We start from the raw sequence: 115,343 nt of genomic DNA on the forward strand, positions 1-115,343 counted from the left end.
CTGGCTCGACCATGATCTGGCTATAGCCGGTTTCATCGTACAACTCCAGCATCGCGGCGAGGTTATCTTTAGCTGGATTGCTCGCGGCATCATCAATGATCACATCCGGCAAGACCACCGCAAACGGCTCGTTACCCACAATCGGATGCGCACACATAATGGCGTGCCCCAAACCTTTCGCCTGCCCCTGACGAACATGCATGATGGTGACATCACGCGGGCAAATGGAACGCACTTCATCCAGCAACTGACGCTTGACGCGCTTTTCCAGCATGGTTTCCAGCTCGAAACTGGTGTCGAAATGGTTTTCGATGGAGTTTTTACTGGAATGGGTCACCAGTACAATTTCCTTGATACCCGCTGCGACACACTCGTTGACCACGTACTGGATCAAAGGTTTGTCAACAATTGGTAGCATTTCCTTCGGGATGGCTTTGGTGGCGGGCAACATACGTGTACCCAATCCCGCAACGGGAATCACTGCCTTGCGGACTTTATGGTTATTCATGGACAAGGTTTCCTCTACATTCAATCAATAATATCTAATGACTACCGACATTTTATCACTCTTAGGGTAGCACTATGTCAAAAATTGCCGCCTGACGGTCATTTCATCAGCAGCGCGAAGGCGTCTCGCTGTTTTGTCAACAAAACCAAATAAAACCTTCACTTTTTTCCGCACAATGTTATTATTTGCAAAAGGATTGTCAACAATCATCGAGAATAACACCATGTTAGCATTACACACACCAGAAGGAACATTAGCTGATGTCGCTTCAACCCGATTAACACAAGCCATTATTACGGGTGAGTTAATTCAGGGACAGAAACTGAATGAATCCGATCTGGCGGAACGTTACGGTATTGGGCGCGGCCCCTTGCGTGAAGCACTGCGCCAGCTTGAAGGGATGCGCCTCGTTAAACGTATACCACATGCAGGCGCTCGTGTCGTTACCCTTGACCGCGAGATGATGGCAGATTTATACGCCGTGCGCGAAGCCTTGGAAGGCATGGCCTGTCGCACCGCTGCCACCCGCATGACTGACGCGGAAATTGGCACATTACGGCTATTACTTGAAAAACACGCGGAACAAATTGAAGCGACTGATGGGCAAATCTACGTCCAAAGTGAAGGTGACTTCGATTTCCATTACCAGATCGCACTGGGGAGCCGTAACCAGATGTTGATCGACTTATTGGCGGGTGAATTGTATCAATTGTTGCGCATGTGCCGTTACCGCACTAGCCGACTCTCGAAACGTATTCTTCCTGCCTTACAACAGCACCGCCACATCGTCGACGCACTTGTCGCCCGCGATGGGGAATTGGCGGAAATCCTCATGCGCCGCCATATCAGTGGTGCATGGAAAAGTATCAGTGAAATGATGGATGAGGAACATGACAGCAATACAATCACTTACACCCGGTCAAAAACTGCGTCAGGCAGTTAAAGACAACACACCCCTGCAAGTTGTCGGGGCCGTCACTGCCAACAGTGCCATCATTGCCGAAAAGGTAGGCCACAAAGCCCTATACCTGTCCGGCGGCGGTGTTGCTGCGTCATCGCTGGGTATTCCCGACCTGGGCATTACCACCCTGCATGACGTGCTGGAAGATGCCAAGCGCATTACTGCCGTGACTTCTGCACCCTTACTGGTTGACATTGATACGGGCTGGGGCGGCACCTTCAACATTGCCCGCGCTACCCGCGAAATGATCCAGTCTGGCGTGGCTGGTTTCCACATCGAAGATCAGGTCATGCAAAAGCGTTGCGGTCATCGCCCCAACAAAGCCATCGTTTCCCTGCAAGAAATGGTCGACCGCGTAAAATCCGCCGTGGATGCACGTACTGACGACAGCTTCGTCATCATGGCACGTACCGACGCGCTGGCTGTAGAAGGGATGCAATCCGCCATCGACCGCGCTATGGCGTGTGTGGAAGCCGGTGCTGACATGATCTTCCCCGAAGCCATGAATAAGCTGGAACAGTACGCTGAATTCACCAAAGTGATCAAAGTGCCAGTACTGGCCAACATCACTGAATTTGGTGCAACCCCGCTGTACACCACCACTGAACTGGCTGCGGTTGGCGTACAACTGGTGCTGTACCCACTGAGCGCCTTCCGCGCCATGTGCAAAGCGGCTGAAAATGTTTACACCCATTTGCTGACCGAAGGCACGCAACAGAACGTGATCGACACCATGCAGACCCGCATGGAACTGTACGACACCATCGGCTATCACGCCTTTGAACAAAAACTTGACCAACTGTTTGCCGAAAAAGGCGCTGAATAAAATAACCGGAGGAGGACTCATGTCAGAACAACACTTACCCAAGCCAAAAAAATCCGTCGCCCTATCGGGCACGGCTGCTGGTAACACCGCCATTTGCACCGTAGGCCGCACCGGCAACGACCTGCACTACCGTGGTTATGATATTCTCGACTTCGCCGAACAGGCCGAGTTTGAAGAAATTGCCCACCTGATCGTGCACGGCAAACTGCCCAATGCATCTGAACTCAAAGCCTACAAAACCAAACTCAAATCCCTGCGCGGCCTGCCAATGCCCGTCAAGCAAGCGCTTGAAGCCCTGCCACCGTCCACTCACCCGATGGATGTGATGCGTACTGGCTGTTCCGTGCTGGGCGCGTGCCTGCCTGAAAAAGAGCATCACCCAGCGGCTGATGCCCGTAATATCATTGACCGCATGGTTGCCAGCTTTGGCTCTATGCTGCTGTACTGGTATCACTACGCCATCAACGGCAAAGTCATTGAAGTAGAAACTGACGATGAAACCGTCGGCGGACATTTCCTGCACCTGCTGCACGGCGAAACGCCTAGCGAATCGTGGGTACGTGCGATGCACACTTCCCTGATCCTGTACGCCGAGCATGAATTCAACGCCTCCACCTTCACCGCACGCGTGATTGCTGGCACCAATTCTGACATGCATTCTTGCATTACCGGCGCAATCGGCGCATTGCGTGGCCCGAAACACGGCGGCGCAAATGAAGAAGCACAACGTATCCAAACCCGCTACAACAGCGCTGATGAAGCCGAAGCTGACATCCGCGAGCGCGTTGCCAAGAAAGAAATCGTCATCGGTTTCGGCCACCCGGTTTACACCATTGCCGACCCGCGTAACGTCGTCATCAAACGTGTTGCCAAGCAATTGTCGGAAGAAAACGGCGACATGAAGATGTACGACATCGCCGACCGTCTGGAAAGCACCATGTGGGAACTGAAGAAAATGTTCCCGAATCTGGACTGGTTCTCGGCGGTTTCCTACGGGCAAATGGGTGTACCGACCGACATGTTCACCCCGATTTTCGTTATCGCTCGCGCCACTGGCTGGGGTGCACACGTTATCGAACAGCGTGAAGATGGCAAAATCATCCGACCCAGCGCGAATTATGTGGGGCCGGAAAACCTGAAGTTTGTGCCGTTGGCTGACCGTGGTTAATTAAGGATTAAAGCAACAATGAATACCGAATACCGTAAAAACCTGCCCGGCACCAAACTGGACTACTTCGACACCCGCGCGGCGATCGAAGCCATCCAACCCGGCAGCTACGCCACCCTGCCCTACACCTCGCGTGTATTGGCAGAACAACTGGTACGCCGTTGCGAACCCGAGATGCTGACCGACTCATTGAAGCAGCTCATCGAAGGCAAGCAGGATCTGGACTTCCCATGGTATCCCGCCCGCGTGGTCTGCCATGACATCCTCGGCCAAACCGCACTGGTTGACCTTGCTGGCCTGCGTGACGCGATTGCTGACCAAGGCGGCAACCCAGCGAAAGTTAACCCGGTCGTGCCTACCCAGTTGATTGTTGACCACTCACTGGCCGTTGAATGCGGTGGCTTCGACCCGGATGCCTTCGCGAAAAACCGCGCCATTGAAGACCGTCGTAACGAAGACCGTTTCCACTTCATCGAGTGGACAAAAACCGCGTTCAAAAACGTCGACGTGATCCCAGCAGGCAACGGCATCATGCACCAGATCAATCTGGAGAAAATGTCGCCGGTGATTCAAGCACGTGACGGCGTAGCCTTCCCTGACACCTGCGTCGGCACAGACTCACACACCCCACACGTTGACGCACTCGGCGTTATCGCGATTGGCGTCGGTGGTCTGGAAGCCGAAACCGTCATGCTGGGCTTGCCTTCCATGATGCGTCTGCCGGACATTATCGGCGTGAAACTGGTCGGCAAACGCCAACCCGGCATCACTGCCACCGACATCGTACTGGCGATCACCGAATTCCTGCGTAAAGAGCGTGTAGTCTCTGCATGGCTGGAATTCTTCGGCGAAGGTGCGAAAAACCTCACCATCGGCGACCGTGCGACCATTTCCAATATGACCCCGGAATTCGGCGCATCTGCTGGCATGTTCTACATCGACGAACAAACCATCGACTACCTGAAGCTGACCGGGCGTGAACCGGAGCAAGTCGCACTGGTTGAAAACTACGCCAAAGCCACTGGCTTGTGGGCGGATTCACTGGTAGACGCAACATACCCGCGTGTACTGGAATTCGACCTGTCCAGCGTGGTGCGTAACATGGCTGGCCCTTCCAACCCACACCGCCGTTTACCGACGGCTGACTTGGCTGAGCGCGGTATTGCGGTGAATTTGGCAGCGGCGCAAGCCGAAGAAGCGGAAGGCAAAATGCCAGACGGCGCGGTCATCATCGCGGCGATCACCTCTTGCACCAACACCTCCAATCCACGCAACGTGGTGGCCGCTGCCTTGCTGGCACGCAACGCCAACAAACTGGGCTTGGTACGCAAACCGTGGGTGAAAACCTCGTTCGCTCCGGGTTCCAAAGTCGCCGAGCTGTATCTGCAAGAAGCCGGTTTGCTGACGGAACTGGAACAACTCGGTTTCGGCATCGTCGGTTTCGCTTGCACCACCTGTAACGGCATGTCTGGCGCACTCGACCCGGTTATCCAGCAAGAAATCATCGACCGCGACTTGTACGCGACCGCTGTCCTGTCCGGCAACCGTAACTTCGACGGGCGTATTCACCCGTATGCCAAGCAAGCGTTCCTTGCGTCCCCGCCGCTGGTAGTCGCTTACGCGATTGCAGGCACGATCCGTTTCGACATCGAAAAAGACGTGCTGGGTACGGACAAAGATGGCAACCCCATCACGCTGAAAGACATCTGGCCTACTGACGAAGAAATCGACGCCATCGTTGCCACCAGCGTTAAGCCTGAGCAGTTCAAGCAAATCTACATCCCGATGTTTGACCTCGGCACTGTCGAAGAAGCGAAAAGCCCGTTGTATGACTGGCGTCCCATGTCCACCTACATCCGCCGCCCCCCTTACTGGGAAGGTGCATTGGCAGGTGAACGCACCTTGAAAGGGATGCTGCCGTTAGCGGTATTGCCAGACAATATCACCACTGACCACTTATCGCCTTCCAACGCGATCATGATGAACAGTGCGGCGGGCGAATACCTGCACAAAATGGGCTTGCCGGAAGAAGACTTCAACTCTTACGCGACTCACCGTGGTGACCATTTGACCGCGCAACGTGCGACTTTCGCCAACCCTAAGCTGATCAATGAAATGGCAGTGGTGGATGGTAAAGTCAAGCAAGGTTCCCTCGCTCGTGTCGAGCCAGAAGGCCAAGTCATGCGCATGTGGGAAGCCATCGAAACCTACATGGAACGCAAGCAACCGCTGATCATCGTCGCCGGGGCGGATTACGGGCAAGGTTCCAGCCGTGACTGGGCAGCCAAAGGCGTGCGTCTGGCTGGCGTGGAAGCGATTGTGGCAGAAGGCTTCGAGCGCATTCACCGTACCAACTTGGTCGGCATGGGCGTGCTGCCGCTGGAATTCAAAGCGGGCGAAACGCGCAAGACTTATGCTATCGACGGCACCGAAAGCTACGACGTGGAAGGTGACATTGCCCCACGCACCGACCTGACGGTCATCATGCACCGCAGAAACGGCGAAACCGTGCGCATTCCTGTGACCTGCCGTCTGGATACCGCTGCGGAAGTGCGTGTCTATAACGCCGGTGGTGTGTTGCAACGTTTCGCGCAAGACTTCCTCGAAGGAGACGCAGCGTAATGTCCCAAATCCCGCAAATCAAAATCCCCGCCACGTATATGCGTGGCGGCACGTCCAAGGGCGTGTTTTTCAAACTGACCGACTTGCCCGATGTCGCGCAAGTCCCCGGTGCGGCGCGTGACGCGGTATTGCTGCGCGTGATCGGCAGCCCTGACCCGTATGGTAAGCAAACCGACGGCATGGGCGGCGCAACGTCCAGCACCAGCAAAACCGTGATTCTGGCGAAAAGCGAACAGCCTGATCATGACGTGGATTACCTGTTTGGGCAGGTTTCCATCGACAAGGCATTTGTGGACTGGAGCGGTAACTGCGGCAACTTGACCGCAGCGGTTGGCTCTTTCGCCATCAGCAACGGCTTGGTGGATGCTTCTCGCCTCCCGCAAAACGGCATGGCCGTGGTGCGTATCTGGCAGAAAAACATCCAGAAAACCATCGTTGCCAACGTGCCGATGACCAATGGCGAAGTGCAAGAAACCGGCGATTTCGAGCTGGATGGCGTGACCTTCCCAGCGGCAGAAGTGCAGGTGGAATTCATTAGCCCAGTCGATGCGACGGATGCCATGTTCCCCACCGGCAATCTGGTGGATGAACTGGAAGTGCCGGGCGTTGGCACCTTTCAGGCGACCATGATCAACGCGGGTATTCCCACCGTGTTTTTGAATGCAGACGCCATTGGTTACACCGGCTGCGAATTGCAGGATGCCATCAACGGCGACCCTAAAGCGCTGGCCATGTTTGAAACCATCCGCGCTTACGGTGCGGTGAAAATGGGTTTGATTGCCGATGTCGCGGAAGCGGCTGGTCGTCAACACACGCCTAAAGTGGCGTTTGTGGGCAAACCACAAGCCTACGTGTCGTCCAGTGGCAAACAGATCAATGCTACCGACATTGACCTGAATGTACGCGCCCTGTCGATGGGCAAACTGCACCATGCCATGATGGGTACGGCGGCGGTGGCTATCGGCACAGCCGCTGCGATTCCCGGCACCTTGGTCAACCTCGCTGCGGGCGGTGGTGATCGCAGTGTTGTGACCTTCGGCCACCCTTCCGGTACGCTGAAAGTGGGCGCTGCCGCTAGCGCCACTAACGGTGACTGGAAAGTGGAAAAAGTCGTGATGAGCCGCAGTGCGCGGGTATTGATGGAAGGCTGGGTACGCATTCCTGGCGACAGTTTTTAAGTTTTAGAGGAGGAGAGAAAAGATGAGTTACAAGGCCGAATACGACCGCTCGATGAACGACCCAGAAGGCTTCTGGAAAGAAAAATCCGCAGCCCTGAAGTGGTTCAAAGCCCCCGAAAAAATCCTGTCGCAAGACGAACACGGTATTTTCCACTGGTTTGCCGATGGTGAAATGAACACCGCGTACATGGCGCTGGATTACCACGTCGAAAACGGGCGCGGTGATCAAGTCGCGCTGATTTACGATTCCCCCGTGACGGATACCAAGAAACAGTACACTTACGCCGAACTGCGTGACGAAGTAGCACTGGCTGCTGGGATGCTGGCGGGTCTGGGTGTCGAAAAAGGCGACCGCGTTATTATCTACATGCCGATGATCCCGGAAGCGGTCATTTCCATGCTGGCAACAGCGCGGTTGGGCGCTATCCATTCCGTGGTATTTGGTGGTTTTGCTGCCCCGGAACTGGCGCAACGTATTGAAGATGCGCAACCGAAAGTGATGATTTCTGCCTCTTGCGGGATTGAGATCAAGCGCGTGATTGAGTACAAACCGCTGCTCGACAAAGCGATTGATTTGTCGGCACACAAGCCGCAAAGCTGCATTATGTTCCAGCGTCCGCAAGCCACTTCCCCGCTGATTGCAGGGCGTGACTATGAGTGGAGTGCGTTGATGGCAAGCGCTACCCCGGCGGATTGCGTGCCAGTCAAAGGCACTGACCCGCTGTACATCCTGTACACCTCCGGTACGACCGGCAAGCCTAAGGGCGTGGTGCGTGAGAATGGTGGCCATGCGGTTGCACTGAACTACAGTATGCAAGCCATTTACAATATGAACCCCGGCGATGTGTTCTGGGCGGCGTCTGACGTGGGCTGGGTGGTGGGTCACTCCTACATCGTGTACGCACCGCTGCTGCGCGGTTGCACGACTATCGTGTACGAAGGCAAGCCGGTCATGACACCGGATGCGGGTGCATTCTGGCGCATTACCGAAGAGTACGGCGTAAAAGGCTTGTTCTCTGCCCCGACGGCATTCCGTGCGATCAAGAAAGATGACCCGGAAGCGGCGCTGATTAACAGTTACAACACCGACAGTTTGCTGACCATCTTCTCGGCGGGCGAACGTCTTGACCCACCGACCCAAGAATGGATGATGGAAAAGACGGGCAAGCCGGTGATCGACCATTGGTGGCAAACCGAAACAGGCTGGGGCATTACCGCCAACCTGCAAGGTGTTGAGCCAATGCCGGTGAAACTCGGTTCTTCCACCATGCCGACTCCCGGTTTCAACGTGCAGATTCTGGACGAAAACGGGCAGGTTTTGGGCAGAAATGAACAGGGTTTCATCGCGCTGAAATTGCCTTTACCACCAAGCTGTTTAGCCACCATTTGGGGTGATGTGGAGAAGTTCAAATCCAGCTATCTGCAAACCTTCGACGGTTATTATGCCAGCGGTGACGGCGGCTATATCGACGAAGACGGTTATGTTTTCGTCATGGGTCGCGTCGATGACGTCATGAACGTGGCAGGCCATCGTCTGTCCACGGGCGAGATGGAAGAAGTCGTCGGCGGGCATCCGTCCGTGGCCGAATGCGCGGTAATTGCGCGGGATGATGACCTGAAAGGGCAAATCCCGATGGGTCTGGTGGTACTGAAAACAGGTGCGGACATCGACGAAGACACCTTGTCGAAGGAACTCACCCAGATGATCCGCAGCAGTATCGGCGCGATTGCCTGCTACAAGGAAACGCACATCGTCAAACGTTTGCCGAAAACCCGTTCGGGCAAAACCCTGCGTAAGAGCTTGCGTCAGATGGTGAATGGACAGCCGTATGTGGTGCCTTCCACCATTGATGACGTGACGATTATGCCGGAGATTGAGGCGTTGTTGCGTGAGAAAGGTGTGATCGGGTAAGAAGACCCTCACCCCCTAGCCCCCTCTCCCGCCAAGCGGTAGAGGGGGAACAAGAATTAGCGTTCCCTGAGCATCGTCGAAGGGAACATCAAGGAATCCTGCCTTTTACCCCCTCTCTAACGCTATAATCCCCTCCCTCTCTTCATTTCGGCATAGGCCAACAAGGATGCTTACTCGATGATCACGGGCGAACTCAAATCCAAAATCGACAAAATCTGGGACACGATGTGGTCGGGCGGTGTTTCCAACCCGCTTTCGGTGATTGAACAGCTTACGTATTTGTTGTTTATCAAGCGGCTGGACGAGCTGCACACGCTGAAAGAGAAAAAAGCCAACCGTTTACGTAAACCCATCGAAGACCCGATTTTTGGTGAAGATGCCGCACAACAGGCATTACGCTGGTCGCACTTCAAGGACACAACGGCTGATGTGATGTTCGCTACTGTGCGTGATCAGGTGTTTCCTTTTATGAAAACGCTGGGGCAAAACACGGCGGATGCCGAAGCCGCCCAGAGTACCTACAGCCAACACATGAAGGATGCGATGTTCATGATGCCGTCGCCGCGTGTGTTGTCGAACGTGGTCGATCAGTTGGATAGCATTGACATGAGCGATGCCGATACCAAGGGCGATTTGTACGAATACATGTTGGGCAAGATTGCCAGTGCGGGGCAAAACGGGCAGTTCCGCACCCCGCGACATATTATCAAGCTGATGGTGGATATGACCGCACCCACCCCAAAGGATGCCATTTGTGACCCCGCATGTGGGACGGCGGGCTTTTTGGTGGCGGCTTCGGAGTATCTGAACGCGCATCACCGCAGCGAGATTTACCGCGATGCGGAAAGCCGCAAGCAGTATGTGGAAGAAACCTTTTTCGGCTTTGATTTTGATAACACCATGTTGCGGATTGGTAGCATGAATATGCTGCTGCACGGCGTGGATAACCCGGATATTCGTTATAAGGATTCACTGGCGGAACGCAGCGATAATGAAGGCGATGACAGCGAAACCTATTCGTTGATTCTGGCGAATCCGCCGTTTGCGGGCAGTCTGGATTACGAGTCCACCGCCAAGGATTTGCAGCGGATGGTGAAAACCAAAAAGACTGAGTTGCTGTTTATTGCCTTGTTCTTGCGGCTGTTACAAACCGGCGGGCGGGCGGCGGTGATTGTGCCGGATGGTGTGCTGTTTGGTTCGAGTAATGCGCACAAGGCGTTGCGCCAGATGATCGTGGAAACGCACAAGCTGGATGGGATTGTGTCGATGCCTTCGGGGGTGTTCAAGCCGTATGCGGGTGTTTCGACCGCGATTTTGTTCTTTACCAAAACCAACAAGGGCGGCACGGATAAGGTTTGGTTTTATGACATGCAAGCGGATGGCTTCTCGCTGGATGACAAGCGCACGGCGCAACCAGACAAATCCGACTTACCCGATATTTTGCAACGGTGGAAGAATGTTCCCTTCGACTCCGCTCAGGGAACGGGGGAAGCATTGCGCCTGCGCACCGATAAAAGTTTCCTTGTTCCCAAGGCAGAAATCGCCGCGAATGATTACGACCTCTCCATCAACCGCTACAAAGAAGTGAAACACGAAAAAGTCACGTATGACGCGCCGAAAGTCATACTGGAACGCTTGGCAAAACTCGAAGAAGAAATTACCAAAGGTCAGAATGTATTAAAGGGGCTGTTGGGTTAATCTGGCTTCGGCTACGCTCAGCCAGCGGGACACAGTACCGTTCCCTGAGCGTAGTCGAAGGGAACTTGACGAAAACTTGGCTTCGGCTACGCTCAGCCAACGAGCACGACTCCGTTCCCTGAGCGTAGCCGAAGGGAACTTGACGAAAACTTGGCTTCGGCTACGCTCAGCCAGCGAGCACGACTCCGTTCCCTGAGCGTAGCCGAAGGGAACATGGCAATAATAAGGATAAAAAATATGCCGTATATGTACATCTTGAAATGCGTTGATGACAGTTATTACACGGGAAGCACTTGGAATATGGAAAAACGATTGGCTGAACATCAAAGCGGTATGGGAGCAAGGCATACAGCTAAACGGTTGCCCGTGGAATTAGTTTATTGCGAGTTCTATGATCGTGTTGATGAGGCATTTTATCGGGAGAAGCAGGTGCAAGGTTGGAGTCGGAAAAAGAAAGAGGCTCTTATTGCAAGTGATACGAATGCTTTGCATCAGTTAGCGGAGTGTAAAAATGAAACGCATTGGTTGCAGAGTGTTGGCTTCGGCTACGCTCAGCCAGCGGAAAGTACAGTGCCCCGTTGCCTGAGCGTAGCCGAAGGCAATACAAAAACTGGCTTCGGCTACGCTCAGCCAGCGGACTGCCTTTCATCCTCCAATGCTGGCACAACCCGTTGCCTGAGCGTAGCCGAAGGCAACAAGCAAGAGGAGGTGAACTGATGAAATGGCACAGTGTTCCTTTAGAAGATTTGTCTGTAAAACGCGGTGGTTCTGTAAATCCAGAAAAATTTCCAGATGAAACATTTGAGCTATTTAGCATTCCAGCATTTGACACTGGAAAAGCAGAAGTATGCAAAGGAAAAGAAATAGGGTCTGCAAAAAAGTGTGTTGAGCCTAATGATGTCTTATTATCAAGAATTGTCCCTCATATCCGTAGAAGCTGGGTAGTTGGAGAATCACTTGGCTATCGCCAAATAGCATCTGGGGAATGGATACAATTTAGAAGTGACAATGTATTTCCTAAATACTTGAAATACTTTCTTATTTCCGACCCTTTCCATAAACTTTTCATGAGTACTGTTTCAGGCGTTGGTGGTTCGCTACTAAGAGCAAGACCCTCAGAAGTATATAAAATTGAAATTCCTCTCCCACCTCTCCCCGAACAAAAACGCATCGCCGCTATTCTCGATGCTGCCGATGCACTGCGTACTCAACGCCGCCAGTCCATTGCGGAACTGGATTTGCTGCTGCAATCGACGTTTTTGGAAATGTTTGGCGATCCGGTGGAGAATCCGAAGGGGTGGGAGATAGAATCACTCGGTAATCTACTAACATTCATTACAAGTGGCGGCAGAAACTGGTCAAAATACTATGCGGACAGTGGTGATCGGTTCATTCGTTCACTTGACGTGCAAACTAACTTTATTAGTAATGATTCCCCCGCTTTTGTAAATGCACCTAATAATGCCGAATCCCGCAGAACACAAGTCAAACACGGAGATGTGCTATTAACAATCACTGGATCTAGAATTGGCAGAGTTGCGCCCGTATCAACAGATACAGATGGCGCATATATTAGTCAACATGTTGCACTCCTTAGACCATCATCAATGATTGACTCAGCCTTTCTTTCCTTCTTTCTGAACAGCAACAATGGTCAATTGCAAATAGCAAAGTCACAGTATGGACAAACAAAGCCCGGATTGAGCTTTGAAAAAATAAAAAAATTTTCAGTTCCAAATATTCCAATTAAATTACAACAGAAATTCACAAATATAACAAAAACTGTTGCAGCACAAAAAAATTATTAGAAACTCATTTAGTCGAACTGGATACGCTATTCGCTTCGCTCCAGCAACGGGCATTTAACGGCGAGTTGTAGCCTTCGGCTACGCTCAGACAACGGAGTCGTGCCCGATGGCTGAGCGTAGCCGAAGCCAAAGATAACCAAAAACTAACCTTCGTCCGCCAATCGTTTCGCCTGCTGAATCAACGCCGGTGCAAGACGGTAATCGTGTGCGAGCATATTATCCAACAGGCTGCTGATTTCTGGGATCAGCCCCGCCTGCTTTGCTTTGAGCAATAAACCGACTGTACCCAACACCGCCAAGTGTTCTTGTTTAGCAACAGCTCTGCCGCGTCGCTCATCCAGTAATACCGGGCAATTAGCACGCTTTGCCCACGAAATGGCTTGGGCTTCACCCGCATCTAAACCGTAATCCAGATAATCAGGGTCATCTTCGGCAATATCCGGCATGACCTGTGCATACTGAGCAGCAAATCCCACAATACGTTTAGCATCTTGCCGATACGCCAAAGTGGTTGCTTCAATCAGCACGGTTTCGGGAATGCGTATTTCCGTGTAAAGCTGGTGCAATAGCGGTAAATGATTGAGTTTGGCAAGAATCACCAGCGGCCCCGTATCCGCAACGATCAATAGGCTCATAGGCTCGCAACGCGCAATTCATCTTCCAATTCTTCTGGCGGATAATCAACCACAGCAATACCCATGCGGCTCAGGTGCTCACTGAACAATACATAAGGCATTCCGGCAATTTTGGCGGCTTTGCCTAAAGAGAGGATACCTTCCTTGAACAGGTATTCCGCTAACGCAACTTTAATGCCGCTATCCAGTAGCGCGGCGGTAAAGGGCAAAGCCACCAAAATGGGTTCACCACGTTTGGTAATCAAAGAAGCTCGCCCCGCTTCCGCTTCGCGGCTCAACTCCCCACTTTTTTCACGCAAGTCACGGATGGAAAAGGTTTGCATGGCTGATAACTCCCGTTTTTATGTTACCCATTATGGTAGCACATCCGAATCTTGCCAACCCAAAACAGTGCTGGCTCCCTCAGCTCAATCTTTCATCTAAGCGAATAAGTGTTATTATCTGCCAATCATTAATTTTGCTTGCTGTAAGGGCTACCGCATGAGCAACTTCGCTTTTCTACCGAATCAGTTTCAAGACCTCAAACAAGCAGCACAAAAGGCCGAAAGCCACATCCACGGCGACCCGCGTGCCGCCTGTTTCCATGCACGTTTCGCCCTCGAAGCTGCTGTGCATTGGCTGTACCGCTACGACAACACCCTGCGGATGCCCTACGACCACTCGCTCAATAGCCTGTTACACGAGCCGGATTTTCAAAACCTCATTCCGCAGCAACTCTTCCACAAAGCCAAAGCCATCCAACGCATTGGCAACCAAGCCGTGCACAACCCCGCGCCCGTCCGCCCACTCGACGCGCTGCAAATGGTCAAAGAATTGCACCATATCGCCTACTGGCTGACCCGCAACTACACCCGCCCCCTACCACCAGCCATTGACTGGGATGATGCACTCGTCCCGCGCCCCCTTGCCCCCGATGCGGTTGTGCCACGCAAGCAACTCGAAGCACTGGAAAAACAGCTTGCCACCGAAAGTGAAAAAGCCCTCAAACAACAGCAAGCCGCCGATGCACTCAATCAAGAGCTGCAAACCCTGCGCCAGCAACTCGCCGACCTGCACCAACAAGCCGCGCAACAAACCGATACCCACGACTATTCCGAAGCCGAAACCCGTGCTTACCTCATCGACGTGGAAATTCACCGCGCGGGTTGGTCATTGAACCAAAAGCGCGACCGTGAATATGAAGTCGTTGGAATGCCGACCAGCAAGGCTTCGACTACGCTCAGCCTACGGAATTCCCGTTCCCTGAGCGTAGCCGAAGGGAACAACGGCACCGGTTTTGCTGACTACGTATTGTGGGGCGACGACGGTAAACCCTTGGCAGTGATCGAAGCCAAACGCACCACCGCTGATCCCGCTAAAGGCCAGCAGCAAGCCAAACTGTATGCGGATTGTCTTGAACAAATGCACGCGCAACGCCCGATCATTTACTACACCAACGGCTATGACACCTGGCTATGGGATGACACCCAATACCCGCCGCGTCAGGTCAGTGGTTTCTACAACAAAGCCGCTCTGAGCAGCCTGATCTTACGCCGCAGCAACCGCCAGCCACTCGATACCAAGCTGGTGAATGCAGAAATTGCCGGGCGTTATTACCAAAAACGCGCCATCGGTAGCATCTGCAAACAATTTTCCCAGTCACGCCGTAAAGCCTTGCTGGTCATGGCAACAGGTACAGGTAAAACCCGCACCGCGATTGCGCTGGTCGATGCGTTACAACGTGCCAACTGGATCAAACGTGTATTGTTTCTGGCAGACCGCGTATCACTGGTGAAACAGACCGCGAATGCCTTCAAAAAGCACTTGCCCGATTCCAGCCCCGTCAATCTGGTCACAGAAAAAGACACCGAAGGGCGAGTCTACGTTTGCACCTACCCCACCATGATGGGGCTGATTAATGAAACCCAAGGCAAGAGTGGCGAGGCACGTTTCGGGGTGGGTTATTTCGACCTGATTATTATCGACGAAGCCCACCGCTCGGTGTATCAGAAATACCGTTCCATTTTCAGTTACTTCGATAGCCTGCTGGTGGGTTTGACGGCCACCCCGCGTGAACAGGTGGATAAAAACACCTATGAACTGTTCGAGTTGGAACCGGGTGTGCCGACTGATGCGTATGAACTGGAAAAGGCGATACGGGACGAGTTTTTAGTGCGCCCCAAAGTGGAACAAGTGAATCTGCGTTTCCCGCGTGACGGCATTGATTACGACTCGCTGTCAGATGAAGAAAAAGAAGAATGGGAGAGTACCGACTGGGGTGATAATGCGGATGGCAGTGAGCGGATGCCCAAAAAAGTGAATGCCACCGCCATCAATCAGTGGTTGTTCAATATCGACACCGCCGACAAGGTACTCAAACACCTGATGGAGCATGGGCATAAAGTCGCTGGCGGTGATCGACTAGGCAAGACCATTATTTTTGCCCGCTCCCACAAACACGCGCAATTCATTGAATCCCGCTTCAACCACCACTACCCCGAACACGCTGGCCATTTTGCCCGCATTATCGACAATGAAGTGAAATACGCCCAAAGCCTGATTGACGATTTCTCGGTGGTAGATAAAGCCCCGCACATTGCCATTTCGGTGGATATGCTCGACACCGGCATTGATGTGCCGGAAGTGCTGAATCTGGTGTTTTTCAAACCCGTTTATTCACGCATCAAATTTTGGCAAATGATCGGACGTGGCACACGCCTGTGCCCTGACCTGTTAGCGCCGGGGGAAGACAAGCAGGATTTCCGTATTTTTGATTTCTGTTTCAACTTCGATTTCTTCCGTGAAAAACCACAAGGCATTGAAGCAGGGACGAGTGCTTCATTAGGTTCACGCCTGTTTCAAACGCGGGTGCAATTGCTGGCTGCGTTACAGGCTTCGGCTGGTTCGGAAGTTGGCTTCGACTACGCTCAGCCAACGAATACGCCCCGTTCCCTGAGCGGAGTCGAAGGGAAAGAAGTCGAAGGGAACATCGCCGAAGGGAACACATCACTACTAAACACCTTGAAAAACGGTCTATTCAACGCCGTTGCCGCCATGAACCGCGATAATTTCATCGTGCGCCAACACACCCGTGCGGTAGAGCATTTCCAAGAACGCGCCAATTGGGACAAGCTGAGTGAAGAAGATTGCCAAACCCTGCACCAACAACTGGCGCAGTTGCCCTTCCAGCCAGAAGCCGATGACGTTGAATCGCGTATGTTCGATCTCAACGTATTACGGATGCAAGTCGCACTGCTGCAAGGCGATGCTCGAACCTTTGAAACCCATCGCCGCAAAGTATTGGACATTGCCATACGGCTGGAAGAAAAAACCAATATCCCCGCCGTCAAAACACACATCAGCTATTTGCAAACCTTGCAGGAACCAACGTTTTGGGAAGGTACTAACGCTGACATTCTCGAAGATTTGCGCTTGCGCCTACGTGCGCTCGTGCCATTCATTGACAAACGAGAGCGCAAGATTGTCTACACCAACTTCAAAGACGAGATTCTGGACATCAAAAAGGATGCGCCTTTTGACATGCCCAAAATGACCAGTACCCAGTACGATAAAAAGGTCAAAGATTACTTGCGCTCCCATCTGGATAGCCTCGTGATTCATCGGTTACGCACCAATAAGGCACTGACTGCAACCGATTTGCAAGGCTTAGAAACCACTTTGATCCAGATCGGTGAAGATGAAGGCAATACCTTGTTTTCGGATTTATTAGCCCGCCATGAAGCCCCTTCGCTCCCGCATTTCGTGCGTAGTATGGTGGGGATGGATGACAGCGCAGCACACGAAGCCTTTTCACAATTCCTGCATGACAAAAGCTTGACCCCAGCACAAATACGCTTCATTGAAATGATCATCGAACAACTGACCGCTCGCGGGATTATGGAAGCCAGCGCACTGTATGAAGCACCTTTTACCAGCCTGCACGCGGGTGGTCCTGATGAATTATTCGCAGACAGGGATAATGTCATCGAAGGCTTGTTCGATGCGCTGGAAAACACTCACCCTAAAATCCAGAACGCTGCCTGAGGATTCACACCATTCATGTATCAACCACTTGATAACGTGACCGTACTGACGCTGCTTTCCATTATTCTACTAACGCGCATAATGCAAAATCTGCCCCGGAAACGGTTGCGCCAAATAACCCGCCGTATCCGGCTTATTCTGGGTGTGAACATACCCAAAACCAACCATTTTCTTGCTAAAACTCGCGTGTTGACCACGACCGGGGTCTACAATCACCACTTTACAATGGGGCTTGGCGTGCTGCTCGATGAAATCTGCCAGCAAGGCAATATGCTCGCGCTCATACAGCAGGTCACTGCCCACAATCAGGTCAAACTCACCCAGCCCGCTATCCGCATCCCCCCAGCCCGTGCGCATGAAAGGAATCGCTGCCCCGTGGTTTAGCTCACTATTTTCCAGCAAAAACGCGCCCGCTTCCGGGTGGTAATCCGTAGCGGTAATATCGGCATGGCGGTGGTTCAACACCAAACTGGTTAGGGCGATGCCACACCCTACTTCCAGAATCCGTTGCCCTTCCAGCTCATAGTCGAACATGTGATGGGCAAGCACTTCGCCTGAAGCCCAAACAATACCGAACAATGGCCAAGTGGCGGATGAAATTCCCAGTTTTTCGGCAACACCCTCAGCATCCGCGAATTGCTGGTTATCCCGCAAGGTACGGACATGAATATCCACATCACCAAACTCCAGTGTCTGGTAACGAAAGCGTAAAGGAATCATAGTAGCCTGTGGGGTAATGGGCGGGAGGTATTCAGCATACCCGAAACGACTAGCAGATAGCGAATAACCGGGTCAATCAGGTTGATGGCAAGCAAGCTGCCGCCCACTACCCATCACCCGTAATTCCGGCACCTGTTCCCGACAAACCGCCTGCGCCTGCGGGCAGCGCGTATGAAACACACAACCCGACGGCGGATTCAACGGCGAAGGCAACTCCCCCACCCCCACGGTAATCTTGGCCAACCGCGCCCGTTCTTGCTGCGGGTCAGGTAAGGGAATCGCCTCCAACAACATGCGGGTGTAAGGGTGCAAGGGGTTTTGATACAAGCTTTCCGCATCCGCGATTTCCATGATGCGCCCCAGATACAGCACCAGCACCCGATCACTGAGTTCACGCACCACGCTCAGGTCGTGGGAAATGAACAGCAACGTCAAGTGATGGTCACGCTGCAAATCCGCCAGCAACTTCACAATCTGCCCCTGAATCGACACATCCAGCGCACTCACTGGCTCGTCGCACAGGATCAGTTGCGGCTCGACACTCAAAGCACGGGCAATACCGATACGCTGGCACTGCCCGCCGGAAAATTCATGCGGGTAACGGTTGCCCATCGCACTTTCCAGCCCAACCGCCTGCAAGCCTTCAGCAGCACGTTGGCGGATGGCTGCTTTGCCCAATTCCGGGCGCAACGCCAGCAACGGCTCCTGCAAAATATCGCTGACCGTCATGCGCGGGTTGAGCGCATCCAGCGGGTCTTGAAAGATGCATTGCACCGCACGGCGAAAGGCTTTCATCCCCACTTTATCGTGTGGGTTCAGCCGTTTGCCTTGCCAGCGAATTTCGCCCTGCGCGGGCGTAACCAGTTGCAGAATGGCGCGGGCAAGCGTGGATTTGCCACAGCCGGATTCACCCACAATCCCCAATGTTTCCCCGGCTTGCAGCTCAAAGGAAACCTCGCTCAGCGCCTGCAACACCTGCCCGGTATTGAGGCGAAAACGCACACTGAGTTTATCGACGGCGAGTAACGGCGCAACCATTACACCATCCAGATCAAGGATGCCATGCGCCCGGTCTGCCCATCACGACGGTAGGAGAAAAAGCGTTCCGCATCGGTGTAAGTGCACAAATCGCCGCCGTAAATGTCGGCGACACCGACCGCATTCAAGCGCTGACGGGCAAGTGTGTAGATGTCCGCCATCCATTTGCCTGCGTTGCTGGACGGCTTGAATGCTGCTTGCGCCGACGGGTCGTGCTGCATGAACGTTTCACGGACTTCCGCGCCGACTTCAAACGCATCCGCGCCAATCGCAGGCCCCAGCCATACCAACAGGTCAGCAGGTGGGCATTGCAAAGATTCGACAGTACGTTCCAGCACACCATCGGCCAGCCCGCGCCACCCGGCATGAGCGGCGGCCACGCGGGTTCCTGCCTTGTCGCAGAACAGTACCGGCAGGCAATCCGCCGTCATAATGACGCTGACCTGCCCTTTGCCGAAAGCGGTGGAGGCATCACCCGTCGGGTAACACGTTCCCGCATCCATGCCACACACATCGACGCCGTGTACCTGCTTCAACCACAACGGTTCGGAAGGCAGTTGCAAGGTATCGCCGACGATCATGCGGTTACGGGCAACCGCCAGCGGGTTATCACCGACGTGATCCCCCAGATTCAGGCTATCGAAGGGCGCGACGCTGACACCACCGTGGCGGGTGGTGCAAACAGCGCGGATGTTGGCGGGCGCAGGCCATGCGGGGGTAAGCCAGTTAGCGTTCATACACTAACACTCTCCCGCAATGCCGCCAGCAGCGCTGCCATATCGTCAGGAACAGGCGCTTCCCATACCATTGCTTCGCCCGTTGCTGGGTGTGTCAACCCCAGTCGAGTAGCGTGTAATGCCTGACGCGGGAAAGTCTGGATTGCTGTGCGTAAGTCATTGGTTATCCCGACCGGCACGCGCGGACGCCCCCCATAAGTCTGGTCGCCGATAATCGGCATGTGCTTCCAACTTAAATGAACGCGAATCTGGTGGGTACGCCCGGTTTCCAACGATACTCGCAACAAGGTGTGATGCGGGAAACGCTCTTCCACCCGGTAATGGGTAATCGCCTCTTTGCCACCGTCGTGGACGGCTTGACGTTTGCGGTCAATGTGATGACGGCCGATATTGCCTTCAATCGTTGTCCCTGCCACGACTTGCCCAGATACTAAGGCGAGGTATTCACGGCTAACATCGCGCTCCTGTAGCTGTTCGACCAGCTTGCCGTGAGCGTCGAGGGTTTTGGCGACCACCATCAGGCCGGTGGTGTCTTTGTCGAGGCGGTGGACAATGCCCGCACGCGGCAACATTTCCAGCGAACGGTCATGGTGCAACAAGCCGTTGACTAGCGTGCCTGACCAGTTGCCTGCACCGGGGTGAACCACCAGCCCGGCGGGCTTGTTGATAATGATAAGGGTGTCATCTTCGTACACAATGTTGAGCGGAATATCTTCCGGCTCAAATTCGGTTTGTGGCTCATGCACTGTATTTAGGGTTAATTCCTCACCCCCGATTAAGCGCTCCTTGGGTTTGAGAATTTTATCATCCACTAACACGCACCCGGCTTTAATCCATTTTTGAATCTGGCTGCGGGAATATTGCGGGTATAGGTTGGCAACGGCCTGATCTAGGCGCTGACCTTCCATGTTGAGTGGCACTATGCTGACGATCTGTTGGTTTAGAGACATTCTTAATCCGGTTGAATAGGCTATACTTGCAAACTCATTCTATCATCATGTGTTGTTAAGCAAATGTCGATAAGTACAAAAAGACTCAAAGCCAGTGTTTATCTGGCGGGCATACTGGCACTTTCTGTCAGTTTCAGTGGCTGTTCGATCTTTTCTCAGACAGAAAAAGATCTCACAGAGGGCTGGTCAGCCGATAAAATTTATACCACCGCACGGGAAGCGATGACGGCGGGCGATTACGAACGAGCTATTAGCTTGTATGAATCACTCGAAGCACGTTACCCCCTAGGCAATTTTGCCCAACAGGCGCAACTGGAAACTGCTTATGCTTACTACAAGTATGACGAGGCAGATTCCGCGTTAGATGCGATTGACCGTTTCCTGCGGATGAATCCGACCAGTTCAGATGCCGATTATGCACTTTACCTGCGTGGTCTGGTGAATTTTAATCGAGGACACAGCATTGTCGATAAGGTATTCCCGCGTAGCATTGCCGATCTAGACACTGTGCGCCAGAAAGAATCCTTCCAGGATTTTTCACACCTGCTCACCCGTCACCCGAACAGCAAATACGCCCCGGATGCCAAAGAGCGCATCCAACACTTGCGTAACAGCCTGGCACAATCCGAAGTAAATGTGGCGAATTACTACATAGTACGCGGCGCATGGCTAGCCGCATTCAACCGCGCAGAATATGCCGTGAAGCATTATCAAGGCTCACCTGCGGTGGTCGATGCCTTGGAAATCAAGGTCAAAGCAGCCCACAATCTTGGCAAGCCCGACCTTGCGGCAGACAATCTCCGTATACTCGAGCTGAACTTCCCAGCCCGCGCTGCTGCCCTCAAAGCGCAACTGCGCTAACGCAGCAGCTTCTCGTCCCCCGATTATCGGCTAATACTGGCAGGATACCTGCCAGTCATTTACAGTCATGTAAAAAGCTACCTAGCACAGTAACAATAAATAATAAACGGGGCTATAAGATGACTACTCTCAAAACAATCTCACTTGCTGGACTAACCGTATTGGTACTGAGCAGCACTCTCCTCACAGAAGTATCAGCCAACTCCCTGTTTGCTAAAAGTGCTCCCATGTCACCCATTGGCGGCTCTCAAACAAGCAAAGCACCCAATTATCTGGGTGCAAGCATTGGCAAAACCACCACGGATGATTTCTGCCAAGACCTGAACGCCTGCGAAAGTGCCGATCAAAGCTGGAAAGCGTTCGCTGGGGTACGTGTCAATGACAGCATTGTGCTGGAAAGTGGCTATGTCGCTTTTGGAAAACAATCTGGACAGGATGCTAGTGGTACGGTTAGCCAAACAACCAGTGCCTACACAGCAACCGCAGTGGTTGGCCTACCTGTCAGTGACCAAATTGAAGCGTTTGGCAAAGCAGGCATGGCACGGTGGAGCGTCGAAAATACTAATAGCAGCGGTACGGTAGTAGAAGATACTGGCAACAACATCATGGTCGGGGCGGGTGCAAATTACGACCTTGGCGACAATATGGGTGTTCGAGCGGAATGGGAACGTTACAAAGATATTGCGATACCCAGCACACAGCAGACTGGCGATATTGATTTACTGAGTTTGGGCTTTATTTTTTCATCATTATAACAATATCCCGCCTAGCGGGAAGCATTAGAAAACAGAAAGGGGCTTGTATGAAAACACTGATTTCCTGCGCATTAGTAGGCGTCGGGCTATTGGCTAATGTAGCGTTAGCAGGCGGCATGGAGGGATATGGCATTCCCTCAAATGTATCATTATACGGCGGGGCAAGCGCTGGCCTCACCAATCAAGAAGGGGCATGTGTCTCTGATAGCACCTCTACCGACTGCAACGATGCGTCTAGTGGCAACAAATTTTTTGCAGGATTCCGCGCAACACCCAGCCAGAATGGAGTTGTCGCGATGCCAGGTGGGGTAATTCCCAGCGCATCATTACCAACCCTCGGCGCTGAAATTGGCCAAATGGATCTGGGCGAAAGCACCGCCAACGGCACAGCCGGGCGCTCGGGCATTTACGACACCAAACTTACCAGTGATTTATCCGCGACTTATTTAGCCGGTGTCGGTTATATTCCCGTCGCACCACGCACCGAATTACTGGGTAAAGTCGGCGCGGCTTACTGGAAACAGAATGGCAGCAAGGTTGTACCGGAAGATACCAGCATGAATACGACTTCCAGCAATAGTGGCCTTGGCATGTTGCTCGGCGGTGGGGCACAAGTTCAAATCAACCCGAACGTGTCATTGCGAGGTGAGTACGAACATGTGTTCGGCACAGCAGCAGATACTAATTATGAATCCGATGCTAGCCTACTGAGTGTGGGCGCCGTCTTTTCTACCTTTTAAGCACAGGGCTGCACCATGAAAATGACATTGGCCATGAGTCTCCTTATCGGGTTAGCCAGTAATGCATACGCAGACGATTACATGATGGGCAACAACTTCAACAATGGCCCTAAATTGTATGTTGGGGCTAGTGCGGGTAGCTCTAAACTTGGCGATACCTGCAATGACCCCTTCTTTAGCGGTAATTGCAACGATCAAGACTTTGCGTGGAAAGCCTTTGGTGGCGCACGCCTTAACCCCATGACCGGGGTTGAACTCACTTACTACGATCTCGGCAGCAGTAGCATGAATGGCACGACAGGGGGCAGCAGCGCTAAAATGGACAGCAGTACCACCGGAACTGGCCTTACTGGCGTTGGGTACGTGCCACTCACCCCACAAATCGAAGCTTTTGGTAAAGCAGGTGCCATCGCGTGGGACAATAAAACCAGTAAAACGGTTGCTGGCAATCCCAGTGAACAAGAAAATGCTACTGGTACGAGTGCTTTGATCGGCGGCGGTGCACAGTTCCAGCTAAACAACAATTTGCGCGTGCGGGGCGAGTGGGAACACATGTTTAACATTGGTTCTGACTCTGCTTACGAAACCGATGCTGACCTGTATTCACTCGGTTTGAGCTATTCCACACTCTGAAAACCTATCTCCCTCGGAAGGGCTGTATTAGCACAGCCTTTCCGGTAAAGTGGCTGCAAATTTTGTCGCTACATTCTTGAGGAGAACGTTTCATGGCACGTCAAACTGATTTCATCGCACCATCCATCCTGTCCGCTGACTTTGCCCGTTTGGGTGAAGAAGTGGTTAATGTCCTGACCTCTGGCGCAGACATTGTGCATTTCGACGTGATGGATAACCATTATGTGCCGAACCTGACCATTGGCCCCTTGGTGTGCGAAGCCCTGCGCAAGCACGGCGTGACTGCACCGATTGATGTGCATTTGATGGTCAAACCTGTCGACCGCATCATTCCTGATTTTGCCGCTGCGGGCGCGTCTTACATCACCTTCCACCCGGAAGCGTCTGAACACGTTGACCGTACCCTGCAACTGATCCGCAACGAAGGCTGCAAGGCTGGCCTCGTATTTAACCCAGCTACCCCTTTGAATATTCTGGAATATTTGATGGACAAGGTAGACATGATTCTGCTGATGTCGGTTAACCCTGGTTTTGGTGGTCAAAGCTTCATCCCCTCCACGCTGACCAAGCTGCGTCAGGTGCGCAAGATGATTGACGATTCTGGTCTGGATATTCGTCTGGAAGTGGATGGCGGCGTTAAAGCCAACAATATTCGTGAAATCAAGGAAGCGGGTGCGGATGCATTCGTGGCAGGTTCCGCGATTTTCAACGTTGCCAACAAAGCTGACCCGAACCATTACAACAGCATTATTGCTGAATTCCGTAAGGAATTGGCAGCGGCTAAGGTTTAAAGACCGAATTCCCCCCCCATCCCCAGCCCTTCCCCCACAAGGGGTGAAGGGAGCAAGAGAATGAGCGAGAACTTATGTTTAATCCGAAAATGGTGTTGATTGATGTGGATGGGACGCTGGTGGATAGCGTTCCCGATCTGGCATTTTGCGTCGATGAGATGATGAAGCAACTGGCTATGCCGGTGCGCGGCGAAGCTGCGGTGCGTCAGTGGGTGGGTAATGGCGTGCAACGTTTGGTGGAACGTGCGTTGACCGACGATCTGGATGGCTTCCCGGATGCTGCGCTATTTGAGCGTGCCATGCCCATTTTCATGGATTTGTACGCGGAAAACACCTCCAAGCGCAGCCGTTTGTATGATGGCGTGGTGGAAGGGCTGGACTTTCTGCAAAGCTGTAAAGGCTTGAAAATTGGGTGTGTCACCAATAAGGCGGCGCAATTCACCCTGCCCTTGCTGAAAGATTTGGGTATTTTTGACCGTTTCGAGATTGTCATCAGTGGCGATACCTTGCCGGAAAAGAAACCGCATCCCATGCCGTTACTCCATGCGGCTGAAGCGCTGGGCGTGAAGCCGGAAGATTCCATGATGCTGGGCGATTCCAAGTCTGACGTGAAAGCGGCGCGGGCGGCGGGTTTCCAGATCATTTGCATGACTTACGGCTATAATCATGGCGAAGATATTCGCAACTATTCGCCGGATGCTGTGATAGACTCCATGACCGAATTACGCAACCTGATCAACTGTGCATGATGAAACACTTTCCGACTAAAATGTGGCGATGGCGTTCCCGCTGATACCCTCTGCTGGAAGTGTTTCATTACCCGTTTTATTTGGAAGTTCTCATGAATCAGGACATCTTTGATACCTATATCGCCCAAGGCTACAACCGCGTTCCTGTCCGCCGTACCATTCTGGCAGACCTTGATACCCCGTTAAGTGCCTACCTCAAACTCGCTGACGCGCCCTATTCCTACCTGTTCGAGTCCGTACAGGGCGGGGAAAAATGGGGACGTTATTCCATGCTCGGCCTGCCAGCCAAAACCATCATCAAAGTGTTTGGCCTGCGGGTGGAAGTGCACCGCGCCCATCAGCCCGTGGAAAGTTTTGAGGTGGCTGACCCACTGGTGTGGATCACCGAATTCCAGCAGCAATACAACGTGCCCGACATAGAAGATTTGCCGCGCTTCAACGGCGGGCTGGTCGGCTATTTCGGCTACGAAACCATTCGCTACATCGAAAAAAAGCTGGCGCATGGGCGTGAAAAGCCCGACCCGATTGGCACGCCCGACATCGTGCTGATGGTGTCGGATGAAGTCGTGGTGTTCGACAACCTGCGCGGTGAATTGCACTTGATCGTGCTGGCGGAAGCGGGCGGTTTCCAGCAATCCCAGCAACGCCTCGACGCACTCGAACGCCAGTTGCAGGAAGCCCGTCGCCTCTACCAACCCGCCCCCACAGCGACCAAGGTGGAAGAAAGCGACTTCATTTCAGGCTTCACCGAAGACGGTTTCAAGGCTGCGGTACTGGCTGCCAAGGAATACATCAAGGCCGGGGATGTGATGCAAGTGGTGCTGTCGCAACGCATGAGCATTCCGTTTGCCGCGCCGCCGCTGGATTTGTACCGTGCTTTGCGCCGCCTCAACCCCTCGCCGTACATGTACTTCCTGAATCTGGGCGATTTTCACATTGTCGGTTCCTCGCCGGAAATTCTGGTGCGCCTCGAAGATGACATTATTACCGTGCGCCCAATTGCAGGCACGCGCCGCCGTGGCGACACCGAACAGCGTGATCAGGCACTCGAAACCGAACTCCTCAACGACCCCAAAGAACTCGCCGAACACCTGATGCTGATCGACCTTGGGCGCAACGATGCGGGGCGTGTCAGCACCATCGGCTCGGTAAAACTCACCGACAAAATGATTGTGGAACGCTATTCGCACGTCATGCACATCGTTTCCAACGTCACCGGGCAACTGCTGCCGGGGCTGGATGCGATGGACGTACTCCGTGCCACCTTCCCCGCCGGAACCGTCAGCGGTGCGCCGAAAATCCGCGCGATGGAAATCATCGACGAACTTGAACCCGTCAAACGCGGCGTGTACTCGGGCGCGGTCGGCTATCTGGCGTGGAACGGCAATATGGATACCGCCATCGCCATCCGCACCGCCGTCATCAAAGACGACGTGCTGCACATCCAAGCAGGCGCAGGTATTGTCTACGACTCCGTGCCGCAATCGGAATGGGACGAAACCATGAACAAAGGCCGTGCGGTATTCCGTGCCGCCAGCGCTGCCCTGTCCGGCCTGAACGGCAAACACAAGTGAGAAAGGAGTAGACTATGCGCGTCTTAATGATTGATAACTATGACTCTTTCACTTACAACATCGTGCAGTATCTGGGCGAGCTAGGGGCGAAAGTTCAGATCGTGCGCAACGACGAAATCCCCGTCGAAGCGATTGATGCTATTGCGCCGGACAAAATCGTACTGTCGCCGGGGCCTTGCACACCAACGGAAGCGGGTATTTCCATCCCCACGCTGCTGCGTTTTGCGGGCAAAATCCCCATCCTCGGCGTATGCCTTGGGCATCAGTCCATCGGTCAGGCTTTCGGCGGCAAGATCGTCCGTGCTAAAGAAATCATGCACGGCAAAACCTCGATGATTCACCATAAAGGTGTCGGCGTATTCAGCAGCCTGCCCAACCCACTGGAAGCCACCCGTTACCATTCGCTAGTGATCGAACAAGCCAGCCTCCCCGACTGTCTGGAAATTACTGCCTGGACAGAAACCGCCGATGGCAAGCTGGATGAAATCATGGGCGTGCGCCACAAAACCCTGCCGGTGGAAGGCGTGCAATTCCACCCGGAATCCATCCTCACCCAATACGGGCATGACATGCTGCGGAATTTTCTGGATGGAAAATGAAGATATCCACCCGATTGCCCCCGACATCCGCGTCCAAATCCTGCAAAAGCTGACGGACACTGAACAGGAACACGACGTGCGTATCCTGTTCGCTTCAGAATCGGGAAGCCGAGGTTGGGGTTTTGCCTCGCCCGACAGCGATTACGATGTGCGTTTCATTTACGTGCATAAACTGCCGTGGTATCTGCAAGTCACACCCCAACGCGACGTGATCGAACAGCCCGTCAACGCCGTATTTGACGTAAACGGCTGGGAATTGCGTAAAGCCTTGGGCTTACTGAAAAAAGGCAATGCCACCTTGCTTGAATGGCTGAATTCGCCCGTGGTTTATCGGGCAGATGAAGCCTTTGTCACGCTAATGCGCAACGCCATCCAAACCACGTTCCAGCCCGAACGTTCGTATTACCACTACATCCACATGGCACGCGGCAATTACCGCGAATACTTGCGCGGCGATGCTGTACGGCTGAAAAAATACCTGTACGTGTTGCGTCCACTGCTGGCGGTATTGTGGGTAGAAAGTGGCAGAGGCATACCGCCCATGCCCTTCCAACAACTGGTGGATGGCTTGATCACTGACCCAGCATTACTCGCAGCGATTGATGACTTATTGCGCCGCAAACGCTTGGCGGGTGAAGCGGAATACGGTCAGCCGTTACCCATCATCAACCGCTTTATTGAAACTGAGCTAGAACGTTTAAGTGCAACCCTGCCACCGTCCAAAGACGATACGCTGGATTTTAGTGTGCTGGATGCGGTATTGCATGACACCGTTCTACTGCTATAGTCACAAGACGATTACCTCGACAAGACGTTGCCAATATGTCACAGCCACAAACACAACACTACACAACGGAAGCCGAATACCTCGCGTTTGAAAACGACGGGGAGATACGTCACGAATACGTGGATGGGCAAACTTACGCAATGGCAGGGGCAGGTGACAGACATAACCGCGCCACGGGCAATGTATTTTTCCACTTACGTCGCCAAACCCGTCATACCCACTGTGTCACTTACCAAAGTGACATGAAGTTGCGACTGGATAGTGGACGTTATTTTTATTATCCCGATGTCATGCTGTGCTGTGACCCACAGGATAATGTTGGCGGCTATTTCCGTGAGCAGCCTTGTGTGATTGTTGAAGTATCCTCTCCCTCTACCAGCAGCATCGACCGCCGCGAAAAATTACTGAATTACCAGCGCATCCCCAGTCTGCGTTATTACTTGCTGATTTCCCCCGAACACGTTCAAGTAGACTATTACCAGCGCAATGCCAACAACCAATGGGAAAAAGCCGCGCTCGACACGGGCGAAGTGTTGGCTATACGTTGCGGCGATTCCACGCTGCAATTAACACTAGAAGATATTTACGAAGATATGGGATTTTTTCTTCAATGAGCAATATGACTGCTGAACCCGCTACTCTCCTCCGCCGCATTGGCGCGATCATTTACGACACCGTACTCGCAGGCTTCAGCGTGGTGATTATTGCTGCGATTCCCGCTTACACTTTCACAGCGCTGACGGGGGTAAAAGTGCCCGCTATCATCATGATTCTGGTGTACGCCGCCATGACCTACGGCTTCTTTGGCTGGTTCTGGACGCACGGCGGGCAAACGCTGGGAATGCGGGCATGGAAAGTGCGCGTGGTGACAGAAACAGGGCAAGCCATCAACTGGCAACAAGCCCGCTCGCGTTTTCTGTGGGCTATCCTCAGTTGGGCAGCCTTATGTATCGGCTTTCTCGTCTCATTATTCGACCCGGAACGCCTAACTTGGCATGACCGCTTTTCGCAAACCCGTTTGGTGAGAATCCACAAGAAATAGCCTCAACTAGCTAATCAGCCTGCTGGTTTCGGTGCTAAAAGACCCAGATTACGCACCTGAAACGCCCCTTGTTTGCGGTCGTGGAAAAAGCATTCCAGCGTTTTGCGTACCGAGTGGAACGCCAGCTCATTCCACGGGATTTCGTGCTCATGGAACAATCGCGTTTCCAGACTTTCCACCCCCGGTGAAAAATCGTCTGAGGCCAGCTCGCAGCGGTACAACATGTACACCTGATTGATGTGCGGGATGCTGATCACCGTGTACAAGTGCAAATCGCGCAGCTTGGCATTGGCTTCCTCGTGCGCTTCGCGGGCGGCGGCCTGGTCAGTGGTTTCACCGTTTTCCATGAATCCGGCGGGTAATGTCCACAAACCGTAGCGCGGCGCAATCGCCCGGCGACACAGCAGCACCTGTTCGCCCCACACAGGCAACGCCCCCGCCACGATTTTGGGGTTTTGATAATGAATCACCCCGCAGACATCACACACAAAGCGCATTCGTTCATCGTTTTCGGGAATCTTCAAACTGACTGCTGCACCGCACTCACTGCAATAATTCATGTTTTCTCCTGAAATAATGGTATCCTACCCGGCTTAATTTTCTGTTGTGCTGTTTATACCATGAAACCCGTCCTCGCACTGATTGGCCGCCCCAATGTTGGCAAATCCACCTTGTTTAACCGTTTGACCCGCTCACGTGATGCGCTGGTCGCGGATTTTCCCGGCCTGACCCGTGACCGTAAATACGGCACTGGCGAACTCAACGGGCGCAGCTACATGCTGATCGACACGGGTGGTTTAAGCGGTGAAGAAGTCGGTATCGACGAACACATGGCGAAACAAACCCGCGCGGCGATGCAGGAAGCCGACGCCATCCTGTTCATCGTTGATGGCAAGCAAGGGCTAACTGCCGCTGACCAGCAAATTGCGCAAGACATCCGCATCATGGGCAAACCGGTGTTCCTGCTGGTCAACAAGATCGACGGCGTGGACGCGGATCAAGCCGCTACCGAATTTTACGGCCTCGGTTTTACCCAAGTCTTCCAGATTGCAGCGGTGCAAGGGCGCGGCGTCACCGTGCTGATGACCACAGTGCTCGACTCGCTCGGCGCGGGCTTCGATGAGGAAGAAGAAGAGGAAGACGATGGCAGCATCCGCATCGCCTTCGTGGGTCGCCCGAATGTGGGGAAATCGACCCTGATCAACCGCATCATGGGCGAAGAACGCGTCATTGCGTTCGACCAACCCGGCACAACCCGCGACAGCATTTTCATCCCGTTTGAACGCGATGGGCAACGTTACACCCTGATCGACACCGCCGGGGTACGCCGCCGCAGCCGCGTGGATGAGACCATTGAAAAATTCAGTATTATCAAAACGCTGGATGCCATTCAACGGGCGCACGTCGTCATCATGCTGGTGGATGCCCACGACACCATCGCCGATCAGGATGCCCACTTGCTGGGGCTGATTCTGGATGCAGGCAAAGCGCTGGTACTCGCCGTCAATAAATGGGATGGCATGGAATCCGATGACCGCGACTGGATCAAGCAACAGATTGAGGTCAAGTTGCCCTTCCTGGATTTCGCAGAAAAGTATTTCATCTCCGCACTGCATGGCTCTAATGTTGGCTTACTGTATACCGCCGTGAAACGTGCTTACGATTCCGCCATGCTCAAGGTACCAACCCCACGTTTGACGCGGATTTTGGAAATGGCGGTGCAACAGCACCAACCACCGCTGACCCGTGGACAACGCATCAAACTGCGTTACGCCCACCAAGGTGGCAGCAACCCATTCCGCATTATTATTCACGGCAACCGTACCGATTATGTGCCGGATATGTACACGCGCTACCTGAGCAATTATTTCCACAAAACCCTCAAACTGGTGGGCAGTCAGGTGCGCATTGAGTACAAGGGCGGCGAAAACCCGTATGAAGGCAGACGCAATACCCTGACCCCACGTCAGGAACACAGCAAAAAACGTCTGGCTGCACGTATCCACAAGATCAAGAAGAGCGAGAAGAAGAAAAAGCGTTAAATCCAGTCGATGATTACTCCTTTTCAAAAGGAGTAATCATTAAAAGCTTAGTTTGTTGTGTCATTTTTCCAATTAATAAAAATATGTTATTATAAAAAATAACGAATCATAAAAATGATAGAGATCCTATATGCACTACGCCCAAACTAGATTTGGCTTTGCTTATAAAAGCCATGAACAAGCGGGGCTTACACTGCTAGAGTTACTGATCACCCTAAGCATTGCTAGCATTCTCATCACAGCAGCCATCCCTTCACTCACACAGATTTATCGCAGCTATGCATTGACCACACAGGCCAATGAAATGCTCATGATGGTCAATTTTTCACGATCCACCAGCATTACTCGCAATGCGTCAATCAGATTGTGTAGAGCTAACTCTGAAATAACGAATACCTGCGCTCTCTCATCCAGTGACTGGAAACACTGGCTGATACTAAGCGACAAGGGGGATGTGTTACGGCGCGGCATGTTGCCAGACAACAAAGGGCTAACTCAAACACTGAATATAACGAATGATATGATTACCTTTGGCGCAGATGGCTTAGCTCGTAGCAATGGAGACCTGATTAATGGCAAACGTTTTGCTATTCAGGTTACGGCTGATCCTAGTGGTGAATCGCGTTGTTTAACGTTCGGTGCTGGTAGCCGTAGCAGCATCACAAAAACAACCGGCAACTGCACCGCATGACTAGGCCACAATATCATTTCCAACAGGGCGTGGGACTAATCGAAATCTTAGTGACCATCGTCATATTATCCGTCGGATTATTAGGCATTGTTTCGATGCAGACACAAGCGCTCAAAAACAATAACAGTGCGCTAGAACACAGCATAGCCGTCATGCAAAGCTACAGTATTACTGAGGCGATGCTGATTGCACGTACTGCTGCTATTGAGGGTGACTTTAATCTGGCTATTGATGAGGAGCCGACAACAGCGATCATATCTGAGCCACAGAATTCCAGCGAACATCAGCAGAAAAATTTGTTTGCCCAAACATCCCTCATAGAATGGCGTACTAGCTTACGTGCGTTACTGGGTGAAACGGCGACGGGTTCTGTCGCGTGCAATGGAGAGAAATGTAATATTGTTGTTCAATGGGATGATGGCCGCGCCACCGCAGGGAAAAGCGTCCAAAACATTCATGTTGATATTCATTTATGAAACAACGTGGCTTTAACCTAGTTGAATTAATGATTTCCATGCTATTGGGCGTCATCTTAATGGGGGGAATCATCAGTATCTTTTCCGCCACCCGTCAGGTTTATCGCAGTAATGCTGGACTTGCGCAGCTACAAGAAAGCGCTCGTATGACCTTTGAAATGCTATCTCGGGATTTACGACAAGCAGGAGCAGACCCCTGTGGCAATGGGGGACGCATCGCCAATGTTCTGAACGACCGTACTAACCGACCTTTATTAAATTGGAATGGCTTTCAAGGATTTGATCCGCTGGAAACTACCATACCGGGGGTCACAACAGGCAATGAAGTTGGGCAACGGGTTGCTGGTAGCAGCGCTATTTTATTACAAAGCATGGTAGGCACAGAATATCCACTGGAAGAACACAAGTCTGCCACTACCACTATGGTGATTGATTCCACAGCAACTAATGTCGTCAAAGACGATATTTTGCTGGTCTGTGACATACAGCAAACCTCCCTGTTTCAGGTAAGTAACCTGCTAGTGATCGGTGGTAAAACATGGATTATGCACAATAATGATTCAAACTCACCCGGCAACTGCTCCAAAGGGCTAGGCTTCCCCACCAATTGCGCCACCACACAGGGCAACCCCTATACCTACCCCCCCAATGCCTATATCGGGCGTCTGTATTCCAGCGTTTGGTATCTTGGAAATAATGGACGTACCCAAGAGGGCGGGCGCTCCCTTTATCGTGCAAGAATAGACAAGGGCAATACCCTTTACGAAGAAATCGTCTCCGGCCTGAACAATCTACGCATTGAATACCATGTATCCGATGTGGACACGTGGAGTGATGCCTCTGCTATCACCGATTGGGACACCGTAGATGCCCTCAAGCTAACCATTACCTTCATCACCGCTGATACACGTCTTTCCACAGACTCAAGCGGAGATGGACGCTTACAACGCACGATTACCAATATTGTTGCCTTGAGGAATCACCTGTAATGAAAACACTGCATCAACAACAAGGCGCTACCCTGCTACTTTCACTGGTATTTCTCTTAATGGTAACCGTGATGAGTTTGGCGAGCATTCAAGGCGTGAAACTTCAGCAAAGCATGTCCACCAATCTGAACGACCGAGCATTGGCTTTTCAGGCGGCTGAATCTGCCCTGCGTTCTGTCGAAGTCATTCTTGAGTCCACCGCGACGACCTTATCCACCATCAATTGTAGCCTCGGTTCGAACATCACCTGCCCCCCCGTTCCGAGCAATACGTTTTTGAATGATGATGCAGGTTGGTCAAACGTTCCCGAGGATTTCCGCACCAATATCACGACAGCAGCGGGTATACCGCAATACCACATTCAGTTATTGGGAAGTGGTGTGAGTAGCAGCAGCATTGGCCAGAATAATAACCTCAACAATACCCAATACGGAGTTAACAATGGCGTACCCACTGAGCAATTCTACCGAATAACAGTCCGCAGCAGTAATCCTGGCATTGGTGATGGACGGGCTATCGTGGTCTTACAAACGACCATAAAGCGGAATATTTAGCCATGAGACATAGCATAACAAGCCTTCAGCGATACCTACTCCAGTGGCTAGCACTGCTCAGCATCACCTTCGGTTTGTCTTCACCCTCTTTTGCCGGTGTCGATATTTCACAAGCACCGCTGGTTGTTTCTGGTGGTGTAGCAGATAACCTCGTGTTGTTACCTTCAGTTGAGTGGCCAACCATTAACAGTGTTGCCAATCTAGGGGACTACAACCAGACCACCGCATACGTTGGCTATTTCGATGCTGAAAAATGTTATTCCTATCATTATGCCAACACCGAAAGTGATCGGTATTTTTACCCTTCTGAGCTAGCCACCAACCATACCTGCTCAACGAAAGAGCAATATTGGAGTGGCAACTTCCTTAACTGGGCGGCGACCCAAACTATCGACCCGTTCCGCTCCAGCATGACGGGTGGGTATCGCGTCAAAGATACCACCACTGAAACATGGCTGGAAAAAGCACGGCACGATAGTCAAGGCGGTAGCAGCATTTTTCCTGACCGTCGATTGCCAGTCTCTGGTAACGACAATACCTTGGTTAAGAAAACGACCCCATTCGACAGTTATGTAGTCAGCAGTAAGAAGAAGCAGACGGTCACTGAGGTGGATTACATACAGATGAGAATTCAGGGCTTAGGCAATAAAATGCGTTTCAGTCTGAATAACACGAATGCAACCTCAGCCAGCAGCGTCACCGCGTATGACCCCGATACGCACACACGCACTACAGGCACAGACGCGAGCACCGTGTATGAAGTCAGTATCCGCGTGAAGGTGTGTGTGCCGGGAATGCTGGAAACCAACTGCGAGGCTTACGGTGACAACTACAAACCGGAAGGTTTGATGCAGGAATATGCCAGCCGCTTACGCTACAGTATTTTTGGGTATTTGAATGACAGCGTGACGTCTAGGGATGGAGCTGCCCTACGTACCAAGCAAAAATCCATCGGACCGAAGCTAGCAAATCTAAATAGCGAAGTAGAAGAAGACAATCCGAATAAAGAATGGGATGCCGCAACAGGTATTTTAATCCAAAACCCCGATTCACAAGATGCCGCCGACACCAATACCAAACTCGGCATCAACACGATTAAAGACAGTGGCGCTATCAACTACCTCAATAAATTCGGGCAAATGACCAGCCAAAACCATAAAAGCTACGACCCAGTTGGTGAGATGTATTACGCAGGTCTACGCTATATCCGTAATCTCGATAATGTTGCTGCATACTCAACCATCAGTAGCTCTGCTAGCTCCACGGCTAAATATAATTATGCCGATGGCTTTCCAGTGATTACCAACTGGGGAGATCCCTATCAAGCCTCCTGCCAAAGCACCGCGTTGTTAGGAATCGGCGATATTAATACACACAGGGACAAAAACTTACCGGGAAATACCAGCTACCGAACAGATGAACCCACCATGCCTACGGAAGTGGCTGCTGATAATATCAACGTGGTGGCCTTAACCAACAAAGTCGGGCAAATGGAAGGGCTGGGCAATATCGGCAGCACCAACAGCTTTTCAGGCAGGAACAACTCGGCCTACATGGCGGGTATGGCTTGGTATGCCAACACAAAAGACTTGCGCCCAGAAACTAACATGCCGGGTACACAGTCCGCCGCCACTTACTGGGTGGATGTGATGGAAAATCAGGTGTTGGGAAGCATGAATGTCAACCAATACGCACTCGCAGCCAAATACGGCGGTTTTAATGTCCCAGATGGGGTCAGTTTCAACCCGGATACTTGGAGTGGGGCATTGCCTGACACTTGGTGGTGGACTAACGGGCAAATACTGACTCAACCATCTACCGATTTCAAACGCCCGGATAACTTCTTCATTGCCGGACAAGCCTCCGAAATGGTGGAAAACCTTAAAGAAGCCTTTGACCGTATCGTTAATGACATTTTGGGCGCGGGTGCATCACTGGCATCCGTCTCCTCCAAACTGACCACGGGCAGCCGCATCTACCAGACCGTGTATTTCAGCCGTTCATGGAATGGCGACATACATGCGTTTGACATCAACCCGACTACCGGAAAATTTGCCAGCACCGCCACCTGGAAAGCATCGGAGCAATTACCTGTATGGAGTTCACGCAATATCTTCATGCGTAACGACAAGCCCTTTCGTTGGAATAATTTAAGCGACACCGAAAAAACGGCGCTAGGCTCATCTGACATTGTGGATTATTTACGGGGTGATGCCTCTCATGAACAGAAAAACAGCGGAACATTACGCAACCGTGTCACCCCCCTAGGCGACATGATTCAGTCTCAAGCAGTCATCATCAGCAAGCCGGATGATAGTTTGTATCTTGGCAAAAGTTTCAGCGGAGCAGCGGATCACAAAGACTTTGCTGCCGCAAACTCAGGCCGCACAGGAACCCTTTACGTCGGCGGCAACGACGGCATGTTGCACGGCTTTAACGCCCAAACAGGTGCTGAGACTTACGCTTTTATTCCCTCAACCACGCTCCCCGCGATGCGTGAGCTGGCCAGCAAAGCCTATGAGCACCGGTACTTTGTGGATGGAGAAGTGACAGCTGCTGATATTTATACGCAAGGCAAATGGAAAACCATTTTATTGGCAACCCTCGGGCGCGGAGGAAAAGCGATCTTTGCGCTGGATGTGACCGACCCTGAAAAGGTGGAATTCCTCTGGGAAAAAAATGCCACCGACATACCCGCTTTAGGCAACAATCTGGGCAAGCCCCTGATTGCACAAACAGCTGACGGCACTTGGCAAGCTGTCTTAGGTAATGGCATGAACAGTACTGGCGATAAAGCACAACTGATCATGATCAATATTGATACTGAAGACGTCACTGTCATGGATACTGGCGTCGGTAGCAATAATGGCTTAACCGCTGTTGCAGGCTGGAGCGCCTATGGCGATAGCATCGCGACCGAATTTTATGCGGGGGATATAAACGGTAACTTATGGCGCTTCCCTGCTAATGGCAACAATAACACTAGTCCAGTGAAGCTCTTTACCGCAAAGGATAAAGACAATAATCCACAGCCCATCACCGCTGCCCCCTTAACGGGTAAAGATCCTTTAACCGGCAAGGTATGGGTGTTCTTTGGTACAGGGAAATACCTATCCGAATCGGATATTACCACCACTGATTCCCAAACGTGGTATGGCCTCAAGGACGAAGGAAATCTTATTACTCGCGACGAATTGTTGGAACGAAAATCAGGGGTCGAGGGTGAATTGGAAGGTTACGAAGTACGCGTCATTGAAACGGGTTTAGCCTCTGACGTGGATACATGGAAGGGTTGGTATATTGATTTACCAACCGAAGGAGAACGCATAGTTGTTCCCAACTTCTTTCAGGCTGATGCCTTAATTGGCACGTCCCGCATCCCGAATGGCACGGATATCTGCACGCCAACAGGAAAGGGCTTCATTATGGCCATCAACCCCTTCCCGGGCGCTCGTTTAGATCGGGTGTTTTTTGATCTTAATGACGATGCCCTGTTTAATGATGATGATAAACTGACTATTGATAAGATTCCCACTATCGTCTCTGGCGTCGGTTTCGGCAGCAGCCCACACAGTCCCGTTTTTATTGATAACTTGATGCAAGTCGTCAGTGACAATGGAAGCATTGTCGGCATTCTTACCCAAGGTTTTTCAGGTATCCCTACCCGAACATCTTGGCGCGAAATTCTTAATAATTAAAAGGCAAGCCATGCAATTTTCTACACAGACTAAAACACGGGGCTTCACGCTGGTCGAACTCATGATCACCGTGGCAATTATCGCAATTCTCGGCGCTATCGCATTCCCGTCTTATACCACTTCTGTCACCAAAAGCTATCGCAGCACCGCCAAGGCCTGTTTGCTGGAATATTCCCAATTCATGGAACGCTTTTACGCCAGTAACTTTGCCTACAATAAAGACAGTTCAGGCACAGCCATGAGCACTCCCACACTACCATGCGCCACCCAAAGCAATATGAATCAACGGTATACGTTCAGTGTCGATACGCTGGCCGCCAAGACCTACCGAGTAGTGGCCACCCCGCTGAATACCCAATTGACCCAAGATACTCAATGTGGAACGTTAAGCATTGACCAAACCGACACACGCACCGCTAGCGGCACCAGTGGTGCCAGCGGATGCTGGTAACGATAAATAATTAATAAAACAATAGTTTCAGCGATACCAACAGCGAAACGGTGACCAACACCGGGCGGATCAAGCGTGTACCGTGCTTGACCGCCATGTGTGAACCGATGTAACTGCCGATGATTTGCCCCACGCCCATCACCAAGCCTACCTGCCAGAGGATATGCCCGGACAGTGCGAAAAACAGCAGTGATGCAATATTGCTGGTGAAATTCAGCAGCTTGGTATTCCCGGTCGCTTTAGGCAAACCAAAGCCCAGCAGCGTCACATAACCCATGGTAAAAAACATGCCCGCACCGGGGCCAAAAAAGCCGTCGTAAAACCCTGCCCCAAACCCAACCGTCATCGCGAAAATCGTGGGCGTGGTCACTTGATGCTTATCCATGTCACTGATTTTCGGTGAAAACAGGAAATACAACGCAAACACAATCAACAGCGTCGGAATCGCTTTCGCCAACAGGCTGGAGTCGATTTGCTGCACCAATAAGGTGCCGCACACCGAACCGAAGAACGTCAGCGCAATCGCTAGTTTCTGGCCTTTCACATCCACCAGGCCGTGGCGGGTGTAATTCAGCGCGGCGGTCGACGAGCCAAAGCTGGCTTGCAATTTGTTGGTCGCCAGCGTTTCCAACGGGCTAAAGCCCGCCCACAGCAAGGCGGGAATGCAGATCAGACCACCGCCGCCACCGATAGAATCTACCCAACCAGCAATTATGGCAATGACGAACAGGGCTAACAATAATTCCATAAAATACAGTAGTTTTTTGCTTAAGGAGAACGCAAGTGTATCCCTTTTCTCACAATGCAGCGTAAAATCTCCCCCAAATCCCCAAGCCCGCTTAATCAACACGGATGTCACCCATGCTGCTGAATCTTGAAAAGCCCTACACCGGCAAATACGCCCTCCATCACCTCGGATTCCGCCCCTTCTTCCTCGGCGCGGGGCTATTTGCCGTGCTTGGCATGATCCTGTGGGCGGGCATTTACGGCTTTGGCTGGTCAGCCTTGCCCGCTGCTTACCCCGCCATCACATGGCACGCGCATGAAATGGTGTTCGGCTATGCCGTCGCCGTGGCTGCCGGTTTCCTGCTGACCGCCGTGAAAAACTGGACGAATCAGCAAACCCTGCACGAAACGCCGCTGCTGGTGTTGGCGGGTGTCTGGGCAACGGCGCGATTGCTGCCGTTTCTGGGCGTACCGTTAATCGTCATCGCCGTAGTCGACACGCTGTTTTTGTTATGGCTGACTATCGCGATGGCACGCCCGATTATTCGCAGCAAACAGTGGAAACAACTGGCGCTGGTGGGCAAAATTGCTCTGCTGGTTCCCGCCAATATCGCTTTCTATCTGGGTTTATTAGGCTATTGGCCGGAAGGCGTAAGCGTCGGCCTGTACTCAGGTTTTTACATCATTCTGGGGCTGATTTTCACGATGGGGCGGCGCGTTATCCCGTTTTTCATTGAACGCGGCGTCGGTTGCCCCTTCACAGCACGCAACGATGTATGGGTAGACCGCCTCAGTCTGGTACTGTTTCTGGTGTTTGCGATTGCCGATGTAATAGCCTTGGCAACGGGTAATGCACTGGCGGGATTACTCAGTGGCGTGCTGGCGCTGGTACAGGTCGTGCTGCACAGCTTCCGGCTGCTGGGTTGGTATCACCCCAATATCTGGGAAAAGCCGCTGTTGTGGTCACTGTATCTGGCCTATGGCTGGCTGATTGCAGGCTTTTTACTGAAGTTCGTCTATTTGACAAGCGGCGGTGTGCCGGTGTGGATTCATGCCTTTGCCTATGGCGGCATTGCAATGATGACCGTGGGGATGATGTCGCGGGTTGCCTTGGGGCATACCGGGCGTAATGTAGCTGAACCCCCAGCGATTCTAGCGGTCATATTCTTGCTGCTGTTTGCAGGGGCGTTCATCCGCGTATTGAATATTTGGCTTGTACCAGAGTTCTACGCGATGTGGATTCTAAGCGCACAATTTCTGTGGATTGCCGCGTTTGTACTGTTTTTGTGGCACTATGCGCCTATGTTGATTAAACCACGTATAGATGGACGTTACGGCTAAATATGAAAAAAATCATCCTCCCCCTGCTGGTCATTGCCATTGCTATTGGCTTAGGCAAATTCATTATCGCCACAGGGCCGGAGGCGGATAAACAGCCGCAGGAAATACCGGCTACAGTCGTCGATGCACAAACCTTGAAGTTACAGGATTACCAAGTCGTCCTCAAAGCATCTGGCATTGTGCGGGCGCATACCCAAACCAATCTGGTCGCGGAAGTTTCCGGCAAAGTGCTGGAGATTTCCCCCAACTTTCAGGAAGGTGGCTACTTCAACAAAAGCGAAGCACTGCTAAAGCTCGATGCCGCCAACTATACCAATGCCATCACCATTGCCGAGGGTGACCTTGCACAAAAGCAATTAACCCTGCAAGAGCAACAAGCACAAGCCAAACTCGCCCAACAAGACTGGAATTTGCTGGATAGCAGCCGTAACCGCACCCAAAGCGATCTTGCCGCCCGCCGCCCACACATCGCAGCCGCACAAGCAGCTATCAATGCTGCCGAAGCCAAGCTCCAACAGGAAAAGCTTAACCTTACCCGTACTCGCATCACAGCCCCCTATAGTGGGCGGGTACAGGAAAAGCGCGTGGATGTAGGTCAATACGTCAGCCCCGGCACAGTGCTCGGCGTCATTTACGCCACCGATGCTTTGGAAGTGCATTTGCCACTATCGCTAGCGCAACATGCCTTACTTAACATGCCTGAAGCCTTCCGCAACAAAGCCGTGGATAATACACGTATGCCCAGCGTCAGCTTCCGCCCGACCACAGGCAACGCACAAGATGAATGGCAAGGCCAAGTCGTGCGCAGCAGTGCGGCTCTCGATGAAAAAAGCCGCCAGATTACCGTCATTGCTCGCATCGATAATCCTTACGAAGCCCGTGACGATGTCAGCACCCCCTTGCGTATTGGGCAATATGTCAGTGCTGCCATTCAGGGTAAATTGTTCAATAATGTCTATGTTGTACCGCCGTCAGCCGTGCGGCAAGGCAAAGAAATTCTATTGCTACAAGACGGTAAAGTATTGGTACAGCCGATTGAGCGCGTTTGGGGCACGGAAACGGACATCGTGATACGCAGCACCGTTGACCTAAATGGCAAACGTATCATCACAACGCCACTACCACAGGCCACCACCGGGCAAGTCGTACAAGTCGCTGGAGAAAAATCCAAAGCCGAGGCTAAACCATGATTGCTTGGTTTGTCCGTAATCCAGTTGCTGCCAATATCCTGATGATCATCATCATCGTGATGGGCGTCTATTCCACCTTCAAACGCATTCCGCTCGAAGTCTTCCCTGAGTTTGAGCTGGATATTGTCAACATCACCGTAGCTTACCCAGGTGCAACCCCTTATGAGGTCGAACAAGGCATTATTATGCGGGTAGAAGATGCTATTGCTGACCTGCAAGGTATCAAACAAATCCTCAGCGATGGTTCGGAAGGTTCTGCGCAAATGCGGGTTGAAATCGACCCACAATACGACGTAACCGAGCTGGTCAACCAGATCAAAACCCGCGTGGATGGTGTCACCAATCGCCTGCCCGCCGATGCTGAACGCCCAGTAGTCGAACAACTTACCCGCCGCCGCGAAGTCATCAGTGTTGCTATCGGCAGCAATATGCTCTCCGAAACCGAATTGCGCCAGCAAGCGGAAACCATTCGCGATGAAATGTTGCGCCTGCCCGGTATCACCCAAGCAGACCTTGGCGGAGTACGCCCATTTGAAATCAGCATCAGCGTCTCAAAAACCACCTTGCGCCAATACGGGCTAACGCTGGATACGATTGCCCAAGCCATTCGCAACGCTTCCCGCGACATTCCCGGCGGCACGGTCAAAACCACCGGCGGTGACATTCTGGTGCGCAGTTTGGGGCAAGCCTACAAGCGCGATGATTTCGCCAATATTACTATCCTCAGCAATGCCAACGGTTCACGCATTCGCCTTGGAGACATTGCCACCATCAATGATGGCTTTAACGAAGAAGAACTTTACTCGGAATATGACGGGCAAAAAGCGGCCTTCATTAACGTTTACCGTGTCGGCGACCAGAATGCGATTACGCTGGCCAATACCATCAAAGATTACATCGTGGAACGCCGCAGTAGCCTGCCACCCGATGTCGTGTTGGATTATTGGCGCGACAATTCAAAAACCATTAAAGCACGGCTTTCTACTCTCACCTCCAGCGCGATGCAAAGTGCAGTATTGGTGTTTATCGTGCTGGCGCTGTTTTTACGGATCGACCTCGCCTTCTGGATTATGCTGGGTATCCCCGTCAGCTTCCTCGGCGCATTGTGGCTGATGCCGGAACTGGGTGTCACCTTGAATCTGGTGAGTATGTTTGCCTTTATACTGGTGCTGGGGATTGTGGTGGATGATGCCATCGTGACCGGGGAAAATATCTACGCCAAACTTAAGCATACCAATAATGATTCCGTGCGAGCCGCGATTGAGGGCACTCAGGAAATCAGTGTGCCGGTCACTTTTGGTGTCATGACGACTGTAGCGGCATTTTCACCCTTACTGATGATGGCAGGTGATCGGGGGCCGATCTTTGCGCAAATTCCGTTGATTGTTATCCCCGTATTGCTGTTTTCATTGATCGAATCCAAACTGATTCTGCCCGTACACTTACGCCACATGCACTTACGCAGTGACGATGAAATCGGCAGACTCACTCGCTTCCAGCGCAAATTTTCACACGGGCTGGAGCAGTTTATTCTGAATTATTACCGCCCTTCGCTGGAAAAAGCCCTGAATTGGCGTTATCTGGTGATCAGCATTTTCATCTTGCTGTTTATTCTCAGCCTGACCATCCCCATGAGTGGGCGCATGAAATTCACCTTTTTCCCGCGTATTCAGAGCGAATACGTCACCGGCACACTACAAATGCAGGAAGGTACGCCGATTGAAGTGACGACACGTATCGCTGAGAAAATGGCTAAAACCGCGCAGGCATTACAGCAAAAATACATCGAACCCACTACTGGCGAGAGTATTATTGAGCATATTCTCGTGACCGTTGGTGCCACAGGCTCATCAGGCAGACGCGGTGAAAGCGCCGGTAAATCACACCTTGCCAGCGTTACCTTCGAAATCACCGCACCAGAACAACGCACTTTAGCCATCAGCGGTACTGCCTTAACCAAAGAATGGCGCAAACTGATTGGCGCTATCCCCGGCGCACAGGAACTCAGTTTCCGTGCTGAAATTGGGCAAGGTGGTAGCCCACTCGCCGTACAATTACGTGGCAATAATTTCGAAGAAATGGCTGCTGTTGCCGATACCATCAAAGCCAAAATGGCGGAATACGATGGTGTCTTCGACATCAAAAATAGCTTTGAGGGGGGTAAACAAGAAGTACAATTACGCATCCGCCCCGAAGCTGAACAACTCGGCCTGACACTGGGCACGCTAGGCACACAAGTACGCCATGCCGTCTTTGGTGCAGAAGCGCAACGGGTACAACGCGATCAATCCGAAGTCAAAGTCATGGTGCGTTACCCCAAGGAAGAACGCTACTCGCTATCTGATTTACAAAATTTACTCATCCGCACACCTGATGGTGCTGAAATCCCCTTAAGCGAAGTTGCTGACATCACACTTGGGCAAAGTACGCCCAAAATTTCGCGGGTAGACCGCCAACGCGTCATCGACATTACCGCCGATGTAGACAAAGGCAAGGTCAATGTCCCCAAAGTGGTGGCTGACCTCAAAGCCTGGTTACCTGAAGTATTAGCGCAACACCCGAGCGTCGGCTATGACATGGAAGGTGAGCAAAAAGAGCAGAAAGAGTCGATGGGTAGCTTAATGATAGGGCTGGGTTTTGCATTGCTGGCGATTTATGTCTTACTGGCGATTCCACTGCAATCGTATGCACAACCCCTAGTGGTGATGAGTGTCATCCCCTTTTCCATCATTGGTGCACTGGGTGGGCACGCCTTGATGGGTATGGATTTGAGCATCAGTAGCATGTTCGGCTTACTAGCACTGTTCGGCGTGGCGGTTAACGATGCATTGGTGATGGTTGACCGTATTAACCACAAGCTTAAAGAAGGCCTAACAGTAATCGATGCCGTGCGTGAAGCAGGTGTAGCACGGTTTCGCCCGATCCTCCTGACATCGCTAACCACCTTCGCAGGGATGACACCACTGATTCTAGACAAAACCACACAGGCACAATTCCTCATACCCATGGCAGTCACACTAGGCTTTGGTATTCTGTTCGCAACCTTCCTCGCCTTATATTTAGTGCCAACGCTGTATTTGATGAAAGAAGATATCCAAAACATACCGTTCATCAAAAAAAGTTGAGTACATAACCCTAAAGCCGTTAGAATTTTAACCAGTAAATGAACCCTTGCAACTTGAACAGTGGATCGCTGTTCGCGTATAGAGCCTTTCAAAGCGACATCAGCTTGCTCTTTACTAGGGCGGGGACTGGACTACTGTGCGAATTGCATTGCGTTTCTAAGGAAACCAATATCGCACAGTAGTCCGTCCCCGCATCGAGTGTAGCAAGCTGATCTTCTGGATGAACGAAGGTAATTTACTACCGATAGCCGACTCAAGGGTCGGCTATTTATTTTAAAAACAATAACGAATAATCAGGGACTTGCATGAGCCAACTCACCCGCCAGCAACTCTATGACAAGATCAAAGAAACCTCCAAGGATGAAGTTATCCTCAGCGAGATGAAACGGCTGGGTTACTGGAAGGAAGACGCACAGCCAACGCTGGCCGAATCCCTGATCAAACGCCGTGGCGATTTGCAACGCCAGATCAACGCCTTATCTGCCCAGATTACCGACCCTAAAGCTGCCCTCAAAGCGATTCACCAAGAACGCATGGCCGCCGCCCGCCAGCAACGCATTGATACCAAAGTCAAACGCGAAGTCACCCGCTTCCATCGCGCACAGGCTTGGCATGAAAAGCAGCAAAACCACATCCACTACCTTGGCGATGCTGCCGGGTTCAAACCCTCTGCCGCCGCTGACGTGTCAGACGCGGAACGCCTGCACAGCCTTGGCCTACCCGTCTATTCCAATGCTGCCGAACTCGCGGAAGGCATGGGCATTACCCTCAACGAATTGCGCTTTCTGACCTACAGCAATCAAGTTTCGCGGGTTTGCCACTACCAGCATTTCGCGATGCAGAAAAAGTCCGGCGGTACACGCCTGATTTCCGCCCCCATGCCGCGTTTGAAACGCCTGCAATACTGGGTGCTGGATAATATCCTGCAACCGCTGGAACTCACCGAACAAGCGCACGGTTTCGTCAAAGGCCGCAGCATTGTCAGCAATGCCCAGCCGCATCTGGCGCAAAAAGTCGTGATCAATCTCGATCTGAAAGACTTTTTCCCCACCGTCACCTACCCGCGTATCAAAGGCACTTTCGCGCAACTCGGCTATAACCACGAAGTCGCCTCCCTGCTGGCGCTGCTGTGTTCCGAAGCCGATACCCAAACCGTGGAAATGGATGGGCAACGCTATTACCTGAACAGCACCAGCCGCCGCCTGCCGCAAGGCGCACCCACCAGCCCTGCCCTGAGCAACGTGATTTGCCGCACGCTGGACAAACGCCTGCAAGGTCTGGCGAGCAAACACGGCTTTGCCTACACCCGTTACGCCGACGATTTGACCTTTTCTGGCACACAGGCCGATGCTATCCCCGCCCTGCTCTATTCAACCAAGGCTACCGTGACCGCAGAAGGCTTCCACCTGCACCCAGACAAAACCCGCATCATGAAACAGGGTAGCAAACAGGAAGTCACCGGCATTGTCGTCAACCAGCACCTCTCGCTGGATAACAAAAAGCTCAAGCAATTCCGCGCCCTGCTGTTCCAGATCGACAAGGATGGTTACGCCGGTAAAAGCTGGGGCAACGGTTACAACTTGCTCTCCAATATCAAAAGCTATGCCCATTACGTGCGCATGGTGAACCCAGCAAAAGGTAGCCAGTTTTTAGAACAGATTAGCGCCATCCAGCAAAAGCACGGCAAACCCGAACAAGCAACGAAGTTCAGCAACACCCAATTCCGCGAACGTGCCGCGCAAGGCAAACTGCCGCTGGACACCATGCGCGTTGCTCCCGTCAAGCCACCACCAACGCTGGATGAGCTGATCCAGCACCGCGATGTATTGCCGCAAGTACAAGAAATAATCGGAGGTAAGTCATGAATCTGATCCGACGTACTACCCTGCGCTTTCAGGATGGCGCTTCCGACAAAGTGTACGAAGTGGACATTGTGGAAGTATCGGAGGGCAATCTGCTGGTTAATTTCCGCTACGGACGTTCCGGCAAGCCGCTCACCGAAGGCAGCAAAACCGCCGCCCCCGTCGATGCCGCCAAAGCCAAAAAAGTCGCCGATAGCTTGCTGGTCAGCAAGATGAACAAAGGCTATGAAGTGCTGATCGGCTACAACCCGGTCACGGGCGAAACCATCGGCGCCAGCACCGCCGCCCCAACCGAAGCCGCTCCACGCAAAGGCAAAAAAGCCCAAAGCCGCGACCAGCAAATTCTGGAACGTCTCTACAAATTTGCGGAAGGCGACCAGCACCTCGACAGCGCCGGTCTGATTGATGGCTACGCCCTAAGCCGCAGCGTGTGGAAAGCTGGGGAACTGCGCATCCCGGAACTGATTCCTGCCCTGCAAGCGCTGCTCAATAACTTGCCCAGTAAAGCCAAAGACGACCCGATGTGCTATTACGCCATCGCTTGGGCAGCCGGACGCACCCGTGACAGTGCCGCCCTGCCCATCTTGCAACAGCTTCAGGACAAAGTGCCCGCACACCTGTACCAGTTCGCCTGCCTGCACCTCGGGCAAGCACCAGAAAACTGCCTACCAGCATTTGACCAAACACTGGATGCGCTGCAAGCGATTGAAGCCATTCAGGCATTTGACCATTACGCAGCCATGTCTTTCGACCGCTTGAATGAGGAAGATCGGGCATACATCCAGCAAGTACTGCATTGGCAAGGGCTGACCGATGCCATCCAACAGGCACTCAGCCAAACCGTATTGACAGATGCAGATCAGGATTTCATACAATTACGCGTAGATGCCACCAGCTATACCAAAATTCAGGCAGGCAAGGCCGCTGTGCCCGAACTCGAACCCGCCATTACCGATGTCCTGAGTTACCACTATAACGCCTTGCTGGATCAGAAACAGCGCGAATACCAAGCCGACTTCGAGCTGTATCAGCAACTGCTAGCAGGCATGAATCTGCAAACCGTGCTGGCAAATGATACCTACGACATTGCCCGCGCCAACGAAGGCAATGTGCAATACCTGTGGGGTGAGGCCAAACGCAACCTGCAAAACGCCCTGAAAGCTACGGGTAAAGTGAAAAATATCAGCAGCTTGTGGCAGCGTGTCATCAACTACTACGAGCAGCAAAGCAAACGTCAGTCAGCCGTGTCCGCCGAACGTTTGCAGCAATGCTATGCCATCCTGCACACTCACGAGGCTTACGATGATGTGGTCAAGCGGGTTGTGCCGACCATCAGCACTAATCGCTGGTTCTATGGCTACCAGCATCAGGTCAGCGATGCCATCCGCAGCAAATATGACACTGCACTCAATTACCACGTCCGCCGCTTGTTCATGGATCGCTTTGCCGATTTGCGCAAAGATGCCCTGCAACCCAAAGAGCAGTTGCTGGAACATTACAGCCAGCATGTGGTGGGCTTATACGCGCTGGCCAGCATCCAGCCGGACAAACGGGCGCTGGCTTTCCGCGCCATCCAGAATGCCCCGGTGAACCAATCGTTTACCGCCTCGTTCCGCAAGCTTTACAAAATGGCCGAGTTTCTGGATGACCACGCAGCACTTGCCGTGCTGAATCATCGGCTGGAAACCACCCCGGATGAAGGGCGGCGGCAAGCATGGCGCGACGAAAACCCGGCATTCACCCGCCAAAGCAAGCTGTATTTGCGTCGCCGTACCGTGCGCCATTTGCGCAACTTGGGTAAATTCGCCCCCAACGATTATCTGCGGCTAGCGCGGGAAATATTAGTGCTGGCGGATGATGCCTCGCCAATGGCACAACATACCCCGAAAAAGCACCTGCTGTACTTCCCCGAACTGGTGGCGCTGAATTTCATCCTGCACCGTCACAGCCAACGCTACGGACAAAACTACATAGGCACCTGGTTTTTGCAGGAAAACCGCCAGAACGAAGCCAACCAGCCGGAAGCTTTCCCAACCTTGTGGGCGTATGCGGGGCAGGATTTGCTCTACATCTTGCGTCATTGCAAGGCAGCGATGGTGAATGATTTCGCCTACCGCCGCCTCCAGCCACAAACGGCGTTTTTGCAGGAACAAACCCAAGCCACTTGGCTGGAACTGGTGGTGCGCCCCTATGAAAATACTGCGACGCTAGCGCTGGAACACTTGCGTGACGCTTTGCAGCAGACCGAGGTGGTCTACACGCTGCTGAATGCCCAGTTTGCCAGCATCCGCCATCACGCGTTGGCAAACCTGACGCCAGAACACTTCGCAGAAAGCCCTGATTTATTGCTGAACCTGTTGCTCTCGCCCCATGCTGATGTGCAACTGTTCGCGAAAAATTATGTGTACGCCATGCCCGGCAATCATGTGTTGCTGCCGCTGTTACTGGCACGCCCAGAACCTGAATTGCAAGCCCTGGGTATCGCCCTGATCAGCAAGCTCAGTGATGCCGAGAAACAGCAATACCGGGTACTGCTGTTCAATGCACTCACATCTGACAATGCTGAATTGCGCCGTGGAGCGCGGACGGTGGCGCTGTCCATCAACGATGCCGCCTTCCAGAAAGACATTTTCGCACACATTTTGCCGCTGCTATTCAAGGCTGAACCTGTGGATGGTTACAGCGATGACATGCTGGCGCTGGTGCAAGCGGTTGCAGCGATCCACGCCGAGATTGACCAAAATCTGTTATGGCGCTTGCTGACCGCGAAAAGCAAGTTGGCGGAACGTGCCGGGGCGTTGATTTTGCCTGCACACCCTGCCAGTGCGTTTTCGGTCAAGCAGTTGGCGATGTTGAGCAAAATCCCGACCTTGCAAGTGCGCGAGTGGGCAATCACAGCTTTACAGGCTGATCCGGCACGGGTTGCCGCACAGTTCGCAGAAGCGGTGCGGATTCTAGATAACCGCTGGGAGGATACCCGCGCCCAAGCCATCCAGTTCTTCAGCGGCTTTGCAGACGATTTCTGGACGAGTGAACGGGTCGTGGCGGTGTGTGATCAGGTCTATCACGACGTGCAACAATTCGGGCGCGAACTAGTGTTACGTGGCTTCCAGCAAGGTGAGGGGGAAACCTACTTGCTGCAATTGAGCCAGCACCCCGCCAATAACGTGCAGTTGTTTGTGTCGAACTTTTTGCAGGCATACGCCGCCAATAAGCCGGACACGATCCTCAAGCTGCAAGGCTATTTCAATACCGTGCTGTCGCAGGTGAATCGCGGGCGTTTGGTAAAAGACCGGGTGATTGCCTTCCTGTTTACCGAATCCGGCAAGGATGAGCAAGTAGCGCGGATGGTAGCGGCCTTGTTCAGCGACCAATCGCTGAGCCGGGTGATTGCCGACAAGTCGCGTTACATCAAAACCTTGTTTGAATTGCAAAACCGCTACGGCATCCAGCAAACCCCGGTACAGATAATCGCACCAGCGGTGAGGGCTTACTGATGGAATTTTCCAGAAAATACCACGGTCATTCGCAAGTCGCCAATAACGGCCGTGAAACCAACATGTCATTCGTGCCGGATGCGTTGCGCAACCCGACATTTTTTGCCGCTGACCTTGGGCAACACATCCCGTTCCGCGAGGCGATGTCCGCGCTGCATCAGGTCGTGGTGTCGGATATGGCTTTCCAGCCCAAGGATAAATCCGATTACAAGGCATGGCTCAAAGAGCAGGAAGACGTGTTTCTGGCGCAAGCCATGGCGCAACAGAGCAAGGTCAAAGCGCAACTGGATGAGTTACGCCAGCAAATGCGCGAAGTGCAACACGCCGAAAGTGCCGCGTTATCACCGTTCTACAATGCCCGTTCCAAGTATTTCCAGTATTTGTACAAAAATGACAGGGATGCGTGGTTTGTACTCGACCCGGTGATTACGGTACACCCCGACAGCCTATTTTTTGAATGCTTCTCGCAGGATGAGTCGAGTTACGGCAAATTAAGCTGCCGTTACGAGGTGTTCGATAAGGTGCGTGAACACGCTTATGGCACGACCAATATCGACTATTCGCACGAGTTGTATCAGGAATTCCAGAAAATCCGCGATTACAAACGCACCCAGTTTGTGATCGACCCGTCCGGCTTTGAGGTGCAGACCGCGTTGAGCGACGACTTCAAGGAAGAAAAGATTGACCTGCCCGACAGTTGGGTGCGCGGTTTCCTGCAAGTCAGCTCGGCGATGAGTTTGCCGTTTACCGAATTCACGCTGCACCCGATGGATATGTACAATATCCTGCTGTTTTTAAAGCGCCACAAGGAAAAGAGCGGGCCGCGTTCCTTGCGTTTCTGCCTGACGCCTGACCAACCGATTCAGGTGAAGTTTGACCCGTGGGGCGAAACCCTGACCTGTCCGCGCAGTCTTTACAGCGGCAATACCGCGCAGGAAATCCGTATTTGGGGGCGGCGACGCTTGTTCATTTTGGAACGCTTGTTGCCGATCGTGAAACATTTCCGCGTGAGTTTGATGGGTTCCGGCCTGCCGAGCTTTTGGGTGGCGGAAATGGAACACATGACCTTCACGCTGGGTTTGTCGGGCTGGAGCGCCAATGACTTTTCACGCATGGGCAATTTCGACCTGATGGCGCCACGCGGCGAAGTCGATAGCGTCACGGCGGAACGCGTCTTTGCAGCTTTGCAAACCACTTGGCAGGAAAGTGCTACTTCACTGGCGTTGCGCTTGGGGCTGGATCTACTGACCGTCAAATCAGCCTTGGGGATTTATTCGCAATACGGGCGAGTGTTGTATGACATGGATAGCGATGTGTACCGCATCCGTGAACTCAGCAAAGACCCGCTGCCGATGGATAAGCTGCGTTTCAGCAATGAGCGCGAAGCCAAAGCAGACAATTTCCGGCTAGCCAATTTGGTGACGGTACTGGCGCGGGAAGCGCAGCAGAATGACCGGGTATTGATACGCGGGGAAGTGCTGGATAATGCACAAACCTACCAGCCTGAAATCACTCTGGATGCGGATATGCGGCTGGTGGCGGCAAGCTGCCATTGCCACTTTTACATCCAGAACAAGCTGAACCAAGGGCCTTGTGAACACATGCTGGCGTTACGGTTGGCGGGGAGCTGAAGCCACGCGCTGGCGTAACGCTTCCAACTGTTGCAACGTGGCGTAACCGTCAGCCGGGAAACCGGCTTCGATTTGCCAGCGCCGCAAAGCCGAACGGGTATTTGGCCCCAGCTTGCCATCTACCCCGTCAGTGCTAAAACCAGCAGTAGTGAGCAAGGCCTGTAATTCGGATTTTTGATCATGGCTCAACGAGGTATCTTCCGTCGGCCAAGCTGCCATTATCGGAGACTTGCCTTGGATGCGATCCCCTAAATAGCCCACAGCCAACGCATAATTTTGAGCATTGTTATATTTGAGAATCGCCTGAAAATTATGCAAAGCTAAAAACGCTGGGCCACGATAACCGGCAGGTAGTAATACAAAACCTTCACCCGTACCATCCAGTACTTGCCCTTGTGCTGTGGTCAGGCCACCGGTCATGCCCCAAGTATTCATCGATAACCAGTAATCTGGGTCAGCTTTTGACCAATCGAAATTCGTAGGCAAACGTACTTCAAAACCCCATGGTTGGTCACGTCCCCAGCCAGAACTTGCCAAATAATTGGCGGTAGAAGCCAGTGCATCCGGGATGCTGTTCACCAAATCACGATGCCCGTCGCCATCAAAATCGACAGCATAGGCTTCAAATGTTGTTGGTATAAATTGGGTATGTCCAATAGCTCCTGCCCAAGAACCTTGCATGGAAACAGGTGGCATATCGCCTTGTTGCAAAATACGCAAAGCGGCTACCAGTTGTTTTTGCCAGAAATCACGACGGTCGACAGCTCCGGCATACGCCAGCGTCGCCAAGGAACGCACAATGCTATAACGCCCAGTATGGTTACCGAAATTGCTTTCCAGCCCCCATATTGCCAATAAATATTCAGGCTGCACGCCGTATTGGGCATGAATGCGCTGTAACAAAGGAGCATAATCGTGTAACAGAGCCTGTCCGGTAGCAATACGTTCGGGTGACGCTGCCGTTTCCAGATATTCCCATACTGTTTTGGTAAATTCAGGCTGGTGTGCCTCTAAACGCAGCACCTTACTGTCAGGCAACAAACCACGTAAAGCTCTATCCACGGTTTCAGCGTGAATGCCTTCCGACACTGCCACCTCTCGAAATTGCTGCTTCCATGTCTCAAAGGCACTATCAACCACGCTGCTATACCCAAATAACACCGCCGTGAGCAACAAGACTATCGGCAACCAATGTAACCATCTCCGGTTCATTCAGCCGTTCCACACACTCTAAAAATCATCGATATATAATAGCAGAGTTGCACAAAAACACCTGACGAAAGCAAAATTTTAGTCTTTTTTCTTGCCCGCAGGACGGGCAAACGGGCTGACATTACCCGCCACACCACCGGCCTCCAAAGAATGGATTTTGCTGACACCGGGGTGTTCCACTTCATCGATGCGAATCACGGAATGAATCGGGATAAAACTGCGCTTCACCGCCTCAAACTCGGTCTTGAGGCGCTCTTCAGCGGGGTCAATCACCAGCGTACTTTGGGTACCAAAGACGATTTCTTCGACCACCACAAAACCGTACAGGTCTGATTCATAGACCTGACGGGCAAAGATTTCGTAGATCTTATCCTGATTTACGAAAGAGATGCGGTAGATGCTGCGGTCGCTGCTCAACTGATTTGCCTCAAGGGGAATGATTGGAAAAATGGGCTAGTTGTAGCAGAAAACCGGCTGGAAGTCACTTCCCCGCCAAGATTCGCGTATCGATGATCTTTTTCCATTGCGCGGGGCCGGTGTTATGCACCGATTCACCGTTGCTGTCGACCGCGACCGTGACGGGCATATCCTTGACCTCGAACTCGTAGATCGCTTCCATGCCCAGTTCCGGGAAAGCCAGCACTTTCGCGCCAACAATCGCTTTGGACACCAGATAGGCCGCGCCGCCAACTGCCATGAGATAGACTGCGCCAAATTCTTTGATGGCCTCAATCGCAATCGGACCGCGTTCGGATTTGCCGATCATGCCCAGCAAGCCGGTTTGATCCAGAATCTGGCGAGTGAACTTGTCCATACGGGTGGAAGTAGTGGGGCCTGCGGGGCCGACGACTTCTTCACGTACCGGGTCGACGGGGCCAACGTAGTAAATGAAGCGGCCTTTGAGGTCTACCGGCAATTGCTCGCCCTTGTTGAGCATGTCGATCATGCGCTTGTGCGCAGCATCGCGCCCGGTGAGCATTTTGCCAGAAAGCAGCACGGTTTCGCCGGGTTTCAGCTTGCGCACGTCTTCAGGGGTGATGGTGTCGAGGTTGACGCGGGTGGCTTGATCACCGCCAGCCAGCGAGATTTGCGGCCAAGTAGCGAGGTCAGGTGGGGTTTGCAGCGCAGGGCCAGAACCATCCAGTACGAAATGGGTGTGGCGGGTCGCGGCACAGTTGGGGATCATGCACACTGGCAAGGAGGCCGCGTGGGTGGGGTAATCCTTGATTTTGACATCCAGCACGGTGGTGAGGCCGCCCAGACCTTGTGCGCCAATGCCGAGCTGGTTGACCTTTTCGTAGAGTTCCAGACGCAACTCTTCAACACGGTTTTGTGGACCACGAGCGATGAGATCCTGAATGTCGATGGGTTCCATCAGCACTTCTTTCGCCAATACTGCCGCTTTTTCAGCCGTACCACCGATGCCGATGCCGAGCATTCCCGGTGGACACCAGCCCGCCCCCATCGTTGGCACGGTTTTCAGCACCCAATCGACAATGCTATCAGAGGGGTTGAGCATGACCATTTTGGATTTGTTTTCGGAACCGCCGCCTTTGGCTGCCACGTCAAACGATACTTTGTCGCCGGGGACGATCTCGTAATGGATTACCGCTGGGGTGTTGTCTTTGGTGTTTTTCCGCGCTCCGGCTGGGTCAGCGAGGATGGAGGCACGCAGCACGTTATCCGGGTTCATGTAAGCACGACGCACGCCTTCGTTGATCATGTCGGAGAGGCTCAGGTCGCCTTCCCACTGCACGTTCATACCGACCTTGACGAAGACGGTGACAATGCCGGTGTCTTGACAGATCGGACGGTGGCCTTCGGCACACATGCGCGAGTTGACGAGGATTTGCGCGATGGAATCTTTCGCAGCGGGGGATTCTTCCCGTTCCCACGCCTTGTGCATGGCTTCGATGAAGTCAGCCGGATGGTAATAGGATATGAATTGCAACGCATCCGCCACGCTGGCGATGACGTCGTTCTGTTTGATGATAGTCATGGACTCTACTCTCCCTTGGTGGTTATCGACTGCGTGCAGAGTATATTATTGTTGTGGCGCACAATCGTATGCGAAATCGAGGAGGGAATCCATTAATACCATCAGGAATCTTGGTGCTATACACACACTACGCTATTCTAAACACCTAGATGATTTTGGGAGAGCTTACGATGAAATCTACATGGCCCATTCTACTCCTGTGTTGCTCTGTTGGTGCTTACGCCGCAGACCCTGTTGGCTCTCCTAGCCAACTTGAAGCCGGACTAGTCAACCCCGGCGCTATCGATAAGCCTGCGTGGTTTAAAGAATCCTTCCTTGACCTACGTGATGACATCAAAGAAGCCACCGCTGCCAACAAGCGCATCGTGCTGTATTTCTACCAAGATGGCTGCCCGTATTGCGCCAAGCTGATCCAAGATAATTTCGGCAAACAAAGCATCACCGACAAAACCCAACAGAACTTCGATGTCATCGCCATGAATATGTGGGGCGACCGTACCGTCACCGATGTAGCAGGCAAGGAAACCACTGAAAAAACCTTCGCGGCTGACCTAAAAGTGCAATACACCCCCACCATGCTGTTCCTCGACGAAACTGGCAAAGTGGTGCTGCGCGTCAATGGCTATTACGCCCCCGACAAGTTTGAATTGGCACTGGACTTTGTCGCCGGGAAACACGACAAGGAAGGCAGCTTCAAAGACTACTACACCAAACTTAAAGCAGATGGAAAAGCCATTGCAACCACCGCTGCCCCAACTTACACCCTGCCCGGTGCATTGCCACAACCGCTACGCCTGCAAGATGCCCGTAAGGATAGCAAGCGCCCCCTCATGGTCGTATTCGCGCAACAAGACTGCGAAACCTGTGACGAGCTCTACAACGACATTTTCAAACGCAAAGAGCTGGCGTATTCCCTCAGCAATCTCGATCTCGCGCAAGCTGACCCGGACGACACCACCATCATCCAAACCCCGGATGGCAAGGAAATGAAGCTATCCGACTGGGCAAAATCACTGGAAATCAAATACAGCCCCAGCCTGCTGTTCTTTGATGCCAACGGCAAAGAAGTCTTCCGCACTGAAGCTTATTTCAAAGCCTTCCACACTCACGGCGCAATCGACTACGTTGTCTCCGGCGCGTATCAATGGATGCCCGAATTCCAGCGTTATCTGCAACACCGGCGGGAAGCCTTGGCAGAACACGGCTTCCCCGCCAACCTAATGGAGTAGGGGCGTATTGAATACGCCCTCTTCTCCCTCAACCCTTACTGCAACGCCTTGCTCAAATGCCCCGCAAATGTCTCCGCTGGCATAAACCCAACCTGACGGAACTGGCGCAATTCATCGCCATCCTTATTGAAAAACAGGATGGCAGGTGGCCCCACAATCTGGAACTCTTTCAACAACGCCTTGGTTTCAGCCGTGGTCTTAGTCACATCCGCTTTCACCAAAATTGCATTGCGTAACAACGCCTGTACCGCAGGGTCACTGAAGGTGTATTTTTCCATTTCCTTGCAGGTCACGCACCAGTCAGCATAAAAATCCACCATCACTGGCTGACCTTTGCCATCCTTGACCGCTTGCTGCAATTCAGCCAATGTTTTCACGGTATTGAACTGTAGATTAGCAGTCGCACCACCCTCTGTATTGGCAACCCCACCCTGCCCCAAACTCAAGCCTTTCAAGGGCTGCCACAAACCACCGCTGCCGGTAGCACTGCCTACCATCAACAAACTACCGTACAACAGCAGCAAGATACCCAAACCTTTCCAAAACTTGCGCCAGCCACTGGTATTTTCGGGTAAATGAGTCAAAGCCCCTAGGAAAATGGCAGACATCACAAACAGTGCCGCCCACAGCAACAAGGCGACGGATTCGGGCAAAATACGCTCCAACATCCAGATGGCGACAGCCAACATCATCACGCCAAAAACGGCTTTGATCGCATCCATCCACATGCCTGCACGCGGCAACCATTGACCGGCGGATGTACCCACCAACAACAACGGAATACCCATGCCAATACTCAACGCAAACAAAGCCATACCGCCGAGTACTGCATCACCCGTTTGCCCAATATAAATCAATGCTCCTGCCAGCGGTGCTGCCACACAAGGGCCAACAATGAGTGCCGATAACGCCCCCATGATAGCAACGCCAATCAAGCTACCGCCTTCTTGTTTATTGCTAAGGTTGTTCAAACGACTCTGAATACTCGATGGCATTTGCAATTCATAGAATCCAAACATAGACAAAGCCAACAGCACAAAAATCGCACTAAACGTACCCAATACCCACGGATTCTGGAACATGGCTTGCAGGTTTTCGCCGAACAATCCTGCCAGCACACCAGCAACGGTGTAGGTCAACGCCATCGCCAGTACATAAACCAGCGAAAGAATAAAGGCTTTACGCCCAGTCATATCCTTCTGCCCGACAATAATACCCGAGAGGATAGGAATCATGGGGAACACACAAGGGGTAAACGCCAGCAATAAACCAAAGCCCAAAAAGCCCAGTAGCGTCAACACTACATTACCACCGGCAAGGCTTGCAGCAATCTCATCCTGTTCTGATAAAGCGAGAGTAGCATCGTTAGGAACAGCAGAAGCGACGGCCTCCGGCATATTGGTTTCAGCCCACGTCACACTGGGTTGTTGTCCGGCAGAGGGAGCAGGCAAACTGACTTTGAAAGCTTTAAGTTCAGGTGGGTAGCACAATACGCCTTCTGCACAACCCTGCCAGCCCAGCTCTAGCACGAAACTACCGGCTTTACCTGCACTGGTGCGCTGTACCGGTAGACGTATGTCAGCAACATTATGAACGGCCTCGATTTTGCCGAAGAACTCATCCTGCTTCACTTCAGCATCTGGCAATTGCGGTTCACCGACCGTAATACCCTGCGGCTCAAATACCTTCACAAAGAATTTGTTTTTATAGAGGTAATGATCAGGGGCTATCACCCATTGCAGACGTAAAGTATCACCTTCCAACGTGGGTTTCCCCAGCGCAAAGGCTTGTTCAGATGGCAAGCTCTCATCACCAAAATCAAACGCAGCCGTATCGGCAACGCCTAACCGCCCACCGAATACCGCCAACAAGCAGCAGAACACCAACACACCATAACTCAGGTAACGGAACAATACCTGTTGCATACCCATACCTACCTCTCCTACGAACGGCCAATCATCATAATAGTTACGTTAGTGTATGGTAATTGGATGCAAATTGTCAGAACACTGAAAAAAGCGCGGAAGCTACCCTCAAAGGCGTGCTCTGTGATGTAATAGGAATCCGAATGACCGACTAAGCCCTATTCTCCATGCTTGAAGTAATCCTGCGTATTTTCAGCATTATCTTTCCAGTGTTTGCCTGTTCTGCGCTGGGTGCTGCGTATGGTTATTACCGCCGCCCCGATATGGCAGTAGTGAACCGTATTAACATGGAATTCTTCGCGCCCTTTCTGGTGTTCTGGGCATTGATGGACAAGCCTTTCGATTTTTTGGCCTTCCGTGATCTGGCGATTGGCGGGGTGGCTGTGGTGCTGGGTTCCGGGCTATTGCTGTTGCCGTTGGCCTGGTTATTACGCATCAACCTGAAAACCTTTTTACCGCCGATGATGTTCAATAACTCCGGCAATATGGGCATTCCGTTGGTACTGTTTGCATTTGGGGAACAAGCCTTGCAAGCAGCCATCGTATTGTTCATTATCGAAATGGTGCTGCATTTCACCGTTGGCTTTTACATCCTCAACCACCGCACTAACCCGCTGCAATTGTTGAAAATGCCAATGATTCAGGCCACTATTCTGGGATTGTTATGCAGCAGTTTACACATTACTTTGCCGGATGCGCTGGCGAATACCGTCAAGTTGCTGGGGCAAGTGTCCGTGCCTTTACTGCTGTTTTCGCTGGGTGTACGCTTGCTGGATGTCAATTTTCGTGACTGGAAGCTGGGCACACTGGGTGCGATTGCTGGGCCTGCGGCAGGGGTGGCGAGCGTCTTCCTGATCATGCCATTGCTAGATTTAAACACGACCCAATACGCGCAATTACTGATCTTCGCAGCATTACCACCTGCCGTGCTGAATGTATTGGTAGCAGAACAATACCAACAAGAACCTGACCGCGTGGCATCCATTGTATTACTGGGCAACCTCGCCAGTTTAATCATCATGCCGACGGTGTTGTGGTTCGCCTTACCCCATTAATGGTTTGGCAATTTTTCCTACTTGAATACGACCTAAATTCACAATAGCATGTAATCGTAAATAAGCGCCCGCTAGCGCCTATACTAAGGAGGATTTCGACGTGTTACGTAGTGTTTTATTAACGGGACTTATGTCCTTGACCCTATCCAGCCCCACTGTTATGGCAGAAGATGCGCCAATAACAGCGCCTAACGCATCATTAGCCGATAAACCAGCCGATGCAACAACTAAAGCAGCTGATACAACGGCAGACCCTGCCAAGGTTGAAATCCGCGACTCTGCGCAATTCTTCGACGAAACCTTCAATGATATGCAGGATGAACTCGAAACCGCCAAAGCCGATGGCAAAAAAGGCGTGCTGATGATGTTCGAGATGGATGAGTGCCCTTTCTGCCAACGCATGAAGAACACTGTCCTCAACCGTAGCGACATTCAGGACTACTACAAGGAAAACTTCCGCATCGTCACCGTCGATATTGAAGGCGATGTAGAACTGACCGATTTCCAAGGTAAAACAACCACACAGAAAGACTTTGCCCTGAAAGACTTCCGGGTACGCGCAACGCCGGTCTTCCAGTTCATCGGGCTGGATGGTGAGCCGGTGAAAAACGGGCGTCTGACCGGTGCAACCAAAGACTCCGCCGAATTCATGCTGTTTGGCAAATACGTTGCTGACAAAAAGAATGAGGAAACCCCGTTCTCCAAATTCAAGCGCGAGCCAACAGGTGATGCGACCACGGGTGACACAGCGAAAGCCGATGATGCGAAGAGTTAAGCTAGCGCTTGCCGCGTTCTTACTCACACCCTTCGCCTACGCTGCGGACGTTCCAGACCCTATCAGTCTGGAACAGGCACTCAATTACGCCGAAGGCCACCCACGTAGCCAGCTTGCGCCCGACATTGCGCAACGTTATCCAGAGCCATTACCGCTGTATCTGGATTGCCATAGCCTGGCTTACAACAACAATACCAGCCCCGACAATCAGCGTGACCGTTCCGTAAGCCCACTGATTTCACCGCTTGAAAAACAGCGGCTGGACATCATGGAACGTTTTTTCGATGTATTGCTGGCGGACTCCAGCGCCGTGCGTGACAGCGAAAACATGGCGGTGTATTACATCCCCCTTGACCGCACCCGTACCCGTATGGAGCTGAAAGAGTTCTCCGAGCTGGATGTGGCAAAGCTGGATGCCGAATACCAAATAGTGCGCCAGCAAAGTGCTGCCAGTACGGCATCGCAACGCCTGACCCGTTCGCTGTTGGCGCAAGCCATCAACAACCCGCAAACACTGCCTCGTGACCTCAATCCACTCAACCTCGATACTTTTCCAGCCACGATGCCAGCGTTGGATGAACTGGTCGAAACCAGCTTGAAAAACAACAAATGGCTCAAGGAAAGGCGTGATGATGCCAGTGCTGATGAACGCGCGGTTATTGACATGACCTTACGCCAGCAACTCATCGAATTGCTGCTGCGGCTGGATATTTTCAAGGTTGCCGAAGCACGTTCCCAGTCTGAAATTTCATGGCGCGACTACTATCTGGAACTGAGCCGTACCCTGTACGAACAGGAGGTTAAATCTGATTTGGGTGATGCCATGACTCAGCAAAGCAAAGCCCGCTTGCAACAACAACAAATCCAGTTTTGCCGCGCCCTAACGTTTGCCCAACTCAATGCCCTGCAAGGCAACCCCCTGTGGCCATTGCCGCAACCCGAAAAGAAAGAGGAAAAGCCCGAATGAGACCAGTTCCAGCAAGCATCCGGCTCCTTTTACCTGCGTTATTGCTGTGCAGCCTGCCCGCCCACGCTCTGGAACTCAAAGGGCGTTTAGAGTGGGTGCACAAGGTTGAGATGCGCATTGTCGAAAATGGCGTGGTAGAGCAAGTCAACATCACCGCAGGGCAACACGTCAACAAGGACGAGCTGCTGTTACGCATGGATCAGCGCAAGCAAAAAGCCAGCCTGCTCGAAGCCCGCGCCCGCGTTGCCCGCGCCAAACTCAGCATGGAAGATGCCGAACGTGAACAAGCCCGTACCCAGGAATTGTTTGACCGTGGCCTGATTGCCGAAGAAGAACTCAAGGATGGCGAACTCAAACAGGCTGTTGCCACCACCGAACTGGAATCCGCCAAAGCTGCTGAAGAAGCCGCGCAAGTCGCCTTGGGCTTCACCGAACTCAAAGCGCCATTTTCTGGCGTTATTGCTGCCAATACCGCCTGGCAAGGTGCGGTCATTTTCGCCGCCAAGCAGGATCAGCCGCTGATCAGCCTCGCGCCGGATGACCAAATGCTGGCACGGGTACTGGTGACGGCGGATGTATTGCGGCGTTACCCGGTGGGCACTGCCGCGCAAATACTCATGAATGGTGGCTCCCGCAATGGCAAGGTTTACAGCCAAGGCGTGGAAGCGGTCAGGATTGAGCCGGAAGGCGCGATTTACGAACTCGATATTATCTTCAAGCGCAATGCCAAGGAATTATTGAGGCCGTCGGAAGCGGTGAAGGTGATGTTGCCTTAATCAGGCAGCCAGCCCCAATTTGAAGTGGGTTTCTATTTCGTCCCAAGGGACGAACACCAGCCCGTTTTTGTCTTTTTGTACCAGCCCCAATTCATGCAGAGTTTGAATGTCGGTGTGCACATTCTTATAATCGCGCCCTAACAGTTGTGCCAATTGGTTGATGTTTTGCTCGCCGCGCCGCTTTAATACATCCAACAATTCCCAGCGTTTGGGGGTGAATGCCCGCATAAATCCAGCCATGCTTTCAAAGCTCAAACGGTTGACGGGGCTGGCGGGTTTGCCGCTTTTCCAGACTTCCATGAAATCTTGTAGCGCGTCCTCTGCTGTGCCGATGTAGACCAATAGTGTTTTATCGTTCATGTTTTGCTCTCTGTACATCGTCTAAAAAATCCCTAACCAATGTATCCAAACCGCTGAATGCATAGGGGCGCTTCTCCCAGTGAAGGTACTTGTTACAAGCATGAAATACAACTGTCTCTGCTTGTGTTGAAATTTTAACTTTTTCTACAATACCAATAAGTTGGGTTACGCTTATCACTTTGTTCAATTTGCAGGTTGGCCTTATGTAAACTCTCAACTTGCTGCCCAACATCCCGATCAAATGGAAAATCTGAACGTACATACCGTTGAATAGCCCAGTAACCAACCCCCTGATCCAAGCGTACAACCCATTTGCTATCAGCCCAAATTAATTCCAGCTCACGCGCATGGGGTAACTCTTTATGCTCATGCAACAGCCATCTGGAATTTGGAAAACCAGACTTGAACCAATGCTCGGCAACTTGACGACGATCTTCTTCATCCTGCCAATCATGGTAAAACAGACGTTGATAACTATTCCCATAGTTACCTAACTTGGATGTCAAAATCCCAACCTTTGTAGTTCCCGCAAGCCCGCCCGTATAATTTGCCAGACCTCTAAGCAAGCTATGTAGTAGAAGCAGTGTCAACGGGGAACGCAAATATCGGTCAGAGTAACGCACTTCAATAAGCGTAGAAGGCGTATCCAAACGTTTTGCAAGATCAGGAACAGTTTCACAAATCCAATTCCATACCCGTTTACCAAATGTCAGGGATGCACCGTCAAACTGGTTAGTAATAGTGAGTTCGGTAACACCGGGGGGAACTCGACGAAGCTCATTAAGTTCAATCCTTTTCCAGCTTTTAAGTAAGGGTGGTAACGATTCATTAGTAGCCATCCTCACGAACTGAATATTTGACTCACCCGCAACACCCCATTCTGGATTAGGGGCAAGTGCATTCGTATTACTTGCCGCCCAACGAACACTGTCTTTCTCTCCGCCCATTTCCATAATGACAGGTGTGGCTATCGGCAGGGTGGATATACTTTCATAAAGCTCCGCCCCAACAGATGCAACCAAAGCACTTAACTCGTCTTTTTGACTATCAGCAAGCTGTGCAAGGGATTGTGAAGACGAAATAAATCTTATAATAGCTCCAGCATCTCTCAAACGGGCTAGATTGTGACGCAACCGCCAAACCAGCGGCTCCCATATTCCAGCATCACCACCAAAATAAAATCGTATTTCGTTAAGTGAGTGTTTTTGCCATTCACGGTTAAGTGCCAGTGCTAAAGGTTCTAATTCAAACTTGGTGTTTTCCCCAAAAATCTTCAAATTTTCTGGTAAATGCAGTGAGTTCAACAAACCGGCATTCAAAAATTCAAGAACTTTATGTCTATTAAGATCATCCACATGATGTTGGGTATCGTAAGTCAGTAAACAGGCTTGGCAAGCAGTATCACACTCACTGGGGCAGATCAACACATCTTCCCACACCCTGTGAAACAGAGTATTTAACATTGAAACAGCTTGGCTAACATAGCCAGCTCCACCCGTAGCGGTATCATAAAGGTAAATCGAATACGTTGATTGCTCTTCAATATTTCTAGTTGAAGCGGAAAAAGCACCAATTTCTGCCTCTTCAATACCCAGCTCCAGACATAAAGCACGTCGTAATGCGACTGCCAACGTATAAGCAACCGTTTTATCAATACCTTTGCCCTGAATGCCATTGAGTTGTAATTCAAATATTTCTGTTTGGGTTAAAATACCTAATATTAGATTGTCTTTAATAGCCCAATCATTGTTATTACCCGGACATGCTATTTCCAGATCATCATTCTTCCCACCACGTAGCCGCTTATGATCTTGGGGTTTTGTAAAACTTTGTGCACGTTCAGGTTCGGCATCCCCGATAGTCATGGAGTCTGCCCAACCACACACAAGACAAAGGGAGTAACCTTTGCCATTCAAACCATCGGAGTGATGAAATAAGTGCCCCCGTATACTTGCCCGATAACGCCCAAATTGGGGAGTTGGCAAAGCCATCCAGTCTGAACCACCTAGAGAAATTAAAGGATCACGCACTGGAATATATTGAGGAGTGGTAACATTGTTATGCAGTTTATGGCGTATGCTCACAGCAAACCCAGCAGGCTGAATAAACTGAAACGTTTTTAGTTTCTCGCTATCTACTTCAGCACAGCATGGGCAACGCTCAGGTCTAACTTGACGAATTCCGTTGTTTCCACATGCACGACACTGCCAAACCCACTTCAATGATTGAATTTCAGGGGCAGCTTCCGCTTCCGCTGGGACTTGCCAGTTCAGTGTCAAACCTTGACTTCGATAGACACGCCCATCCAACACGGTATCTGTACCGGGCGCATAATCACGGATAGCCACTGCCAAATTACGGCTAGGATAGCCTGCTCGCTTTGAACGGTTGTCTTCCCGTTCGCTAGCTTTTGTATTCGATTTACGTGACAACTCTTCTGCTGTCGTCGTGATTAAAGAAACAACATCCGTTGGAAAACCATATCCCGGCAGAAAACCAAGTGTTGCCAATACCCCTAATAAATATTCTCCGCGCAATCTTTTCAATTGCAAATCAATGGACTTTTCTGGCTTACTATCGCCTTCTTTTGTTTTAACCGTTTCACGTTGAGAAATCAAAGCCGTTAAATCTGTCAGCCAATGCTGGGCGACTATTTGTATAGCTTCGCTAGTTTTTTCAAGTAGATAAGATACTTGACGGCCATCCAGCACAGAACGCCGTATCAGACAAGACACTCCCCGCATCAAACTATCTTGCTGTTGCGCATCGCGCCCACACCAGTCTTTAAATCTCTCATAAGCTGGTGATGCACCTTCTATTTCGCTCTCAAAAAACCAACCAGTCGTTAATTTATTCAATCCATCGTTGGTACGTTCAGATAGAAATGCCGACAATACCAGCGAATTGATATGCCGCTGCACTATTGGCGCACTCTCCAATGCTACTTTCGGTATGGATAGTCGCGTTTCAAAAGGCCACAACGGATTTTTGAAAACAGCCTCACCGTGAGGTGTAGCCTTGCAGAGTGTAAAACTGACGGCTGCTGTTTCACCACGACGACCAGCACGTCCAGCCCGTTGCAGGAAATTCGCAGGATGTGGGGGTACATTATTCATCGCAATGGCACTCAAACCACCAATATCCACCCCCATTTCCATCGTGGTAGAGCAGCTCAATAGGTTGATTTCACCTTCTTTAAATTTTGTTTCCCTTTGGGTTAGATCATGCCCAGAAATTTGTGCTGAATGTTCGGCTGCCCGCCAGTAGCGGCTAAAACGAGCAATGCGGTCACTAATATTGATCCAAGCCGCCATGTCACGTAGTTGCTTAATGCCGAGATCATTCTCCAACCAATCTTCGGCGGCTTCAGCATCTGCTTCCAACCAGAATGGGTAAGGTATGCTGGGCATTGTCACTTTTTGGCATAGTACTAGGTCATCAGAAATATTGGCTGATAAGTAAGGCGTAATTCCACGAAATGTGACAGGCAACAAACGACGTGTCAGGGGACAAAACCAAGCTTCATGGACTTCTACTACTTGTGCCTGCTTTTCCAAATCCAGTTTAAAACCATCCTCAGTTGGGGACAGCAAGGGCTGTATTCCCCGCCAAATTTCATGCAATATTTCATCCAGTTGGGCAAGATGCTCTTTATTATCCAAATCCAACCGGAAAGCATAACCTAGCAATTTACCCAACCTGTTGTTTTTTATATGCGGATTAAACGCAGATGGCCATGCTCTTTGAATTTTTTTTGTTTTCTCTTTTTTTGGTTGAAGCAAGGCACTTGTATAACCCGGATACCCGAACCAACGAATTAATTCTGGTGTAACCGTAAGCGCCTTATTTCCACGCACCACCAAGTCAATCGCGATATGTAGTAATTTTTTCCATTCATCCAATGACACGTTCTTCTGCCGCATCACAACAGGAAGTTTAGCCTTCTCTAATTCTGGATAACATAATTGAGCCATCCCTAAGTTTTCTAATGAGAATTGTCGCCGTGGTCGTTGGAAAAACTCACGCAGGAGGCATAACTCAATGAGTTTTACATCACTCAACTCACCATACGTTTCTCTTTTTAATCTTGGCATCAGCCATCTGTTAAAATCATCTTCTTGACGTAGTTTCCCCCCTATTTCTGACCATGAAAAATGTGTTAAGGTTGGTGACGTAAGCTTTTTTAACGCTTGACGAGTTTGCTCCAAGACAGGCACGAGTGCAGAACTGGTTTTGGCTGCTGTTTCCAGTGCTTTAATCTGTCCCTCAATCTTTGCCATCTCAGTCAGATTGGGTTTAGATGAATTTGCAGCAAGGTGATGATAAATAAGGCTTCTGACATAATCCCGCTCACTATCCTGCTGCAATTTTGCCGCAAATCGCGCTGTTCCTTGACGACTATCCGTAAAAGTAATTAGTCGCCGACCGCCGAATGGTCTTGAGTCATCTCCCTTCATTGGTGCTAATGGTTCAAGCAATGCTGGAATTGCTGTACTCAGCAGAAAAGGCGCACCAACCCGAATAGGGCGGAATAAAGAATTGGGTTTTTTAGGATTCTCCTTCGTCGTACAAACAGGGCATTTACATTCACTGTCGATGCTCAATAAATGAATAGGATTACCTATTTTTCCTAGTGCATCCAGATGACCATCCTGTGATAATCCCCAATTTTTCTGAGTGGCCAATTTATGGCTAGTAACTAGGCTGCGTCGTTGGTCTGGCTGGTCTGGCAGTGTCTCTAGTTCAGCATTTTCAGTTTCGTCTTCATCCAACGGCTCTAATTCCTGCTGGAATTCATCCTCAGTCAAATCACTTCTACGTGGACGTAGCCACTCCTTCCCATCCTTATACTCTTCTGCGGCTGATAAATACTCTGAACCGCAGTCACCACACTGCACCAATTCAAAAACAGGACTTTTACAATGCGAACAAGATTCGCGCCTTTCTAGAAAAACAGCGCCAAACGACCATTCGGGAGAATCCAAATAGGTATTATGTCTTCCCGAACATTCACTATTTGAACATGCCCACAAACCATTCAATGTACGTTGGAAAAAATGCCCACGTAAAGGCAAAAAAGGCGTTTCTTCCTTTTTCTTACCAAGCTTCTTGTTAGCTTGCGTACAGAGATCAAGCAACTCCAACGTAGTATGTCGATCTTTTTCGAGGGCTTTATCGCCATACAGTAATTCTACCAATCCAGTCAAACGACTTGCTTTCTGTGTCAACTGCTCACGCAATTTGCGAGTAACTGGGTCTTTTGCCAATGCATCAAACCGCTCTTCCGAGGTCATATCCCAAAGTTCTGTCAAGGATAGGCGTTGTTCATGCCGACAAACCAATTCCGACGGCAAGGCAGGCACATACCTTTCACCCGTAACCACCGTGACCTGTTCTATTGGAACACCCGCAATATCTGCCAGAAACATTGCCAACCGCTGTTTGGATTCCTCACTGGCATCACCAAGTGTGGCGGATGTTGCCACAAAATGGACATTTCCAGACTTACAATCAAAGGCATGAAGTACCCGCCTTAACAACAAAGTCAATTCTGCTGCTTGCGAACCAAGATAAGTGTGAGCTTCATCAATAACGATCCAGCGTAATTTACCTTTGGATTGTTCGATAATCGGCCTATCTTGATTGCGCACCAGCATGTATTCCAACATGGTGGTGTTTGTTACCAGAATCGGCGGTGGCTTACTCCGTAAAGCACGACGGTCAGGAACTTCACATTTCCAATGGTTCTTCGGTGGTAAGTCTGGTGTATCACCGTTGTAAAGACAGAATCGCAGTTTTCCACCAAAAGGTTCTGACCATGCTACCAAACGATCTTTCTGGCTTTTGATTAGAGCGTTCAGTGGATACAAAAACAATGCCCGCACCCCAGTTAGCGAAGCATCTTGACGTTCTTCAAGCTCATTCGCCAAATCATTCAGGATGGGAACTAAAAAACATTCCGTTTTACCAGAACCAGTACCACTACTGACCAAAACAGAACGCGGTGGACTCTCTTGGATTAAACTTTGCCATGCTTCCAACTGGTGCTGATAAGGATGACGATCAAGTGGGAAGGTGTAATCTTCTATCAAATCTTTCTTTTGAGGCTTATCTAAGGCTAACAACAGTTTTGTATTGAGTAGCTTTCCATCCAAAGCCTCCATCGTCACCTTGGCCTGTTGCCAGCCAAAGGTTGCTTCAAATACGGGGTCTGCCAAGAAAGAACCCGATATTCCGGGGTCTTGCCCGAACCGTTCGCGTAAATGTTCACGCAAAGCATCGTTACGGAAGCCAGTCAAACCCAACACCGCACGGGTAGCCCTACGTGTCAATTGTTCGGCTAATGACGTATAAAAGCGTTTGGATGTACTCATTTAATTCTTCTCCCGTGGCATAGCTGCCAATCCTAATGCCAAGGCAATACCATAAACTTCAAATAACCATTTAGAGTCAAAGGCACGAATTAACCGTAACTCGTAAACCAGCATTGGCGATGGCGGAATGCCTTTCAAACTTAATTGAGCTGCTATAAATGGAGCACAACGTACTGAACGGAATTGGCTATCATATTTTTCATAACGATATTGAGGTTCAATCTTATTGAAATACTGCTGAACCTCATGACTTTTAGGCCATTTTTCATCAGCTCCATGTCTCCCCTGTAATTCTTGTTCTGCTTGCGGAATCAACTCTTTTAAATAACCACCGCCTGCCATCCGAGCTAACCGAAGAAGACTTCCTCCCTCTGTTGGTTTATTAAGAAATAGCTGTTCTTGAAGCCAATCACACAACGGCTTCCAAGACTCACGACGATTAGTTGTCCGTTCACGGAACGCCTTGAATATATTCCAGACAAGTTCTTCTGCTGAGTCAACGAAAGCCAGTGCTTCACGCAAAGAGCCAAAATACAACTGTGCGGCGTCACCCCAAACTTTCACTGCAATCAAACTCCAAGAAAATGGCATTTGTTCAGACAATGACCAAATTTGATCAAATGTATCCTCATCAGCTTTCAATAACGCCAAAGCAAGCACTGGTGGATACGCGACAAAGTACTTAAGAACATCTAAAGCGCTAGGAGGGAACTCACGAGTTAAGCGAATATAATCGAACATCAACTCCCAATCTGAATGCTCAGGGTTTCCTCCCAATGTAATCATCAAATCGACTAGTTGATGCTTTCTATGCTTCTCATCTGGTTCTAAAATTGCTGATTTTAAAGATAACGGCACATCTACTGACGATATTAGCTTGCCAGTGAAGTCATTCTTCACACTCCATAGTAGAGGGCGAAAACGAGCCCAATCACCGTCTCGACCAATGATCCACCAAGGTCCAATTTCTAAGTTGGAAGGAATTTCCCAAATACTGTCACCTTCACCCGACTTCGGAAGAATTATGGGTTCAGCCATCGGATTCCATAGGGGAATCATCTCGACTTGGATCCGTGTTTCCCAATCATCTCCAAGCCTTGGCACAGATTTTTCACCTATAGCCACGAGGTTTTTTGCATGATACGGCTGCATGACAACATCAAAACGTGCCACATTGACAGCAGCAAGATGCTCCTGCCCACAAAAAATCTGGATTTCTACCGAGACATCCTGATTATCTGTGCTAGCCAGTAAAGACGCGATCCTATCGCGTTCCACCTCAAGAGCGAATGCTAAACGACCATTGTGTAATGCAGGTAATTGTTGCCGAAAACCTAGCGAACTACCTTGAAGCTGCACATCCAAAACAAATCTACTGTTATCTGATTGATCTTGTAGAAATAGTTGCAGCCCGCCAAGCCTACCAAGTGGAACGACAGAACGGTCTACTAAGGTCTTACCTGTAAGTTGAAATACCGCTCCCCGTTGAGGATAAGGCAAGGCTATTTCAAGCTGCTCCACGCTAGACCAGTACAGCAGCAACCTTAATGCTTCAGATGCAGTATTTTGTAAAGGCGGGCAACTAATATTGATTTCATTCCAAGCTGCTTGAATGTCAACTGTTTGCATCCCAATCGACGAAAGCGAAGCGCCACTTATTTCCCGCAATCTATATTCACCGGCACGATTATTTGCACCCACCGTGCGCTCGATACAGAAAGATTTAGGCACAATATCCACCTGACGACGGAAACGCTCTACGTTTGAATCTGCCTCCATCAAGCGCAGCCAAACACGCCCACGCCCCCCCACTTCACCATCTCGCCATGCACCTTGTTCGTGCAAAGGTCGCCATTGTACTTTGCCGATTGCACGATGCCGTTGTCCTGAAGTGTTTGAAGCCATGATAGAAGGTAAACCACGAAATACTGGACGCTCGTTCAGCACATCGTTCACCGTATTACCCACAAGATCGAAACTTTCGTCTGAGTCACGCTCCGCCCGACAACGGATACGGTAACTATCGCCTATTGGAGAGGTAAATTTCACTTCACCTGTCACACGATAAATCACACGCCCTAATGCCCGGATGACGCCAATCCGTTCAGATTCACCCTGCCCTGTTATGATGGGAAAAACGTCCTCCTTTACCAGTACCAAAGCAATTTCTGAACGTGTGCTGGCAGAACCTTCCGTTAGCCACTCCCACTCTTTAACAGCACCATTGCGCCCAACAAAAACCCAAGGCAGTTCACCCCAAGGCTCACCATTGTGAATTGGGATTCGGTAAGTTGCTTCTCCAAGGCTTATATAAATTTCATGCAATGCACTTACCGAAGTACCATTGCACTTCACGCCTGAACGACGTAACCACTCTCTGCGATATTTAACATCACCATCACCCCGTTGATTTAGCGTCAACAATGCCACTGCATCATTGCCGTTAGGCGTATGAAGAATCATGCGTAAGCGAGGAACAGAAATTTGTTGCTGCCCTACCCACGTAGCAACTTGTTCGGCTGACAAACGCTCGGGAGTATCAAGCACTTTTTCAACCTGCCAACCATTCGCAGTTTCGAGCAACCACCCACGCCAATGCATACGAATGGAGGAATCCTTGCTTAACTCACTAGAGCGACGTACCAATCCCGTTAGTAATACCTCTGCCGTTTCATCTTCCAATCTCAGCGGTAACTGTTTACGCCAGTCTGGAATTGTGGCATTCAACGCATCTACTGGATTAGTAGCATTGCTTACAGTCACTTGAAATTCAACGATTTTGGCAATGAGTTTGCCTGCCAATCGAAAAACGACATCTTGACGTAAACTACTGGGCAAAAGGAAGGCTTGTTCACCGGCAATCTGCTCTGCATAATCCTCTCCCTCAAGCCTTCTAGCATGATACTTTTCAAGTACAGTCCGAAAGAACTGACTGATTACAGTTTCGTTCCGCAACAGGTTAAGGGGTAAACCACCTTCGCAGGCAATAGTAACGAGGAACTGGCGATCACCAGATTGACGACGAATCAGTGGTCTATCCCACCACTTCAGTCCTTGACTAACCCAACTTGATGTTTTTTGATTAGGAGGTGTTTTGATGCCCAATTGGTTAAAAATTGTATCCCATGACCATACACCTTCAGTGTGCTGACGGCAAAAAGTCTCAGCGGCATACAAGCAAAATAGGGCTGGAAACTGTGGAGCCACAGGCTTGTTCTTTATCTCTAAATTAATTTCTTGTTTAACCAAACATACCAGTTCGGTATACTTTGTTTCACTACAGCGGTAAGCATATAGGGGACGGCGATCTGGTTTGGTTGCCCGTGTATGAAAAAACAGAAAGTGTGTTAGCCAATTATTCACTACATTGATCCCTAATCCAGCCGCTTCAAATACACGGCTTTGCCCATCAAACTTGCATAATAAATCAGCACATTAGCATGAAAAAATATATTTCTTAGTGATAAGCAACACAATATGGAAGAAAAAATACGTATTAAATGAGCATCGATAGTCGATAAAACGTGAAGCACTTCACCACCTCCATCCCCACTATATCGCTGATAAGCAACCACGCGGAATGGGTAATCAACCGCTTACACCCACCCTGCTGCCTCCTGCAAAATATCCAGCAAATTTGGCTTGTTATGAGCGATAACAGTATCCCGCGTATGTTTGTGATGCGGAAAAGTAGGCAATGCCGGAAAATGCGGTGCGTATGCGGGTAACTTTGCAACAGCAACCTCCAGCGAATTCAGGTATTTCTCCAGCAAATCATGCAGCCGCACGGAGCACCCTCTCCAACTGTTGACGAAGAGCTAAATAGTGCTGATAGTCGTTCGACCATTCTACAAAGGTAGCATCATCCACTAATTGCCCCTTGCGGTAACGGTCGATAAAGGCTTCTGAATCCATATGCTGTTGATTTTCATAAAGGCTCAAGCGCTTACTCACTGCAACCAAAGCATCCAACGGTGAGGTGTAAAAGACTCGTTGTTTGCGCATACCAAACTCCTGCTATTAGCTTTTTATGTTGTCATCTTAGCATGGAAAAACGGGCAAATCCGAGGTCAATCCAAACGCTGCAAATACGCCGCCCCGCCAATCGAACGCATCTGCCGCATGATCCGGCTTTGGCGGGCACGCACATACCCGGAAGGTTTTACCACGCTGTATTTACTCGGCGCAGGCAACACTGCCGCCAGCAACGCCGCATCCGCCGCGCCCAGCTTCCCCACGGGTTTACGCAACAAATTCTGGCTCGCCGCGCCTACCCCGTAATCCGCTTTGCTGAACTGCGCGGTATTCAGGTAAACCTCCAAAATCCGCTCTTTCGACCAAAACACTTCCATCAGGCTGGCAATACCCCATTCCAGCCCCTTGCGCACATAGCTACGGCCTTCCCACAGGAACAGGTTTTTCGCCAATTGCTGGGTAATGGTGCTGCCGCCGCCTTTGCCGCGCCCACGCATTTCCGCCTGAATCGCGGCCTGCGTCGCCACCATATCAATGCCCCAATGCTCGGCGAAACGCTGGTCTTCGGAAGCAATCACCGCGATTTGCATATGGCGCGGAATCTGATCCAGACTCACCCAGTCATGACGGACGAAAGGCGTTTCCGCACTAAAGACCGCCACCACATCCTGCCGCAACATAAACGCGGAAGTCGGCACCGGCACCCAGCGGAAAATCAGCAGCCACACGCACAAAGCTAACAGCAATAGCAACGGGATACGCCACAGCCAGTGCGCCCAGTGCTTGGATTGTCCTATCATCAAGAGGTCATACAGTTTCATAATGCCGCGCATTATGTCACAACAAATCCCCACAAGTGAGATACGTGCTAACATCTTTGCTTTCATTTCAGTCAAGAAAAACGGTATGACGACGGCACTCGACATTCAAGGCTTACGCAAAACCTATGACAACGGCTTTACCGCCCTCAAAGGCATCGACTTGCGGGTGGAACAAGGCGACTTCTTCGCCCTACTCGGCGCCAATGGTGCAGGCAAATCCACCACCATCGGCATCGCCAGTTCGCTGGTGAACAAGACAGATGGCAAAGTCAGCATTTTCGGCTACGACCTCGACACCCAGCGCGAACAAGCCAAGGCGCAAATCGGGCTAGTGCCGCAGGAATTCAACTTCAACATCTTTGAGCCAGTTGTCGAAATCGTGGTGAATCAGGGCGGCTATTACGGCATCCCGCGTGCCGAAGCTTTTGCCCGTGCCGAAGTCCTGCTCAAACAACTCGGTTTGTGGGACAAAGCCCGCGATCAAGCACGCAACCTTTCCGGCGGGATGAAGCGTCGCCTGATGATTGCGCGTTCCCTGATCCACCAGCCGCGCCTGCTGATCCTCGACGAACCCACTGCCGGGGTCGACATCGAAATCCGCCGCTCCATGTGGGAATTCCTGCGCAAACTCAATGCCGAAGGCACCACCATCATCCTCACCACCCACTATCTGGAAGAGGCCGAAAGCCTGTGCCGCAACATCGGCATCATTGACCGGGGTGAGTTGATCGAAAACACCAGCATGAAAAAACTGCTCAACCGCCTCGATACCGAAAGCTACGTGTTCGACCTTGCCAGCCCGGTGACAGCACTCCCCGCGACCAGCAACCTGTGCCATTTCACCCTGCAAGACCCAACCACGCTGGAAGTCGTATTCCACAAAGAACACTATTCACTCAATAAAGTGTTCGCCTTCCTCAATGAACACGGTGTCATCGTCAACAGTATGCGCAACAAAACCAACCGGCTAGAACAGCTTTTCATGGATCTGGTGGAGAACAATAAACAATGAATGCACAGCAACAATGGACAGCCTACACCACCATCCTGGTCAAGGAAGTGCTGCGGTTTTCGCGTATCTGGGTGCAAACCATCATCCCACCCGTGATTACTACCGCGCTGTATTTCGTGATCTTCGGCAACCTGATCGGCTCGCAAATCAGTGACATGGGCGGACACAGCTACATCAACTTCATCACACCTGGACTGATCATGATGACCGTGATCACCAACTCCTACGCCAACGTGGTGTCATCGTTCTACGGCAGCAAGTTTCAGGGCAATATCGCTGAAATGCTGGTGTCGCCGACGCCAAACTGGATCATTCTGGCAGGTTTCATCAGTGGCGGGGTAGCACGTGGCTTGGCCGTGGGCTTGGCAGTTACACTAGTATCGCTGTTTTTCAGCTCATTGAACGTACAACATATTTTCGTCACCTTTACCATTGTGCTGCTGACTTCCATGCTGTTTTCACTGGCAGGCTTGATCAATGCGGTGTACGCGAAAAGTTTCGACGACATCACCATCGTGCCCACCTTTGTGCTGACACCGCTGACTTATTTGGGCGGGATATTTTACTCGATTGCGATGTTGCCCCCTTTTTGGCAAAACGCGTCATTGTTGAACCCGGTACTGTACATGGTGAACGGCTTCCGTTACGGCATCTTGGGCACATCGGATATGTCCATCTGGGTCAGTTACGGGGTGATTGTGGCCTTTATCTTGCTGCTGGGTGGGTTTAGCCTACATTTACTCAACAAAGGCATCGGGACTCGCAGTTGAAATCCGTCATCATCATTGGCGGAGGTCCCACCGGGCTGATGGCCGCTGAACAGCTTACCAACGCAGGCTTCGTGGTGGATTTGTATGACGCCATGCCCACGCTGGGGCGCAAGTTCTTGCTGGCGGGGATCGGTGGGTTGAACATCACCCATTCCGAACCCTTCGCCGCGTTTTGCAGCCGCTATGCCGAACGCCAAGCCGAATTGCAGCCGCTGTTGGCAACCTTCGGGGCGGATGCATTACGGGCATGGTGCGCCGAATTGGGGGTGGAAACCTTCGTTGGCACATCGGGGCGCGTGTTCCCCAAGGAAATGAAAGCCGCGCCGCTGTTACGCGCATGGCTGGCACGCCTGAAACGTAATGGGCTGCGAATACACCCGCGTCACCGCTGGATGGGTTGGGATGCACAAGGGCAACTCGTGTTTGAAACACCAGCAGGCAACGTAACCTCACCTAACCTCCCCGTCATCCTCGCCCTCGGCGGCGGAAGCTGGAAAAAACTCGGCAGCGACGGCGCATGGGTTCCGCTACTCGAAGCCTGCAACATCCCCATCGCCCCCCTGAAACCTGCCAACTGCGGCTTCCTGTGCGCATGGAGCGAACACCTCCGCAGCCGTTTCGCAGGTGCGCCGCTGAAATCCGTCAGCCTCAGCTTCACCGACCTTACCGGACACAGCGAAACCCGCAAAGGTGAAATGATCGTGACGGAACGCGGGGTGGAAGGCAGCCTGATCTACGCGTTTTCTGCCCGCTTGCGCGACAGCCTCGACGCACACGGCTCAGCCAGGTTTTATCTGGATTTACTGCCCAACCACGACCACGCACACATCGAAGCCACCTTGCAAAGCAAACCGGCTAACAAAACGCTGGGCAATTTTCTGAAAAGCCGTTTCAAACTGGATGGTGTGAAAACGGCACTGCTGTTTGAAACGCTGGATAAAGCACACTGGCAGAACATTCCACTGCTGGCATCAACCTTGAAAGCGATTCCGCTCACCGTGACCGCAACCACGCCGATTGACGAGGCCATCAGCACCGCTGGCGGCGTGCCATTTGCAGCACTGGATAGCAATCTGATGTTACGGCACAAACCGGGCATCTTTTGCGCAGGGGAAATGCTCGATTGGGAAGCGCCGACAGGTGGTTATCTCCTGACGGCGTGTTTCGCCAGCGGACGAGAGGTAGGAGAAGGTGTCATCCGCTGGTTGGCACGCTGACTCTTCTATTCATCACGCAACTGCCGCAGCTTCTCGGGTGCTAATACGATCACCTGCGCATTTTCTTCGCGGATCACCCCCTGATCCTTCATTCTGCCCAACACACGTGAAAATGTTTCTGGTTGCAACCCCAATCTAGCCGCTACCAGCGCTTTGGTAGACGGCAGCTGGATGCATTGCTCCCCCATGTCTTCCGACAAAAAAGCCAGAAAATAACCAGCCACTTTTTGCTGGGCAGTAGACATACTGAGCGCGTGAATATCATTCACAAATCGGTGTACCCGCATACTCAGGCTTGCCAGCATTTTCAACGCCAGCCCGGTATTCTGTTTAACCTGTGCCTTGATCACTTCGGCGGGGATAGCGATCATTTCCAGCGTTTCAATGGCGCTGGCACACACGGGGTAAGGTCTATCCAGCAAAGCTACCGACTCGGCGAAAGTTTCACCCGTACGAATGATTTCAATCACTTTTTCCTTACCATCATGGGTCAGACGATACAGACGCACACTGCCTTTCAGCACCAGAAAAAACTGAATGGCCGGGTCGCCCTCAATAAACAGTTGCTGCCCAGCAGCACAGAATACTTTGCGGGAAGCATTGGCAATGGGTAGTAAGTCGTTTTGGGTCAACCCCTGAAAGAGGGGGGCAATACGCAGTAACTGCTCCATGTTGCATCCTTGTGATGAGGCTAATCGGCTAAATACCCGAGCCTAATGGAAGGACTTGACGGCGGTCAAGGCAAGCACGATCAGGAGTGTCTACAGTGCCCAACAACCACTATTCAACCAAAGGAAAAACCACCATGTTTTGCTATCAATGTGAACAGACCATGCGTACTGACACTCTCGACGGCTGTGCCACCGACAAAGGCGTTTGTGGCAAAGATGCCAACACCTCCGATCTTCAGGACATCCTGATTTACCAGATCAAAGGCATTGCCCAATACGCACAACTTGCCCGCAGCGTCGGTGTCATCGACAGAGCGGTGGATGATTTCATCCAGTACGGTTTTTTCACCACCCTGACCAACGTCAACTTCACCGCGACACGCTTTGTAAACATGGTGCAGGAAGCTGCACGCATCCGTGACAGCATCAAAGCGCAATACGCAGCCGCCGCAACTGCGCAAGGCAAGCCGATCGAAGAACCTACAGGCCCAGCACAGTTTCAGCCTGCCGCCGATATGGATAGCATCCTTAAACAAGAATCCGTGGCCGTGGTGAATAAAGACCACGAGCTGGTAGGCGAAGATGTGAACGGCCTGCGCGTGCTAATCACCTACGGCATGAAAGGCGTGTGCGCCTATTCCCACCATGCGCGGATGCTCGGCTATCAAGAAGATGAAATTGATGCTGAAGTCGAACGAATTCTGGCTTACCTGACCACCAATCCCACCGATATTGAAGACCTATTAACACAGGCATTATCCGCCGGTCACCTGAACCTAAAAGTGATGGATTTACTGGATCGTGCTAACAATGGCACGTTTGGTGATCAAGAAATTACTCAAGTACGCGTGACCCCAGTCGCAGGCAAAGCCATCCTGGTCAGCGGCCATGACCTGCACGATCTGGCGCAGATACTGGAACAGACCAAAGACCAAGGCATCAACGTCTATACCCACGGTGAAATGTTGCCCGCCCACGCCTATCCCGGCCTGAAGAAATATTCGCACCTAGTAGGCAACTTCGGTGGTGCATGGCAAGACCAGCAGCGCGAATTTGCCAACTTCCCCGGTGCGATTATCCTGACATCCAATTGCATTATCGAACCAGCAAAAATCTACCGTCAACGCATTTTCACCACAGGCCCCGTCGGTTGGCCGGGTGTACGTCACATTGATAATGGCAATTACGCCCCACTGATTCAGGCTGCCAAAGCCCTGCCCGGTTTTAAGCAGGATGAAGAAGCTAAAACCATTACCACCGGCTTCGGACACAAAACAGTACTCGGCGTGGCTGACAAAGTCGTGGATGCGGTGAAATCCGGCGCTATCGAACATTTCTTCGTGATTGGCGGCTGTGACGGCGCAAAACCTGGGCGCAATTACTACACTGAACTAGCGGATAAAACCCCTTCCAATACCATCATGCTGACCTTGGGTTGTGCTAAATACCGTTTCAACCAGAATGAGTACGGCGACATCGGTGGCATCCCGCGTCTGCTGGATATGGGGCAGTGTAATGACGCCCATTCCGCCATCAAAGTAGCAGCAGCGTTGGCGAATGCCTTTGAATGCGGCGTAAATGACCTACCGTTGTCCCTGATGATCTCTTGGTTTGAACAAAAGGCCACGGCAGTATTACTGTCCATGCTGGCATCTGGCGTTAAGGGCATCCATCTGGGGCCAAGCCTACCGCCTTACCTAACGCCCAATTTATTAGCGGTACTGTCAGAGCGCTTCGACCTGCGGGTTAACCACTCGCCAGCAGAAGATCTACAAACTGCACTGGGCAGAGCGGTAGCCTGACATGTCAATCCACCAAATCCAGCTAATGACTAGCGACGGGCAAACCCTGTCCTTCGCCTGTGAAGAAAGCGAAGACCTGATCACAGCGGCTGAAAAAGCCAATATCTTTCTGGCTGCCCAATGCCACGCCGGGTCTTGCGGCGCGTGCATTGCGCATTGCGATAACGGCGAATTCAGACTGGGCGAATACAGTCAGGACGCCTTAAACGACGACGATCGCGCCAAACAGCAAGTGCTGCTGTGCCGCACCTACCCGCGCAGCGATTTGAACATGCACCTGCCTTATGCCCACAGTCTGGTACGCTTTGAACAAATCCCGGTGCGCGAAGCCGAAATTGTCGCCAAAACCTACCTGACGGAAGATACCGTCAAACTTGAACTGCAATTACTACCGGATGACGACGGCAATTTAAGTCTGGATTTTGAACCGGGGCAATTCATGGAGCTAACCCTGCCCGACACTGACAGCAAACGCGCTTATTCGCTGGCGAATGCGCCTAACTGGGACGGCACGCTGGAATTTCTGATTAAATTACGCTCTCATGGAAAGTTTTCGACCTTCCTCCATAAAACGGCAACGACGGGCATGAAGCTAAAACTGGAAGGCCCGCTAGGTACTTTTATTCTTCAAGATAATGGCTTGCGGCCACGTTATTTTGTGGCAGGAGGGTGTGGATTGGCATCCGTCATCTCGATGTTACGGCGCATGGCAGAATGGGAAGAACCGCACCCCGTCAAATTGTTTTTTGGTCTTTGGGCAGAAGAAGAGGTTTTTTTCCAACAGGAACTCGCCGAACTGGCGGCAGTGTATCCCAACCTTCAATACCAAATCTGCGTGACCAATGCGTCAGCAAGCTGGCCGGGGTATCAAGGTTCAGTAGTGAATGCATTTACAGAAGCCTTGCAAGCCGCAGAGAGCAAGCCGGATATCTATATTTGTGGCTCCCCCGGTTTGATTGAGGGCATTGCCGATGCCGCCGAATCCTGTGGAATCACAAGGGATTCGCTATTCTACGAGCGTTACCTTGCCACTACGCAGGCGGTGGAGCCAACCCGTTGTGAGGTCGGCTAACGATCAACGTGTTTCACCAGCGGACGAGAGGCTGGAGAGAGCATCATCCGCTGGTTGACACAGAGTGTCAGTGAGGAACGTCCATCTCCGCCGCACTAAAGCCCGGCATACGTGCTGCCATAATGGCATTCGTGAAGGTAGCACTTGGGCGCATCACCGCTTTAGTCAGGGCAGAATCGGCGAAGAAATGACCGCCAATATCAACCGGCTGCCCTTGCACGCTGCTGATTTCTGCAATGATTTTATCTTCGTTTTCCGTGAGAACGTTGGCCAGCTTGCCAAAATGCTCCGCCATCTCAGGCTCTTCAGTTTGCTTAGCGAGCGCTTGTGCCCAATACATCGCCAGATAGAAGTGGTTGCCACGTGTGTCCAACTCGCCGGTGCGCGGCTTCGGTGACTTATCGTTTAACAACACATTGCCGACAGCCTCATCCAGCGTTTCAGACAGCACTTTGGCTTTATTGCTGCCGTATTGTCTGGCCACCTGCTCAAAGGAAACCGTCAGTGCCAGAAACTCACCCAGAGAATCCCAGCTTAGGTGGTTCTCTTCCAGCAATTGCTTCACCAATATCGGCGCAGTACCACCCGCACCGGTTTCATACAAACCGCCGCCTTTCATCAACGGTACAACAGACAACATTTTGGCGCTGGTTCCCACTTCCATAATCGGGAACAGGTCAGTCAGGTAGTCGCGCAAAATATTGCCGGTCACAGAAATCGTGCTCTTGCCACGAATAATCCGTTCCAGACTGAAACGCATTCCGCGCAGGGGTGACATAATGCAAATATCAACACCTGTCAGGTCGTACTCTTTCAGGTAGGTTTTAACCTTCTTGATCAACTCATTCTCATGTGGGCGGTATTCATCCAACCAAAACACAGTAGGCAATTGTGATTCACGCGCCCGTCTGACCGCCAGACCTACCCAGTCACGAATCGGCAGATCTTTGGTCTGGCACATGCGCCAGATGTCGCCCGCTTCCACGGTTTGTTCGATCAGCACCTTGCCTTGATCGTCCACAATCCGCGCCACACCATCTTCTGGAATTTCAAAGGTCTTATCATGCGAACCGTATTCTTCGGCTTTTTGTGCCATCAAACCGACGTTCGGCACAGAACCCAGTGTTCTGGGGTCGAAAGAACCGTGGGTTTTACAGAAGTTAATGATCTCCTGATAAATACGCGCAAAGGTACTTTCCGGCATCACCGCTTTGGTATCTTTCAACTTACCGGCTGGGCCATACATTTTGCCACCATTGCGGATCATCGCAGGCATGGAGGCATCCACGATGACATGGTTGGGGGAATGCAGGTTGGATATGCCTTTAGCGGAATCCACCATCGCCAGTTCCGGGCGATGTTCGTAGCAGGCATGAATATCCCGCTCAATTTCTTCACGCAACGAGGTTGGCAATGTGGCAATCTTTTCATACACGCTGCTCATGCCGTTGTTCGGGTTAACACCCAATTCCTTGAACAACTGCGCGTGTTTTTCAAACAGCTCTTTATAAAAAATCTTGACGCAGTGGCCGAATACAATCGGGTGCGAAACTTTCATCATGGTGGCTTTCACGTGCAGCGAGAACATGACGCCGGTTTCCTTCGCGTCATCGATCTGCTGTTCATAGAACTCGCACAGGGCTTTTTTGCTCATGAACATGCTGTCGATGATTTCACCTTCCAGCAGGGACACTTTCGGCTTGAGCACGATAGTCTTGCCGCTGTTAGTCACCAGATCCATGCTGACATCGCAGGCACGATCCAGCGTCAGGCATTTTTCACTGCTATAGAAATCACCGTGATGCATGTGCGACACGTGCGTCTGTGACGCTTGGCTCCATGCTTTCATTTCATGCGGATACGTTTGGGCGTAACGCTTGACGGCAGCGGGTACACGACGATCCGAGTTGCCTTCACGCAGCACAGGGTTTACCGCACTTCCCAGCACTTTGGAGTAACGGCGCAGCAGTGCTTTGTCTTCTTCTGTTTGCGGGTCTTCGGGGTAATCTGGCAGTGGGTAGCCTGCGGCTTGCAGTTCTTTGACCGTTTCTATCAATTGCGGCACAGACGCGCTGATATTGGGCAGCTTGACAATATTGCTATCAGGTTCTTGCGTGAGTTGCGCCAGTATCCCCAGATCGTCAGACACTTGCTGCGCTTCTGTCAGGTAGTCGGCGAACTCTACGAGGGTACGTGCAGGCAGCGACAGATCGTTTTTGGTGATCTCAATACCAGCGCCGGAAGCAAAGGTACGGATAATCGGCAGTAAAGAACACGTCGCCAGCAGTGGCGCTTCATCCGTCAGGGTGTAAATGACCTTTGGTATTTCATTATTCATATAAATTCATTCCTCCTAGGCAATATTGTCTTACAATTTTATCTAGTATATGCGTTATAAGCCACAAAATCCCTACTTAAAAACGCAAATTGTCGACAATTAAGAGTGAGAGTAACAGCTATGTCATTGGTTTAATGCTTTTGTTGCGACGCACATAAACATTCCTGTAACATCACTGTCACTTTTTGGCTTCGTTGGAATCCGTTGGCTATGTCAGAACAGTCGCTGCACATCAATCAGCTTGCGCGTGGCATCGCTACCACTATCGTGCAAGGATTCAACCGCCACTTTGAGATTTTCCAGCGAATCACGGCGGGTGCGCGGCAACGCTTCGAAGAAGCCGAGTGGCGGGCAGTTCAACTCGCGTCCCGCGAACGCATCATGCTTTACGATCATCGCGTCAGGGAAACCATTGCCCTGATTCGCGACTTGTATGAAATCAAAACGCTCGACCCCCAGTTATGGCGTGAAATCAAACACTGTTACATGCGCTTATTGCTGGATCACCAGCAGCCAGAATTGGCCGAAACCTTCTACACCTCCGTGTTTTGCCGCCAGTTTCCACGCCAGTACTACACCAATGACTTCATCTTTGTACGCAGCTCCATTTCGACTGAATACATTGATTCCGAAGAAACCAGCTACGTGAGTTATTACCCCGGCACGATTGGTTTGCGTGAATCCATCGTCAATATCTTGAAGAATGCCGGGTTTGTGCTGCCGTTTGAAAATCTGGGACGCGACCTGCGCAATATTTACCGCGCTATCGTCCAGCACTACCCCGGCAAGGCCAATCGCAAGGCGCAACTGAATTTCCAGATTTCCGTTATCCGCCACCCGTTTTTCCGTAACAAAGCGGCGTATCTGGTCGGGCGCATGATCAACGGGCGTGATGACAACGCCTTTGCCCTGCCCATCCTCAACAATGAACAGGGTGGCTTGTACATCGACGCGTTGGTGTGGGGGGAAAAGCAGCTTTCGGTGGTCTTCAGCTACTCGCAGGCGTATTTCATGATGGAACACCAAGTGCCGTCGGCGGTGGTTTCCTTCCTGCAACAATTGTTGCCGCGCCGTGATACTTCGGAACTGTATTCGGCGATTGGCTTACACAAACAGGGCAAATCCGCGTTTTACCGCGATTTTTTGCACCACTTGCGCCATTCCAGCGACGAATTCGTGGTCGCACCGGGCATACGCGGCATGGTGATGATGGTCTTCACCCTGCCCTCCTACCCCTACGTGTTCAAAATCATCAAGGACAAGTTCGCGCCACAAAAGGAATTCACCCGCCAACAGGTCGAGGAAAAATACCATCTGGTCAAACGTCACGACCGGGTAGGCCGCATGGCGGATATGCTGGAATATTCCAACGTTGCCCTGCCGGTGGAGCGTTTTATCCCCGAGCTGTTGCAGGAATTGATCGAAACCTGTGACAGCAGTATCAGTTTCGACGGTGACAAAATCATCTTCCGGCACATCTATCTGGAACGGCGCATGATCCCGCTGAATATTTTCATCGAAACCGCCGACGACGAGATTCTGGAACGGGTCATCGAAGATTACGGCAACGCCATCAAGCAATTGGCAGGCGCGAATATTTTCCCCGGCGATTTCCTCTACAAAAACTTCGGGGTCACGCAACAAGGGCGAGTGGTGTTCTACGATTACGACGAAATCAGCTACATGACCGAATGCAACTTCCGCAAGATTCCGCCACCGCGTTTCCCGGAAGACGAATTCCGCTCCGAACCGTGGTATTCGGTGGAACCCAACGACGTGTTCCCGGAAGAATTCGGTACGTTCCTGCTGTCTACGCCCAAAATCCGCAAAAGCTTCCTCAAATATCACCGGAATTTGCTGGATGCGCGTTACTGGAAGGAAAAGCAGGACAAGATCAAGGAGGGTCAATACGAAGATGTGTTCCCGTATCCAGAGGCATTGCGCTTCAAGAGATAGTACACTGGCGGTATGACTGGATCAGCCACCCCCGACTTTCTACAACAACCTGTCACTGCCCTACGCGGTGTCGGTGATGCCTTGGCGGAAAAGCTGGCGCGGCTGGGCATCTTGCGGGTCGCTGACCTGCTGTTTCACCTGCCGCTGCGCTATCAGGATCGTACCCGCATTTACCCCATCGCCGACCTGAAAGTCGGACAGGAAGTGCTGGTCGAAGGTGAAATTATTTCCACCGAAGTGGTGCAACGCGGGCGTACCATGCTGCTGTGCCACCTTAACGACGGTAGCGGCATTCTTACCTTACGCTTCTTCCATTTCACCTCCGCCCAGAAATACAGCCTGCGCCCCGGCGTATTGCTGCGCTGCTTTGGTGAAGTGCGCCAATCTGGTTTCAAACTGGAAATGGCGCACCCCGAATGCCATTACCTCAAGCCCGACGACCCCGAACCGATTGCGAATACCCTGACACCGACTTACCCCACCACCGAAGGCTTGCAGCAACGCAGCTTGCGCCGCCTGATTGATCTGGCGCTGGAACATGTGGATGAATTGCCGGATTTGCTGCCAGAAAGCGTGGTCAAAGAACACCGCTTTCCGCCACTGGCACACGAATTACGCACCTTGCATACGCCGCCGTCTGGTTCAACCATCGAAGGAATGCGCCCCCACCGCCTGATTTTCGAGGAACTGCTCACCCACCAACTCGCGGTGCAGCAGGCTCGGCACGAACTCAAGCAAGTGCAAGCCCCATCCTTACCAGAAGCCAATCACTATTGGGTAAAACTGCGCCGCGCCCTGCCCTTTGCCCCCACTGACGCTCAAAACCGGGTGATCAGTGAAATTACCAACGACCTGCAACAAGCCGTGCCCATGAACCGGCTGGTGCAAGGCGATGTGGGTTCGGGCAAAACGCTGGTGGCAGTCGCCGCAGCCTTGCACGCCATTGCCAACGGCTATCAAGTGGCGTTGATGGCACCCACCGAATTGCTGGCGGAACAACATTACCAAAACCTGACCCACTGGCTGGAACCGTTGGGGGTGGAAACTGTGTACATTTCCGGCGGTCAAACTCCGCGCCAACGCCGCCGCAAGGTGGAAAACCTGCTGCTAGGTATCGGGCATATCGCGGTTGGTACACACGCGCTGTTCCAACGCACGGTTGAATTCCTGCAACTGGGGCTGATTATTATCGACGAACAGCACCGTTTCGGCGTGCATCAACGCATGTCGCTGCGCGAAAAGGGCAAGCAGGGCGACAACTACCCGCACCAATTGGTGATGACCGCGACACCGATCCCGCGCACCTTGGCGATGACCGCTTACGGCGACCTGGATTATTCGGTGATCGACGAATTACCGCCGGGACGCACCCCGATCACGACTGTCGCGCTCAACAACGAACGCCGCGATGACGTGATCGAGCGTATTGCCGATGCCTGCCGCGAAGGCCGCCAAGCCTACTGGGTTTGCACCCTGATCGAAGAGTCCGAAACTCTGCAATGCGAAACGGCGGAAGCCACCGCTACCTTATTGCGCGAACGCCTGCCCCACGTCGAAGTCGGGCTGGTACACGGGCGGCTGCACGGTTCCGAAAAGGAAAGCATTATGCGCCAGTTCAAGCTGGGGGAAATCCAGCTACTGGTCGCCACCACCGTCATTGAAGTCGGGGTGGATGTGCCGAACGCCTCGCTGATGATCATCGAAAACGCGGAACGCTTCGGCCTATCACAATTGCACCAGCTACGCGGACGGGTCGGGCGCGGCAGTACCGCCAGCAGTTGCGTGCTGCTTTACCAGCATCCACTCGGCAAAACGGCGCGTAAACGGCTGGATGCCATGCGCAACAGCACCGACGGTTTCGTGATTGCAGATATTGATCTGGAATTACGCGGCCCCGGCGAAGTGCTAGGCACACGCCAGACCGGCGATGTGCGGCTACGGATTGCCAGTTTGTTGCGCGATCAGCATTGGTTGCCAGCGGTGCAGATGGCAGCGCGGGAAGTGGTGGCGAAGTACCCGGAACGGGTAGAAGCGCTCACCCAGCGCTGGTTGCAGCAACCGGATGGCGAGACAGCGACGCAGTTTTTCCAAAGCTAGACACCTGCTATGCTAACATCAGCAGAGGCAAATTAGCGGGTGACGTTATGGCAGCAGTGGCAGAAAAATTCGATTACCTTTCAGTAGCAGATTATCTGGCAGGTGAAGAAATCAGTGAAATCAAACATGAGTATGTGGAAGGTCAGGTCTATGCAATGGCTGGCGCAAAGATCAACCACAACAAGATTGTCCGCAATATGTCATCACTCTTGTGGAATCATTTACGCCACCAACCTTGCGAACCCCTCAGCGGAGACATGCTGGTAAAAACACTGGGTAAACGCTTCCGCTACCCTGATGTCGTGGTGGTTTGTGACGATGACCCATCGAAAGATGAGCGCGTCATAGAAAGCCCGATACTCATCATCGAAGTGCTGTCCAAAAGCACCCGCAAAAAAGACAAAGGCGAAAAACGTCTGGAATACCTCGCCATCCCCAGCCTGTTGGAATATGTGCTGATTGAGCAGGATTTTGCGGAAATCGAAGTGCAACGCCGTAGTGCCAGTTGGCAATCATCCTATTACTTCTTGGGGGATGAGGTGGTGCTGGAATCGGTCAATGCCTCCTTGCCCGTCGAAGCCATTTACGAGCGGGTTAAGAATGACGACGTGTTGGCGTGGCTGGAGCAACAGCAGGCAGAAGGAGCATAACCATGAGTCTGGGTGATGGTGTATACGCTCAAGGACGACGGGCAATATGGCTTGCCGCGCATGTTCGGGATGGAAGAGCCGCTCGCCGTGGGCTTGTTCCCGGAATTGAATATTGATTGGGCGTTTATGCAGGAAGAAAATCCGTAGGAGCGGTATGGCATGATGAAGAGGGCGTATGCAATACGCCCCTACGCAGATCATTGTTTTTCGGTGTATTGGTGATAGACCAACCACCTGTAGGGGCGTATTGCATACGCCCTCTTTCCTCTTTGACCTTCTACCGGTGCAGGCTGTCGGTTTCCCATTGGGCTGGGTTGTTGGTGATGTAGGTGGCGATGTCATGGTGGGAATCTTGATTGCGGATAATATGCTCCCAGTAATTGCGTTGCCAGACCGGAATATTCGCCCGACGGGTCACGGCAGATTTGAACCCACGCACCATTGCTCCCAAGGTCTGCGACGGTGATTTTATTATGGGGTAAACGTCAGAAGAGGGCGTATGCAATACGCCCCTACGTGATTTGGATTGACCATTGATTTCTACTATCCCGTGAAAATGGTTTGGCATTACTACCCATTCTCCCAACCTGATATTCGGGCGCAGGCACGGCGTTTGTAGCCATTCATCGCGTACAATCGTGCCCAGTTTATTCAGGTGCATTTCGCCTGCCAGGATTTTACCAAACAGACATTCGCGGTTCAGGGTACATAAGGTGATGAAATAGACACCCGTTTGTGCATAATCATAATGTTGCAGGCGGATAGAACGCCGATGATGGATGTCGCGGTTGTATTTTGGCATGTGCATAAATCGTGCATTGTTGTTATTGATGGATGCAAATAATCGGTTGCCATCATGCCGTTGGAAGAGGGCGTATGCAATACGCCCCTACGGGCGGTTGGTATGCCAATATATTGGGAATGGTGTATTGGGAATACGATGGGGCGGCGAAGAGGGCGTATGCAATACGCCCCTACGTCTGTCGTTGTTTTTCGGCATATGGTGATAGACCAACCATCTGTAGGGGCGTATTGCATACGCCCTCTTCCTGCTCCACCAAAGTCTGGCGCTGCCCGCAACGCGCCTGACTTCGGCTACGCTGCCCGCGCCACAAGAGCCGCCTCCGGCTCGCTGCCTATGCTACGCCCTGAGTAGCGGCTTATTGACCTGAGGCGAGGCGGAACCCGAGGTTGCGGCTCCGATTAACCGGCGTGTAGTGGCCGCGGTCAGCGGAACGCACGTACTGTGCAAAGTTGTACCATGAGCCACCACGCAACACGCGGGAGGCGCTACCGCCAGATTCCCAAGCACTACCATCCGCTGGCGCATCTTTATAATCACTGTGCCAACTGTCCTGTACCCATTCCCACACATTGCCATTCATGTCATTAAGACCATAGCCATTCGCGGCAAAACTCCCGACAGGCGCGGTATACTCAAACTTGTCTCCACAAAAATCCTTATAGCAGTTCGCATTCCCTTTGCCGATAGCATTGCCCCAAGGATAAGCGGTATCTGCACCACCACGCGCCGCATATTCCCATTCCGCTTCGGTTGGCAAACGATAATGCTTACCCGTTTCCTGACTCAACCACGGAATGTATTTCTGGGTAATGTCATCCCAACTGACATTGATCACCGGGCGATTACCTCGCCCCCAGCCCTGATCTTCGGCATGAGGACAAGCTTTGGCTTTTTCACAGGCATCCCATTGGTCAAAGGTCACTTCGGTTTTTGCCATTTTGAAAGCATCGAGGGTCACTTCGTGGGCGGGCTTTTCGTCGTCGGAACAACCACCTTCCACATCGTCGCGCTTGCCGTCGCAGCCCATCGTGAATGTGCCAGCGGGGATGTCCACCATGACCGGCTCAAGCGGCTGTTTGGTGGCTACCAAAGCGTCGGAAACAGGAGTCGGCGAGGGTTCGGCAGGTACAACAGGGACAGGTTTTGGCATAACGGATTGAACAACAGCGGGGGACTCAGGTTGAGGCTCAACCTGTTTAGACGACTTGTTGTAAACATACCCGCCAACTACTGACATTGCCACCAATCCCGTAACCCACAAGCCCGCGTGAGACTTGACTGGCGGTAGCAGGGGTGGCGAAGACCCTCGACCTAACAACCCATAAACCTGCGCTGCCAACTCAATAAAGGCTGGATGGTCGCCTTTACCATTCCAGCCAGTGAAATCGCCCGCCTGCCGCATTCCGAAACCAAACGGCGGCTCTATCGCATCAATCCTGATCGGCAACAACACATTACGACTTTTGCCTCGGCTTGCCTCCTCCAGTACCCATTCGGAGTCAATCGAGCTTTTCGACCATACCACCACCACACAACGACTTTCGCGGATGGCTTGGTCAATCTTGCGATGCCAGTTATCACCCGTGTGGATGGATTGGTGATCCCAAAACACTGACCAACCCTGTTGCGCCAATGCCTGAAACAGCGGCTGCAAACGTGCGCGGTCTTTAGTCGAATAACTGAGAAAAATGTCGTGCATCTTGATAACTGATAGAGAAGCCCAGATGAATGGATAATAACCGATATTTTGTGGGATTTCTGCTTTACCAGTAATGCCTGTAAGACAAACCCCATTCAATTTATCCGTGACCATGAAAAGGGATATGCTATGTTTACCTCCTACCAACACTACCAAAGGAAACCCACATGATCTGGCGCGACTGGCTGAAACAATGGAAAATGACCAAGCTGCAACTCAACCCGCCCTTCCTCAACGTTGAGCTGAAAATTGCCAATGCTGACAAAGACGCTGCATGGGAAATGTACATCGAACTGCTGACCCGCATCACTACCCAAACGCTCGACCCCAAAGACGGCGATGAGAAAACAGCGCTCGACAGTATCTACAAACTATTTGAGATCACCCGCGAGATCATCAAGCGTCACGGGCGCGACAGCCTGGAATTCACCAAACTCGCGATTGTGGTACTGAACCAGATTATCCGCCCCTTCACCGCCCGCTGGCACAAGCCTTCCGTCTCCGGTGCATTCAGTGATTCCGTGCAACGCGACCTGTTCCGAAAAGAACTCGCTGAACTGCAAATCGACCTACGCCGCTATACTGGGATGCTAGGCTACATGGCTGGCGTGGAAACCGATCTGTTATTGCTCGAACAAGCAGAAACCACCGACACCGACGTAGCCAACCACTAAAATGCCATCCAAACTCCCGCGCTTCGGCGAATTCATCACGCTGATTGCGCTGCTCAGCTCCCTCACTGCACTTGCCATCGACACCATGCTGCCTGCCCTCGCCACCATCGGGCAGGAACTGGGCGTGACGCATGAAAACGAAGCGCAACTGATCATTTCCACCCTGTTTTTAGGGCTGGCAAGCGGGCAAATATTTTTCGGCCCGCTGTCGGATGCAACCGGACGCAAGCCGCTAATGTACGTCGGCTTAGGTATGTTCATGCTCGGTAGTCTGCTGTCGATGCTGGCGCAAGACTTTTCCCACATGCTGTTCGGGCGTTTTCTGCAAGGGCTGGGGGCTTCCGCGCCGCGTGTCCTGACGATGGCGTTAGTGCGTGATTGTTATGCGGGAGCGGCAATGGCGCGGGTGATGTCGTTTACCATGAGCATATTCATTCTCGTGCCGATGATTGCGCCATCGTTGGGGCAAGGTATCCTGTTATTCGCGGGCTGGCGCAGCATTTTCACGGTGTTCCTGCTGCTGGCAGTCATTGTCGCTGTTTGGTTCTGGTTGCGGATGCCGGAAACCTTGCCGCCCGACAAACGTAGGGCGTTCACGTTCCGTGAGTTCTGGCGGGGGCTGAAGGAGGTTGTCACCCACCGTATCAGCATGACCTATACCGCCACGACTGGCATGGTGTTTGGTGCATTTCTAGGCTATTTGAGTTCGGCGCAGCAAATCTTGCAAATCCAGTACGGCCTAGGGGAACGCTTCCCACTGTACTTTGCAGCGCTAGCGCTGTCGATTGGCGGTGCATCACTCCTCAATGCACGGCTGGTCATGCGCTTTGGAATGCATTGGCTGGTGATGCGGGCGGTCATACTGTTTACCGTGCTGTCCGGCCTGTTTCTGCTGGTCGCTTATGCGACGCAAGGGCATCCACCGCTGGAAAGCCTGATGGCATATTTCATGCTCACCTTCCTCGCGCTGGGGATGACGTTTGGCAACCTGAATGCGCTGGCGATGGAACCGCTGGGGCATGTCGCAGGCATTGCTGCATCAGTGATTGGTTCGCTGTCCACCCTGGTCGCGATTCCTTTAGGGACGCTCATCGGGCAAAGCTACAATGGCACTGTGCTGCCCTTGACTGGCGGCTTTTTTCTACTTGGATTATTGGCAACCGTCGCCCTGTTTTCAGGAAAGAAAACAACGTAGATAACTTATCTTCCCCCTCCTTTGCAAAAGGAGGGGTTGGGGGAGGATTTTCTTCGGATTCTTTACACGTTAAACAGGAAGTTCAGCACATCGCCATCCTTAACGATGTACTCCTTGCCTTCCGCCCGCATCTTCCCGGCTTCTTTCGCGCCCTGCTCACCTTTGTAAGCAATAAAGTCTTCGTAAGCAATCGTTTGCGCCCGGATGAAGCCGCGCTCAAAGTCAGTATGGATCACGCCAGCCGCCTGTGGTGCAGTGGCTTTTTTCGGAATTGTCCAGGCACGTACTTCTTTCACGCCTGCGGTGAAATAGGTTTGCAAACCCAGCAAATCGTAGCCTGCACGGATAACGCGGTTCAAACCCGGTTCGTCCAAGCCCATGCCCGCGAGGAATTCGTCACGCTCGGCATCTTCCAATTGCGACAGCTCCGATTCCATTTCTGCGCACACCGCGACGACGACGGCATTTTCACGCACAGCGATTTCGCGAACCTGATCCAGATACGGGTTGTTTTCAAAACCTTCTTCATCGACATTGGCAATGAACATCAGCGGCTTGATGGTAATCAAGTGGAATTCACGCACCGCCAGCTCACGTTCTTCGGGGGTCATTTCCATCGAACGCGCGGAATGGCCTTCGGAAAGGTGCGCAAACAAACGTTCTGCCAAAACTTTTTGTGCCACCAAATCTTTACTGCCGGATTTGGCGGAACGGGTCAGGCGATTGACAGCCTTTTCAGCCGTATCCAAATCCGCCAGCGCCAGTTCGGTATTGATGGTGTCAATGTCAGAGGCCGGGTCAATTTTGCCAGCAACGTGAATGATGTCATCGTTGTCGAAGCAGCGTACTACTTGAGCAATCGCGTCGGTTTCGCGGATGTGCGCGAGGAACTTGTTACCCAAACCTTCGCCTTGTGATGCCCCAGCAACCAAGCCTGCAATGTCGACGAATTCCATCGTCGTCGGTAAGATCTTGATCGGCTTAACGATGGCTGCCAGCGCATCCAAACGCGGGTCTGGCATGGGCACGATGCCCACGTTCGGCTCAATCGTACAGAAAGGGTAATTCGCTGCCTGAATGCCTGCCTTGGTCAGGGCATTAAACAAGGTGGATTTACCCACGTTTGGCAAACCAACAATTCCGCACTTGAATCCCATGATCTCTTACCTTTATTTGGTGTGCAGCGCGTTCATCGCTTTCTGCATGTCACCTTGTAAAATTAACTCAATTTGGTCGGCTGCTTTGTCTATCGCCCGTGAGATGACGATTTCATCATCTAACGAAGGCCGTGACAGCACATAATCGACCACTTTGCTACGGTCGCCCGGATGCCCAACACCCAAACGCAACCGCCAATAATCTGCGCCCAAATGGGCATGGCAATCGCGCAAACCGTTATGCCCGCCGTGACCACCCGCTTGTTTCAAGCGTACATCACCTGCGTCAATATCCAGCTCATCGTGCGCGACTAAAATCTGCTCTACCGGAATCTGGTAAAACTGTGCCAATTGTTTCACTGCCAGCCCGCTGCGGTTCATGAAGGTCATGGGCTTGAGTAGCCATACCGTAGCACTGCCAACTTGCAATTTACAGGCTTCACCGGAAAAACGCTTCTCGACAGCAAACTTGCCGGAGTAACGCCTTGCCAGTTCATCAACAAACCAAAACCCGGCATTGTGCCGGGTTTTGTCGTACTGGCTACCGGGGTTGCCCAAGCCTGCGATGAGGCGGATAGGGGTTCCCATCGGTATAAACCTTAGTGAATCGCCGCGATGGCGTTATCATGGTCTTCGCCCAGTGCCAATTGCGGCAGGCTCACGCCTTCTGGCAATTTCAGGTCAGACAAATGCAGAATCTGGCCTTTTTCAACGTTGAGCATGTCAACTTCAATGAATTCAGGCAGGTTCTTAGGCAAGCAAGAGACTTCAACTTCAGACATGGAGTGGCTAACTGAACCACCTTGTTCTTTCACACCTTTGGATGCTTCTTCATTGAGGAAGTGCAGCACCACGTGAACGCGAATTTCTTGGTCATCACTGATGCGCAGCAGGTCAGCGTGCATGATGATAGGCTTGGCTGGGTGACGTTGCAGGTCACGCAGGATCACTTGCTCTTTACGATCACCGAAGTCAACCGTGATGATTTGGGAATAGAAGCCCTCTTCCTGCAAGTTGCGGATCATTTCATTATGACGCAGCATGATGGATTGCGCTTCACCACCCGCACCGTAAATAACGGCAGGAACCATACCAGTATGACGCAGGCGGCGGCTCGCACCCTTACCCTGCAATTCACGTGTTTGCGCTTGCAAAACGTATTTCTTAGACATGTGTTAACTCCAAACAAATGGCTACTGAACGCGACCGGACAGCAACCGAAAAAACCCCTCGCTGTATTAAAAGCACGGGGACTAAAATTTAGATGCCTTCAAACAGCGAACTGACTGACTCATCCTGATTGATGCGTAAAATGGTTTTCGCCAGCACACCGGCCACCGAAAGCTGGCGAATCTTAGCACAGTTTTTGGCAGCGTCGCTTAACGGAATAGTGTCAGTAACGACAACTTCATCCAGCTGGGAATTTTCGATGTTACGAACAGCCTTACCAGAAAATACTGCGTGGGTAGCATACGCCCGCACGCTTAATGCACCGTGCTGCTTGAGAGCTACAGCCGCATTGCACAAAGTACCACCGGTGTCGATTAAATCGTCGATGAGGATGCAGTTGCGCCCTTCTACGTTACCGATAATATTCATGATTTCGGATTTGTTAGGCTCAGGGCGACGTTTATCGATAATCGCCAACTCTACATCACCTAAACCTTTCGCTAAAGCACGTGCACGAACTACACCGCCTACATCCGGTGATACCACCATGATGTTATCCAGTTCACAGGACAAGACATCTTTAATCAACACACCAGAGGCATAAACATTATCGACGGGCAGGTCGAAAAAGCCCTGTACCTGATCCGAGTGCAAATCAATGGTCAGTAAACGGTCAACGTGTCCAGTAGCAATCATATCAGCTACTAACTTGGCAGAGATCGGTACACGCCGTGAACGCACCCGTCGATCCTGCCGCGCGTAACCATAATATGGTATCACAGCAGTAATCCGCCCGGCGGAAGCACGATACAACGCATCAGCGATGATCAACAGTTCCATCAGGTTATCGTTGGTAGGCGCACAGGTAGATTGTACGATGAAGACATCACGACCACGCACATTTTCCAGAATCTCGACATGGACTTCGCCATCGCTGAAACGTTCAGCTTTGATTTTGCCGGGAGGAATTCCGAGGTGATCGACGATTTTTTCGGTGAGTTCAGGATTCGCATTACCTGTGAACACCATCATTCTATCGTCAGACATGACATATCCGCATTGAGTGGGGGGGGGTAAAATGGCAGGGCCGCCAGGATTCGAACCTGGGAATGCTGGAATCAAAATCCAGTGCCTTACCGCTTGGCGACGGCCCTTCTGAAACTAATTGTAAAGCGTTGGCATTATTGCCAGCTTCTGATGTAGAGGTGATATATTAGCACCTTCTGCAACAAATCCGAACCACTTATTAGGCAAGCTTTTCAGGATTTTTTCACCTTCTTGCTTACTACTAACAGGTGCGAATAGGCAACTGCCTGAACCTGTCAACTTTGCAGTTGAGTACCTTGATAGCCAATTTATTGCTTCAGCTACTTCAGGATAACGCTTTTCCACTACTGGCTGGAAGGCGTTTAAACCTGCCCCGCCGTGGAAGGTCGCTAATGTAATCGCAGGGCTGTCTCGTGTCAAGTGTGGTGAAGAAAAAAGTTCAGCTGTTGGCACATGTACCTTTGGATGAATCACCACATACCAGCTATTAGGTAGCACAACTGGCGTCAATTGCTCACCGACACCCTCTGCCCATGCCGCATGTCCACGCACAAACACAGGGACATCTGCCCCTAAACGTAAACCCAACGCAGCCAGCGCATTCTCATCCAAATGACATTGCCACAGACGATTCAACCCTTGCAATACGCTTGCCGCATCCGAACTACCACCGCCAAGCCCGCCGCCCATAGGAATACGCTTCAGCACCTGAATATCCGCCCCCAAAGGGCATCCAGTCACCTCTTGCAATAACCGCGCGGCACGCACCGTCAAATCCTCAGCCTCCGGCACATTGTCAGCACCTGCTGGCCGCCGAATAGCGCCATCACTACGCACGGTCAAGATGATCTCGTCAGCAAAATCCAGAAAGACAAATAGGGTTTGCAGTAAATGATAGCCATCAGCCCGCCTGCCTGTAATATGGAGAAACAGGTTAAGTTTGGCAGGCGCAGGAAGTGTCAGTGTTTGCATCATCAATAACGGGTCTGCCAATCCTTCGCAATCACCTTGACCTTGGTATTGTCAGGCGCACGACTGAGGTTAATTTTATCGGGCAACGCTTTCCAATCATTACCTTGCCAGCCGGTATACTCAATGACCCAGCCAGCTTGCTGCAACATTTCCGGCCGCCCCAGTGCATCCAGCTTTACCTGCTGCACAGGAGAATCAGGGGATGGCACGCCACGCACCCAATATTTCATCCCCTCCAGCGGCAACGACACCCCAAGCTGCCCTTGCAACAAACGTTCAGCATTTGCATCTCTGTAAGTCTTGCCATTCGCTTGCAACGTTACATCAGAACGATTGCCCTTGAGATACGCCATAATCGAACCGGTCAGTGGATTCTTGATATTCATCTCATACTGGTCGTTACCGTTTTGAAGCCAAGAAAGGTTGAAGGAAGCACTTTGGTCACGAAACTGCATCCCCACCTTGCCTTGTAAACGCCAAGAACTCATTTTGGCGAAATCCACCTGACGTTGCTGCCAAGCTGCTTCTGCACTCACCGGCTTTGTTGCCGCACTGGCCTCAGGTATCGGGGCTTTGGTTTGGCTAGCACAACCACCCAACGTCAGTAAGCAGCAAGTGGCAATCAGCATCCGTTTTTTCATGGGATTCGTCCTGAAAAATAAATAAGAGTTAGGCATCGACCAGTTTAGCTTTCAGCGGTAGCAGTAACTTGTCATCAGGGAACTTACCGAGCATCGCATCCAAAATGGCCTTGGCCTCGGTTTTATTGCCACGCGCGATCAACACTTCCACCAAATGGCTAGCTACTTCAGGGTCTGGTAAGAGATTATAGGCCTTACGCAGCCAGCTTTCCGCCTCTTCCAACTTGCTGGTACGAAACAGTACCCAACCCATACTATCCATGATCGCCGGATCATCTGGGCGGACTTTCAGCGCTTTACCCACCAGTTCAGCCGCCTCCGGGTAACGCTGGGTGTTCACTGCCAACATATAGCCCAAAGCATTCAACACCGTAGCATTGTCTGGTTGTGCTTTCAGCACCACCTTTAAATCCGCTTCAGCCGCCACAAAATCGCCCATTTTTTCGGCACTCAAGGCTCTTGAATAGAGAACATCCGTATCATCTGCACGAATAGCCAATGCCTGACTGAAACTCGCTATCGCTTGCGGGTATTGCGCCACATCATGCAATAACTGACCATCTACCTGCCACAGCAGTACCTTACGTTCATCGCTAGTACTGGCCTTAAGCTGTTCTGCGAGCCACGCCCGTGCTACTGCCAAACTCTCACTATCTTTCAATAAAGCGGCAATCCGTACCGTAGACTCACGCACATAACGCCCCACACTGGCAAGCTTGTAAGCATCAATAGCTTGTTTCGGCTGCTTCAAGCCCTCAAAAATTTGCCCCATGAAATAGTTAGCTTCCTCGGCACGCTCAGGCACTACCCGTAATTTCTGAATGAGCGGCTGGGCAGCCTTGAAGTCTTTTTGCTCCAGATGCAGAAGTCCCAAGGTATATAAAATATCGACATCATCGGCATGGCTAGCATGGAGTTGCTGGTAAATAGGGATAGCTTCGACGCGACGATCCGCCAAAATCAGCAGTCGCGCATAATCCAGCGTTAACTCAGTATCTTTACTCGTTTTACTGGTTGTCTCCAGTTCCGCAATCGCCTCAGGTAGTTTATCCAACCCCAGCAAGGCTTTTGCTGCCCAACGTGACGCTTGCACCTGTTGTGTCCCATCACCTTTTTGTTTGACCACCTTGCAAATGCTCAAAGCATCATCAAACTGATCCGCATTCAATGCCAAAGAAGCCAAAGCCAACTGCGCTTTTATCGAATCATCTGAGCTACTGACATATTGCTTGAAGGTTTCGTAAGATTTTTTGGTTTCAGGTTCCAGCGACAGTAACGAGACGATGAACTCAAAACCGTGCCCCGCTTCCTTATCGATAGTATCGCGAATTTTGACCAAATCTTTGACTGCGGCGGCGTACTTTTCGGCACGCACATTGGCTAGCGCCTGATATTGCACAGCTTCAGCAGAATTTGGTGACAGCTTAATCCAGCGTTCCAGCGCACGACCAGCCAATGCGTTATCCTTACTGCTCATCGCCAATTCCACCGCCCGTTGGGCAACGGCTGGGTCATTGGTTTGCTGCGCGGCCGCAACATAATGTAAGGCTGCTTGCTCAGGGTTACCCTGCTTGATAAACATCTCACCCGCGAGGATATTGTAGACTTGATAGCTGAGCGGACTACTGAAAGTAGCGACATTATCCGCCTGCTCATCAGCAAAGGTAGCGTTCCCCATAGCACACCCACCGATCAACAGAGCCAGGGTGATGCTCAAAAAATGGCGCGGCAAACGAGTGCTGTGCATGTGTATCTCTGTTATGTTGCAGAAGGTTTTAAGGATATATTCAGCGAATTACCTTGTAATCGCCCATAACGTATCAGAAAATTCGCGGTTCTGAAAGTTAACTACCTTATCCCGAAACGGGCAAAGGCTGAAATGTATCTGTTGGTATACTACTGAATGTCCATCCTGATCGTTGGAGTCAATCATAAAACCGCCCCAGTATCGATCCGGGAAAAGGTTTCCTTCTCACCTGACAGCTTGCCGCAGGCGTTGCACGCTGCGCATCAGGTCGCTTCCGAGTGCCTGATCCTCTCGACCTGCAACCGCACCGAGCTGTATGCCGCCTGCCAACCACAACAATCAGTGGAAACGCTGGTGGAATGGCTGGCAGACTGGCATAAAATTCCGGTCGCGCAACTGCAACCGTACTTGCAAATCCACCAGCAAGACGCAGCGGTACGCCATGCGCTGCGCGTTGCCTGCGGGCTGGATTCGCTGGTGCTGGGTGAGCCACAAATTCTTGGGCAATTGAAAACAGCCTTGCAAGCGGCTAGCCATAACAGCACCACGGGCAGCCAGCTTAATCGCCTGATGCAACACGCTTTTTCCACCGCGAAGAAAGTGCGCACCCAGACCAGCATCGGCGCAAACCCGGTCTCGGTTGCCTTCGCTGCCGTCAGTCTGGCAAAACAAATTTTCAGCAAACTGGAAAAACAGACTGCCCTGTTGATCGGCGCAGGCGAAACCATTGAACTGGTTGGCAAACACCTTGCTGCCAACCATATCGGCAACATTCTGGTCGCCAACCGCAGCGTCGACAAGGCGCAAAAACTGGCAGCCGAATACGGCGGCAAAGGCATCGGCTTACCAGAGCTTGCCGAGCATTTGCCACTGGCGGACATCGTTATTTCCTCGACCGCAGCCCCCGTGCCGATCCTCGGCAAAGGGGCAGTGGAACGCGCCTTGAAGATCCGCAAACACCGCCCGATGTTTATGGTCGACATTGCCGTACCCCGCGATATTGAGCAGGAAGTGGCAGAACTCGACGACGTATACCTGTATACCGTCGATGACCTGCAATCGGTGATCGAAGAAAATCTGCAATCGCGCCGCGCTGCTGCCGCACAAGCCGAAGGCATGGTGGTAGAAGAAGTCGACAAGTTTATGGCATGGCTACAGGCACAAGACCACATGGCAACCATCCGTGATTACCGCGCCCGCACCGACAGCATCCGTCAGGAAGTCTTCGACAAGGCCACCACGCTGTTACACAACGGCAAAAGCCCCGAAGAGGCCCTGCAATTTCTGGCACACACTCTCGCCAACAAACTGTCGCACGACGCCACCCAAGCCATGCACCAAGCAGCCCGCAGCGGCGACCACGAACTGCTGCAACATGCCCGCACCCTGTTCAACCTTTCCACCCCTGACGATAACGGCTAAAAATCTGTGAAAGCATCCATCCTGCAAAAACTTGAAACCCTGAGCGAACGTTACGCTGAAATTGCCGCCCTGCTCGGCGAACCAGACGTGATCGGCGACCAGAGCCAATTCCGCAAACTCTCGATTGAATACAGTCAATTGGAGCCCGTCGCGCAAAACTTTCACGCCTACCAACAAACGTCTGATGATATTGAAGCCGCCCGAGACATGCTTTCCGACCCGGAAATGCGCGACATGGCGCAGGAAGAAATCGAAACCGCCAAAGCCCGGCGCGATGCACTCGAAATCGACCTGCAAAAGCTGCTCTTGCCCAAAGACCCGCACGACGACAGCAACGTCTTCCTCGAAATCCGCGCCGGAACCGGGGGTGATGAAGCCGCCATTTTTGCAGGCGACCTGTTCCGCATGTACGCGCGTTACGCCGAAACCCGCCGCTGGCAGATCGAAATCATCGGCCAAAGTGACGGCGAACACGGCGGTTACAAGGAAATCATTTCGCGCGTGATTGGGCAAGGTGCGTATTCACGCCTGAAATTTGAATCAGGTGCTCACCGGGTGCAACGTGTCCCCGCCACTGAATCGCAGGGGCGTATCCACACCTCCGCCGCGACCGTCGCGGTCATGCCGGAACTGGATGAAGTCGAAGCCGTGGACATTAATCCGGCTGACTTGAAGGTGGACACTTACCGCGCTTCCGGTGCGGGTGGGCAGCACATCAACAAAACCGAATCCGCGATCCGCATTACCCACTTGCCGACCGGGATTGTGGTGGAATGCCAAGATGAGCGTTCGCAGCACAAAAACCGTGCACGGGCGATGGGTTTGCTACAGTCACGCATTTATGAGGGCGAACGCCAGAAACAAGCCAGCGAACAGGCGGAAACCCGTAAAAACCTGGTGGGGTCAGGCGACCGTTCCGAACGCATCCGCACCTACAATTTCCCGCAAGGGCGCGTTACGGATCACCGCATCAACCTGACGCTGTACAAGCTGGATGAAATTTTGGCAGGAAGTGCAGATCAGGTGATTGAGCCGCTCATCAATGAATACCAAGCGGATCAGTTGGCGGCTTTGGCGGGTGAATAATCAGGCATTACTGGCGGATGCCGTGCAGCAACTGCAAACCGCGTCAGAATCGGCGCGGGCAGATGCGGAAATCTTGCTGGCACATTGCCTGCAAAAATCGCGCACGTATTTATTTGCGTACCCTGAAAAAGCAGTCGATAGCCTCACTGAGGCAAGTTTCAGAGAATTGCTGGCGGAACGTTTGCGGGGCGTACCGATTGCGCACCTCACCGGCCAGCGCGAATTCTGGACGTTCAACCTAAAAGTCACCCCCGACACGCTGATTCCACGCCCCGAAACCGAACTACTGGTCGAAACAGCGTTAAAACTAGGAAGCAGCAGTAGCCATATCCTTGACCTTGGCACGGGCACGGGTGCAATTGCCCTCGCCATCGCCAGCGAACGCCCCGACGTGCAAGTAACCGCTTGCGATTTTTCCGCCGCTGCTCTTGCAGTTGCCCAAGAAAATGCCCAAGTAAACAGCATCCACAACGTACACTTCATTCTATCCGACTGGTTTAGCGCCCTACCCGCTCAACGTTTCGACATGATTGTTTCCAATCCACCCTACATTGAGGCCGATGACCCGCATCTGGCGCAAGGCGATGTACGCTTTGAACCCCTGACTGCGCTGGCATCCGGGCAAGACGGGCTGAATGATATTCGCCACCTTATCCAAACAGCACCGCAATGGCTGGTAAACGGCGGCTGGTTACTGCTTGAACATGGCTATAACCAAGGTAAAGCCGTCACCGCACTATTGCAAACCACTGGCTTCCAACAGGTGCATTGCCTGCCGGATTTGGCAGGCAACGACCGGGTTAGTTTGGGGCAATGGCTAACCATTATTCAGTAGCATTGTGATCGAGCCAGAACATACGTGGCATGATGTCTGTCAGGTCGGTCTTGGCGGCAATATCCTTCACACCATTGCTGGTGACATCATTGGCACTATTGGCATCATCCATGACCGGCATTTCCATTTTACCCACGCGGATTTCAACGGTTTGCTGGCAATCCCCTTCCTCACAATCCCCGCCATCTGCTGCGGATGGCAGGCGGAAGATAACTTTAGCAGCATCTAAGATTTCATTGACACCCGCCACGACAAAATCATCCTTACCACCTACATTATTATTACCGGCCGCTGTGCTGCTCGTGCGATCAAGGTCAGCAACGGCTGTGCCAGTAAATAAGTCAAGCACGTAAGCACGAGCGCTATTGGGTGGCACTACACATGGGTCATCCGACGGCTCATTACCCGATTCATCAACCGGAGCAAACGTAGTAAACACCACTTTATTCAGGAAGCTGACAGCCGAAGCAAGCACTTTTTCACCTTTATTATCAAAGTCATAGTACCAACCCATATGGTTATCACTATCATTCTCTCTGAGCAAGCTATCCTCTGCATCATCAAAGCTACCTGCTTCACCTAACGTACCCCGGGCATTAGTCAAATCTGCATTGGTAATGGTGGTGAAAGCCTTTTCCCCTGTTGTAGCGGGTTCGTTATATACATTGGGATCCATCAACACATAGAAACGGTCATTGGTATGAGTATTCAGTGGGTGAGTGCGGTAGCCACTACCCAATGCAATCGTCATACGTGTTTTACCATTATGTTGAATCAGTGCCACATCCGGCTCATAGAAGAACTTGCGAGTGTCAGTGCCATAATCCCCATCTGTACCGAGCGCCGCAATTTTGGTAAGAATTGCATCACTGTAGTTATACATATCTGGATCACCATCCCTCAGGTCATGATCCATATCCACCCGCCACACATTCCCACCAGTATCAGAAAAATACAGGCGATCAAGTACACCATTACGATCCATATCCATCACGCGAATGTCACCCGGAATACTGTCTTTGATCGGGTTCAGCAGTGAACTGTTATTGTAGAGGCTTTTCTGTAATGACCAGAGTAATTCACCCGTTAGTGCATCAACAATCATAACATCACTACCCAGTTGATCTGCTGTGCGCACAACCGCTGGCTGATCTTGTGTCGCAGGCGTGTTTTCCACATCTTTCTCAGCATCGTAACCTGCACCAAACACCACCACATTACGCACTTGGCTCGATGTCGCACTACCGATCCGCATTTTAGCCAAACTAGGTTTTGACCACGTTTCGCCTAATTCATACCATGCCTGATCATCAGCACCGGTGGCATTTTCTTTTTTCCATAAAATCTTCGGGGCATTCGGCAAGGTCACATCCAATGCATAATAAGCATCGCCACCACGCCGCAGACCGAAAAACAGCACTCGCTTATCACCATCGGTACTATTGATTTCACCATCATTGTTCGTATCGTAATCCCATAGTGTCAATGGGCCATCGATACCATAAACATGATCTTTGGATGGCAGGTTCTCCATGAATTTCTTGATATTAGGCAGCAGGTCTTTCGGCATGAACGCCCATTGTTCGACACCTGAATCGGTATCAATCGAGTGCAGAAAACCTTCGTTGGTGGCTGCAAAAATCCGCTGCTCACCGTCACCATAATCAACGACCAGTGGTTTGCTATTGAGCATGTCACCCATGTGCTGGCGCGGCGTCGTCACCGCAGGATCAGGATCGGCATCCCCCCGCACAAAGTCCAACAACTGCTCGCGTGCACTGTCTGTTAAATAATCTGTAGAAGAACAGGTAACAGCGACATTTGCAATCGTCACACAGCCCACTTTCGTAGAATAATCCCCCAGAACATTGTGTTTAGTACCCGCACAATCATAGTAGTACCCAACACAACTAGTCCCATCACCATCCGCATCAGGCAGAAAATGCTTCACTACCTGACCCGTATCAGGAAGCCCCACCAGCAAACCATCAGTGACTTTTATGTTAGTTGCATCCAGCGCGTTAGTGCTAGCTGTCAGTGACAAATTACTACTAACATCGGTATACAGTTTGCGAGCATCAGGGACAGGCAACTGGCTGGATGCTCCGCCAGCAGCAACATCTGTACCACTAACGCCCCCCCATAAATCATCAGCGGAATCCAGAAATTCACCTTCGGCATTCACAATCGGCGTCCCTGAAATAATGGTACCGGTCAGTGGATCACGCACAATCGGCTCACCGACCAGCTTACCATCGGTAGTACGTGCAAATTTTTTCAGATTGCCTGACCAAACGGGTTTGTTATTCTGGTCAAACACGGGAATGTAAACCTCATCACTGTGTGCCAGCATACTGTTGGTATCTACCGTATACGTCGGTGAACTGAAAGAAGATGCCGCCTTGCTGATGGAACTCAGAATGGCCTTGAACGCACTAGACAGCTCTTCCTCGTTGCCAGCGGGGAAATACTCACCCTTGCCTTTACTCGCTAATAACTGCAAATACTCCTCACCCTTATCAGAAGGGTCTGCATTCAGCGCAAAGCCGACCGTATAGGTTTTGACAACCTGATCACCATTACTTGAATCGCCATCCTGGTCGGTCGTCGCCAACCACTCCGACAACTCCGGCCCACACACACCGCTGTTATAACCAATATTGCCACCAGCAATGTCTTTTATAGCGGAGCCATCTGCGCAGTTCGTCACGCCCATGTAGTCCTCCAGACGTGGACTTACCTTGATTTCACTACTCTTATCAGCCGCATAACCTGTCCCACCCGGATACCGTTTGGATGATGGCGGGTAATACAGCGTGCCATCAACCTCTGGCGGAATCACACCGGAGTAATAAGGGTATTCTGGCTTGCCATCCGACATCAGCACCAAATAATTAGCCTGGCAGGAATGCTTAATCGGAGACCTGTAAGACAAATCCACACTGGTGTTATAAGCTGTGCACACCCGATTTTCGCACGTAGTAATCGCACTTGAGCAACTATAGTCCTCATTAACACAGTAACCTGAGCCATCTCCGCCGGTTGACACCCAACCATCGTTGGGATCAGCCGGATCGTCGCAACAAGCGCTATAGTTTTGTGCTTGGCAAGTAGCAGGTAATATTTCACCATTACACTGCCCCCATTCCTTGACACAGGTTGGATTGTTAGGCGACACAGGTGGTGTGGCGGAGGTTCCCCCACTAGCTGTCTGATAAGCCGTGCAACTGATGCTATTCTCATAGGTTAGCGGATGAGCCGCCCATCCCAGCGTCGGCAACCCCAGGCCCCAACCTAATTGGTCACCGCGATAATAACGGGCAGCTTCATACATGGAATCAACAATGGGCGTATACCCATCAGCATCCCAACTATTAACAACATCAGACAGGAATGTGCGGACAGGTGTCGTCAAGGCTGGCTGAGGATCTGGTAGTTTGTACAGATTTTCATAAGCATCTGTCATCCCAGCGCCACCATCTGTTATAGGGGAACTGATGGCACTATCTATCGGTGAAACCGGGAAATTCACACCCTTAACGGAACTCCACCAATAATCTGCCCCCAACCCGTGGTTGGCGTAATGCATCAACCCCACATTCAGATTGGCAGGTGCATTATCCATTACATTCTTGAAAGAGCTTTTGAGTACATCCATACGGGAATCGCTGCCTGTAACAATCTGACTCATACTGCCGGAAGCATCAATCAGGAACAGGACATTCGGCGACACATCACCACTTTTATCGGCAAAGTAGATTTCGGTTTCATCCGCCATTACGACCGAAACGGGCGACAACGCCACTGCCAACAGTAACCAACCCATCAGGTGATGCTTATTTTTCATGCTTTATACATCGCTGGTAAAATTATTTTATTAACTATGCTTTTATACTAATACGAAACACCCTCGTCACGCCAGAAAGTCCGTGGAAGAATATCGGTCAAATCCACACTGCCCGCCACACCCGTTCCCAGTGCGTTGTGACTATCCATCACAGGCAATAGCATTTTCCCTACCCGAATATCCACCATCTGCTGACAATCCCCATCAGTACAGGCATCCACGCCATTGCTGCCAACAGCATCAAGGAACACAATCTGTGCACCACCAAGAATTTCATTCACACCCGCCACGACCGATTTATCGTTCGCTGCATCCACCACACCATCACGATTCAGATCCGCAACCGCCTGCCCATTGAATAAGTCGAGCACATAAGCACGGCCAATATTAGCGGGGGCATTACAAGGATCATCGCTAGTACCCTCGCCAACAGCAAACGTGGTAAAGATGACTTTATTGAGGAAAGAGACAGCAGGAGCAAGCACTTTCTCCGCATTATTCGGTAAGTCGTAATACCAACCATAATAACCCGCATCCAGTAGATTTTTACCTGCTCCGGCTAACGTATCGGCCTCGGTCAAATCGGCATCAGTCAAGGCAGTGAATGTTTCCGGTGCTGGCGCATAGACATTTTCATCCCTCAAGACGTAAAAACGGTCTTGAATATCGGCATTCTGCGGATGCGAGCGATAGCCACTGCCAATCGCCAATGTCATGACCGTTTTACCTTGGTGCTGCATCAACGCCACATCGGGTTCGTAATAGAACTTACGTTTATCTGCCCCACTCCCACCCAAGTTCGCCAACAGGGTCAAACGGGCATCCGTATAAGCGTACATGCTGGTATCGGCATCACGTAAATCCATATCCATATCTACCCGCCACACCTTACCGCCCGTGTCAGTGAAATACAGACGATCAAGAGCACCGTTACGATCCATATCCAGCACCCGAATATCAGCAGGAATACTGTTTTTTAGTAAGGCACTTGCACCATTCACATCATCACGTAATGACCACAGCCTATTACCCGACACCGCATCGATGATAAACACATCTCGACCCATTGCATCAGCCACCCGTGTTGCTGGATTCTCTTCCTCTAATGACGGGTCAAAACCACCCCCAAACACCAGTACGTCTTTCAATACCACTGGGGCAGCGGATGTTGCCTGTATATTCATTTTAGCCAGTGCTGGCTTGGACCAACTCTCACCCAACTCAGCAAAATCCGCTTGACTATTATTCAGCGTCCACACCAGTTTCGGCGCAGCAATAGCGGTAATATCCATCGCGTAATAAGCCCGACCACCACGCCGCAGCCCAAAGAACAGATAGGCCTTATCACCCGCGCTAGCATCAATTTTACCGTCACCATTTTTATCTAACATCCACGGCATCAACTGCCCATCTACCCCGTAGAAATGGGTTTTAGCCGCATTGTTATCGTAAAAATGGCGAATGTTTTTCAATAATGACTGCGGCATGAAAGCCCATTTCTCAGCACCGTTATCGGTATTAAACGCGTGTAGGAAGCCCTCATTACTCCCCACCAACACATAACTTTTGCCATCAATGTAATCTAACACCACAGGCTTACTGTTCATGATGTCACCCATATGGTGGCGCACCGTCGTACCATCCTTGTCATAACCGCGTGCAAAACTTAATAGGCTCGTGCGTAAGGCATCGTCCATACCAGCATCGCCCAACAATGCTTTAGTAATCGCAATATTGGCCACTCCTAAAGAAGCTAGCGCACCGCCAGCATCGGTATACAAGGTACGACTGGCTGGATTCAATAAAGCTGCGGCTCCACCTGCCTGCACCTCATTACCATCGGCAGCAGCTGAAACTGACCATTCATCCCACGTATTATTGGTGAATTGCCCTGTATCATCCACGGCGGGTTTATTGTTTTTAGTGCTGTAAATCTGGCCTGCCTGAATATCAACCACCCCATCGCTATCGGTATCAATCGGCGATTTTGCCACTTTAAATTTCTTCAAATTTCCTGACCACAGCGGCAATTGACTACGTTCAAACACGGGGATATACACATTATCACCATGCGCTAACAAATTACTTTTGTCGATGCTGTAAGCCGGGGCACTGAAGGAGGCCGATGCCGCATCAATTTTATCCAGAATACTATTGAAACTCTTGGTCAGATCATCCAAGTTACTTGCCGTGAATGCACCGCTATTGGTAGCGGCCAAACTTCCCCAGTAACGCAGGGGGTTCAAAATTTCCTGCAAACCTGAACGAACGTCTGCCAACGCGACACCCGCCCCCATGACCCCAAAGAGTTGATGATACAAATCCTGAGGTTGTTGCGCCAAAGCCAAAGGCTTCGTAACCGTATAATCCGGCTGATAAGTCATACTGGCGGAGGTTATTTGCCCCCCCTCAATACGGTTAACCTTGCGTATCACTTGATCAAAAGCCAGTTGCAAACTGGTACTGTCATTCGCCGCTAATGCCCCATCGGCCATATTGGCAAGGCTCGCCAGATAATCTGTACCTGCTTTATCTTCCACACCAAACGCGACCGTGAAAGTACCAATCGCTTGCTTACCCTCAACACTACTAGACTGGTCAGTTTTCGACAGGAAACTGGTTAACTCAGCCCCACAAGTACCACTTTTATACCCGTTAGGCGCATCATTTCCACATCCAGAGCCTTTGCTAGTCAGGGTTTGAATCTCATTTTGGCGCAGTGGGTATTGGTTAATACCACCACCATTACTAGCACTACCTGCATATTCAGGCCGCCCATCAGACATCAGCACCACGTAGTTAGCCTGACATTCATGCTGCATCGGTGATAGGTAACGCTTCCCGCCCCCACAAATGGTTTCTTGTTGCTTGCATTGCTCCTCGGTAACTTCCTCTTCCTCCTCACACACTTGTTGCGTATTGGTGTTGGTGGTGGAGCAGGTGAAGCCGCCAGTGCATTGCTGAACACTTTGATTGCAGACAACGTTGGTACATTGCTGAACATCTTTCATGCAAGCTACTTCCGTACAACTGGTAATGGCTTGACCTGATTCATCATAACCACTAGTGACGCAGTTTTGGCACATACCTGGTTGTTTTACTGTGACACAATTTTGGCAGGTACTGGCCTGTTGCACTGTCGTCCAGCCACAACACTGGTTTGGAACCGAGGTTGTGATGGTTTGCGTCGTGTATTTTTTACAGACTTTTTTAGTTTCCGTTTTACACCCCGTCATAGGAAGTGCTGTATTACACTGACCGGCTGAATTATTACACCACCATTCATTGACTTGGCAGTTCAAAGCATTATCGTTAATGTAAGTGGAGGGGTGGGCGGCGCGAACATTACCAGCAGCAAGGTTTCCGAAATCGACGGACTCTCCACGGTAATAACGACTGGCTTCATACAAAGCATCGACGATAGGTGTGTTACCACCTGCACTCCAGCTATAGGCGATATCTTGTAAAAACGCCCGTACAGGTTCACTGTTCCCCGTTGGATTCGGCAAGTTATCTTGCCCCATAGGAATACTCGCTTCGATAATCGATTTAGCGCTACCGTTACCATCCTTATCCAGATCAATCGATTTTACGGGAAAACTAACCCCATTAGCTTGGTTTTCACCATGCCCACCGTAACGCATCAGGCCGATATTGAGGTTACTAGGCGCTGAAGACATAACTGCTGAAAAGGCTTCCTGCATGACTTGCATACGGGTTTTACCGCCACTGCCCGGCACGATATTTTTATTCGCACAGGTGTTATCTGGCTTGTCGTATAACCCATTCGCATCAGCCTGACATTCCATGCTTAATGAAGTATCCAACACAAACAGAATATTCGGGTTGGCACTGACACTTTGATCATAATAAATCTCTGCATCATCTGCCATTAATACGGTAGACAACAGCAAAGGAAGAGCGGGCAACAGATAACGAAGCATACGTTTCATGGAAAACCTTTTTATTATTCTAGCTGCAATAAAAGATCAGCAGCGTTACTTCCAGCAGGTATTGGCGGTGGTAGTCGTGGCACTCACGCCACCCCTCTTAGCCCCCCGATCATCCAGTGTCATCACTTGACAGGAAGCATCATGAGCCTGTGGTTTGCTAGCCGTTGCTGTCGCTGTTGCGGTAAAGCCCGTAGTGCCAGTCGTGTTGATAGATAACGTGTAATAACCATCTGGGCTGCTCGTGCTGTACCCCAGTGCTGTAATACTTCCATAACTGCGGTTACGCAAGAAATAGCTTTCTTGACGTTGTGCAATTTCCATCAGTGCGACTTGTGCATCAGCCCTACGGCTTTTCTGCACACTGGCGGTATAACTAGGATAGGCAATCGCCGCTAAGATGCCGACAATGGCCACCGTGATCATTAGTTCAATTAAGGTGAAACCTTTATTCTGGTGTTTTATTGTTATCATTATAGGTATCTCTTTACTCACTTAGTTGATTTTAGGAACAGGTTTCAGCACACCTTCAGAGTGCTCACTCTTCGCACCCGTCCCTGACAGAGAAGCATGGGCTTCTGTCGTAAAAATGCGGCAGGCAAGTCCACCGGCATCGGGGGTCATTTCCGTTGTCATGGCAATGCCATTAAGTGGCGGACATCCTTCTTCCTCACTCATCGCAGCAACACCTGTTACGGTCACTTGACTGGCAGCATCACTGAATACCCCTGTGCTGGATTCACTCAAAGAACTTCCCGCCACACCAAAATTTTTCAACTCACGTGTTTTAACCTTATTTTTATCATAAGTTATGGATGTAGGTGTCTCACCCGTAGTCGCTGTTTGCATGACTTGATACAAATTGGAAGACTTTCTCAACATCGAATCCGCCCCCTGAAATGTCAGCATGTACATCATCTGATTGCCAGCAATACGACTATCTACTGTCGCCATACGGGTGGCAGCAATACCAATCACAGTCATGGTCAGTAGGATAACCAAACCCCACACCAGCACTGCACCACGCTCCTGCTTTCTTAGCGTTCTCATCCCATTCCCCCTAACCATCAACCACATTACGCAAATGGATCACAGCGGAATATACCGCACGTTGGTAGCGATCATTGCGCGTCAATGACACTCCCAATACATCGTAAGACTGCGACGCCGTCGCTGGTAACACCGGCTCCAACGACCGAATCAAAATACCTGCTTTCATACTAATGACTTGCTGCCACGTATTGGCGGCGGTAACAGCAGTCGCACTCATGTACTGATCTACCGCACCATCGGTATTTGTATCAACACCATATAGAAATTGAATATTCTCAACACCATTCACAATGGGACGCTTAGCCTGATTCGCATTGGAACCCACGCCATACAAGATCGGCACAAGATTGCCTAAAGAATCTTTGGTCGTCCCATCAGTAGCGACATGGAAAGCGTTATAAACCAGCGAGTCGCTTAAGCTAGGAACCCCTCCCCAACACCCAGTAGGCAAATCACCATTGAGTACATCTGTGAATAATCCTGAATCACCAATGAAACGAACACTCACCGCATCTCCATAAGTATTCAGATCATCCTGCGTAGCACTGGCTTTCAACGCACCTAATGCTAGTGACTTAACGGTTCCACAAGAACCTCCCACTGGGTCAGCGCTACCGTTAACATAGAAATACCCATCGACCGTATTCATCGGCAACTTGCTTGGAGTTGCATAACCAGCATGTTCTAAGTGTTTGATCAGCATATTTAAAGCAACGCGAGCACTTTCATCCATTAAGGATAACTGATCACGCGCGTTGTAATTGCGCTTACTGCTAACGTAGACAGTGCTTATCCCGGCCACCAATACCAGGCTGACCAGCATGGCAATCATCAATTCGACGAGGGAAAGCCCTTTTTGCATTGTATGTTTCATGGTTATTCCCTACAAAATGGCATTCAGGTTGATATTGAAGGTTTCGACACCATCCGTGCCGCCATCAAGATCAGCCTGACGGGTAGCATTACGCTCATCCCATTGCAGGTTAACCGATAAACCTTTCTGACAATCCGCAGGCAAATCAACAACAGGGCTACCAGCAGCAGGAGGATCAAAACAGGCGACTGTCAATACACCATTGATTAATGTATTACTAATACTCACATCTGTTCCACAACGAATACGGAACAGGTCATAACGCGCCAAGTTTGCCGCTGTACAACTTCCAGTATCACAGGCAGGTGAAGGCTGGCTGCAACTAGTAGCTACATTATATTGCCCTGCCAAGGCAGCCGAACGGTTCGCACGCATGTGTTCCAGTAGGTCATGCACAAGCCAAGTGGCCTGTTGCATCTGATAAGAGTTATGAGTCGTTTTCATCCCTGCAATCTGTAGACCGGCTAAACCAAGCAATCCAGTAGATAACACAACCGTTGCAATCAGGACTTCTAACAGACTCAGACCCGCCTGTTTGTGAGATAAGGGTAAGCGCAATGGCATAATTAAGCCTATTAATATTAGAATTGATGCTTATTTAAACAAATACCATTATATCAATAAATACACTGAATATGTAATTATAAAAAACCATTCCGATAAGCAGTAGTGTTTTCAGTATCAATGGCGAGCACTGTGCCCTTTTTATTTTCTATTTTCCCTGCACAAAAAAAACCCCGGCATTTTACCGGGGAGGGAACTCTCAACTCATGACTATGACGCAGCTGCGTTATAGTTATTAGTCGTAATACTTCACTAAAAAGTTCATACATTTCAACTTTTTTTAGTGGATCCTCATGGAAAATGTTGGGTCAAGCGTCGAGCGAACCCCTCTTTCTCGCAACAAGCGTTCCAATTGCTTACCCAAATCACCAAAATCCTGACGATAAATAATCAGCCCATCCAATAGTAGCTGCGCAGAAGTACGCCGCCTTACACTATCACGAACAACAAGCCGTCTACTCATTTACACACACCCCTTTCTTAAACACTAGTATCAACCCTCAGTTTAAATATAGTGCAAAAATAAATTTTCTGTGTTGTCTTTCTGCTGAGTTTAGGGATAATACAAGAACTTTAGTATATTAACGGTTACTGATTAAACATGACCATTACAGCCCCTGACATACCTGAGCAGCGTTTACTATTCATCGATGAACTTAGTCATGATGAAATCAAACAACTACAACGTGATGCAGCAACGGCTTTTCAGCTCGCACCACATTTTCACGATACATTGAAAGGGGGAGTTGCTGGTCCAGAATTAGCCATCATCCCAGCAGGGCGTTTTGAGATGGGTTCAGAGCCTACTGAAATTGGGCATCAGCGTGAAGAATACCCACGTCATCTCACGATGATCAGTAAGCCGTTCGCCATGGGCATCTACCCTATAACAGGTGAAGAATTCCGTTTATTCCGTCAAGAAACCGAATGGTTTCTGCGCCCAGAACTCATCTGGCATGAAGGCCGTTACCCTGCCATCAATGTCCGCATTGAAGACATAAAACTATTTCTAGCATGGCTGAGCCTTAAGACAGGTGAAACCTACCGTTTACCGACAGAAGCTGAATGGGAATACGCTGCTCGCGCCGGTACAACGACGCCCTTTCACCACGGTGAAGATGTCAGTTGCAAAGAAGTTCACTTCAACCCACTATTTCCCTACAAGGAAAAGCTGGATAAACGTCGCTGGTATATGCCACGTTGCTTCCCTAGCCCCAAAGCCAGCGAGGTTGGCTTGCAAGCGGCTAATGCTTGGGGGCTGCATGATGTACATGGTAATGTTTGGGAATTCACGCAAGATCACTGGACAACCTCGCATTTATACGCGAACCGCAATGGGACTCCCTCGAACTCAGCTAATCCCTATTGGTATGTCACCAAAGGCGGCTCATGGTTCGACCCGGCAGCACGCGCACGCAGCGCCGCCCGCAAAAAACGCTACTTAGATGAAATGGACACCAACCTTGGTTTTCGGGTAGTACGCGAACTTTAGTCGCGTTCAAACTCCAGTGCCATACCGAGAGGCATAACATCCAATAGCTTGCCATCCCGCCAAACCAGCTGCCCATTCACCAAGGTAGCGGCAATACTGGAGCGGAATTCGTAACCATCAAAGGGTGACCAACCACACTTTGAAAGGCTATTGGCGTGCGTTGACACAAAGGACTTCTCCAGATCAACCAAGGTCAGATCTGCCCAGTAGCCTTCGCGGATATAGCCACGATCTTTAATATTAAACATTTCCGCAACAGCATGACTGGTCTTTTCAACAATAAATTCCAGCGTGAAGATACCATCCTGATAATGCTCAAGCACTGTAGGCAGCGCATATTGCACCAATGGCAGGCCAGAAGGCGCTTTGAAATAACTGGGGTTCTGCTTCTCTTCCCACGTATGCGGTGCATGGTCGGTACCGATCACATCCAGACGTCCATCTAACAGTGCTTGAATGAGACCCGCGCGGTCTTCCGCCGTCTTGATCGCCGGATTACACTTAATGAGGGAGCCTTTGGTCGCATAATCCTCATCCGCAAAATGCAGAAAATGAACACAAGCTTCTGCGGTAATAAGCTTATCCTTCAAAGCGGCATCAGAAAACATCTCTGCTTCCTTTGCTGTCGAAATATGCAGAATATGCAAACGCGTACCACAACGTTTAGCCAACTCTATGGCCATCGACGACGATTGGTAACAAGCTGCTTCGCTACGGATAGTCGGGTGCAAATTAAACGGGATATTGTCACCGTAAATACTGCGGTAACTTTCCTCATTTTCCATGATAGTTGGCATATCTTCACAATGCGCCGCAATCAACGTTGGCGCATGAGTAAAAATCTTCTCCAACACTTCAGGGTCATCCACCAACATATTGCCAGTCGATGCCCCCATGAACACTTTCACGCCACAAGCATCCTTCGGATTTAAGGCCTTAATAGCCTCAAGATTATCGTTGGATGCACCCAAGTAAAAGGCATAATTCCCCACTGAACGTCCCGCCGCCAATTGCTTTTTGGCATTAAGCGTAGCGGAATCCAAGGTATTTGGAATGGTATTGGGCATATCCATGAAACTGGTAATCCCACCAGCAACCGCTGCACGGCTCTCGGTCGCCATATCAGCCTTGTGGATCAGACCCGGTTCACGGAAATGTACTTGATCATCAATCATACCCGGCAGTAAATGCAGTCCAGCAGCATCCAACACCTCGACGCCCGGTGCGGACAAATGACGGCCAATGGAAGCGATTCGCCCATTATGAATGAGCACGTCAGCTTCCGTAATCTGCCCTTCATTGACCAGATTTGCATTGACAATCAACAGTGAACTCATAGGGAGGAGTCTCCTTGAAATCAGGATTCCCGTTCAAGAATCAGGAAGGAATAGGGGTAAGGGTTTTTGGCATCAGTAGTACAGTTAATTCGCTCTACTTCATGCCATTGATATTGATTATAGTCAGGAAAAAAAGTATCGCCTGTAAAATCAGCATCAATTAGGGTTAAATACAGACGGTCGGCACGTGTTAGAAAATATTGATAAATTTGTGCCCCCCCTACCACCATGACTTCAGGTTCAGCCGCAACAGCTTCCCAAGCCTCATCCGGTGAAGAAAACCGCTCTGCCCCACTCGGGTTAAACGTTACATCGCGTGAAATCACCAAATTACGGCGTCCTGGTAAGGCGCGTCCAATCGAATCCCAAGTCTTACGTCCCATAATAATGGGCTTACCTAAGGTATTCTTTTTAAACCAAGCAAGATCAGCGGGCAAATGCCAAGGCATATTGCCTTCACACCCGATTACCCGCTGATGTGCCATCGCTGCAATCAGTGACAGCATTGGTATTACTTGACCACCCGCAAAGCAGGGCGTTTAGTAGGTTTTGGCGGTGATGGTGGTGTTTCATCCTGATCATTATCACCATCATCTGAAGCGCTATCATCACCGCTGCTCACTGCCGCACCAGCAACCGTTGCCAATGACGGACGCGGCGTTGGTACTTCAGCAGCAGGAATCGCCATGCTTTCTGCATATTCCTCCGGTGGGAATTGCAGGGCATCCTGTGTTTCACGCGCATAAACAGCCATGATCGACCACATAGGTAACCAGATCGACATCGATCGGCCGCCGAAACGCGCATTAAAGGTCACCTGATCATTGTCCATCATCAGATTATTGGCCGCAGTCATGCTGATATTCAACACAATACTGCCATCTTTGACAAACTGACGAGGCACTTGAACTTGCTCGGAACGTGCGTCCACCATAATGTGTGGTGTCATACCGTTATCCACGATCCACTCATAGAAGGCACGCAGCAGATAAGGACGCTTCGGTGTCGTATTGGGTAAATTAGGCTCACTCATGGGCGGATCGACTTTTCAACCTTACTTAACGATTGCTGGAATGCCTCACGTGAAAACACACGCTCCATGTATTTCAGGATAGGTTTACCCTGTTTTTCTGGC

95 protein-coding genes and 1 tRNA gene (2 of these 96 running past the window's edge) are annotated in these 115,343 nt (G+C 51.3%); 54 read left to right on the forward strand and 42 right to left on the reverse strand.

Going from position 1 to position 115,343, the window contains the following annotated elements:
* Positions 1–508 carry the 5' portion of a UTP--glucose-1-phosphate uridylyltransferase GalU gene (gene galU, locus Q394_RS0100835; RefSeq protein WP_028487609.1) on the reverse strand. It extends 398 nt beyond the left edge of the window, so only the first 508 of its 906 coding nucleotides appear in the window; its start codon is at positions 506–508; the stop codon falls past the left edge of the window.
* A gap of 223 nt (positions 509–731) precedes the next feature.
* On the opposite strand from galU, the gene Q394_RS18590 reads away from it, so the two are divergent.
* The 9 genes from Q394_RS18590 (at position 732) to Q394_RS21165 (ending at position 12,681) form a co-directional block, all read left to right on the forward strand.
* On the forward strand, positions 732–1,451 hold the full coding sequence (locus Q394_RS18590; RefSeq protein ID WP_038139991.1) for a GntR family transcriptional regulator: 720 nt from the start codon (positions 732–734) through the stop codon (positions 1,449–1,451).
* Positions 1,399–2,295, forward strand: coding sequence for a methylisocitrate lyase (gene prpB, locus Q394_RS0100850; RefSeq protein WP_028487610.1), 897 nt, complete (start codon positions 1,399–1,401; stop codon positions 2,293–2,295). The genes Q394_RS18590 and prpB overlap by 53 nt, the downstream gene beginning before the upstream one ends.
* Positions 2,296–2,314: 19 nt before the next feature.
* On the forward strand, positions 2,315–3,463 hold the full coding sequence (gene prpC / locus Q394_RS0100855; protein WP_028487611.1) for a bifunctional 2-methylcitrate synthase/citrate synthase: 1,149 nt from the start codon (positions 2,315–2,317) through the stop codon (positions 3,461–3,463).
* A gap of 18 nt (positions 3,464–3,481) precedes the next feature.
* A complete protein-coding gene (gene acnD, locus Q394_RS0100860) occupies positions 3,482–6,085 on the forward strand; it encodes a Fe/S-dependent 2-methylisocitrate dehydratase AcnD (RefSeq protein ID WP_028487612.1) in 2,604 nt (867 codons plus the stop codon).
* Entirely contained in the window at positions 6,085–7,263 is a 1,179-nt protein-coding gene (gene prpF / locus Q394_RS0100865; RefSeq protein ID WP_028487613.1) for a 2-methylaconitate cis-trans isomerase PrpF, read from the forward strand. Before acnD ends, prpF begins: the two co-directional genes overlap by 1 nt.
* A gap of 22 nt (positions 7,264–7,285) precedes the next feature.
* Positions 7,286–9,175 (forward strand): propionyl-CoA synthetase, encoded by a 1,890-nt coding sequence (locus Q394_RS0100870; RefSeq protein WP_028487614.1) that lies wholly within the window; start codon positions 7,286–7,288, stop codon positions 9,173–9,175.
* A 177-nt stretch (positions 9,176–9,352) separates the two neighbouring features.
* Positions 9,353–10,873, forward strand: a complete 1,521-nt coding sequence (locus tag Q394_RS0100875) for a type I restriction-modification system subunit M (protein ID WP_028487615.1) — start codon at positions 9,353–9,355, stop codon at positions 10,871–10,873.
* 237 nt (positions 10,874–11,110) lie between these two features.
* On the forward strand, positions 11,111–11,590 hold the full coding sequence (locus Q394_RS21820) for a GIY-YIG nuclease family protein (RefSeq protein WP_084260296.1): 480 nt from the start codon (positions 11,111–11,113) through the stop codon (positions 11,588–11,590).
* Positions 11,590–12,681 (forward strand): restriction endonuclease subunit S, encoded by a 1,092-nt coding sequence (locus Q394_RS21165; protein ID WP_028487616.1) that lies wholly within the window; start codon positions 11,590–11,592, stop codon positions 12,679–12,681. Before Q394_RS21820 ends, Q394_RS21165 begins: the two co-directional genes overlap by 1 nt.
* Positions 12,682–12,824: 143 nt before the next feature.
* On the opposite strand, the gene Q394_RS0100890 is transcribed toward Q394_RS21165, so the two are convergent.
* Entirely contained in the window at positions 12,825–13,316 is a 492-nt protein-coding gene (locus tag Q394_RS0100890) for a PIN domain-containing protein (RefSeq protein ID WP_028487617.1), read from the reverse strand.
* Complete coding sequence (locus tag Q394_RS0100895) at positions 13,313–13,639, reverse strand: UPF0175 family protein (RefSeq protein WP_028487618.1); 327 nt, start codon at positions 13,637–13,639, stop codon at positions 13,313–13,315. The genes Q394_RS0100890 and Q394_RS0100895 overlap by 4 nt, the downstream gene beginning before the upstream one ends.
* A 157-nt stretch (positions 13,640–13,796) precedes the next feature.
* Here Q394_RS0100895 and Q394_RS0100900 point away from each other — a divergent pair, with 157 nt between their 5' ends.
* Positions 13,797–17,339: a DEAD/DEAH box helicase family protein gene (locus Q394_RS0100900; protein ID WP_028487619.1), complete on the forward strand. Its 3,543-nt coding sequence runs from the start codon at positions 13,797–13,799 to the stop codon at positions 17,337–17,339.
* Positions 17,340–17,408: 69 nt separating this feature from the next.
* Here the strand turns inward: Q394_RS0100900 and Q394_RS0100905 are convergent, their stop codons facing one another.
* The 4 genes from Q394_RS0100905 to rluD form a co-directional block, all read right to left on the reverse strand.
* Positions 17,409–18,059, reverse strand: a complete 651-nt coding sequence (locus Q394_RS0100905; RefSeq protein WP_028487620.1) for a class I SAM-dependent methyltransferase — start codon at positions 18,057–18,059, stop codon at positions 17,409–17,411.
* A gap of 72 nt (positions 18,060–18,131) precedes the next feature.
* Positions 18,132–19,097, reverse strand: coding sequence for an ABC transporter ATP-binding protein (locus tag Q394_RS0100910; RefSeq protein ID WP_028487621.1), 966 nt, complete (start codon positions 19,095–19,097; stop codon positions 18,132–18,134).
* Positions 19,097–19,834, reverse strand: coding sequence for a peptidoglycan editing factor PgeF (pgeF, locus tag Q394_RS18605; protein WP_038139995.1), 738 nt, complete (start codon positions 19,832–19,834; stop codon positions 19,097–19,099). The genes Q394_RS0100910 and pgeF overlap by 1 nt, the downstream gene beginning before the upstream one ends.
* On the reverse strand, positions 19,831–20,784 hold the full coding sequence (rluD, locus tag Q394_RS0100920) for a 23S rRNA pseudouridine(1911/1915/1917) synthase RluD (RefSeq protein ID WP_028487622.1): 954 nt from the start codon (positions 20,782–20,784) through the stop codon (positions 19,831–19,833). The genes pgeF and rluD overlap by 4 nt, the downstream gene beginning before the upstream one ends.
* 63 nt (positions 20,785–20,847) lie before the next feature.
* On the opposite strand from rluD, the gene Q394_RS0100925 reads away from it, so the two are divergent.
* The 11 genes from Q394_RS0100925 to Q394_RS0100975 all read left to right on the forward strand — a co-directional run bounded on the left by Q394_RS0100925 (position 20,848) and on the right by Q394_RS0100975 (position 29,315).
* Entirely contained in the window at positions 20,848–21,645 is a 798-nt protein-coding gene (locus tag Q394_RS0100925; RefSeq protein WP_028487623.1) for an outer membrane protein assembly factor BamD, read from the forward strand.
* Between the two features lie 119 nt (positions 21,646–21,764).
* Positions 21,765–22,400, forward strand: coding sequence for an outer membrane beta-barrel protein (locus Q394_RS0100930; RefSeq protein WP_084260297.1), 636 nt, complete (start codon positions 21,765–21,767; stop codon positions 22,398–22,400).
* Between the two features lie 47 nt (positions 22,401–22,447).
* Entirely contained in the window at positions 22,448–23,140 is a 693-nt protein-coding gene (locus Q394_RS21170) for an outer membrane beta-barrel protein (protein WP_051542567.1), read from the forward strand.
* Between the two features lie 15 nt (positions 23,141–23,155).
* The gene (locus Q394_RS0100940; protein ID WP_028487626.1) at positions 23,156–23,773 is read left to right on the forward strand and encodes an outer membrane beta-barrel protein; all 618 of its coding nucleotides are present in this window, start codon (positions 23,156–23,158) and stop codon (positions 23,771–23,773) included.
* A gap of 92 nt (positions 23,774–23,865) precedes the next feature.
* The gene (rpe, locus tag Q394_RS0100945) at positions 23,866–24,564 is read left to right on the forward strand and encodes a ribulose-phosphate 3-epimerase (RefSeq protein WP_028487627.1); all 699 of its coding nucleotides are present in this window, start codon (positions 23,866–23,868) and stop codon (positions 24,562–24,564) included.
* Positions 24,565–24,638: 74 nt separating this feature from the next.
* Complete coding sequence (locus tag Q394_RS0100950) at positions 24,639–25,313, forward strand: phosphoglycolate phosphatase (RefSeq protein ID WP_028487628.1); 675 nt, start codon at positions 24,639–24,641, stop codon at positions 25,311–25,313.
* A 92-nt stretch (positions 25,314–25,405) separates the two neighbouring features.
* Positions 25,406–26,887: an anthranilate synthase component I gene (gene trpE / locus Q394_RS0100955; RefSeq protein WP_028487629.1), complete on the forward strand. Its 1,482-nt coding sequence runs from the start codon at positions 25,406–25,408 to the stop codon at positions 26,885–26,887.
* Between the two features lie 14 nt (positions 26,888–26,901).
* Positions 26,902–27,486 (forward strand): anthranilate synthase component II, encoded by a 585-nt coding sequence (locus tag Q394_RS0100960; RefSeq protein ID WP_028487630.1) that lies wholly within the window; start codon positions 26,902–26,904, stop codon positions 27,484–27,486.
* Positions 27,476–28,273 (forward strand): nucleotidyltransferase domain-containing protein, encoded by a 798-nt coding sequence (locus tag Q394_RS0100965; RefSeq protein ID WP_038139998.1) that lies wholly within the window; start codon positions 27,476–27,478, stop codon positions 28,271–28,273. Before Q394_RS0100960 ends, Q394_RS0100965 begins: the two co-directional genes overlap by 11 nt.
* Positions 28,274–28,308: 35 nt before the next feature.
* Complete coding sequence (locus Q394_RS0100970) at positions 28,309–28,887, forward strand: Uma2 family endonuclease (protein WP_028487632.1); 579 nt, start codon at positions 28,309–28,311, stop codon at positions 28,885–28,887.
* Positions 28,884–29,315 carry an RDD family protein gene (locus Q394_RS0100975; protein WP_028487633.1) on the forward strand — a complete coding sequence of 144 codons (432 nt, stop codon included), beginning with the start codon at positions 28,884–28,886 and terminating at the stop codon, positions 29,313–29,315. The genes Q394_RS0100970 and Q394_RS0100975 overlap by 4 nt, the downstream gene beginning before the upstream one ends.
* Before the next feature lie 14 nt (positions 29,316–29,329).
* On the opposite strand, the gene Q394_RS0100980 is transcribed toward Q394_RS0100975, so the two are convergent.
* Positions 29,330–29,875, reverse strand: coding sequence for an NUDIX hydrolase (locus Q394_RS0100980; RefSeq protein WP_028487634.1), 546 nt, complete (start codon positions 29,873–29,875; stop codon positions 29,330–29,332).
* Positions 29,876–29,935: 60 nt separating this feature from the next.
* Between Q394_RS0100980 and der the strand changes: the two genes are divergently transcribed.
* From der to Q394_RS0101015, 7 genes are all read left to right on the forward strand, one after another.
* Positions 29,936–31,357 (forward strand): ribosome biogenesis GTPase Der, encoded by a 1,422-nt coding sequence (gene der / locus Q394_RS0100985; protein ID WP_028487635.1) that lies wholly within the window; start codon positions 29,936–29,938, stop codon positions 31,355–31,357.
* A gap of 130 nt (positions 31,358–31,487) precedes the next feature.
* Positions 31,488–32,048 carry a GspH/FimT family pseudopilin gene (locus Q394_RS0100990; protein WP_028487636.1) on the forward strand — a complete coding sequence of 187 codons (561 nt, stop codon included), beginning with the start codon at positions 31,488–31,490 and terminating at the stop codon, positions 32,046–32,048.
* Positions 32,045–32,524 (forward strand): type IV pilus modification protein PilV, encoded by a 480-nt coding sequence (gene pilV, locus Q394_RS0100995; RefSeq protein ID WP_028487637.1) that lies wholly within the window; start codon positions 32,045–32,047, stop codon positions 32,522–32,524. The genes Q394_RS0100990 and pilV (Q394_RS0100995) overlap by 4 nt, the downstream gene beginning before the upstream one ends.
* A complete protein-coding gene (locus Q394_RS18610; RefSeq protein ID WP_051542570.1) occupies positions 32,521–33,513 on the forward strand; it encodes a prepilin-type N-terminal cleavage/methylation domain-containing protein in 993 nt (330 codons plus the stop codon). Before pilV (Q394_RS0100995) ends, Q394_RS18610 begins: the two co-directional genes overlap by 4 nt.
* Positions 33,513–34,067: a pilus assembly PilX family protein gene (locus Q394_RS0101005; protein WP_028487638.1), complete on the forward strand. Its 555-nt coding sequence runs from the start codon at positions 33,513–33,515 to the stop codon at positions 34,065–34,067. Before Q394_RS18610 ends, Q394_RS0101005 begins: the two co-directional genes overlap by 1 nt.
* A 2-nt stretch (positions 34,068–34,069) precedes the next feature.
* Positions 34,070–37,765, forward strand: a complete 3,696-nt coding sequence (locus Q394_RS0101010) for a pilus assembly protein (protein ID WP_028487639.1) — start codon at positions 34,070–34,072, stop codon at positions 37,763–37,765.
* A gap of 10 nt (positions 37,766–37,775) precedes the next feature.
* The gene (locus Q394_RS0101015; RefSeq protein WP_028487640.1) at positions 37,776–38,216 is read left to right on the forward strand and encodes a type IV pilin protein; all 441 of its coding nucleotides are present in this window, start codon (positions 37,776–37,778) and stop codon (positions 38,214–38,216) included.
* A gap of 10 nt (positions 38,217–38,226) precedes the next feature.
* Here the strand turns inward: Q394_RS0101015 and Q394_RS0101020 are convergent, their stop codons facing one another.
* Positions 38,227–38,964, reverse strand: coding sequence for a TSUP family transporter (locus tag Q394_RS0101020; RefSeq protein WP_028487641.1), 738 nt, complete (start codon positions 38,962–38,964; stop codon positions 38,227–38,229).
* A gap of 113 nt (positions 38,965–39,077) precedes the next feature.
* Between Q394_RS0101020 and Q394_RS0101025 the strand changes: the two genes are divergently transcribed.
* From Q394_RS0101025 to Q394_RS0101050, 6 genes are all read left to right on the forward strand, one after another.
* Complete coding sequence (locus Q394_RS0101025; protein ID WP_028487642.1) at positions 39,078–40,283, forward strand: NnrS family protein; 1,206 nt, start codon at positions 39,078–39,080, stop codon at positions 40,281–40,283.
* Between the two features lie 2 nt (positions 40,284–40,285).
* The gene (locus tag Q394_RS0101030) at positions 40,286–41,473 is read left to right on the forward strand and encodes an efflux RND transporter periplasmic adaptor subunit (protein ID WP_028487643.1); all 1,188 of its coding nucleotides are present in this window, start codon (positions 40,286–40,288) and stop codon (positions 41,471–41,473) included.
* On the forward strand, positions 41,470–44,598 hold the full coding sequence (locus Q394_RS0101035; protein ID WP_028487644.1) for an efflux RND transporter permease subunit: 3,129 nt from the start codon (positions 41,470–41,472) through the stop codon (positions 44,596–44,598). The genes Q394_RS0101030 and Q394_RS0101035 overlap by 4 nt, the downstream gene beginning before the upstream one ends.
* Positions 44,599–44,903: 305 nt before the next feature.
* A complete protein-coding gene (locus tag Q394_RS18615; protein WP_051542573.1) occupies positions 44,904–46,463 on the forward strand; it encodes a reverse transcriptase family protein in 1,560 nt (519 codons plus the stop codon).
* Entirely contained in the window at positions 46,460–49,957 is a 3,498-nt protein-coding gene (locus Q394_RS0101045) for a hypothetical protein (RefSeq protein WP_028487645.1), read from the forward strand. Before Q394_RS18615 ends, Q394_RS0101045 begins: the two co-directional genes overlap by 4 nt.
* Positions 49,957–51,588, forward strand: coding sequence for a hypothetical protein (locus Q394_RS0101050; protein ID WP_028487646.1), 1,632 nt, complete (start codon positions 49,957–49,959; stop codon positions 51,586–51,588). Before Q394_RS0101045 ends, Q394_RS0101050 begins: the two co-directional genes overlap by 1 nt.
* On the opposite strand, the gene Q394_RS0101055 is transcribed toward Q394_RS0101050, so the two are convergent.
* The 3 genes from Q394_RS0101055 to Q394_RS0101065 form a co-directional block, all read right to left on the reverse strand.
* On the reverse strand, positions 51,568–52,800 hold the full coding sequence (locus Q394_RS0101055) for a lytic murein transglycosylase (protein ID WP_028487647.1): 1,233 nt from the start codon (positions 52,798–52,800) through the stop codon (positions 51,568–51,570). The two genes, Q394_RS0101050 and Q394_RS0101055, sit on opposite strands and share 21 nt — an antisense overlap.
* A gap of 78 nt (positions 52,801–52,878) precedes the next feature.
* A complete protein-coding gene (locus Q394_RS0101060) occupies positions 52,879–53,217 on the reverse strand; it encodes a DUF1820 family protein (RefSeq protein ID WP_028487648.1) in 339 nt (112 codons plus the stop codon).
* A 64-nt stretch (positions 53,218–53,281) separates the two neighbouring features.
* Positions 53,282–54,799 carry a fumarate hydratase gene (locus tag Q394_RS0101065; RefSeq protein WP_028487649.1) on the reverse strand — a complete coding sequence of 506 codons (1,518 nt, stop codon included), beginning with the start codon at positions 54,797–54,799 and terminating at the stop codon, positions 53,282–53,284.
* 170 nt (positions 54,800–54,969) lie between these two features.
* Between Q394_RS0101065 and Q394_RS0101070 the strand changes: the two genes are divergently transcribed.
* Positions 54,970–56,028 carry a thioredoxin family protein gene (locus tag Q394_RS0101070; RefSeq protein WP_028487650.1) on the forward strand — a complete coding sequence of 353 codons (1,059 nt, stop codon included), beginning with the start codon at positions 54,970–54,972 and terminating at the stop codon, positions 56,026–56,028.
* A gap of 35 nt (positions 56,029–56,063) precedes the next feature.
* Here the strand turns inward: Q394_RS0101070 and dsbD are convergent, their stop codons facing one another.
* The gene (dsbD, locus tag Q394_RS0101075) at positions 56,064–57,959 is read right to left on the reverse strand and encodes a protein-disulfide reductase DsbD (RefSeq protein WP_028487651.1); all 1,896 of its coding nucleotides are present in this window, start codon (positions 57,957–57,959) and stop codon (positions 56,064–56,066) included.
* Positions 57,960–58,120: 161 nt separating this feature from the next.
* On the opposite strand from dsbD, the gene Q394_RS0101080 reads away from it, so the two are divergent.
* The 4 genes from Q394_RS0101080 (at position 58,121) to Q394_RS0101095 (ending at position 61,526) form a co-directional block, all read left to right on the forward strand.
* Complete coding sequence (locus Q394_RS0101080) at positions 58,121–59,008, forward strand: AEC family transporter (protein ID WP_028487652.1); 888 nt, start codon at positions 58,121–58,123, stop codon at positions 59,006–59,008.
* A 100-nt stretch (positions 59,009–59,108) separates the two neighbouring features.
* On the forward strand, positions 59,109–59,783 hold the full coding sequence (locus tag Q394_RS18620; RefSeq protein ID WP_211248770.1) for a thioredoxin family protein: 675 nt from the start codon (positions 59,109–59,111) through the stop codon (positions 59,781–59,783).
* Entirely contained in the window at positions 59,767–60,750 is a 984-nt protein-coding gene (locus Q394_RS0101090; protein ID WP_051542576.1) for a TolC family protein, read from the forward strand. Before Q394_RS18620 ends, Q394_RS0101090 begins: the two co-directional genes overlap by 17 nt.
* Positions 60,747–61,526: an efflux RND transporter periplasmic adaptor subunit gene (locus Q394_RS0101095; protein WP_028487654.1), complete on the forward strand. Its 780-nt coding sequence runs from the start codon at positions 60,747–60,749 to the stop codon at positions 61,524–61,526. The genes Q394_RS0101090 and Q394_RS0101095 overlap by 4 nt, the downstream gene beginning before the upstream one ends.
* Here the strand turns inward: Q394_RS0101095 and Q394_RS18625 are convergent, their stop codons facing one another.
* From Q394_RS18625 to mtgA, 6 genes are all read right to left on the reverse strand, one after another.
* Complete coding sequence (locus Q394_RS18625) at positions 61,527–61,886, reverse strand: HVO_A0114 family putative DNA-binding protein (protein ID WP_038140091.1); 360 nt, start codon at positions 61,884–61,886, stop codon at positions 61,527–61,529.
* Between the two features lie 134 nt (positions 61,887–62,020).
* Positions 62,021–68,185, reverse strand: a complete 6,165-nt coding sequence (locus tag Q394_RS0101105) for a DEAD/DEAH box helicase (RefSeq protein WP_169735868.1) — start codon at positions 68,183–68,185, stop codon at positions 62,021–62,023.
* A gap of 75 nt (positions 68,186–68,260) precedes the next feature.
* Positions 68,261–71,623, reverse strand: a complete 3,363-nt coding sequence (locus Q394_RS0101110) for an STY4851/ECs_5259 family protein (protein ID WP_156946706.1) — start codon at positions 71,621–71,623, stop codon at positions 68,261–68,263.
* A gap of 233 nt (positions 71,624–71,856) precedes the next feature.
* Positions 71,857–72,048, reverse strand: a complete 192-nt coding sequence (locus Q394_RS0101115) for a toxin-antitoxin system TumE family protein (RefSeq protein ID WP_028487657.1) — start codon at positions 72,046–72,048, stop codon at positions 71,857–71,859.
* Positions 72,035–72,265: an antitoxin TumA gene (gene tumA, locus Q394_RS0101120; RefSeq protein WP_028487658.1), complete on the reverse strand. Its 231-nt coding sequence runs from the start codon at positions 72,263–72,265 to the stop codon at positions 72,035–72,037. The genes Q394_RS0101115 and tumA overlap by 14 nt, the downstream gene beginning before the upstream one ends.
* A 65-nt stretch (positions 72,266–72,330) precedes the next feature.
* On the reverse strand, positions 72,331–73,056 hold the full coding sequence (gene mtgA / locus Q394_RS0101125) for a monofunctional biosynthetic peptidoglycan transglycosylase (RefSeq protein WP_084260298.1): 726 nt from the start codon (positions 73,054–73,056) through the stop codon (positions 72,331–72,333).
* Positions 73,057–73,141: 85 nt separating this feature from the next.
* On the opposite strand from mtgA, the gene Q394_RS0101130 reads away from it, so the two are divergent.
* From Q394_RS0101130 to Q394_RS0101140, 3 genes are read left to right on the forward strand one after another with little or no spacing between them, the layout of a single operon-like run.
* On the forward strand, positions 73,142–74,068 hold the full coding sequence (locus Q394_RS0101130; RefSeq protein WP_028487660.1) for an ABC transporter ATP-binding protein: 927 nt from the start codon (positions 73,142–73,144) through the stop codon (positions 74,066–74,068).
* Positions 74,065–74,838: an ABC transporter permease gene (locus Q394_RS0101135; RefSeq protein ID WP_028487661.1), complete on the forward strand. Its 774-nt coding sequence runs from the start codon at positions 74,065–74,067 to the stop codon at positions 74,836–74,838. The genes Q394_RS0101130 and Q394_RS0101135 overlap by 4 nt, the downstream gene beginning before the upstream one ends.
* Positions 74,835–76,055, forward strand: coding sequence for a TIGR03862 family flavoprotein (locus Q394_RS0101140; protein ID WP_028487662.1), 1,221 nt, complete (start codon positions 74,835–74,837; stop codon positions 76,053–76,055). The genes Q394_RS0101135 and Q394_RS0101140 overlap by 4 nt, the downstream gene beginning before the upstream one ends.
* Positions 76,056–76,060: 5 nt before the next feature.
* Here Q394_RS0101140 and Q394_RS0101145 read toward each other — a convergent pair whose 3' ends face one another.
* The gene (locus tag Q394_RS0101145; RefSeq protein WP_028487663.1) at positions 76,061–76,726 is read right to left on the reverse strand and encodes a Crp/Fnr family transcriptional regulator; all 666 of its coding nucleotides are present in this window, start codon (positions 76,724–76,726) and stop codon (positions 76,061–76,063) included.
* Between the two features lie 134 nt (positions 76,727–76,860).
* On the opposite strand from Q394_RS0101145, the gene hcp reads away from it, so the two are divergent.
* Positions 76,861–78,528: a hydroxylamine reductase gene (gene hcp / locus Q394_RS0101150; RefSeq protein ID WP_028487664.1), complete on the forward strand. Its 1,668-nt coding sequence runs from the start codon at positions 76,861–76,863 to the stop codon at positions 78,526–78,528.
* Position 78,529: 1 nt separating this feature from the next.
* Positions 78,530–79,600, forward strand: a complete 1,071-nt coding sequence (locus Q394_RS0101155) for a 2Fe-2S iron-sulfur cluster-binding protein (RefSeq protein ID WP_028487665.1) — start codon at positions 78,530–78,532, stop codon at positions 79,598–79,600.
* Between the two features lie 67 nt (positions 79,601–79,667).
* Here the strand turns inward: Q394_RS0101155 and Q394_RS0101160 are convergent, their stop codons facing one another.
* Complete coding sequence (locus Q394_RS0101160; protein ID WP_028487666.1) at positions 79,668–81,938, reverse strand: NADP-dependent isocitrate dehydrogenase; 2,271 nt, start codon at positions 81,936–81,938, stop codon at positions 79,668–79,670.
* A 210-nt stretch (positions 81,939–82,148) separates the two neighbouring features.
* Between Q394_RS0101160 and aceK the strand changes: the two genes are divergently transcribed.
* The 4 genes from aceK to Q394_RS22950 are packed head-to-tail and all read left to right on the forward strand — an operon-like array spanning position 82,149 to position 86,788.
* A complete protein-coding gene (aceK, locus tag Q394_RS0101165) occupies positions 82,149–83,894 on the forward strand; it encodes a bifunctional isocitrate dehydrogenase kinase/phosphatase (protein WP_028487667.1) in 1,746 nt (581 codons plus the stop codon).
* Positions 83,895–83,906: 12 nt separating this feature from the next.
* Entirely contained in the window at positions 83,907–85,991 is a 2,085-nt protein-coding gene (recG, locus tag Q394_RS0101170; protein WP_028487668.1) for an ATP-dependent DNA helicase RecG, read from the forward strand.
* A gap of 47 nt (positions 85,992–86,038) precedes the next feature.
* Complete coding sequence (locus tag Q394_RS0101175) at positions 86,039–86,641, forward strand: Uma2 family endonuclease (RefSeq protein ID WP_028487669.1); 603 nt, start codon at positions 86,039–86,041, stop codon at positions 86,639–86,641.
* A gap of 15 nt (positions 86,642–86,656) precedes the next feature.
* Complete coding sequence (locus Q394_RS22950; RefSeq protein ID WP_281169624.1) at positions 86,657–86,788, forward strand: hypothetical protein; 132 nt, start codon at positions 86,657–86,659, stop codon at positions 86,786–86,788.
* A gap of 130 nt (positions 86,789–86,918) precedes the next feature.
* On the opposite strand, the gene Q394_RS0101185 is transcribed toward Q394_RS22950, so the two are convergent.
* A complete protein-coding gene (locus Q394_RS0101185) occupies positions 86,919–87,443 on the reverse strand; it encodes a transposase (protein ID WP_028487670.1) in 525 nt (174 codons plus the stop codon).
* Positions 87,444–87,801: 358 nt separating this feature from the next.
* Complete coding sequence (locus tag Q394_RS21175) at positions 87,802–89,259, reverse strand: SUMF1/EgtB/PvdO family nonheme iron enzyme (protein WP_051542580.1); 1,458 nt, start codon at positions 89,257–89,259, stop codon at positions 87,802–87,804.
* A 53-nt stretch (positions 89,260–89,312) separates the two neighbouring features.
* On the opposite strand from Q394_RS21175, the gene Q394_RS18635 reads away from it, so the two are divergent.
* Together Q394_RS18635 and Q394_RS0101200 are read left to right on the forward strand one after the other, a co-directional pair.
* Positions 89,313–89,819 carry a hypothetical protein gene (locus Q394_RS18635; protein ID WP_038140004.1) on the forward strand — a complete coding sequence of 169 codons (507 nt, stop codon included), beginning with the start codon at positions 89,313–89,315 and terminating at the stop codon, positions 89,817–89,819.
* A 1-nt stretch (position 89,820) separates the two neighbouring features.
* Complete coding sequence (locus tag Q394_RS0101200) at positions 89,821–91,014, forward strand: multidrug effflux MFS transporter (protein WP_028487671.1); 1,194 nt, start codon at positions 89,821–89,823, stop codon at positions 91,012–91,014.
* Between the two features lie 62 nt (positions 91,015–91,076).
* Here Q394_RS0101200 and ychF read toward each other — a convergent pair whose 3' ends face one another.
* From ychF to Q394_RS0101240, 8 genes are all read right to left on the reverse strand, one after another.
* Positions 91,077–92,171 (reverse strand): redox-regulated ATPase YchF, encoded by a 1,095-nt coding sequence (ychF, locus tag Q394_RS0101205; RefSeq protein WP_028487672.1) that lies wholly within the window; start codon positions 92,169–92,171, stop codon positions 91,077–91,079.
* Positions 92,172–92,183: 12 nt separating this feature from the next.
* Positions 92,184–92,759 (reverse strand): aminoacyl-tRNA hydrolase, encoded by a 576-nt coding sequence (gene pth / locus Q394_RS0101210; protein WP_038140005.1) that lies wholly within the window; start codon positions 92,757–92,759, stop codon positions 92,184–92,186.
* 11 nt (positions 92,760–92,770) lie between these two features.
* Complete coding sequence (locus Q394_RS0101215) at positions 92,771–93,343, reverse strand: 50S ribosomal protein L25/general stress protein Ctc (protein ID WP_028487674.1); 573 nt, start codon at positions 93,341–93,343, stop codon at positions 92,771–92,773.
* Positions 93,344–93,431: 88 nt separating this feature from the next.
* Positions 93,432–94,388, reverse strand: coding sequence for a ribose-phosphate pyrophosphokinase (locus Q394_RS0101220; protein ID WP_028487675.1), 957 nt, complete (start codon positions 94,386–94,388; stop codon positions 93,432–93,434).
* A gap of 32 nt (positions 94,389–94,420) precedes the next feature.
* Positions 94,421–94,495 (reverse strand) — tRNA-Gln (locus Q394_RS0101225).
* 7 nt (positions 94,496–94,502) lie between these two features.
* Entirely contained in the window at positions 94,503–95,381 is an 879-nt protein-coding gene (gene ispE / locus Q394_RS0101230; protein ID WP_342665148.1) for a 4-(cytidine 5'-diphospho)-2-C-methyl-D-erythritol kinase, read from the reverse strand.
* Positions 95,363–96,001, reverse strand: a complete 639-nt coding sequence (lolB, locus tag Q394_RS0101235; RefSeq protein ID WP_038140006.1) for a lipoprotein insertase outer membrane protein LolB — start codon at positions 95,999–96,001, stop codon at positions 95,363–95,365. Before lolB ends, ispE begins: the two co-directional genes overlap by 19 nt.
* Before the next feature lie 28 nt (positions 96,002–96,029).
* Complete coding sequence (locus Q394_RS0101240) at positions 96,030–97,748, reverse strand: tetratricopeptide repeat protein (RefSeq protein ID WP_028487678.1); 1,719 nt, start codon at positions 97,746–97,748, stop codon at positions 96,030–96,032.
* 156 nt (positions 97,749–97,904) lie between these two features.
* Here Q394_RS0101240 and hemA point away from each other — a divergent pair, with 156 nt between their 5' ends.
* Genes hemA through prmC form a run of 3 tightly spaced genes read left to right on the forward strand, consistent with a single transcriptional unit; the run spans position 97,905 to position 101,091 of the window.
* Positions 97,905–99,170: a glutamyl-tRNA reductase gene (gene hemA, locus Q394_RS0101245; protein ID WP_028487679.1), complete on the forward strand. Its 1,266-nt coding sequence runs from the start codon at positions 97,905–97,907 to the stop codon at positions 99,168–99,170.
* Between the two features lie 6 nt (positions 99,171–99,176).
* The gene (gene prfA / locus Q394_RS0101250; protein WP_028487680.1) at positions 99,177–100,256 is read left to right on the forward strand and encodes a peptide chain release factor 1; all 1,080 of its coding nucleotides are present in this window, start codon (positions 99,177–99,179) and stop codon (positions 100,254–100,256) included.
* A complete protein-coding gene (gene prmC / locus Q394_RS0101255) occupies positions 100,213–101,091 on the forward strand; it encodes a peptide chain release factor N(5)-glutamine methyltransferase (RefSeq protein WP_156946707.1) in 879 nt (292 codons plus the stop codon). The genes prfA and prmC overlap by 44 nt, the downstream gene beginning before the upstream one ends.
* Here the strand turns inward: prmC and Q394_RS0101260 are convergent.
* The 7 genes from Q394_RS0101260 to Q394_RS22220 all read right to left on the reverse strand — a co-directional run bounded on the left by Q394_RS0101260 (position 101,081) and on the right by Q394_RS22220 (position 111,842).
* Positions 101,081–104,938 carry a PilC/PilY family type IV pilus protein gene (locus Q394_RS0101260; protein ID WP_028487682.1) on the reverse strand — a complete coding sequence of 1,286 codons (3,858 nt, stop codon included), beginning with the start codon at positions 104,936–104,938 and terminating at the stop codon, positions 101,081–101,083. The genes prmC and Q394_RS0101260 overlap by 11 nt on opposite strands.
* Before the next feature lie 47 nt (positions 104,939–104,985).
* Positions 104,986–108,891 carry a PilC/PilY family type IV pilus protein gene (locus Q394_RS0101265; protein WP_028487683.1) on the reverse strand — a complete coding sequence of 1,302 codons (3,906 nt, stop codon included), beginning with the start codon at positions 108,889–108,891 and terminating at the stop codon, positions 104,986–104,988.
* 45 nt (positions 108,892–108,936) lie between these two features.
* Complete coding sequence (locus tag Q394_RS22955) at positions 108,937–109,362, reverse strand: type IV pilin protein (protein ID WP_038140012.1); 426 nt, start codon at positions 109,360–109,362, stop codon at positions 108,937–108,939.
* Positions 109,363–109,383: 21 nt separating this feature from the next.
* Positions 109,384–109,938 (reverse strand): pilus assembly PilX family protein, encoded by a 555-nt coding sequence (locus Q394_RS0101275; RefSeq protein ID WP_169735869.1) that lies wholly within the window; start codon positions 109,936–109,938, stop codon positions 109,384–109,386.
* Between the two features lie 10 nt (positions 109,939–109,948).
* The gene (locus tag Q394_RS0101280; RefSeq protein WP_038140023.1) at positions 109,949–110,815 is read right to left on the reverse strand and encodes a PilW family protein; all 867 of its coding nucleotides are present in this window, start codon (positions 110,813–110,815) and stop codon (positions 109,949–109,951) included.
* 9 nt (positions 110,816–110,824) lie between these two features.
* Complete coding sequence (pilV, locus tag Q394_RS21180) at positions 110,825–111,379, reverse strand: type IV pilus modification protein PilV (protein WP_051542582.1); 555 nt, start codon at positions 111,377–111,379, stop codon at positions 110,825–110,827.
* A gap of 280 nt (positions 111,380–111,659) precedes the next feature.
* Complete coding sequence (locus Q394_RS22220; protein WP_156946708.1) at positions 111,660–111,842, reverse strand: hypothetical protein; 183 nt, start codon at positions 111,840–111,842, stop codon at positions 111,660–111,662.
* Positions 111,843–111,980: 138 nt separating this feature from the next.
* Between Q394_RS22220 and Q394_RS0101290 the strand changes: the two genes are divergently transcribed.
* Positions 111,981–112,871 (forward strand): formylglycine-generating enzyme family protein, encoded by an 891-nt coding sequence (locus tag Q394_RS0101290; protein WP_084260301.1) that lies wholly within the window; start codon positions 111,981–111,983, stop codon positions 112,869–112,871.
* Here Q394_RS0101290 and Q394_RS0101295 read toward each other — a convergent pair.
* The 4 genes in view from Q394_RS0101295 to Q394_RS0101310 are tightly spaced (at most 20 nt apart) and all read right to left on the reverse strand, a layout consistent with a single transcriptional unit that may run on beyond the window.
* Positions 112,868–114,208 (reverse strand): dihydroorotase, encoded by a 1,341-nt coding sequence (locus tag Q394_RS0101295; RefSeq protein WP_028487688.1) that lies wholly within the window; start codon positions 114,206–114,208, stop codon positions 112,868–112,870. The two genes, Q394_RS0101290 and Q394_RS0101295, sit on opposite strands and share 4 nt — an antisense overlap.
* 20 nt (positions 114,209–114,228) lie before the next feature.
* Positions 114,229–114,714, reverse strand: a complete 486-nt coding sequence (folA, locus tag Q394_RS0101300) for a type 3 dihydrofolate reductase (protein ID WP_028487689.1) — start codon at positions 114,712–114,714, stop codon at positions 114,229–114,231.
* A gap of 5 nt (positions 114,715–114,719) precedes the next feature.
* Positions 114,720–115,241, reverse strand: coding sequence for a ClpXP protease specificity-enhancing factor (locus Q394_RS0101305; RefSeq protein WP_028487690.1), 522 nt, complete (start codon positions 115,239–115,241; stop codon positions 114,720–114,722).
* Positions 115,238–115,343, reverse strand: the final stretch of a protein-coding gene (locus Q394_RS0101310) for a glutathione S-transferase N-terminal domain-containing protein (RefSeq protein WP_028487691.1). The gene runs 524 nt beyond the window's last position; 106 of the gene's 630 nt are visible here — the last part of the coding sequence; its start codon lies beyond the right edge, outside the window — the gene reads right to left on this strand; its stop codon occupies positions 115,238–115,240. Before Q394_RS0101310 ends, Q394_RS0101305 begins: the two co-directional genes overlap by 4 nt.

Source organism: Thiothrix lacustris DSM 21227, from assembly GCF_000621325.1.
Taxonomy (GTDB): Bacteria; Pseudomonadota; Gammaproteobacteria; order Thiotrichales; family Thiotrichaceae; genus Thiothrix; species Thiothrix lacustris.

Excerpts from the sequence above, each read along its gene's own strand:
- Q394_RS0101020 (WP_028487641.1), bottom strand. The coding sequence starts at position 38,964 with ATGGAATTATTGTTAGCCCTGTTCGTCATTGCCATAATTGCTGGTTGG.
- Q394_RS18635 (WP_038140004.1), top strand. The coding sequence starts at position 89,313 with ATGATCTGGCGCGACTGGCTGAAACAATGGAAAATGACCAAGCTGCAA.
- mtgA (WP_084260298.1), bottom strand. The coding sequence starts at position 73,056 with ATGAAACTGTATGACCTCTTGATGATAGGACAATCCAAGCACTGGGCG.
- Q394_RS0101130 (WP_028487660.1), top strand. The coding sequence starts at position 73,142 with ATGACGACGGCACTCGACATTCAAGGCTTACGCAAAACCTATGACAAC.
- Q394_RS0101220 (WP_028487675.1), bottom strand. The coding sequence starts at position 94,388 with ATGTCTGACGATAGAATGATGGTGTTCACAGGTAATGCGAATCCTGAA.
- Q394_RS0100905 (WP_028487620.1), bottom strand. The coding sequence starts at position 18,059 with ATGATTCCTTTACGCTTTCGTTACCAGACACTGGAGTTTGGTGATGTG.
- tumA (WP_028487658.1), bottom strand. The coding sequence starts at position 72,265 with ATGCGCAAACAACGAGTCTTTTACACCTCACCGTTGGATGCTTTGGTT.
- Q394_RS0101055 (WP_028487647.1), bottom strand. The coding sequence starts at position 52,800 with ATGAACCGGAGATGGTTACATTGGTTGCCGATAGTCTTGTTGCTCACG.
- Q394_RS0101275 (WP_169735869.1), bottom strand. The coding sequence starts at position 109,938 with ATGAGAACGCTAAGAAAGCAGGAGCGTGGTGCAGTGCTGGTGTGGGGT.
- Q394_RS0101295 (WP_028487688.1), bottom strand. The coding sequence starts at position 114,208 with ATGAGTTCACTGTTGATTGTCAATGCAAATCTGGTCAATGAAGGGCAG.
- Q394_RS0101035 (WP_028487644.1), top strand. The coding sequence starts at position 41,470 with ATGATTGCTTGGTTTGTCCGTAATCCAGTTGCTGCCAATATCCTGATG.
- folA (WP_028487689.1), bottom strand. The coding sequence starts at position 114,714 with ATGCTGTCACTGATTGCAGCGATGGCACATCAGCGGGTAATCGGGTGT.
- Q394_RS0100950 (WP_028487628.1), top strand. The coding sequence starts at position 24,639 with ATGTTTAATCCGAAAATGGTGTTGATTGATGTGGATGGGACGCTGGTG.
- Q394_RS0100870 (WP_028487614.1), top strand. The coding sequence starts at position 7,286 with ATGAGTTACAAGGCCGAATACGACCGCTCGATGAACGACCCAGAAGGC.
- Q394_RS0100980 (WP_028487634.1), bottom strand. The coding sequence starts at position 29,875 with ATGAATTATTGCAGTGAGTGCGGTGCAGCAGTCAGTTTGAAGATTCCC.
- Q394_RS0100875 (WP_028487615.1), top strand. The coding sequence starts at position 9,353 with ATGATCACGGGCGAACTCAAATCCAAAATCGACAAAATCTGGGACACG.
- Q394_RS21170 (WP_051542567.1), top strand. The coding sequence starts at position 22,448 with ATGAAAACACTGATTTCCTGCGCATTAGTAGGCGTCGGGCTATTGGCT.
- Q394_RS0100900 (WP_028487619.1), top strand. The coding sequence starts at position 13,797 with ATGAGCAACTTCGCTTTTCTACCGAATCAGTTTCAAGACCTCAAACAA.
- trpE (WP_028487629.1), top strand. The coding sequence starts at position 25,406 with ATGAATCAGGACATCTTTGATACCTATATCGCCCAAGGCTACAACCGC.
- Q394_RS0101175 (WP_028487669.1), top strand. The coding sequence starts at position 86,039 with ATGGCAGCAGTGGCAGAAAAATTCGATTACCTTTCAGTAGCAGATTAT.
- ychF (WP_028487672.1), bottom strand. The coding sequence starts at position 92,171 with ATGGGATTCAAGTGCGGAATTGTTGGTTTGCCAAACGTGGGTAAATCC.
- Q394_RS0101080 (WP_028487652.1), top strand. The coding sequence starts at position 58,121 with ATGCTTGAAGTAATCCTGCGTATTTTCAGCATTATCTTTCCAGTGTTT.
- hcp (WP_028487664.1), top strand. The coding sequence starts at position 76,861 with ATGTTTTGCTATCAATGTGAACAGACCATGCGTACTGACACTCTCGAC.
- prpF (WP_028487613.1), top strand. The coding sequence starts at position 6,085 with ATGTCCCAAATCCCGCAAATCAAAATCCCCGCCACGTATATGCGTGGC.
- Q394_RS0100895 (WP_028487618.1), bottom strand. The coding sequence starts at position 13,639 with ATGCAAACCTTTTCCATCCGTGACTTGCGTGAAAAAAGTGGGGAGTTG.
- Q394_RS0100925 (WP_028487623.1), top strand. The coding sequence starts at position 20,848 with ATGTCGATAAGTACAAAAAGACTCAAAGCCAGTGTTTATCTGGCGGGC.
- pth (WP_038140005.1), bottom strand. The coding sequence starts at position 92,759 with ATGGGAACCCCTATCCGCCTCATCGCAGGCTTGGGCAACCCCGGTAGC.
- Q394_RS0101305 (WP_028487690.1), bottom strand. The coding sequence starts at position 115,241 with ATGAGTGAGCCTAATTTACCCAATACGACACCGAAGCGTCCTTATCTG.
- Q394_RS0101185 (WP_028487670.1), bottom strand. The coding sequence starts at position 87,443 with ATGCCAAAATACAACCGCGACATCCATCATCGGCGTTCTATCCGCCTG.
- rpe (WP_028487627.1), top strand. The coding sequence starts at position 23,866 with ATGGCACGTCAAACTGATTTCATCGCACCATCCATCCTGTCCGCTGAC.
- Q394_RS0100965 (WP_038139998.1), top strand. The coding sequence starts at position 27,476 with ATGGAAAATGAAGATATCCACCCGATTGCCCCCGACATCCGCGTCCAA.
- Q394_RS22955 (WP_038140012.1), bottom strand. The coding sequence starts at position 109,362 with ATGATAACAATAAAACACCAGAATAAAGGTTTCACCTTAATTGAACTA.
- Q394_RS21820 (WP_084260296.1), top strand. The coding sequence starts at position 11,111 with ATGCCGTATATGTACATCTTGAAATGCGTTGATGACAGTTATTACACG.
- Q394_RS0100910 (WP_028487621.1), bottom strand. The coding sequence starts at position 19,097 with ATGGTTGCGCCGTTACTCGCCGTCGATAAACTCAGTGTGCGTTTTCGC.
- prpC (WP_028487611.1), top strand. The coding sequence starts at position 2,315 with ATGTCAGAACAACACTTACCCAAGCCAAAAAAATCCGTCGCCCTATCG.
- Q394_RS0101290 (WP_084260301.1), top strand. The coding sequence starts at position 111,981 with ATGACCATTACAGCCCCTGACATACCTGAGCAGCGTTTACTATTCATC.
- pgeF (WP_038139995.1), bottom strand. The coding sequence starts at position 19,834 with ATGAACGCTAACTGGCTTACCCCCGCATGGCCTGCGCCCGCCAACATC.
- Q394_RS0101010 (WP_028487639.1), top strand. The coding sequence starts at position 34,070 with ATGAGACATAGCATAACAAGCCTTCAGCGATACCTACTCCAGTGGCTA.
- rluD (WP_028487622.1), bottom strand. The coding sequence starts at position 20,784 with ATGTCTCTAAACCAACAGATCGTCAGCATAGTGCCACTCAACATGGAA.
- Q394_RS0100940 (WP_028487626.1), top strand. The coding sequence starts at position 23,156 with ATGAAAATGACATTGGCCATGAGTCTCCTTATCGGGTTAGCCAGTAAT.
- Q394_RS0101280 (WP_038140023.1), bottom strand. The coding sequence starts at position 110,815 with ATGAAACATACAATGCAAAAAGGGCTTTCCCTCGTCGAATTGATGATT.
- Q394_RS0101260 (WP_028487682.1), bottom strand. The coding sequence starts at position 104,938 with ATGAAAAATAAGCATCACCTGATGGGTTGGTTACTGTTGGCAGTGGCG.
- Q394_RS0101200 (WP_028487671.1), top strand. The coding sequence starts at position 89,821 with ATGCCATCCAAACTCCCGCGCTTCGGCGAATTCATCACGCTGATTGCG.
- Q394_RS0101145 (WP_028487663.1), bottom strand. The coding sequence starts at position 76,726 with ATGGAGCAGTTACTGCGTATTGCCCCCCTCTTTCAGGGGTTGACCCAA.
- pilV (WP_028487637.1), top strand. The coding sequence starts at position 32,045 with ATGACTAGGCCACAATATCATTTCCAACAGGGCGTGGGACTAATCGAA.
- dsbD (WP_028487651.1), bottom strand. The coding sequence starts at position 57,959 with ATGGGTATGCAACAGGTATTGTTCCGTTACCTGAGTTATGGTGTGTTG.
- pilV (WP_051542582.1), bottom strand. The coding sequence starts at position 111,379 with ATGCCATTGCGCTTACCCTTATCTCACAAACAGGCGGGTCTGAGTCTG.
- Q394_RS0101015 (WP_028487640.1), top strand. The coding sequence starts at position 37,776 with ATGCAATTTTCTACACAGACTAAAACACGGGGCTTCACGCTGGTCGAA.
- Q394_RS0101030 (WP_028487643.1), top strand. The coding sequence starts at position 40,286 with ATGAAAAAAATCATCCTCCCCCTGCTGGTCATTGCCATTGCTATTGGC.
- Q394_RS0101155 (WP_028487665.1), top strand. The coding sequence starts at position 78,530 with ATGTCAATCCACCAAATCCAGCTAATGACTAGCGACGGGCAAACCCTG.
- Q394_RS0100960 (WP_028487630.1), top strand. The coding sequence starts at position 26,902 with ATGCGCGTCTTAATGATTGATAACTATGACTCTTTCACTTACAACATC.
- prmC (WP_156946707.1), top strand. The coding sequence starts at position 100,213 with ATGAATACCAAGCGGATCAGTTGGCGGCTTTGGCGGGTGAATAATCAG.
- Q394_RS0101215 (WP_028487674.1), bottom strand. The coding sequence starts at position 93,343 with ATGTCTAAGAAATACGTTTTGCAAGCGCAAACACGTGAATTGCAGGGT.
- Q394_RS0101070 (WP_028487650.1), top strand. The coding sequence starts at position 54,970 with ATGAAATCTACATGGCCCATTCTACTCCTGTGTTGCTCTGTTGGTGCT.
- Q394_RS0101045 (WP_028487645.1), top strand. The coding sequence starts at position 46,460 with ATGAATCTGATCCGACGTACTACCCTGCGCTTTCAGGATGGCGCTTCC.
- recG (WP_028487668.1), top strand. The coding sequence starts at position 83,907 with ATGACTGGATCAGCCACCCCCGACTTTCTACAACAACCTGTCACTGCC.
- lolB (WP_038140006.1), bottom strand. The coding sequence starts at position 96,001 with ATGAAAAAACGGATGCTGATTGCCACTTGCTGCTTACTGACGTTGGGT.
- Q394_RS0101025 (WP_028487642.1), top strand. The coding sequence starts at position 39,078 with ATGCTGCTGAATCTTGAAAAGCCCTACACCGGCAAATACGCCCTCCAT.
- der (WP_028487635.1), top strand. The coding sequence starts at position 29,936 with ATGAAACCCGTCCTCGCACTGATTGGCCGCCCCAATGTTGGCAAATCC.
- Q394_RS22950 (WP_281169624.1), top strand. The coding sequence starts at position 86,657 with ATGGTGTATACGCTCAAGGACGACGGGCAATATGGCTTGCCGCGCATG.
- Q394_RS0101050 (WP_028487646.1), top strand. The coding sequence starts at position 49,957 with ATGGAATTTTCCAGAAAATACCACGGTCATTCGCAAGTCGCCAATAAC.
- Q394_RS0101090 (WP_051542576.1), top strand. The coding sequence starts at position 59,767 with ATGATGCGAAGAGTTAAGCTAGCGCTTGCCGCGTTCTTACTCACACCC.
- Q394_RS21165 (WP_028487616.1), top strand. The coding sequence starts at position 11,590 with ATGAAATGGCACAGTGTTCCTTTAGAAGATTTGTCTGTAAAACGCGGT.
- Q394_RS0101160 (WP_028487666.1), bottom strand. The coding sequence starts at position 81,938 with ATGAATAATGAAATACCAAAGGTCATTTACACCCTGACGGATGAAGCG.
- Q394_RS18625 (WP_038140091.1), bottom strand. The coding sequence starts at position 61,886 with ATGAACGATAAAACACTATTGGTCTACATCGGCACAGCAGAGGACGCG.
- Q394_RS0100990 (WP_028487636.1), top strand. The coding sequence starts at position 31,488 with ATGCACTACGCCCAAACTAGATTTGGCTTTGCTTATAAAAGCCATGAA.
- aceK (WP_028487667.1), top strand. The coding sequence starts at position 82,149 with ATGTCAGAACAGTCGCTGCACATCAATCAGCTTGCGCGTGGCATCGCT.
- Q394_RS0101135 (WP_028487661.1), top strand. The coding sequence starts at position 74,065 with ATGAATGCACAGCAACAATGGACAGCCTACACCACCATCCTGGTCAAG.
- Q394_RS18615 (WP_051542573.1), top strand. The coding sequence starts at position 44,904 with ATGAGCCAACTCACCCGCCAGCAACTCTATGACAAGATCAAAGAAACC.
- Q394_RS0100975 (WP_028487633.1), top strand. The coding sequence starts at position 28,884 with ATGAGCAATATGACTGCTGAACCCGCTACTCTCCTCCGCCGCATTGGC.
- Q394_RS21175 (WP_051542580.1), bottom strand. The coding sequence starts at position 89,259 with ATGGTCACGGATAAATTGAATGGGGTTTGTCTTACAGGCATTACTGGT.
- Q394_RS22220 (WP_156946708.1), bottom strand. The coding sequence starts at position 111,842 with ATGAGTAGACGGCTTGTTGTTCGTGATAGTGTAAGGCGGCGTACTTCT.
- prpB (WP_028487610.1), top strand. The coding sequence starts at position 1,399 with ATGACAGCAATACAATCACTTACACCCGGTCAAAAACTGCGTCAGGCA.
- Q394_RS0100930 (WP_084260297.1), top strand. The coding sequence starts at position 21,765 with ATGACTACTCTCAAAACAATCTCACTTGCTGGACTAACCGTATTGGTA.
- Q394_RS0100890 (WP_028487617.1), bottom strand. The coding sequence starts at position 13,316 with ATGAGCCTATTGATCGTTGCGGATACGGGGCCGCTGGTGATTCTTGCC.
- Q394_RS0101240 (WP_028487678.1), bottom strand. The coding sequence starts at position 97,748 with ATGCACAGCACTCGTTTGCCGCGCCATTTTTTGAGCATCACCCTGGCT.
- Q394_RS18610 (WP_051542570.1), top strand. The coding sequence starts at position 32,521 with ATGAAACAACGTGGCTTTAACCTAGTTGAATTAATGATTTCCATGCTA.
- Q394_RS0101005 (WP_028487638.1), top strand. The coding sequence starts at position 33,513 with ATGAAAACACTGCATCAACAACAAGGCGCTACCCTGCTACTTTCACTG.
- Q394_RS0101065 (WP_028487649.1), bottom strand. The coding sequence starts at position 54,799 with ATGACTATCATCAAACAGAACGACGTCATCGCCAGCGTGGCGGATGCG.
- acnD (WP_028487612.1), top strand. The coding sequence starts at position 3,482 with ATGAATACCGAATACCGTAAAAACCTGCCCGGCACCAAACTGGACTAC.
- Q394_RS0101095 (WP_028487654.1), top strand. The coding sequence starts at position 60,747 with ATGAGACCAGTTCCAGCAAGCATCCGGCTCCTTTTACCTGCGTTATTG.
- Q394_RS0100970 (WP_028487632.1), top strand. The coding sequence starts at position 28,309 with ATGTCACAGCCACAAACACAACACTACACAACGGAAGCCGAATACCTC.
- hemA (WP_028487679.1), top strand. The coding sequence starts at position 97,905 with ATGTCCATCCTGATCGTTGGAGTCAATCATAAAACCGCCCCAGTATCG.
- Q394_RS18590 (WP_038139991.1), top strand. The coding sequence starts at position 732 with ATGTTAGCATTACACACACCAGAAGGAACATTAGCTGATGTCGCTTCA.
- Q394_RS0101265 (WP_028487683.1), bottom strand. The coding sequence starts at position 108,891 with ATGAAACGTATGCTTCGTTATCTGTTGCCCGCTCTTCCTTTGCTGTTG.